At 62.9% G+C, this 115,343-nt stretch carries 102 protein-coding genes, 1 tRNA gene and 1 pseudogene (2 of these 104 running past the window's edge); 38 read left to right on the forward strand and 66 right to left on the reverse strand.

Annotated elements, in window-relative coordinates:
- The 10 genes from ABVK50_RS14465 to ABVK50_RS14510 form a co-directional block, all read right to left on the reverse strand.
- Positions 1–214, reverse strand: the 5' end (the start) of a protein-coding gene (locus ABVK50_RS14465; RefSeq protein ID WP_353640905.1) for an ABC transporter ATP-binding protein. Its footprint begins 500 nt before the window's first position; the window shows 214 of its 714 coding nt (coding positions 1–214); its start codon is at positions 212–214; its stop codon lies off the left edge, out of view.
- The gene (locus ABVK50_RS14470; RefSeq protein ID WP_353640904.1) at positions 211–993 is read right to left on the reverse strand and encodes an ABC transporter ATP-binding protein; all 783 of its coding nucleotides are present in this window, start codon (positions 991–993) and stop codon (positions 211–213) included. Before ABVK50_RS14470 ends, ABVK50_RS14465 begins: the two co-directional genes overlap by 4 nt.
- Positions 994–1,120: 127 nt before the next feature.
- Complete coding sequence (locus ABVK50_RS14475) at positions 1,121–2,332, reverse strand: ABC transporter substrate-binding protein (RefSeq protein ID WP_353640903.1); 1,212 nt, start codon at positions 2,330–2,332, stop codon at positions 1,121–1,123.
- Positions 2,333–2,452: 120 nt separating this feature from the next.
- Positions 2,453–3,652: a kynureninase gene (gene kynU, locus ABVK50_RS14480; protein WP_353640902.1), complete on the reverse strand. Its 1,200-nt coding sequence runs from the start codon at positions 3,650–3,652 to the stop codon at positions 2,453–2,455.
- Positions 3,649–5,274 carry an AMP-binding protein gene (locus tag ABVK50_RS14485; RefSeq protein ID WP_353640901.1) on the reverse strand — a complete coding sequence of 542 codons (1,626 nt, stop codon included), beginning with the start codon at positions 5,272–5,274 and terminating at the stop codon, positions 3,649–3,651. Before ABVK50_RS14485 ends, kynU begins: the two co-directional genes overlap by 4 nt.
- A 1-nt stretch (position 5,275) precedes the next feature.
- Positions 5,276–6,433, reverse strand: a complete 1,158-nt coding sequence (locus ABVK50_RS14490) for an acyl-CoA dehydrogenase family protein (RefSeq protein ID WP_353640900.1) — start codon at positions 6,431–6,433, stop codon at positions 5,276–5,278.
- Position 6,434: 1 nt separating this feature from the next.
- Positions 6,435–7,247, reverse strand: coding sequence for an enoyl-CoA hydratase family protein (locus ABVK50_RS14495; RefSeq protein ID WP_353640899.1), 813 nt, complete (start codon positions 7,245–7,247; stop codon positions 6,435–6,437).
- Entirely contained in the window at positions 7,240–7,731 is a 492-nt protein-coding gene (locus tag ABVK50_RS14500) for a MarR family transcriptional regulator (RefSeq protein WP_353640898.1), read from the reverse strand. The genes ABVK50_RS14495 and ABVK50_RS14500 overlap by 8 nt, the downstream gene beginning before the upstream one ends.
- Positions 7,728–8,489, reverse strand: coding sequence for an SDR family NAD(P)-dependent oxidoreductase (locus ABVK50_RS14505; RefSeq protein ID WP_353640897.1), 762 nt, complete (start codon positions 8,487–8,489; stop codon positions 7,728–7,730). The genes ABVK50_RS14500 and ABVK50_RS14505 overlap by 4 nt, the downstream gene beginning before the upstream one ends.
- A complete protein-coding gene (locus ABVK50_RS14510) occupies positions 8,486–10,786 on the reverse strand; it encodes a bifunctional salicylyl-CoA 5-hydroxylase/oxidoreductase (protein WP_353640896.1) in 2,301 nt (766 codons plus the stop codon). Before ABVK50_RS14510 ends, ABVK50_RS14505 begins: the two co-directional genes overlap by 4 nt.
- A gap of 159 nt (positions 10,787–10,945) precedes the next feature.
- Between ABVK50_RS14510 and ABVK50_RS14515 the strand changes: the two genes are divergently transcribed.
- Positions 10,946–11,776 (forward strand): alpha/beta hydrolase, encoded by an 831-nt coding sequence (locus tag ABVK50_RS14515; protein WP_353645932.1) that lies wholly within the window; start codon positions 10,946–10,948, stop codon positions 11,774–11,776.
- A gap of 28 nt (positions 11,777–11,804) precedes the next feature.
- Positions 11,805–12,041, forward strand: coding sequence for an Lrp/AsnC ligand binding domain-containing protein (locus tag ABVK50_RS14520; RefSeq protein ID WP_353640895.1), 237 nt, complete (start codon positions 11,805–11,807; stop codon positions 12,039–12,041).
- Positions 12,042–12,092: 51 nt separating this feature from the next.
- Here the strand turns inward: ABVK50_RS14520 and ABVK50_RS14525 are convergent, their stop codons facing one another.
- The 8 genes from ABVK50_RS14525 to hutI all read right to left on the reverse strand — a co-directional run bounded on the left by ABVK50_RS14525 (position 12,093) and on the right by hutI (position 29,619).
- On the reverse strand, positions 12,093–12,857 hold the full coding sequence (locus ABVK50_RS14525; protein ID WP_353640894.1) for a heme ABC transporter permease: 765 nt from the start codon (positions 12,855–12,857) through the stop codon (positions 12,093–12,095).
- Between the two features lie 64 nt (positions 12,858–12,921).
- On the reverse strand, positions 12,922–14,697 hold the full coding sequence (locus ABVK50_RS14530) for a glucan ABC transporter ATP-binding protein/ permease (protein WP_353640893.1): 1,776 nt from the start codon (positions 14,695–14,697) through the stop codon (positions 12,922–12,924).
- A gap of 221 nt (positions 14,698–14,918) precedes the next feature.
- A complete protein-coding gene (locus ABVK50_RS14535) occupies positions 14,919–23,480 on the reverse strand; it encodes a glucoamylase family protein (RefSeq protein ID WP_353640892.1) in 8,562 nt (2,853 codons plus the stop codon).
- A gap of 265 nt (positions 23,481–23,745) precedes the next feature.
- Positions 23,746–24,324, reverse strand: coding sequence for a HutD family protein (locus ABVK50_RS14540; RefSeq protein ID WP_353640891.1), 579 nt, complete (start codon positions 24,322–24,324; stop codon positions 23,746–23,748).
- On the reverse strand, positions 24,324–25,994 hold the full coding sequence (gene hutU, locus ABVK50_RS14545; protein ID WP_353645931.1) for a urocanate hydratase: 1,671 nt from the start codon (positions 25,992–25,994) through the stop codon (positions 24,324–24,326). Before hutU ends, ABVK50_RS14540 begins: the two co-directional genes overlap by 1 nt.
- Positions 25,995–26,027: 33 nt before the next feature.
- A complete protein-coding gene (gene hutG / locus ABVK50_RS14550; protein ID WP_353640890.1) occupies positions 26,028–26,846 on the reverse strand; it encodes an N-formylglutamate deformylase in 819 nt (272 codons plus the stop codon).
- On the reverse strand, positions 26,843–28,387 hold the full coding sequence (gene hutH / locus ABVK50_RS14555) for a histidine ammonia-lyase (protein ID WP_353640889.1): 1,545 nt from the start codon (positions 28,385–28,387) through the stop codon (positions 26,843–26,845). The genes hutG and hutH overlap by 4 nt, the downstream gene beginning before the upstream one ends.
- Positions 28,384–29,619, reverse strand: coding sequence for an imidazolonepropionase (hutI, locus tag ABVK50_RS14560; RefSeq protein WP_353640888.1), 1,236 nt, complete (start codon positions 29,617–29,619; stop codon positions 28,384–28,386). The genes hutH and hutI overlap by 4 nt, the downstream gene beginning before the upstream one ends.
- 98 nt (positions 29,620–29,717) lie before the next feature.
- On the opposite strand from hutI, the gene ABVK50_RS14565 reads away from it, so the two are divergent.
- Positions 29,718–31,073: a formimidoylglutamate deiminase gene (locus tag ABVK50_RS14565; RefSeq protein ID WP_353640887.1), complete on the forward strand. Its 1,356-nt coding sequence runs from the start codon at positions 29,718–29,720 to the stop codon at positions 31,071–31,073.
- A gap of 21 nt (positions 31,074–31,094) precedes the next feature.
- Positions 31,095–31,838, forward strand: coding sequence for a histidine utilization repressor (gene hutC / locus ABVK50_RS14570; RefSeq protein ID WP_353640886.1), 744 nt, complete (start codon positions 31,095–31,097; stop codon positions 31,836–31,838).
- Positions 31,839–31,986: 148 nt separating this feature from the next.
- Here the strand turns inward: hutC and ABVK50_RS14575 are convergent, their stop codons facing one another.
- Together ABVK50_RS14575 and ABVK50_RS14580 are read right to left on the reverse strand one after the other, a co-directional pair.
- The gene (locus ABVK50_RS14575) at positions 31,987–32,298 is read right to left on the reverse strand and encodes a RidA family protein (protein ID WP_353640885.1); all 312 of its coding nucleotides are present in this window, start codon (positions 32,296–32,298) and stop codon (positions 31,987–31,989) included.
- 70 nt (positions 32,299–32,368) lie between these two features.
- Entirely contained in the window at positions 32,369–33,481 is a 1,113-nt protein-coding gene (locus tag ABVK50_RS14580; RefSeq protein ID WP_353640884.1) for an FAD-binding oxidoreductase, read from the reverse strand.
- 191 nt (positions 33,482–33,672) lie between these two features.
- Here ABVK50_RS14580 and aztA point away from each other — a divergent pair, with 191 nt between their 5' ends.
- The 6 genes from aztA (at position 33,673) to ABVK50_RS14610 (ending at position 40,281) form a co-directional block, all read left to right on the forward strand.
- On the forward strand, positions 33,673–34,479 hold the full coding sequence (gene aztA, locus ABVK50_RS14585; RefSeq protein ID WP_353640883.1) for a zinc ABC transporter ATP-binding protein AztA: 807 nt from the start codon (positions 33,673–33,675) through the stop codon (positions 34,477–34,479).
- A gap of 5 nt (positions 34,480–34,484) precedes the next feature.
- A complete protein-coding gene (aztB, locus tag ABVK50_RS14590) occupies positions 34,485–35,351 on the forward strand; it encodes a zinc ABC transporter permease AztB (RefSeq protein ID WP_353645930.1) in 867 nt (288 codons plus the stop codon).
- 10 nt (positions 35,352–35,361) lie between these two features.
- On the forward strand, positions 35,362–36,324 hold the full coding sequence (aztC, locus tag ABVK50_RS14595) for a zinc ABC transporter substrate-binding protein AztC (RefSeq protein ID WP_353640882.1): 963 nt from the start codon (positions 35,362–35,364) through the stop codon (positions 36,322–36,324).
- A gap of 83 nt (positions 36,325–36,407) precedes the next feature.
- Positions 36,408–37,607 (forward strand): zinc metallochaperone AztD, encoded by a 1,200-nt coding sequence (gene aztD / locus ABVK50_RS14600; protein ID WP_353640881.1) that lies wholly within the window; start codon positions 36,408–36,410, stop codon positions 37,605–37,607.
- Positions 37,608–37,752: 145 nt separating this feature from the next.
- Complete coding sequence (locus ABVK50_RS14605) at positions 37,753–39,837, forward strand: 3-hydroxyacyl-CoA dehydrogenase NAD-binding domain-containing protein (RefSeq protein ID WP_353640880.1); 2,085 nt, start codon at positions 37,753–37,755, stop codon at positions 39,835–39,837.
- A 102-nt stretch (positions 39,838–39,939) separates the two neighbouring features.
- Positions 39,940–40,281 (forward strand): TIGR01244 family sulfur transferase, encoded by a 342-nt coding sequence (locus tag ABVK50_RS14610; RefSeq protein ID WP_353640879.1) that lies wholly within the window; start codon positions 39,940–39,942, stop codon positions 40,279–40,281.
- A gap of 5 nt (positions 40,282–40,286) precedes the next feature.
- Here the strand turns inward: ABVK50_RS14610 and ABVK50_RS14615 are convergent, their stop codons facing one another.
- Positions 40,287–40,754 (reverse strand): Lrp/AsnC family transcriptional regulator, encoded by a 468-nt coding sequence (locus tag ABVK50_RS14615; RefSeq protein WP_353640878.1) that lies wholly within the window; start codon positions 40,752–40,754, stop codon positions 40,287–40,289.
- A 136-nt stretch (positions 40,755–40,890) separates the two neighbouring features.
- Between ABVK50_RS14615 and hppD the strand changes: the two genes are divergently transcribed.
- The 3 genes from hppD (at position 40,891) to ABVK50_RS14630 (ending at position 43,041) form a co-directional block, all read left to right on the forward strand.
- Positions 40,891–42,003, forward strand: a complete 1,113-nt coding sequence (hppD, locus tag ABVK50_RS14620; protein WP_353640877.1) for a 4-hydroxyphenylpyruvate dioxygenase — start codon at positions 40,891–40,893, stop codon at positions 42,001–42,003.
- A gap of 515 nt (positions 42,004–42,518) precedes the next feature.
- Positions 42,519–42,764, forward strand: a complete 246-nt coding sequence (locus ABVK50_RS14625; RefSeq protein WP_353640876.1) for a DUF2188 domain-containing protein — start codon at positions 42,519–42,521, stop codon at positions 42,762–42,764.
- Position 42,765: 1 nt separating this feature from the next.
- Positions 42,766–43,041, forward strand: coding sequence for a DUF982 domain-containing protein (locus ABVK50_RS14630; protein ID WP_353640875.1), 276 nt, complete (start codon positions 42,766–42,768; stop codon positions 43,039–43,041).
- Between the two features lie 78 nt (positions 43,042–43,119).
- Here the strand turns inward: ABVK50_RS14630 and ABVK50_RS14635 are convergent, their stop codons facing one another.
- From ABVK50_RS14635 to ABVK50_RS14660, 6 genes are all read right to left on the reverse strand, one after another.
- The gene (locus ABVK50_RS14635) at positions 43,120–43,662 is read right to left on the reverse strand and encodes a MerR family transcriptional regulator (RefSeq protein ID WP_353640874.1); all 543 of its coding nucleotides are present in this window, start codon (positions 43,660–43,662) and stop codon (positions 43,120–43,122) included.
- Between the two features lie 183 nt (positions 43,663–43,845).
- On the reverse strand, positions 43,846–44,190 hold the full coding sequence (locus ABVK50_RS14640) for an integration host factor subunit alpha (RefSeq protein WP_353640873.1): 345 nt from the start codon (positions 44,188–44,190) through the stop codon (positions 43,846–43,848).
- A gap of 168 nt (positions 44,191–44,358) precedes the next feature.
- Entirely contained in the window at positions 44,359–45,330 is a 972-nt protein-coding gene (locus ABVK50_RS14645) for a beta-ketoacyl-ACP synthase III (RefSeq protein ID WP_353640872.1), read from the reverse strand.
- 13 nt (positions 45,331–45,343) lie between these two features.
- Positions 45,344–46,411: a phosphate acyltransferase PlsX gene (gene plsX / locus ABVK50_RS14650; RefSeq protein ID WP_353640871.1), complete on the reverse strand. Its 1,068-nt coding sequence runs from the start codon at positions 46,409–46,411 to the stop codon at positions 45,344–45,346.
- Positions 46,412–46,514: 103 nt separating this feature from the next.
- A complete protein-coding gene (locus ABVK50_RS14655; protein WP_353640870.1) occupies positions 46,515–47,078 on the reverse strand; it encodes a DUF177 domain-containing protein in 564 nt (187 codons plus the stop codon).
- A 12-nt stretch (positions 47,079–47,090) separates the two neighbouring features.
- Positions 47,091–47,633: a ubiquinol-cytochrome C chaperone family protein gene (locus ABVK50_RS14660; protein WP_353640869.1), complete on the reverse strand. Its 543-nt coding sequence runs from the start codon at positions 47,631–47,633 to the stop codon at positions 47,091–47,093.
- Positions 47,634–47,758: 125 nt separating this feature from the next.
- Here ABVK50_RS14660 and ABVK50_RS14665 point away from each other — a divergent pair, with 125 nt between their 5' ends.
- Positions 47,759–48,271 carry an outer membrane protein assembly factor BamE gene (locus tag ABVK50_RS14665; RefSeq protein ID WP_353640868.1) on the forward strand — a complete coding sequence of 171 codons (513 nt, stop codon included), beginning with the start codon at positions 47,759–47,761 and terminating at the stop codon, positions 48,269–48,271.
- Positions 48,272–48,349: 78 nt separating this feature from the next.
- On the opposite strand, the gene ABVK50_RS14670 is transcribed toward ABVK50_RS14665, so the two are convergent.
- On the reverse strand, positions 48,350–50,491 hold the full coding sequence (locus ABVK50_RS14670) for a sodium-translocating pyrophosphatase (RefSeq protein ID WP_353640867.1): 2,142 nt from the start codon (positions 50,489–50,491) through the stop codon (positions 48,350–48,352).
- Positions 50,492–50,793: 302 nt separating this feature from the next.
- Between ABVK50_RS14670 and ABVK50_RS14675 the strand changes: the two genes are divergently transcribed.
- Entirely contained in the window at positions 50,794–50,997 is a 204-nt protein-coding gene (locus tag ABVK50_RS14675; protein ID WP_353640866.1) for a type II toxin-antitoxin system HicB family antitoxin, read from the forward strand.
- A 52-nt stretch (positions 50,998–51,049) separates the two neighbouring features.
- A complete protein-coding gene (locus ABVK50_RS14680) occupies positions 51,050–51,199 on the forward strand; it encodes a type II toxin-antitoxin system HicA family toxin (RefSeq protein ID WP_353640865.1) in 150 nt (49 codons plus the stop codon).
- Between the two features lie 8 nt (positions 51,200–51,207).
- On the opposite strand, the gene ABVK50_RS14685 is transcribed toward ABVK50_RS14680, so the two are convergent.
- The gene (locus ABVK50_RS14685; protein ID WP_353640864.1) at positions 51,208–52,422 is read right to left on the reverse strand and encodes an MFS transporter; all 1,215 of its coding nucleotides are present in this window, start codon (positions 52,420–52,422) and stop codon (positions 51,208–51,210) included.
- A 77-nt stretch (positions 52,423–52,499) separates the two neighbouring features.
- Between ABVK50_RS14685 and ABVK50_RS14690 the strand changes: the two genes are divergently transcribed.
- Positions 52,500–53,192, forward strand: a complete 693-nt coding sequence (locus tag ABVK50_RS14690; protein WP_353640863.1) for a metalloregulator ArsR/SmtB family transcription factor — start codon at positions 52,500–52,502, stop codon at positions 53,190–53,192.
- An 8-nt stretch (positions 53,193–53,200) separates the two neighbouring features.
- On the opposite strand, the gene nusB is transcribed toward ABVK50_RS14690, so the two are convergent.
- From nusB to ABVK50_RS14740, 10 genes are all read right to left on the reverse strand, one after another.
- Complete coding sequence (gene nusB / locus ABVK50_RS14695) at positions 53,201–53,608, reverse strand: transcription antitermination factor NusB (RefSeq protein ID WP_353645929.1); 408 nt, start codon at positions 53,606–53,608, stop codon at positions 53,201–53,203.
- Between the two features lie 98 nt (positions 53,609–53,706).
- Positions 53,707–54,162, reverse strand: a complete 456-nt coding sequence (ribH, locus tag ABVK50_RS14700) for a 6,7-dimethyl-8-ribityllumazine synthase (protein ID WP_353640862.1) — start codon at positions 54,160–54,162, stop codon at positions 53,707–53,709.
- 288 nt (positions 54,163–54,450) lie between these two features.
- Positions 54,451–55,068, reverse strand: a complete 618-nt coding sequence (locus ABVK50_RS14705; RefSeq protein ID WP_353640861.1) for a riboflavin synthase — start codon at positions 55,066–55,068, stop codon at positions 54,451–54,453.
- The gene (gene ribD / locus ABVK50_RS14710) at positions 55,068–56,198 is read right to left on the reverse strand and encodes a bifunctional diaminohydroxyphosphoribosylaminopyrimidine deaminase/5-amino-6-(5-phosphoribosylamino)uracil reductase RibD (protein ID WP_353640860.1); all 1,131 of its coding nucleotides are present in this window, start codon (positions 56,196–56,198) and stop codon (positions 55,068–55,070) included. The genes ABVK50_RS14705 and ribD overlap by 1 nt, the downstream gene beginning before the upstream one ends.
- Positions 56,199–56,201: 3 nt before the next feature.
- Positions 56,202–56,666, reverse strand: a complete 465-nt coding sequence (nrdR, locus tag ABVK50_RS14715; protein WP_008836717.1) for a transcriptional regulator NrdR — start codon at positions 56,664–56,666, stop codon at positions 56,202–56,204.
- Positions 56,667–56,749: 83 nt separating this feature from the next.
- Positions 56,750–58,066, reverse strand: coding sequence for a serine hydroxymethyltransferase (gene glyA / locus ABVK50_RS14720; RefSeq protein ID WP_353640859.1), 1,317 nt, complete (start codon positions 58,064–58,066; stop codon positions 56,750–56,752).
- A 140-nt stretch (positions 58,067–58,206) separates the two neighbouring features.
- The gene (locus ABVK50_RS14725) at positions 58,207–58,761 is read right to left on the reverse strand and encodes a sugar O-acetyltransferase (RefSeq protein WP_353640858.1); all 555 of its coding nucleotides are present in this window, start codon (positions 58,759–58,761) and stop codon (positions 58,207–58,209) included.
- Between the two features lie 92 nt (positions 58,762–58,853).
- Positions 58,854–59,753 carry a DMT family transporter gene (locus tag ABVK50_RS14730; protein WP_353640857.1) on the reverse strand — a complete coding sequence of 300 codons (900 nt, stop codon included), beginning with the start codon at positions 59,751–59,753 and terminating at the stop codon, positions 58,854–58,856.
- Positions 59,754–59,805: 52 nt separating this feature from the next.
- Positions 59,806–60,564 (reverse strand): arginyltransferase, encoded by a 759-nt coding sequence (locus ABVK50_RS14735; protein ID WP_353640856.1) that lies wholly within the window; start codon positions 60,562–60,564, stop codon positions 59,806–59,808.
- Between the two features lie 126 nt (positions 60,565–60,690).
- Entirely contained in the window at positions 60,691–61,161 is a 471-nt protein-coding gene (locus ABVK50_RS14740; RefSeq protein WP_353640855.1) for an RDD family protein, read from the reverse strand.
- A 352-nt stretch (positions 61,162–61,513) separates the two neighbouring features.
- Here ABVK50_RS14740 and ABVK50_RS14745 point away from each other — a divergent pair, with 352 nt between their 5' ends.
- Positions 61,514–63,430, forward strand: a complete 1,917-nt coding sequence (locus ABVK50_RS14745) for an ABC transporter ATP-binding protein/permease (protein WP_353640854.1) — start codon at positions 61,514–61,516, stop codon at positions 63,428–63,430.
- A 9-nt stretch (positions 63,431–63,439) separates the two neighbouring features.
- Here the strand turns inward: ABVK50_RS14745 and ABVK50_RS14750 are convergent, their stop codons facing one another.
- A complete protein-coding gene (locus ABVK50_RS14750) occupies positions 63,440–64,495 on the reverse strand; it encodes a LacI family DNA-binding transcriptional regulator (protein ID WP_353640853.1) in 1,056 nt (351 codons plus the stop codon).
- Between the two features lie 349 nt (positions 64,496–64,844).
- On the opposite strand from ABVK50_RS14750, the gene ABVK50_RS14755 reads away from it, so the two are divergent.
- Complete coding sequence (locus ABVK50_RS14755; protein ID WP_353640852.1) at positions 64,845–64,988, forward strand: hypothetical protein; 144 nt, start codon at positions 64,845–64,847, stop codon at positions 64,986–64,988.
- A gap of 59 nt (positions 64,989–65,047) precedes the next feature.
- On the opposite strand, the gene ABVK50_RS14760 is transcribed toward ABVK50_RS14755, so the two are convergent.
- Positions 65,048–65,422: a DUF423 domain-containing protein gene (locus tag ABVK50_RS14760; RefSeq protein WP_353640851.1), complete on the reverse strand. Its 375-nt coding sequence runs from the start codon at positions 65,420–65,422 to the stop codon at positions 65,048–65,050.
- Positions 65,419–66,450: a porphobilinogen synthase gene (hemB, locus tag ABVK50_RS14765; protein ID WP_353640850.1), complete on the reverse strand. Its 1,032-nt coding sequence runs from the start codon at positions 66,448–66,450 to the stop codon at positions 65,419–65,421. Before hemB ends, ABVK50_RS14760 begins: the two co-directional genes overlap by 4 nt.
- A 193-nt stretch (positions 66,451–66,643) precedes the next feature.
- Between hemB and ABVK50_RS14770 the strand changes: the two genes are divergently transcribed.
- The 4 genes from ABVK50_RS14770 (at position 66,644) to ABVK50_RS14785 (ending at position 70,423) form a co-directional block, all read left to right on the forward strand.
- A complete protein-coding gene (locus ABVK50_RS14770; protein WP_353640849.1) occupies positions 66,644–67,693 on the forward strand; it encodes an enoyl-CoA hydratase/isomerase family protein in 1,050 nt (349 codons plus the stop codon).
- Positions 67,694–67,701: 8 nt separating this feature from the next.
- Positions 67,702–68,118 (forward strand): DUF6163 family protein, encoded by a 417-nt coding sequence (locus tag ABVK50_RS14775; protein ID WP_353640848.1) that lies wholly within the window; start codon positions 67,702–67,704, stop codon positions 68,116–68,118.
- 164 nt (positions 68,119–68,282) lie between these two features.
- Positions 68,283–68,798 carry a winged helix DNA-binding protein gene (locus ABVK50_RS14780; protein WP_008836742.1) on the forward strand — a complete coding sequence of 172 codons (516 nt, stop codon included), beginning with the start codon at positions 68,283–68,285 and terminating at the stop codon, positions 68,796–68,798.
- Positions 68,799–69,169: 371 nt separating this feature from the next.
- On the forward strand, positions 69,170–70,423 hold the full coding sequence (locus tag ABVK50_RS14785; RefSeq protein WP_353640847.1) for a L,D-transpeptidase family protein: 1,254 nt from the start codon (positions 69,170–69,172) through the stop codon (positions 70,421–70,423).
- Positions 70,424–70,503: 80 nt separating this feature from the next.
- On the opposite strand, the gene ABVK50_RS14790 is transcribed toward ABVK50_RS14785, so the two are convergent.
- Genes ABVK50_RS14790 through ABVK50_RS14800 form a run of 3 tightly spaced genes read right to left on the reverse strand, consistent with a single transcriptional unit; the run spans position 70,504 to position 75,529 of the window.
- On the reverse strand, positions 70,504–73,632 hold the full coding sequence (locus ABVK50_RS14790; RefSeq protein ID WP_353640846.1) for an efflux RND transporter permease subunit: 3,129 nt from the start codon (positions 73,630–73,632) through the stop codon (positions 70,504–70,506).
- Positions 73,629–74,837, reverse strand: coding sequence for an efflux RND transporter periplasmic adaptor subunit (locus ABVK50_RS14795; RefSeq protein ID WP_353640845.1), 1,209 nt, complete (start codon positions 74,835–74,837; stop codon positions 73,629–73,631). Before ABVK50_RS14795 ends, ABVK50_RS14790 begins: the two co-directional genes overlap by 4 nt.
- 35 nt (positions 74,838–74,872) lie before the next feature.
- Positions 74,873–75,529: a TetR/AcrR family transcriptional regulator gene (locus ABVK50_RS14800; protein ID WP_353640844.1), complete on the reverse strand. Its 657-nt coding sequence runs from the start codon at positions 75,527–75,529 to the stop codon at positions 74,873–74,875.
- A gap of 53 nt (positions 75,530–75,582) precedes the next feature.
- On the opposite strand from ABVK50_RS14800, the gene ABVK50_RS14805 reads away from it, so the two are divergent.
- Positions 75,583–76,632, forward strand: a complete 1,050-nt coding sequence (locus ABVK50_RS14805; protein WP_353640843.1) for an SDR family oxidoreductase — start codon at positions 75,583–75,585, stop codon at positions 76,630–76,632.
- A 39-nt stretch (positions 76,633–76,671) separates the two neighbouring features.
- On the opposite strand, the gene parC is transcribed toward ABVK50_RS14805, so the two are convergent.
- Positions 76,672–78,957: a DNA topoisomerase IV subunit A gene (gene parC / locus ABVK50_RS14810; RefSeq protein ID WP_353640842.1), complete on the reverse strand. Its 2,286-nt coding sequence runs from the start codon at positions 78,955–78,957 to the stop codon at positions 76,672–76,674.
- 197 nt (positions 78,958–79,154) lie between these two features.
- Here parC and ABVK50_RS14815 point away from each other — a divergent pair, with 197 nt between their 5' ends.
- Positions 79,155–80,354 (forward strand): hypothetical protein, encoded by a 1,200-nt coding sequence (locus tag ABVK50_RS14815; protein WP_353640841.1) that lies wholly within the window; start codon positions 79,155–79,157, stop codon positions 80,352–80,354.
- Positions 80,355–80,438: 84 nt separating this feature from the next.
- Here ABVK50_RS14815 and aspS read toward each other — a convergent pair whose 3' ends face one another.
- Both aspS and ABVK50_RS14825 read right to left on the reverse strand, forming a co-directional pair.
- A complete protein-coding gene (aspS, locus tag ABVK50_RS14820) occupies positions 80,439–82,229 on the reverse strand; it encodes an aspartate--tRNA ligase (protein ID WP_353640840.1) in 1,791 nt (596 codons plus the stop codon).
- 99 nt (positions 82,230–82,328) lie between these two features.
- Positions 82,329–82,490, reverse strand: a complete 162-nt coding sequence (locus tag ABVK50_RS14825) for a hypothetical protein (protein ID WP_353640839.1) — start codon at positions 82,488–82,490, stop codon at positions 82,329–82,331.
- Between the two features lie 58 nt (positions 82,491–82,548).
- Between ABVK50_RS14825 and ABVK50_RS14830 the strand changes: the two genes are divergently transcribed.
- Both ABVK50_RS14830 and rnd read left to right on the forward strand, forming a co-directional pair.
- A complete protein-coding gene (locus tag ABVK50_RS14830; protein WP_353640838.1) occupies positions 82,549–83,790 on the forward strand; it encodes an MFS transporter in 1,242 nt (413 codons plus the stop codon).
- Positions 83,791–83,869: 79 nt separating this feature from the next.
- On the forward strand, positions 83,870–85,027 hold the full coding sequence (gene rnd / locus ABVK50_RS14835) for a ribonuclease D (RefSeq protein ID WP_353640837.1): 1,158 nt from the start codon (positions 83,870–83,872) through the stop codon (positions 85,025–85,027).
- Between the two features lie 111 nt (positions 85,028–85,138).
- On the opposite strand, the gene ABVK50_RS14840 is transcribed toward rnd, so the two are convergent.
- Positions 85,139–85,954, reverse strand: coding sequence for a Crp/Fnr family transcriptional regulator (locus ABVK50_RS14840; RefSeq protein WP_353640836.1), 816 nt, complete (start codon positions 85,952–85,954; stop codon positions 85,139–85,141).
- Between the two features lie 87 nt (positions 85,955–86,041).
- Here ABVK50_RS14840 and ABVK50_RS14845 point away from each other — a divergent pair, with 87 nt between their 5' ends.
- Positions 86,042–86,191: a hypothetical protein gene (locus ABVK50_RS14845; RefSeq protein WP_353640835.1), complete on the forward strand. Its 150-nt coding sequence runs from the start codon at positions 86,042–86,044 to the stop codon at positions 86,189–86,191.
- A gap of 66 nt (positions 86,192–86,257) precedes the next feature.
- Complete coding sequence (locus ABVK50_RS14850) at positions 86,258–86,443, forward strand: hypothetical protein (protein WP_353640834.1); 186 nt, start codon at positions 86,258–86,260, stop codon at positions 86,441–86,443.
- Positions 86,444–86,472: 29 nt separating this feature from the next.
- Here the strand turns inward: ABVK50_RS14850 and guaB are convergent, their stop codons facing one another.
- On the reverse strand, positions 86,473–87,975 hold the full coding sequence (guaB, locus tag ABVK50_RS14855) for an IMP dehydrogenase (protein WP_353640833.1): 1,503 nt from the start codon (positions 87,973–87,975) through the stop codon (positions 86,473–86,475).
- Between the two features lie 223 nt (positions 87,976–88,198).
- Entirely contained in the window at positions 88,199–89,110 is a 912-nt protein-coding gene (locus ABVK50_RS14860) for a LysR family transcriptional regulator (RefSeq protein ID WP_353640832.1), read from the reverse strand.
- A gap of 364 nt (positions 89,111–89,474) precedes the next feature.
- On the opposite strand from ABVK50_RS14860, the gene ABVK50_RS14865 reads away from it, so the two are divergent.
- Entirely contained in the window at positions 89,475–89,756 is a 282-nt protein-coding gene (locus ABVK50_RS14865) for a hypothetical protein (protein ID WP_353640831.1), read from the forward strand.
- 139 nt (positions 89,757–89,895) lie between these two features.
- Complete coding sequence (locus tag ABVK50_RS14870) at positions 89,896–91,302, forward strand: MFS transporter (RefSeq protein ID WP_353640830.1); 1,407 nt, start codon at positions 89,896–89,898, stop codon at positions 91,300–91,302.
- A 32-nt stretch (positions 91,303–91,334) separates the two neighbouring features.
- Here ABVK50_RS14870 and ABVK50_RS14875 read toward each other — a convergent pair whose 3' ends face one another.
- Both ABVK50_RS14875 and ABVK50_RS14880 read right to left on the reverse strand, forming a co-directional pair.
- The gene (locus tag ABVK50_RS14875) at positions 91,335–92,051 is read right to left on the reverse strand and encodes an RlmE family RNA methyltransferase (RefSeq protein ID WP_353640829.1); all 717 of its coding nucleotides are present in this window, start codon (positions 92,049–92,051) and stop codon (positions 91,335–91,337) included.
- The gene (locus ABVK50_RS14880; RefSeq protein ID WP_353645928.1) at positions 92,048–93,343 is read right to left on the reverse strand and encodes a Ppx/GppA phosphatase family protein; all 1,296 of its coding nucleotides are present in this window, start codon (positions 93,341–93,343) and stop codon (positions 92,048–92,050) included. Before ABVK50_RS14880 ends, ABVK50_RS14875 begins: the two co-directional genes overlap by 4 nt.
- A 333-nt stretch (positions 93,344–93,676) precedes the next feature.
- On the opposite strand from ABVK50_RS14880, the gene ABVK50_RS14885 reads away from it, so the two are divergent.
- From ABVK50_RS14885 to ABVK50_RS14900, 4 genes are all read left to right on the forward strand, one after another.
- On the forward strand, positions 93,677–94,603 hold the full coding sequence (locus tag ABVK50_RS14885) for a lysylphosphatidylglycerol synthase domain-containing protein (protein WP_353640828.1): 927 nt from the start codon (positions 93,677–93,679) through the stop codon (positions 94,601–94,603).
- Between the two features lie 257 nt (positions 94,604–94,860).
- Positions 94,861–94,934 (forward strand) — tRNA-Gln (locus tag ABVK50_RS14890).
- Positions 94,935–95,267: 333 nt separating this feature from the next.
- A complete protein-coding gene (locus ABVK50_RS14895) occupies positions 95,268–95,474 on the forward strand; it encodes a hypothetical protein (RefSeq protein ID WP_353640827.1) in 207 nt (68 codons plus the stop codon).
- Positions 95,475–95,829: 355 nt separating this feature from the next.
- Positions 95,830–96,381, forward strand: a complete 552-nt coding sequence (locus tag ABVK50_RS14900; RefSeq protein WP_353640826.1) for a hypothetical protein — start codon at positions 95,830–95,832, stop codon at positions 96,379–96,381.
- Between the two features lie 352 nt (positions 96,382–96,733).
- Here the strand turns inward: ABVK50_RS14900 and ABVK50_RS14905 are convergent, their stop codons facing one another.
- The 7 genes from ABVK50_RS14905 to ABVK50_RS14935 form a co-directional block, all read right to left on the reverse strand.
- Positions 96,734–96,961 (reverse strand): DUF982 domain-containing protein, encoded by a 228-nt coding sequence (locus ABVK50_RS14905; RefSeq protein WP_353645927.1) that lies wholly within the window; start codon positions 96,959–96,961, stop codon positions 96,734–96,736.
- Positions 96,962–98,172: 1,211 nt separating this feature from the next.
- Positions 98,173–98,775, reverse strand: coding sequence for a methyltransferase domain-containing protein (locus ABVK50_RS14910; protein ID WP_353646949.1), 603 nt, complete (start codon positions 98,773–98,775; stop codon positions 98,173–98,175).
- Positions 98,658–98,942, reverse strand: a complete 285-nt coding sequence (locus tag ABVK50_RS14915; protein WP_353640824.1) for a methyltransferase domain-containing protein — start codon at positions 98,940–98,942, stop codon at positions 98,658–98,660. The genes ABVK50_RS14910 and ABVK50_RS14915 overlap by 118 nt, the downstream gene beginning before the upstream one ends.
- A gap of 424 nt (positions 98,943–99,366) precedes the next feature.
- Positions 99,367–100,437 carry an adenylate/guanylate cyclase domain-containing protein gene (locus ABVK50_RS14920; RefSeq protein ID WP_353640823.1) on the reverse strand — a complete coding sequence of 357 codons (1,071 nt, stop codon included), beginning with the start codon at positions 100,435–100,437 and terminating at the stop codon, positions 99,367–99,369.
- Between the two features lie 3 nt (positions 100,438–100,440).
- Positions 100,441–100,935 carry a Rab family GTPase gene (locus ABVK50_RS14925; protein WP_353640822.1) on the reverse strand — a complete coding sequence of 165 codons (495 nt, stop codon included), beginning with the start codon at positions 100,933–100,935 and terminating at the stop codon, positions 100,441–100,443.
- Positions 100,936–100,948: 13 nt separating this feature from the next.
- Positions 100,949–104,014: an OmpA family protein gene (locus tag ABVK50_RS14930; RefSeq protein WP_353640821.1), complete on the reverse strand. Its 3,066-nt coding sequence runs from the start codon at positions 104,012–104,014 to the stop codon at positions 100,949–100,951.
- A gap of 7 nt (positions 104,015–104,021) precedes the next feature.
- Complete coding sequence (locus tag ABVK50_RS14935; protein WP_353640820.1) at positions 104,022–104,687, reverse strand: hypothetical protein; 666 nt, start codon at positions 104,685–104,687, stop codon at positions 104,022–104,024.
- Between the two features lie 522 nt (positions 104,688–105,209).
- Between ABVK50_RS14935 and ABVK50_RS14940 the strand changes: the two genes are divergently transcribed.
- On the forward strand, positions 105,210–105,782 hold the full coding sequence (locus ABVK50_RS14940) for a glycosyltransferase family 2 protein (protein ID WP_353640819.1): 573 nt from the start codon (positions 105,210–105,212) through the stop codon (positions 105,780–105,782).
- On the opposite strand, the pseudogene ABVK50_RS14945 reads toward ABVK50_RS14940, so the two are convergent.
- From ABVK50_RS14945 to ABVK50_RS14955, 3 genes and pseudogenes are all read right to left on the reverse strand, one after another.
- Positions 105,727–106,675, reverse strand: a pseudogene (locus ABVK50_RS14945) (IS630 family transposase). The gene ABVK50_RS14940 and the pseudogene ABVK50_RS14945 overlap by 56 nt on opposite strands.
- A 20-nt stretch (positions 106,676–106,695) precedes the next feature.
- Entirely contained in the window at positions 106,696–107,271 is a 576-nt protein-coding gene (locus ABVK50_RS14950; protein WP_353640818.1) for a hypothetical protein, read from the reverse strand.
- A gap of 11 nt (positions 107,272–107,282) precedes the next feature.
- Positions 107,283–109,073 carry a DUF6538 domain-containing protein gene (locus ABVK50_RS14955; protein WP_353640817.1) on the reverse strand — a complete coding sequence of 597 codons (1,791 nt, stop codon included), beginning with the start codon at positions 109,071–109,073 and terminating at the stop codon, positions 107,283–107,285.
- Positions 109,074–109,412: 339 nt separating this feature from the next.
- Between ABVK50_RS14955 and ABVK50_RS14960 the strand changes: the two genes are divergently transcribed.
- Entirely contained in the window at positions 109,413–110,087 is a 675-nt protein-coding gene (locus ABVK50_RS14960) for a protein-L-isoaspartate(D-aspartate) O-methyltransferase (RefSeq protein WP_353645926.1), read from the forward strand.
- A 536-nt stretch (positions 110,088–110,623) separates the two neighbouring features.
- Here ABVK50_RS14960 and ABVK50_RS14965 read toward each other — a convergent pair.
- The 3 genes from ABVK50_RS14965 to ABVK50_RS14975 all read right to left on the reverse strand — a co-directional run bounded on the left by ABVK50_RS14965 (position 110,624) and on the right by ABVK50_RS14975 (position 114,521).
- Positions 110,624–111,421, reverse strand: coding sequence for a xanthine dehydrogenase family protein subunit M (locus ABVK50_RS14965; RefSeq protein WP_353640816.1), 798 nt, complete (start codon positions 111,419–111,421; stop codon positions 110,624–110,626).
- 116 nt (positions 111,422–111,537) lie between these two features.
- Positions 111,538–113,892 carry a xanthine dehydrogenase family protein molybdopterin-binding subunit gene (locus ABVK50_RS14970; RefSeq protein WP_353640815.1) on the reverse strand — a complete coding sequence of 785 codons (2,355 nt, stop codon included), beginning with the start codon at positions 113,890–113,892 and terminating at the stop codon, positions 111,538–111,540.
- A 140-nt stretch (positions 113,893–114,032) separates the two neighbouring features.
- Positions 114,033–114,521 (reverse strand): (2Fe-2S)-binding protein, encoded by a 489-nt coding sequence (locus tag ABVK50_RS14975; RefSeq protein WP_353640814.1) that lies wholly within the window; start codon positions 114,519–114,521, stop codon positions 114,033–114,035.
- Between the two features lie 232 nt (positions 114,522–114,753).
- Between ABVK50_RS14975 and maiA the strand changes: the two genes are divergently transcribed.
- A protein-coding gene (gene maiA, locus ABVK50_RS14980) for a maleylacetoacetate isomerase (protein ID WP_353640813.1) crosses the window boundary here: on the forward strand, positions 114,754–115,343 show its 5' portion. 61 nt of this gene lie beyond the right edge of the window; 590 of the gene's 651 nt are visible here — the first part of the coding sequence; the start codon lies at positions 114,754–114,756; the stop codon falls past the right edge of the window.

The following is a 115,343-nucleotide window of genomic DNA, read 5'->3' on the forward strand; positions in this document are numbered from 1 at the left end:
GGTTTTTGTTGGTGACGTCCTCGCCGTCGAAGGTGACGCTACCCTCCGACACCGTCAGCAGGCCGAACAACGCCTTCAGCGTCGTCGACTTGCCCGCTCCGTTCGGCCCGACGATGACGCCGATCTCGTGGGCCTCGATTTCGATGCTGACGCCGTTCAGGATGTTTGCGCCGCCATAGCCGGCATGGATGTCGCGCATGCTCAATATGCTCATGACGCGCGCTCCGCAGGCGCACCGCCGAAATAGGCCTCGATGACTTCCGGGTTCTTGCGGATGTCGGCCATCGGCCCCTGAACCATCACCGAGCCGGCGGCCATGACGATGACCGGATCACAGAGCCGCGCGATGAGATCCATATCGTGCTCGATGACGAAGAAGGTCAGTCCCTTTTCGCGGTTGAGGGATTCGACCACCGAAGCGAGATCGTTCAGCAAAGTGCGGTTGACGCCGGCCGCAACCTCGTCGAGCAGCACCACGTGGGGCTCGGCCATCATCACCCGGCCGAGTTCCAGGAGCTTCTTCTGGCCGCCGGATAGGTTGCCGGCCTGCTCGTTCTTTACATGGGTAAGCCGGAGGATTTTCAGGATTTCCTCAGCCTTGCGGCGGGCGGCCAGTTCGTCGGCGTGAATTTTGCCGCGGCGGAAACAGGCGTCGAAGAAGGATTCCTCGCCCCGGCCCGCAGTGACCACCATCAGGTTTTCGAGTGCAGTAAGATGCGTGAATTCCTGCGCGATCTGGAAGGTGCGCGACAGGCCGTGCTCGAACAGCTCGTGCGCTGCGAGCCCGGTGACGTCCTCGCCGTCGAGCAGGATGGTGCCGGAGGAAGGCGGAAACGCGCCTGCGACCATGTTGAACATGGTCGTCTTGCCGGCCCCGTTCGGGCCGATCAGACCGGTGATCGTGCCGCGCTCGACCTTGAGCGAGCAATTGTCGACAGCCACGACGCTTCCGAACCGTTTCGTGACGTTTCTGACCTCGATGAGTGTATTCACCCCACCCGCCAATCTTCTTTGTCTTGGATGCAACAGCGGCTTGTCGCCAGCCCCCAAAGCCGGCGCCGTCTTGCGCATCGTGCGGCGGGAGGCCGAAAAACCGACCTCCCGCCAATTCGTGAAAGGTTTAGTTGGCTTCCGCCACTTCCTTGAAGCCCTTGCCCTCGACGACCATTTCGATGACGTTGCCAGGCACGTCGCCGTTCTCGTCGAATTCATGGCTGCCTGCGGCGCCCTCGTAATTGATGTCGGTACCTTCCGCAATCAGCTTCTTGGCTTTTTCCCATTCGCCCGGCAGGATGACTTCGCCCGGCGCGGAAGAGACCTCGCGCAATGCTTCGTTCAACCCTTCACGCGTGTCCTTGCCGAGCTTTTGGATAGCGAGTGCGATCAGGAACCCGGCATCATAAGCCTGCGCTCCGAAATTGGCGTTCGGATCGAGACCTGCCTCCTTGGCCATCGGCCCATAGAGCTCGGTACCCGGGCCAGTGGCGTTGCCGATGCGGGTGGCGACCATGCCGTCGAGCTTGCCCTCACCGATATTGGTGATCAGCGAGTCGCCGACCATGCCGTCTCCGCCTGCGAATTGCGAGAAGTCGCCGCCTTCCAGCGCCTGCCGGATGATCGTCGAGCCGGAGCCGTCGACATAGGCCAGAACCACCAGCATCTCGGCGCCGGACGATGCCAGCGAACCGATTTCGGCGCGGTAGTCGGCCTTGCCGTCCTCATGCGCCTCCTTAGCCGCGACTGTGCCGCCGAGTTCCTTAAACGACTCTTCCAGCGCGTCGGCGAAGCCTTTGCCGTAGTCGTTGTTGACGTAGGTGATGGCGATGTTGTCGGTGCCCTTTTCCTGCAGGATCTTGGCCAGCGCCTCGCCGCTATAAGCGTCGGACGACGTCGTGCGGAAGACGAGGTCCTTGTCATCAAGCTTGGAGATGGCCGGCGAGGTCGCGGCCGGCGAGACGATGACGACGCCGCCCGGAATGGCCGCATTGTTGGCGGCCGCGATGGTCTCGCCCGAGCAGAGCGGGCCGACAAGCGCCGTCACCTTCTCGGAATTGACCATGCGGTCGGCGGCGTTCGAAGCGGCGGTGGCGTCGGCGCAGGTGGAGTCGCCCGAGACGATCTCGAGCTTCTGGCCGTCGAGGATGCCTCCCTGCTCGTTGACCTGCGAGACGGCGAGCTTGGCGCCCTCAAAGATCGGCGGGACGAGGCTTTCGATCGGGCCGGTGAAGCCGCCGAGGAAGCCGATCTTGACGTCGGCATTGGCGGCCGAGGCGGCCAGCACGGCCGTACCGACCATGGCGGTCGCGAAGATTGTCCTGGTGATGCGTTTCATTGTCTTTTCCTCCCGTTATTGCCGTTGAGACATATGGAAATAGGGTGTTTTGTAGCCAGCCCCAGCCCATCGGATAAATCAACCCTTATCGGCCAGCAAGCGGTTGCGTGAGGGCCAGCCTCAGGTCACTTTGCTGCGCATGCGGAATTCCGGCCGGTCCCACAAATTCTCGCGCATGACGCGCTCGAGCATCTGCGCGGCCGTCACCACATCCGCCTCGCTTATATAGAGCGGCGTGAAGCCGAAGCGCATGATGTCGGGTGCACGGAAGTCGCCGATGACGCCGTTGGCTATAAGCGCCTGCACCGCGGCGTAGCCTTCGCGGAAGCGGAACGAGACCTGGCTTCCCCGTACCGACGGATCGCGCGGCGACGCCAGTTCAAGCTCCGGACAGCGCGCCTCGACCTCCTTGATGAAGCGCTCCGACAGCACGATCGAGCGCCTGCGCAATGCGTTCATATCCACGCCGTCCCACACCTCCAGCGCCGTGTGGAGCGCCGCGAGCGACAGGATCGCCGGCGTGCCGACCCGCATGCGGTCGATGCCGCGCGCCGGGCGGTAGTCGAGATCGAAGGCGAACGGGGCCTCGTGGCCCATCCAGCCCGAAAGCGACGGCGAAACGCGGTCGGCATGGTCGGGGCGGACATAGAGGAAAGCCGGCGCGCCGGGGCCGCCGTTCAGATATTTGTAGCCGCAGCCAATGGCGAAATCGACATTGCAGCCGGCAAGGTCCACCGGAAGCGCGCCGGCGGAATGGCAGAGATCCCAGATGGTTATCACGCCCTGCTCATGCGCCTTCGCGGTCAGCGCCGCCATGTCGTGCAGGCGGCCGGTCCTGTAGTCGACCTGCGTGATCATCAGCACCGCCACATCCGCGGTTATTGCTGTCTCGATCTCTTCCGGCGCGACGATCTTCAGTTCGTGTCCGCGCCCGAGCGCCTCCACCGCGCCCTGAGCGACGTAGAGATCGGTCGGGAAATTACCCGAATCCGACAGGACGATTTTCCGGTCGCCGGCCATGCCGAGAGCCGCTGTCAGCACCTTGAACAGATTGACCGAGGTCGAATCCGCAGCGACAACACTGTCTTCCGGCGCGCCGATCAGCCTGGCTATGCGGTTGCCGGCGTCGAGTTGCAGGTCGATCCAGCCGCGCTCGTTCCAGCCGCGGATCAGCCGCTCCCCCCAGCCTTGGTCGATCTCGGCCAGGACCCGTTCCCGCACGGCGGTTGGCAGCGGCCCGAGCGAATTGCCGTCGAGATAGACGACGCCTTCCGGCAATTCGAAAAGCGCGCGCGTCCGGGCGAAGATATCGTCGGTCATTTAGAAGCCTTGGCCTTGAGCACGAAACGCTGGATCTTGCCGGTCGGGGTTTTCGGCAGGGCTTCGATGAATTTTATCGAGCGCGGGTATTTGTAAGGCGCGATCGCCTGCTTGACGTGGTCCTGCAGCGCCTTGATGGTCGCAGCGTCGGGCGCTACGTCCGCGGCCAGCACGACATGCGCCTGGACGATCTGGCCGCGATCCCCGTCCTCCACCCCGATGACGGCGCATTCGCTTACGAAAGCATGGGTAAGCAGCGCTGCCTCCACCTCCGGGCCGGCGATGTTGTAGCCCGACGAGATGATCATGTCGTCGGAGCGGGCGGCGAAGTGAAAATAGCCGTCCTCGTCCCGCCAGAACGAGTCGCCCGTCAAATTCCAGCCGTCGCGCACATATGTCGTCTGGCGCTTGTCGGCGAGGTAGCGGCAGCCGGTCGGTCCGCGCACCGCAAGCCGGCCGATTTCGCCGCGCGGTTTTTCGCGCATCTCGTCATCGACGATCTTGGCTTCGTAGCCGGTGACCGGCTTGCCGGTGGATGCAGGCGCGGAGTCGCCCAGCCGGTTGGAAATGAAGATGTGGAGCATTTCGGTGGACCCGATGCCGTCGAGCATCGGCTTGCCGGTCTTCTTCATCCACTCTTCGTAGATCGGCGCCGGCAGCGTCTCGCCCGCTGACACTGCGACGCGCAGCGAACTCAGATCGGCGCCCTCGTCCATTGCAGCCAGCATAACGCGGTAGGCGGTCGGCGCGGTAAAGGAGATCGTCGCCTTGTAGGTCTCGATGATCTCGATCATCTTCGGCGGCGTCGCCTGCTCGAGCAGGGTCGCGGCCGCGCCGAAGCGCAGCGGGAAGATCGCCAATCCGCCGAGTCCGAAGGTAAAGGCGAGCGGCGGCGAGCCTACGAACACATCGTCGGGCCTGACCGCGAGAACCTCCTTTGCGTAGGCGTCGGCGATGATCAGAAGATCGCGATGAAAATGCATCGTCGCCTTCGGTTCGCCGGTGGTGCCTGAGGTGAAGCCGAGAAGCGCTACGTCGTCGCGGCCGGTCGGCACCGCATCGAATTTCACCGGCTTGTTCAGCGCGATACGGTCGAGTTCGGCGTCATGGTTGGCCGTCCCGTCGAAGCCGATGATCGTCTTCAGGAAACGGCTTTCCTTGCCGCAGGCGATCAGTTCGTCCTTGATGCGGGTGTCGCAGAGTGCGAACTGGATTTCGGCCTTGTCGACGATCTTGCTGAGTTCGCCGGCCCGCAGCATCGGCATGGTGTTGACGACGACCGCGCCGGCCTTGGTGGCCCCGAGCCAGCACGCGACCATCGCCGGATTGTTGGCCGAGCGGATAAGGACGCGATTTCCAGGCTTTACGCCGTAATTCTCGACCAGCGCATGGGCGATGCGGTTCGACCAGTCGGTCAGTTCCTTGTAGGTCCGCCGGCGGCCGTTGCCGATGAGCGCGGTGTTGTCGCCAAAGCCCTTGGCCACCATGGCGTCTGTCAGTTCGACGGCGGCGTTCAGCCGCTCGGGATAGTCGAAGCCGTCGAGCAGGAAGTCCGGCCACTGGCTCTGCGGCGGCAGATTGTCCCGCGTGAATGTGTCGATATGCGCTGTTGGCCCCAGCATTTCAGTTCCCCGCAATGACCTGTCTGGCGATGATGACTTTTTGCACGTCCGACGCGCCCTCGTAGATCCGAAGGGCGCGTATTTCGCGATAGAGCCTCTCGACGATGCCGCCCTTGCGCACGCCATCGCCGCCATGGATCTGCACGGCCTTGTCGATAACGCTCTGGGCGCGGTCGGTGGAAAACAGCTTTGCCATCGCCGCCTCGCGGCTGATGCGGGCAGCGCCCGAATCCTTCAGCCATGCCGCGCGATAGACCAGCAGCGCCGCCGCATCGATGTCGAGCGCCATGTCGGCAATGTGCCCTTGCACCATCTGCAATTCGGCCATCGGTGCGCCGAACAGTTCGCGCGATGTGGCGCGGGAAACGGATTCGTCGAGCGCTCGGCGCGCAAAGCCGAGGGCCGCCGCCGCAACGGTCGGCCGGAACACGTCGAGCACCGACATGGCGATGCGAAAGCCCTGCCCCGGCGACCCGATCATGGCGGAGCGCGGAATCCGGCAGTTTTCGAACGACAGCCGCGCCAGCGGATGCGGCGCGATCACTTCGAGCCGTTCGGCGATCGACAGGCCGGGAGCATCGGCTGGCGCTATGAAGGCGGAGATTCCCTTGGCGCCCGGCCCTTCTCCGGTACGGGCGAACACGATGTAGAGATCGGCGATGCCGCCGTTCGATATCCAGGTCTTTTCGCCATTGAGAACGTAGGAGTCGCCATCGACAGCGGCGGCCAAATCGAGATTGGCGACGTCCGAGCCGGATTTCGGCTCACTCAGCGCGAAGGCCGACAATGCCTTGCCGCGCCGCGTTCTCGACAGCCACTCCTGCTTCTGAGCATCCGTGCCGAAAAGCGAGATCGCTCCGGTCCCCAGGCCCTGCATGGCGAAAGAAAAGTCGGCAAGCCCGTCATGACGCGCCAGCGTCTCGCGGATGATGCAGAGGCTGCGGACGTCCAGCCTGGAATCGGCGTCCTCAGGGTCGACAGCCGAATGGCTGAGCCATCCGCCCTCGCCCAGCTTTGTCACGAGTTCACGGCACGCCTGGTCGACATTTCCATGATCGACATGCGCCAGATTGGCCGACGCCCAGTCTTCCAGCGCCTCCGCCAGCGCGCGATGGCGATCCTCGAAGAACGGCCAGGTGAGGAATGAGCGGTCAGCCACCTCAATCACCCCTGAACACTGGCTTTTCTTTTGCGGCAAACGCCTCGTAGGCGCGCTTGAAGTCCAGCGTCTGCATGCAGATCGCCTGTGCCTGCGCTTCCGCCTCGATGGCCTGTTCGATCGACATAGACCATTCCTGATTGAGCATGGTCTTGGTCATCATATGCCCGAAATTCGGGCCCTCGGCGAGACGCTTCGCCAGCGCCAACGCCTCTCCATCGAGAGCCGCCTGCTCGACGACGTTGTTATAAAAACCCCAGCGCTCGCCCTCTTCGGCCGACATCGTCCTGCCGGTATAGAGGAGTTCGGCGGCGCGGCCCTGGCCGATGATGCGGGGCAGGATGGCGCAGGCGCCCATGTCGCACCCAGCGAGGCCGACACGAGTGAACAGGAACGCTGTCTTGGCTTCCGGCGTGCCGATGCGCAGATCCGACGCCATGGCGATGATGGCGCCGGCGCCCACGCAGACGCCGTCGACCGCCGCGATGACCGGCTTGCCGCAATTGATCATCGCCTTGATCAGGTCGCCGGTCATTCGGGTGAAGGCCAGCAGGCCCTTCATGTCCTTTTTCAGCAGCGGGCCGATAATGTCGTGGACATCGCCGCCCGAGCAGAAATTGCCGCCGTTCGAGCCAAACACCACCGCCTTGATATCATCGGCATAGGCCAGTGCGCGAAAGCAGTCGCGAAGCTCGGCATAGCTGTCGAAGGTCAGCGGATTCTTGCGCTCGGGCCGGTCGAGAGTGATAACGGCGATGCTGTCTTGCGCCTGCCAGCGAAAATGCTTCGCCTTGTATCCAGCCATGTCAGTCATTGGCGTCCACCTTCGCAGTCAGCTTCGGCGATCTGCCGACGGTTTCCAATATGCCGATGGCCTGTTCGCAATCTTCGTCGGACAGGTCCTCCAGAATGCCGCTCACCCAGCCGGCATGCGCCTCGGCCATACGGGCAAAGGTTTCGCTGCCCTTCTTGGAGAGCCGTACTAGCGTCGCGCGCTTGTCTCCGGCGACCGGCACCCGCAGCACCAGCCCGTCGGCGACGAGCCGCTCGACAATGCCGGTGACATTGCCATTGGAGACCCGCAGCGCCGCCGAAAGCTCGCTCATCTTGAGCCCATCCCCGAAGCGGTCGAGTGCGGCCAGTACATCGAAGCGCGGCAGCGTGGTGTCGAACTCGACGCGCAGATTTTCGCGCACCGTCGCCTCTACCAGCTTGGTCGCCTTGAGCAGGCGCAGCCAGACCCTGAGCCGCTGCTTGGTCATACATGGAGCAGAAACCGGGCTTTGCTGGATCGTCATACTTCACCCCCCGATATGGAAATGGCCTGGCCGGTGATCGCCGTCGCGTTCGGTCCGCAGAGAAACAGCACGGTCTCGGCCACTTCCTCCGGCCGGACAAAACGCTTCTGCGGGTTGGCGCCGGCAAGTGCGGCAATTGCCTCGTCGCGGCCCTTGCCGGTCTTCTGCATGATGGTTTCGATCGAGCGCTCGAGCATCGGCGTATGGGTAAAACCGGGGCAGACCGCGTTCACGGTTATGCCGGTTTCGGCGAGTTCCAACGCCAGCGATTTTGTCAGACCGACGACGCCATGCTTGGCCGCGCTGTAGGCGGAAACATAGGGGTAGCCCTTCAGCCCGGCCGTCGACGCGACGGCGATCAGGCGGCCCTGCTTGCGCTTCATCAGGCCGGGCAGCGCGTTCTGGAAGGTCAGGAAAACGCCGGTCAGATTGACGTCGAGCATCTTCTTCCACAAATCCATGCCGGTGCGATGGAAGGGCGCGCTTTCGGCCGTGCCGGCATTGGCGATGACGATGTCCAGATCGCCATGCTCCGCGGCGATGCGCTCGAACAGCCCGCGTACCGACGCCTCGTCGGTCATATCGGCGACGATGCCGCTGATGCGATCCGACTTGGCCGCCATTTCCTCGAGCGGCTCCATTCGCCTGCCCGATACCACAACCGAGACGCCCACCTCGGCAAGCGCAAGCGCAATAGCGGCGCCCAACCCGGAGCCGCCGCCGGTCACAAGTGCGCGCTGTCCGGAAAGGTCGCTCATACCACGCGGTCCTGTGCCGCCATCTCGGCGGCGCGCTCGGCGAGACGGAACAACTGGTCGCGCCCAGGCAGATAGGGGTTGGGCCATGGCTCGCCGGTGTCGCCGAACTTGGCGGCGGCGCGCAGCGTCCAATAGGGATCGGTCAGATGCGGCCGCGCCAGGCAGACCAGGTCCGCGCGGCCGGCAAGCAGGATCGAGTTGACGTGGTCCGGCTCGTAGATGTTGCCGACCGCCATGGTCGCCATGCCGGTCTCGTTGCGGATGCGGTCGGAGAACGGAGTCTGGAACATGCGACCATAGACCGGACGGGCAAGCTCCGAGGTCTGGCCAGCCGAGACGTCGCAGATATCGACGCCCGCCTCCTGCAACATCTTTGCGATCTCGACCGCCTCCTGCGGTGTCACGCCATCGTCGCCGACCCAGTCATTGGCGGAAATGCGCACCGAGATCGGCTTGCCCGCCGGCCAGACCTCCCGCACGGCGTGGTAGATCTCCAGCGGATAGCGCATGCGGTTCTGCAGCGAACCGCCATATTCGTCGGTGCGGTTGTTGGTCAGCGGCGTGATGAAGGAGGACAGGAGATAGCCGTGCGCGGCATGGATCTCCAGCATGTCGAAGCCGGCGCGGTCGGCCATTTCGGCGGAGGCGACGAACTGGTCTCGCACCAAATCCATCTCGGCGCGGGTCATTGCACGCGGCGTCTGGTTCTCGGCCGACCATGGCAGTTCCGAGACCGACATTACCGGCCAGTTGCCTTCGTCGAGCGGCTTGTCCGTGCCTTCCCAGCCGAGTTTGGTCGAACCCTTGCGGCCGGAATGGCCGATCTGGGCGCAGATCTTGGCCTGCGTTTCGGAATGCACGAAATCTACGATGCGCTTCCAGGCTACCTCGTGCTCGGGCTTATAGAAGCCGGTACAGCCCGGCGTGATCCGCCCCTCGGGGCTGACGCAGGTCATCTCGATATAGAGAAGGCCCGCGCCGCCCTTGGCGCGTTCGCCATAATGCACCAAATGCCAGTCGGTCGGCGTTCCGTCGACAGCCTTGTACTGCGCCATGGGCGACACGACGATCCGGTTCCTGAGTTGCATGTCGCGCAACCTGAACGGCGCGAACATCGGCGCGCGCCTGGTTCCGGCTGGCGCGCCCGCCCGCGCCTGAAACCATTGCTCTGCGCTCTCCAGCCAGGCCTTGTCGCGCAGCCGCAGATTTTCATGGCTGATGCGCTGCGAGCGGGTCAGCAGCGAATAGTTGAACTGCACCGGATCGAGGTCGAAATAGCGCTCGACATCCTCGAACCATTCCAGCGAATTGCGTGCCGCCGATTGCAGGCGCAGCACCTCGGTGCGGCGCTCCTCCTCGTAGCGGGCGAAGGCGGCTTCCAGCGTCGGCTCGGTGTTGACCAGCTCGGCCAGCGCAATCGCGCTTTCGAGCGCCAGCTTGGTGCCGGAGCCGATGGAGAAATGCGCGGTTGCGGCCGCGTCGCCGAGCAGCGCGATGTTCCGGTATGACCAGCGCTTGCAGAGCACGCGCGGAAAATTCAGCCAGGCCGAGCCACGGATGTGGTTGGCGTTGGTCATCAGTTCGTGGCCGTCCAGATATTTGGCGAAGACGCGCTCGCAGATGCGGTTGGTTTCCTGCTGGCTCTTCTCGCCGAAGCCGAATTTCGCCCAGGTCTCGGCGCTGCATTCGACGATGAAGGTCGCCGTATCCTGGTCGAACTGGTAGGCGTGCGCCCAGACCCAGCCGTGCTCGGTCTCTTCGAAGATGAAGGTGAAGGCGTCGTCGAATTTCTGGTGAGTGCCGAGCCATACGAATTTGCAGCTCCGCACGTCTATCTCGGGTTCGAACCTGTCGGCGAATTCCGTTCGCGCGCGCGAGTTCAGCCCATCGGCGGCAACGACGAGATCGTATTCCTCGGCATATTTGCAGACGTTTTCGACATTGGTTTCGAACCGCAGCTCGACGCCGAGTTCGCGCGCCCTCGCCTGAAGCAAGAGCAGAAGCTGCTTGCGGCCGATGCCGCAGAAGCCATGGCCGGTGGAAACGGTCTTGGTGCCCTTGAAATGGACGGCGATGTCGTCCCAATAGGCGAAATGCGAGCGGATCGCCGCGGCGCTGACTGCGTCATTGGCTGCGAGGTTGGTGAGGGTTTCGTCGGAAAGCACCACGCCCCAGCCGAACGTGTCGTCGGGCCGGTTGCGCTCGACAACGACGACTTCCGCCGCCGGATCGCGCAGCTTCATGCTGATGGCGAAATAGAGGCCGGCGGGACCTCCACCTAGGCAGGCGATCTTCATCGGCCGTCATTCTCCTTCCGATGCGGGAAGATGGCACCCAGCGCCCATAATTTCAAGCATGAAATTTCAAGCTTGAAATTAATCCGGGATACTCCGATGATGCTTGCGTCTGACGCGCATCCGTGGCCAATTCCGCCCGGCAATGATGAGCAAGGCACAATGACGCTACACCGGATTTCGGACTGGAACGACGCCTACACCAATTCCGCCTACATACCTGGCGGCGAAGGCTATCTCGACAAATGGCAGTTGCTCGCGGCCGACTTCCGCGACGAGATGGGCCGCGCCGGACGGCTGCAGGCCGATATCTCCTACGGCACCCATCAGCGAAACCGTTTTGACCTGTTCTTGCCCACCGATACGCCCAAGGGCCTGGTGGTATTCGTGCATGGCGGCTACTGGATGAAGTTCGACAAATCCTACTGGTCGCATCTGACCAGAGGCTCGCTCGAACACGGCTACGCAGTGGCCCTGCCCTCCTACGAGTTGTGCCCGGAAGCACGAATTTCGGAAATCGTGAGGCAGGTCGCCGACGCCATCACCGCCGCTGCCGGCGAAGTTCCCGGCCCAATTCACCTAACCGGCCATTCGGCGGGCGGGCATCTCGTCAGCCGTATGATCTGCACCACGACGCCGTTTTCCGGTGAGGTGGTTTCGCGCATCGTGAAGACAGTCTCCATTTCCGGCCTGCATGATCTGCGCCCGCTGATGAACACGAAGATGAACGATACGCTGCAGCTCAATCTCGCCGAGGCGCGGGCTGAAAGCCCGGCGCTGCTCGAACCGCTCGACGGCATCGACCTGACCTGCTGGGTCGGGTCCGCGGAGCGGCCGGAATTCCTGCGCCAAAACGGACTGCTCGAAAATCTGTGGAGCAGCTTCGACGTCCGCCTCTCCAGCATCGAGGAGCCCGGGCGGCACCATTTCGATGTCATTGAAGGGCTGGCGGACGCCAATCATCCGCTGGTGAGAACGCTGCTGGCGGTGTAAGAATTCCTGCCGAAAGCTCGGAGGTCCGATGAAAGCCGTATTCGTCCAATTGCAGTGCGCCCCCGGCCAGACCTACGCGGTCGCCGACCACCTTTTCGAGCGCGAGGTGGCCTCGGAACTCTATTCGACCAGCGGCGAGTACGACCTCCTCATGAAGATCTACATTGAGGACGGCGTCGACATCGGCAAGTTCATCAACGAGAACATCGCCAATGTCCCCGGCATCGTCCGGTCGCTGACGACGCTCACCTTCAAGGCATTTTGATCTACAGAATCTTGCGCCCCTGGTTCAGGATCGCGGCGCAACATGCCGTTTTCAATCTGGCTTTCGCTCGGCGCGGCGGGCCGCGATGTAGCGCATCGCCATTACGCGGCGGCGCAGGATCTCGGTGCGCATAGCCGACAGATGCAGCGTGAAGAACAGCGCGGTGAAGCCAAGCGCCATCACCAGCAGCGGCCACAGCAGGCTCGGATGGATGGTCGGGCCGTCGAGCCGCAGCACCGATGCCGGCTGGTGCAGCGTGTTCCACCAATCGACCGAGAATTTGATGATCGGGATGTTGATGAAACCGACCAGCGTAATGATCGCCGCTGCGCGGGCCGCGCGGGATGGATCGTCGAGCGCCCGGGTCAGCGCGATGATGCCGAGATACATCAGGAAAAGAACGAACACCGAGGTCAGCCGCGCATCCCAGACCCACCATGCGCCCCACATGGGCTTGCCCCAGATCGAGCCGGTGACGAGCGCAAGTGCGGTGAAAACCGCGCCGATCGGAGCTGCGGCCTTCAGCGAAACATCGGCCAGCGGGTGGCGCCAGACCAACGTACCGATCGCCGACACCGCCATCAGCGAGTAACACATCATGGCGAGCCAGGCGAACGGCACGTGGATGTACATGATGCGCACGGTGATGCCCTGCTGGTAATCTTCGGGCGCAGCGAATGCCAGGTAAAGTCCGATGGCGAGCACCAGCGCCGAGAAGCCGGCGAGCCACGGCGTCAGCCATGCGCTCAGCGCCAGAAAGCGGGTGGGATTGGCAAGGTCGATCCAGCGGCCGGGCCGCGCGGTTGTTTCGCTCATGGCCCGTTACATAGACCCGCCGTCCGCCCGCGGCAATTGCGGCTATCGCCGCAGGCGGGCGAGGCTAAGCCGCTTCGCCCCGCAGCGATACATGGCTGAGGCGGCGGACTTCCTCGTCGGTCAGGAGCCCGCCCGCCCGCAACAGGCCGGCGAAGCGGCCATTGGTTGCCGACAATTCGGCGAAGCCGCCCATTTCGACCACCCTGCCATTGTCCATGAAGACGACCAGGTCGGCGTCGCGCACGGTCGTCAGCCGGTGGGCGATAATGAAGGTGGTGCGGCCCTGGCGGAGCGCGTCTATGGCGTCCTTAACCCGCGACTCCGTTTCGACGTCGAGCGCGCTTGTCGCCTCGTCGAGCACCAGTATCGGTGCGTCTTTGAGGATGGCGCGCGCTATCGCGATGCGCTGGCGCTCGCCGCCCGAAAGCTGGCCGCCGCGTTCGCCGACCTTGGTGTCGTAGCCGTCACTCTTGGCCAGGATGAACTCCTGGGCGGCGGCGGCTTGCGCTGCCGCTTGCACTTCGGCGTCGTGGGCGCTCTCACGGCCGATGCGGATGTTCTCCACGATCGAGCGATTGAACAGGCCGGCGTCCTGGAACACCGTTGCGATCGACTGGCGCAGCGACTTCTTGGTTACGGTGCGGGTGTCGATGCCGTCCACCAGGATGCGGCCCGAATCCGGATTGTGCACCCGCTGGAGGAGATTGATCAGCGTGGTCTTGCCGGCGCCGGTCGGGCCGACAATCGCAACGGTCTGGCCGGCGTGGACCTCGAACGATACGTCACGCACGCCCTGCCCCGAATTCGGGAACTCGAAGGTAACATTCTCGAAACGGACATGGCCGGTGACATTGGCGAGTTCGCGCTGGCCGGCGGGTTCGGTCCGGTCGGCAGCCGCATCCTCGAGGCGATAGAAGTCTTCCAGTTTGGCGCGGGCCTCGAAAATCTGGTTGACGAAGGCGGAGACCTGGTCGAGGCGGCTGATCAGGAGCGATGCGAAGCCGGTGAACGCAACGATGTCGCCGATGCGCAGTTCGCCGCGCGAAACCAGCCAAGCGCCGATGAGGAGCACGACCATCATCGAGATGGTGGAAGCGAGGCGATGCATCGCAGCGGCCAGCGCCCACCAATCCAGCACAGGATACTGGACCTGGATCAGTTTGCGTACATAGCTCTGCAGGGCTTCGGTTTCCTGGGTTACGCGATTGTAGCTCTGCAGCACTGCGACGTTGCTGACCGAATCCGTGACGTGCGAAAAGACGTCGTGATAGTGCTTTTCGACCCGTGCCTGGCCTTCCTTGGTCTTGTGCATGACCAGCCGGCCGATCGCGACATAGAGAATGCCGAGTACCAGCAGCACCGCCGACATCCGGATGTCGAGTGAGATCGCGGTCGGCACGAGAAGTATAAGCGCGACGGCGGTCGTCAGGTGCTGGCGCATGAATTCCAGCCACAGGCCAAAAAGGGTTTCGACCGCACGCAAAAGCGTATGCAGCGCGTTGGAGGTGCCTCGCTGGTGATGCCAGGAAAGCGGCATCGCGATCACCCGCTCGAAGGATTCGCAAAGCACGCCGGCGCGGCGGGCATGCGCCAGCCGGTCGGCGCCGCGCGCCACCAGTACATAGGCGACGATGTTGAAGGCGCCGAGGCTCGCCCACATGGCTAGAGTGGAGACCACTTCGCGCTTCTCGGAGATGGCGTCGATGATGCGGCCGAACATGATCGGCTCGGCGATGGTAACGATGGCGAGGACAACATTTGCAGCACAAATAAAGATTACACGCTGTCTGTCGGCCGCCAGGTACCGGAGCGCTCGCCAATAGATTTCCAGCAAGGACACGCAATTACCTCGTCATAAAAATTGTGCAGTGCATCAATTTGCGACTCGTAACGTTTGTCGCGCGGCAAGACAATGCGCACATAGCCCGCCGGTTCCTCGTTTTCGAACAAAAGATCACAACGACTGGTAATCTGGCGTGATGGCTAAGGTTTTGAGTTTTAAGGAAAAACGGCTATCGTGCGGCAAAAATATGGCAGCAGGTTGTTCGACTTACCTACTCGCTATGCGGGTATGCGGACCAGCACCTCGATTTCGCCGGCGTCGGCAAGCGCAAAACTCGTGCCTTTCACGTCGGAACCATCGATTTCGACGGCCACAGCCTTCCTGCCCTTTTCCCTTGCCACCCGAATGCGATAGGTCGCGCCGGCGAGCCTGAGCGTCGCGGAATAGCCATCCCAGTGCCCCGGCAGGACCGGATTGACGACAAGATTTTTTCCGTCCTTGCGGATGCCGAGAATGCCTTCCACGGCGGCCCGATACAGCCAGCCGGCGGAACCCGTATACCAGGTCCAGCCGCCGCGGCCGCCTTTTTCGCCCTCGGAATAGATGTCGGCGGCAACCACATAGGGCTCGACGCGGTACCTCTCGGCTGCCTCCTCGTCGGCCGCGTGGTTGACGGGATTGAGCATCCGGAAAATCCGGTAAGCATCGTCGGCACGGCCCATTTCGGCGAGCGCAATGACAAACCACGTTGCGGCATGGGTATATTGTCCGCCGTTTTCGCGTACGCCCGGCGGATAGAACTTGATGTAGCCGGGCTCCTTTTCGGTTTCGGAGAAGGGCGGCGTGAACAGGCGCACGATCTGCAATTCATCGTCGACGAGCCGGCGAATGGCCGCGTCCATGGCGGTGCGCGAACGCACTGGATCGCCTTCGCCCGATAGCACGCTCCAGGACTGCGCGATGGAATCGATTTGGCACTCGTCGGAATTGCGCGATCCGAGCGGCGTGCCGTCGTCGAAGCTCCCGCGGCGGTACCATTCGCCGTCCCAGCCGGCGGTTTCAAGAGCGCGCTTAAGCGCGGCCGCATGCTTGTCCCACTGCTGGGCGCGTTTGTTGTCCTTGCGGTTCCGGGCGATCGGCGCGAATTCGCCGAGCGTCCTGAGCAGGAACCAGCCGAGCCAGACGCTTTCGCCCTTGCCGCCTTCGCCGACGCGGTTCATGCCATCGTTCCAGTCGCCGCCCAGGATCAGCGGCAGGCCGGTCGACCCGGTGCGCTTTACCGCGAGGTCGAGTCCTCGGGCGCAATGTTCGTAGACCGTCGCCGTTTCCTGCGCGATCTCGGGCGTGAAGAAGGCGTCATGCTCGCCCTCCCCCAGTGCCGGTCCATTGATGAAGTGCGCCTGCTCCTCAAGGATCGAGGCATCGCCGGTGACGCCGACGTAGCGCGCGGCGGCCGAAGCCAGCCAGACGACATCGTCGGAAATCATGGTGCGCACGCCGGCGCCAGTGCGCGGCAGCCACCAATGCTGGACGTCACCTTCCGGAAACTGCCGTCTGGCGGCGTTCAGTATCTGGTCGCGCGCAAGCGACGGGTCGTGCAACAAGAGCGCCAACGTGTCCTGGAGCTGATCGCGGAAGCCGAAGGCGCCGCTCGCCTGATAGAATGCCGAGCGCGCGCGGATCCGGCAGGCGAGGCTCTGGTAGGGGAGCCAGTGATTGACCATGGCGTCCAGCGCCTTGTCCGGCGTCTCGACCTGCAGCGTGTCGAGGAAGCCCCGCCATTCGCGCTCGGTCTCGGCCAGCCGCTCATCGAAATTCTTGGCGCGGTTACGCTGGACAAAGGCACTTGCCTCCTCCGGCGAGGCAGCATCACCCAACAGCCACAGGAGCGAAACCTCGCCTCCTGCCGGGACCTCGACGTCGCGGGCGATCGCCGCGCATGGATCGAAGCCCGCTTCGACCCGGCCGCTGAGACTAGCACCCTCGATTGCCAACTGCGGAGCCTCGACGGAGCCGCCTCCGATGAACTCCCGGCGGTCGGCGGTAACCGATTGGGCGTCGCCGTCACTCGCAAGAAATGCGACGCGGTCGCCGAACTCGAGACTGAAGGCGTTCTGCGCCAGCAACGCGCCGGTCGCTAGGTCGATCGACGGCACGATGGTGGGAGCCGATCTCGCACGATTGCTGCCGAGCACCCATTCTGCGTAGCCATAGATCCGAAGCCGCGCCGGAGCACTCCCCGAATTGCGGATCCGCAGGCGCGAAATCTTCACCGGATCGACGGAATCGACCAGTTGCGCGACCTCCATCGCGAGCGGTCCGCGCTCGGCGCTGAAGGTGCTGACGCCCTGCCCGTGGCGCGCCTCGTAGACCACGGCAGGATCGCGAAGCACCGCGGCGAAAGGCGAGAATGCCTCGCCGGTCGCATGATCGAAGATGTAGATCGCCTCGCCCGGCCGGTTGCAGACCGGGTCGTTTGACCATGGCGTGAGTTGGAAATCGCGGCTGTTGCGGCTCCAGGTGAATGATGCGCCTTCGGCCGAGGTGTGGAAGCCGAACGAGGCATTGGAAATGACATTGATCCAGGGCTGCGGCGTCGTGCGCCGGCCGGAGAGCCTGACCACATAATCGCGGCCATCCCTGTCGAAGCCGCCGAACCCGTTCCACGAGAGGAGCCCGTCTCCAGACGGGAGCGGCGCGTCTTCGATTTCGGCTGCCGCAACCCGCAGCGGTCTCGGCGAGACGGCAGCTACACCTTCCTGGGCCTCGCGCAACGCATCCCGCGCCTGGAGCGCGGGGACTTCGGCACGCTCGATCTGGTCCGGTATCGTGCCGTTCCTGGTGTGCAGCGCTATGCGCGCGGCAGCGAGCAGCGTCCTGTAGGACACCTCGTCCATCAGATCGCGGCGTACCGCGAAGATATGCTGGCGCGGACCGTGCTCCTTGCCTCTCAGCCGGCTGTTTTCGCAATGCCATTCAATGGCTTGCTGCAGATCCTGCACATACGACGAAGCCTGCTCGTTGACCACGACGAGGTCGGCAAGCAGGCCGCGGGCACGCAGATATTCCTGGAAGCGCAGCGCCTGCGACACGATTTCAAGGTCCGCCACGTCGCTGATCCTGATGGCGAAGATCGGAAAATCCCCCGAAATCGCCATTGGCCACAGCGCTGACTGGTGTCCCATGCCGGATGTGATCACCTCGCCCGGCATGCGCATGAACGGATCGGGGTAGATCAGGTAACGGGCAAGCTTCTGGCCGTTGGCGGCATCGGCTAGGCTCATGCCGATATGGCGGGTCTGCACCTGCGATCGCGTCCAGGACAGCATTGCCTGGCGCGCAAAGCTCTCGGCGTTGTCCAGCCTGGCCAGCGTCGATTCGATCTCGTCTCGGTCGGCCCCGACCACCGTCCAGAACGTCACCTCCACCTTCTTGTTGGCGGGCACTCGGACACGGCGGCGCAGCGCCATGACCGGATCGAGCACGAAACCGGAATTGCCGCCGAGCTTCGCACCGGGATCGAACGCCGCCGCGTTCGCGATGGTCCTGCCTCGGCCGATGAAGGCGCGCCGGTCGGTCTCGGCTTCAGTGTCCCGGCTGGCGCCGAACGTGTCGGTGACGAAATGCGCAACAGCAATGTCCGGCTCGTTCGCGGCCCGCTTGCGGCGCTGCGCGTAAATGGTGCTGTTGCCCGGCCAGATCTCCGTCTCCACGAACATTTTCGAGAAGGCCGGATGGGCGCTGTCGGATGCCTCGGGCGCCAGCACCAGTTCGGCGAAGGAAGTCACTTCGATGAAGCGATCGGCGTCGCCGTCGTTCCAGAGCGTGACGCGGCGGCCTTCACCATTGCCCTCGGAAACGACGATGACCTCAACTTCCGAGCGCAGCGTGCCGACCGTCTTGATGAAGCTCGCCTTGTCGTCGCTGAAAAGCGTCTGCGCGTGTTCGCCGGGCGCGCGTTTGGGCTCGGCCGTCGCCGACCACCAATCGCCCGTCTCGGTGTCGCGCAGGAATAAGTATGTCCCGAGGCGGTCCTCCGTCGGGTCAGGCTGCCAGCGGGTGACCGCGAGGTCGTTCCAGCGGCTGTAGCCCGAGCCGGTCGCCGTCACCATTACCGAGTACCGCCCGTTGGACATCAGATTGGTCGACCGCAGCGCCGCGGCAGGCTCGAGGATGAGCCTGGTATCGGCGCTGGGCTCTGCCTCCACGACCTTGCCGCGCTCGTCTGCTTCGGTCCTGACGGTGGCGACCGGAATGTCGCGCGGGGCCTTTTCCTGGAGCAGCAACTCCGCCGCCTCGATCACCGGGTCGCTGTGGAAGCGGTCGCGCATACGACCTTCGAAGATCGCATTGGCGACAGCCACGATCGACATGCCCTGGTGATGGGCCATGTAGTTGAACACCACGGCATGGGTCTTGCCTTCAGGCACGCGCTGCGGCGTGAAGTCGACAGCGTCATAGAAGCCATAGCGGCCGAGCGCACCGATGGTCCGCAGACGCTCCAGATTTTCCACCGCTTGGTGCGGCATGAATTGCGCCGCCAGCACGGTGGCATAGGGGGCAACCACGGTATTCTGCGCCAAGCCACGCTTGAGGCCGAGGCCGGGAACGCCGAAATTAGTGTATTGGTAGGTCATCTCCCTGTCGCGGCCATTGTAGGCCGCTTCCGAAATGCCCCACGGAATATTCTTCGAACGGCCGTACTGGATCTGCCGGGCGATCACCAGCTTGCTGGTCTGGTTGAGGATACCGCCCTGCGGCTCCTTCATGACCAGCGGCGGCATCAGATATTCGAACATCGAGCCCGACCACGACATCAGAGCACCGCGGAAGCCGATTTCAACGATCGGACGGCCGAGCCGGAACCAATGTTCGGTCGGGATGTCGCCCTTGGCTATGGCGAATAGGCTGGTCAGCCGCGCCTCCGAAGCGAGCAGGTCGTAGCAGCTCTCGTCGAGCTGGTGCTCCTCGACGCGATAGCCGATCGACAGAAGCTTGCGCTCGCGCCGCAACAGGAATGAGAAATCCATCTCGAAGGCGAATTTGCGGGTACGCTCGCGCAGAGAGATGAGCCTGCCCCGCAACGCTTCCACCGCATTCTCGTCGCTGTGCGCGTCGTGAACATGCGCCTCGCAGGTCGCCTGCAGCTTCAGCGCCCAATCGGGCAGCGTTTCGCTGCGCGACGACCCGACTTCCGCATGTATGGCGCTGGCGAGCTTGCGGATCTCGCCGGCGAGCACGGCCAGGTTGATCGTGCGGATCGACGCCATCTCGGGCTGCTGCTTGATCGTATCGACCGCGCGACGCATGCCTTCGATGCGGTCGCGCAGGCGCTGGCGCAAAGGCCGTAGCTGACGACGGTCGTCCGGAAGCTCTTCGAGGCTCTGCTCTAGGATTGAGACGCAGTCGAGCAGCCCCTCGAACTCGCCCTGCAGATGCACCGAGGGCGCTTCGGCCCATTCGGCGCAGGCGGCGGCGACCGCCAATAGATGGCCGGCCAGATTGCCGCTGTCGACGCTCGACACATAGAGCGGATAGAGTGGCCTTAGCGTCGCCGTATCATACCAATTGTAGAGATGGCCGCGGAAGCGCTCCATGCTCTCGATCGTGGTCATCGTCGCCTCGATGCGGCCGAGCGCATCGGCAAGGCTGATCCAGCCGAAATCGCGCGCCGACACGACGGACAGGAGATAGACTCCGATATTGGTCGGCGAGGTGCGCTGGGCCACGACCGGAAGCGGCGTTTCCTGGAAATTGTCAGGCGGCAGCATGTTGTGGTGCGGAGTGACGTAGGTCTCGAAATAGGCCCAGGTGCGGCGCGCCACGACGCGCAACCGCTCCTCGTCGCTCGGGGTGATGCGCAGCCGGTCCTCGGTCTCGGCCGAGCGGCTGATCAGCCATGCGAAAGCCGGCGACCCGGCCCAGAAGATGGCGAAGAAGAATGCGACGAAGGCGCCGGTTGAATCGGTCGCCACCGGTATGGCCAGGCCGACGAAGGCAATGACGACGGCGCCCCACATCAACCGGTAGTAAGCCACCAGCCCGTTTCCGCTGCTCTTGTGAGCCTGCGAGGCGGTTCGCCATTCCAGCAGGTTGCGGCGGCTGACGAAAAGGCGATAAAGCGTACGCACGATTGCGTCGCCCATCATCCAGGCGAGATGCGCCATCAGCACGATCTTCAGCGCCACCATCGCGGTTCCGAAGGCGACGTCGCGGAACAATGCGTTGAAATGGCCGCGCGCGGTGGCTTCGCGGCTCTTCGGCAGGATCGCGTCGATGATCTCGAAAGTCGGCGCCATGAACAGGGTCAGTATCAGCAGCGCCTGCCACTGCGCGGCCTGCGTGAACTGCAGCAGAGTCCAGCCGGCGACCGCCGCCATCACCCAGAAGATGGGCGTGAGCGAGCGGCGCAGATTGTCGACCATTTTCCAGCGGGACAGCGCCGGCACGCCGGAGGTTGGATCGAGAATATAGCCGAGCAGCTGCCAGTCGCCGCGGGCCCAGCGGTGCTGGCGCGATGCGTCGACCGAATAGCGGGTCGGGTAGTCCTCCACAACCTCGACATCGGTCACCAAAGCCGAGCGCGACAGCGCGCCTTCGAGGAGATCGTGGCTGAGGATTGTGTTTTCAGGGATGCGGCCCTTCAGTGCCGATTCCATGGCGTCGATATGGTAGAGACCCTTGCCGGTGAAGGAACCGTCGCCGAACACATCCTGGTAGAGATCCGAGATGGCGAACACATAGGGGTCGAGGCCGCGATTGGCCGAGAAGACGCGCTGAAAGAAGGAGGCCTCGTCGCCGGTGGTGAGCGATGGCGTCACGCGCGGCTGCAGGATCGCATAGCCGCGGGTGATCCGGCGCGTCCCAGGATCGAATTCGGGGCGGTTGAGCGGGTGGCAAAGCTTGCCGACGAGCCGCGTCACCGCATCGCGGGTCATCCTGGTGTCGGCGTCGAGCGTCATGACATGGACGACGCCTTCCGGCAGCGGCGTATCCGGCGGCAGGAAGGTCGTGTCGCTGTCGCCGCGCAGAAGCAGGTTCAATTCGTGCAACTTGCCGCGCTTACGCTCCCAGCCCATCCAGCATTTCTGCACCTCGTTGTAGAGGCGGCGGCGGTGGAGCAGGTAGAAGCGCGGGCCGGCGGCGGATTCCGGGTAGCGAGCGTTGAGCTGCGCGATCTGGGCGCGCGCATGTTCGAGGATTTCGACGTCGATCGGCGCCTGCTCGGTATCGCTGTCGGGCCAGTCGGAGAGCAGCGCGAAGTGCAGTTCGCCCGACATGTTCGCCAGATGGTGGATTTCGAGCGTGCGGATGTTTTCCTCGACATCGTCGCGCGAGCCGATCAGCGACGGCACCACCACCAGCGTGCGGGCCTCGACGGGAACGCCGTCCTTGTATTCGTAGCCGACAAGCCGCGTCGGCTTCAGGAACTGCAGCACGATGGTATGGAAGAAGGCGAGCGCGCCTTCGCTGGCCGGCACCGCAAACAGCACCAGCATCGCCACGATGGAAGCCGTCGACAAGCCGAGATTGGACAGCGCACTGCCGGTGAGCGCCAGAAGCAGGACGGTCAGCGCAAAGACCGGCACAACGATGCCGGCCCAGCCGGTTTTCTTGAAAGCGCGCTTGGTGATGAGTGCCGGGCCGGGGCGGTAGCCGATGGCCTTTTCCAGCTCCTGGCGCCGCTCGCCGACCAGAAAAAACCCGACGTCGGTTTTGGCGATAGTGGCTTCTTCGGCTGTGGCGGCGCCCGCTGCGGCGCATCCGGCCAGTTCGGTTGCGCGCTCGGCGACGTGATATTCGCTGAGATTGGCGCGGCGAGCCAGATCCTCGATTGCGGCGCGGTACTGGTCTCGCGACGGGAAATCGAGCAGCGCATAGCTGGTCCGGTCGCGCAGTAGCGCATCTACACGGCTGACCGACTCGAACCAGACCGTCCAGTCGATGTCGTTGATCAGGCGTAGCCCGCGAATGATATTGCCGGTCGTCACATTGCCGCTGGACAGAGTGTGGTGCTCGCCCATGATCGTTTCTTCGGCGTCGGTGCCGGATTTCTCGAGCTCGCCTTCGAGCCAGATCAGCGCCCGGCCGGCGTTCTGCGACCCATCGCGCAGTCTGTAGAGCAGTTGGGTGGCGAAGGTCGTGTCGCGGGCGTGGACGGTGTAGTCGTCGAGGATCGCCTCGCGCTGTTCGCCCTCACCCGCCGCAAGCACGCGGTCGGCGACCTCGTTGGCGATCTGCCGCATTTCCCGCGCACGTTTCACCCGCACCGCGATGCGGCGCAGGTTTTCGATCAGGACAAAGCGTAGCAGCGACGGCAACGCCCATAATTCGCCGATGCGGAACGGTTCGACGTTCTGGTAGCCCTCGACCACCGCCTTGAACATCTGGGAGGATACGGTGCTGTCGGAATGCGCGACATAGACCCAGGCCAGCGCCAGGGCGCGCGGTACTGTCCTGCCGTCGGCGAGCTTGATCGTCGGCAATTCACGGTAGAAGCGCGCCGGCAGGTCGCGCCTGATCTGGAAGATCGTTTCTTCAACAAGATAATTGTTGTCGAGCAGCCATTGTGCTGCCGGCGTTATCGGCTCGCCGCGCGCTTGGGCCGCATTGGTGGAGCGATAGGTTTCGAGGATCTTGTCAGCGTTTTCGCGATTGCGCTTGCGGAAATCGAACGGCTCCAGCCCATAAAAATGCTGGATTTCGCCTCTTGCCAGGCTTTCACCCAGCGCCCGCAACCTGTCTTCCTGAAGAAAGCTCGATCGTATCGGTTGTTCGGCCGCTGCCGGGAAGCGGGCATCGCCCTTCTGCTTCCGAGCTGTGTCGGTCTCAATATTCATTCCTGCAAATTCCGTTCAGCCAAACCAGCCGCCGAGAGGCCGCGCCCAACCTAACGCCCAAAGCGTTCGGCGGCTATTGGTTGCACGGCGGCTAACTGCTTGCGGCTCGCGATATACCAAAAAACACGACCTGTCTCGCGGCAATTCCAGGCGCAGGAGGCACGCCCACGATGGGCGATCCAAAGGCGGCGAATCCGGCTTTTTCGTGGTTCGCCGCAGTTCCGGACGCCGACGCTCGACGAGTTTGGACGGCTCGGCCCGCGGTCTAAAAAGCTTTCGCTATCTCGATCAGGAAAAGCTCGGCCGGCTCGATCGCCTTGATCTGCAAGGCTCCGGCAGCCTTTCGCATGTGCAACGTTTCGAGCGGCCCGAGGTGCAAGGAAGCATCGGAGCCGACCTCCACTGCGCCGTTACGGCAGAACAGTAAAATTTCGTCGGCTTCGACCACCGGCGTCGATGTGCCTCTGGCCATCAACCGGCGCATCGAATGGCCGAATCTGCTGCGCCGCGTCATCATGTTCAGGTCGGTTATTGGCCCGGCGATCAGGCTCGATGATGTTTCCACGTCGGCCGGAAAGGAGCACGGCGCCGACCGATCCGTCAGCCGAACCGGATCTTGTCCGCCGACCGACAGGACAAGCCCCTCGCCTTCCAGTATCGCCAGCGTACGGTCGACGCCGGTGAACAGCGAAAACGGACCGTCGTCTTCGACGCGCGCCATCGACAACCGCCAGTCGAAATCGTCGAGGCCGGCGCCTTCGGGCGAGATTGCAATCTCGATGGTCTCGCCACCGCCGTTCTTCCACGGCATGCGGCGGCAATCGGCGGCTCGGATGATGTGCATCAGCCGAGAATGGCCGGCAAGTTCAGGCCGTTTTCCTTGGCGCAGTCGATGGCGATGTCGTAGCCGGCGTCGGCGTGGCGCATCACGCCGGAGGCCGGATCGTTCCACAAAACGCGCTCCAGGCGCTTTGCCGCCTCGGGGGTGCCGTCAGCGACGATGACCATGCCGGCATGCTGCGAAAAACCCATGCCGACGCCGCCGCCATGGTGCAGCGACACCCAGGTCGCGCCGGATGCGCAGTTGAGCAGCGCGTTGAGCAGCGGCCAGTCGGAGACCGCGTCGGAGCCGTCCTTCATTGCCTCGGTCTCGCGGTTGGGCGAAGCGACCGAGCCCGAATCCAGATGATCGCGGCCGATGACGACGGGCGCCTTCAGTTCGCCCTTCGCGACCATCTCGTTGAAGGCGAGGCCGAGGCGATGCCTGTCGCCCAGGCCCACCCAGCAGATGCGCGCCGGCAGACCCTGGAAGTGGATTCGCTTCTGCGCCATGTCCAGCCAATTATGCAGGTGCTTGTTGCCGGGCGTCAGTTCCTTGACCTTGGCGTCGGTGCGGAAAATGTCCTCGGGATCGCCGGAAAGCGCCGCCCAACGGAATGGTCCGACGCCGCGGCAGAAGAGCGGGCGGATATAGGCCGGCACGAAGCCCGGGAAATCGAATGCGTCGGCTACGCCCTCCTCCAACGCCATCTGCCTGATGTTGTTGCCGTAATCGACGGTCGGCACGCCCATTTTGTGGAAGTCGAGCATCGCCCGCACATGGCCGGCCATCGAAGCCTTTGCGGCCCTTTCCACCGCCTTCGGGTCACGCTCGCGCTTCTCTTCCCATTCGGCGACTGTCCAGCCTTTCGGCAGATAACCGTTGACTGGATCGTGCGCGGAGGTCTGGTCGGTTACTGCATCGGGCCTGACGCCCCGCCGGACCAGTTCGGGGAAGATGTCAGCGGCGTTGCCAAGCAGCGCGACCGAGATCGCCTTCTTTTCCTTGCAAGCCTTGTCGATGATCGCCAGTGCGTCATCGAGGTCTTTGGCCTGGACGTCGACGTAGCCGGTCTTCAGCCGCATCTCGATGCGGCTCGGCTGGCATTCCACGGCAAGGCACGAGGCGCCGGCCATGGTCGCGGCCAGCGGCTGCGCGCCACCCATGCCGCCGAGCCCAGCGGTCAGGATCCAGCGGCCGGAAAGATCGCCATTATAGTGCTGGCGGCCGAGCTCGACGAACGTTTCGTACGTGCCCTGAACGATGCCCTGGCTGCCGATGTAGATCCACGAGCCGGCCGTCATCTGGCCGTACATCATCAGGCCTTTTCTATCGAGCGCGTTGAAATGGTCCCAATTGGCCCAATGCGGCACGAGGTTCGAATTGGCGAGCAGCACGCGCGGCGCATCGGCGTGGGTTTTGAATACACCGACCGGCTTGCCCGACTGCACCAGCAGTGTCTCGTCGTTCTCCAGCGCCTTCAGCGCGCCGACGATACGATCGAAGCTCTGCCAGTCGCGCGCAGCACGGCCGATGCCGCCATAGACCACCAGTTCGCCCGGACGCTCGGCGACGTTCGGGTCGAGATTGTTCATCAGCATCCTGAGCGGCGCTTCGGTCAGCCAGCTCTTGGCGGAAAGCTCGGTTCCGGTCGCCGCGCGGATTGTCCGCGCATTGTCGATGCGGGTGTTGATGGTCATCGGAAGCCTCCAGAACAGCCGGCGCGGCTAGCCGCGTGCCCAGGCGATTGCGGTTTCAAGAATCTTGGTCAAAGTCGCGCGCATCGGCGCTGCAAACTCCGGATCATAAGGCGTCGGCCAATTGTCCGGGGAGCCTTTGCCCTCGGGCTCGTACATGTAGCCGCGATTGGAAAGCTCCATCTGCAGGGCATGCACGCCGCGCTCGGGCCTGCCGTGATGGCGTGTGATCCAGCCGCCCTTGAAGCGGCCATTGACCACCCAGCTCTCGCCGGTGCCGGCCATGATCGCGGCAACCTTCTCCTGCAGAGCCGGGTCAGTGCTCCGGCCGTCATTGGTGCCGAGATTGAATACCGGCAGCGTTCCCTCGAACAGCAGCGGCAGCACCGAGCGGATTGAGTGGCAGTCGTAGAGCACGATCTTGCCATGGGCTGCCCGCAGCCGCGCGATTTCGGCTTCCAGCGCGGCATGGTACGGATCGAAGTACTTTTCACGCCTGCCGTCGATCTCCTCCTGCTTCGGCTCCTCGCCCGTTTGGTAGAGAAGATCGCCGTCAAAAGTCGTGGTCGGGCAGAGTTCCGTCGTCGCCTGGCCCGGATAAAGAGAGGTGCCCGAAGGATCGCGGTTGACGTCGATGACGGTGCGCGAAATCGCGGTGTGCACCACCGTCGCGCCGAGGCTGCCGGCGAAATCGTAGAGCTTGTCGATCCACCAGTCGCAGTCGCGCTGCCCTAGCCAGCGCGAGACGAGGCGCGGCTCTATGTCGGCGAGATCGGTTCCGGTGTGTGGCAGGCTGACCAGCAGCGGCGCGTCGCCTCGCGTGACCGTCAGCCACGGCGTCGCGCTCATGATGCCGCCCCCGAAACGCCCGGCAGGTCGACGCTGTTTGCGGCCGCGATCACCGCGCCGCTACGCACCAGTTCGATCGCCGCTTCAATGTCGGGATGGAAATGCCGGTCGTGGTCGAGATGCGGCACCTCGGCCCTGACCATCTTGCGCACCGCCTCGAGAGGCTCGCTGGATGGCAGCGGCGCATGGAAATCGCAGCCTTGTGCCGCGGCCAGCAGTTCGATGCCGATCACGGCCGTCGCATTCTCGACCATGCCGATCAAGCGGCGCGCGCCGTGCGCGGCCATCGAGACATGGTCCTCCTGGTTGGCCGAGGTCGGGATCGAATCGACGCTCGCGGGATAGGCCTTCTGCTTGTTTTCCGAGACGAGCGCAGCCGCCGTGACCTGCGGGATCATGAAGCCGGAATTCAGCCCCGGCTTCGGCGTCAGGAAAGCCGGCATGCCCGAAAGCGCAGGATCGACGAGCATTGCGATGCGCCGCTCCGAGAGCGAACCGATCTCGCAGACCGCCAGCGCGATCATATCGGCGGCGAACGCCACCGGCTCGGCGTGGAAATTGCCGCCCGAAAGCGCGGTGTCATCCTCGGCGAAGATCAGCGGATTGTCGGTGACGCCATTTGCTTCGGTCTCCAGTGTGTCGGCAGCCTTGCGCAACACGTCGAGCGCCGCCCCCATCACCTGCGGCTGACAACGCAAGCAATACGGATCCTGCACGCGCTCGTCGCCGACCCGGTGCGATTCGCGGATGCCACTGCCGGCCATCAGATTGCGCAGCGCATTCGCCGTCTCGATCTGGCCGCGGTGCTTCCGGAGCAGATGGATGCGCGGGTCGAAAGGCGCGTCCGAGCCTCTGGCCGCGTCGGTCGACAGCGCGCCGGTGACCAGCGCCGAGCGATAAAGAATCTCGGCCTCGAACAATGCGGCCAACCCGTATGCAGTCGAAAACTGCGTGCCATTGAGCAGCGCAAGCCCTTCCTTAGCGCCGAGCACGACCGGGCTCAGCCCGGCGGCGGCCAAGCCTTCGGCCGCCGGCACCCTGCCTTCCGGCGTAAACACCTCTCCGACGCCGATCATGATTGCCGTCATATGGGCCAGCGGTGCGAGGTCGCCGGAAGCACCGACAGAACCCTGTGCCGGCACCACCGGCACCACATCCTTCGCCAGCATCGCTTCCAGCAGTTCCACCGTTGCGGGCCGGACGCCTGACGCGCCCTGCGCCAGGCTGGCGAGCTTCAGCGCCATCATCAGGCGCACGACGGAAACCGGCATCGGCTCGCCGACTCCCGCCGAATGGCTGAGCACGATGTTGCGCTGGAGCGTTTCGAGATCGGCCGTCTCGATACGCACGCTGGCAAGCTTTCCGAACCCGGTGTTGATGCCGTAGACCGGCTCGCCCTTCGCGATGATCCTCGCGACAGCATCTGCGCTCGCTCTAATCACTGGTCGGCAGGCGTCTTCCAGCTTCGGCCTCGATCCACGATAGATTGCGCGCCAATCGGCGAGCGTGGCCGTGCCCGGTTTCAGAACGAGTGTGGTCATCGGCCCCTCCAGATACGCGTATGAAGCGGGTTGAACCCCATGCGATAGACAAGTTCGGCCGGAGCCTCGATATCCCAGATCGCCAGGTCGGCCCATTTGCCGGCCTCCAGCGACCCCGCTTCGCCGGACATGCCCAGCGCAGCGGCCGCGTGGCGGGTGACGCCGAGCAGGCATTCCTCGACGGTCATGCCGAACAGTGTCGCGGCCATGTTCATGGTCAGGAGCACGGAAGTCAGCGGCGAGGTCCCGGGATTGCAGTCGGTGGCGACGGCCATTTTAACGCCGTGGCGGCGAAAGATGTCGATCGGCGGCTTCTTAGTCTCGCGGATGAAATAGAATGCGCCGGGCAGCATCACCGCCACCGTACTCGCCTTGGCCATGGCGGCAGCACCCGCCTCGTCGGTATATTCGAGATGGTCGGCCGACAGCGCCCCGAAGCTCGCGGCAAGGGCTGCGCCATGCAGGTTGGAAAGCTGGTCGGCATGGAGTTTTACGGGCAGGCCAAGCGCCTTGGCGGCTTCAAACACGCGCGACATTTCTTCCGGCGAAAAGGCAATCCCTTCGCAGAACCCGTCGACGGCGTCGGCCAGCCCGGCGGCCGCTATCGCCGGCAGCATCTTTTTCGCGACAAGGTCGATGTAGGCTGGCTTATCGCCGCTTGCCTCCAGCGGCAGGGCATGGGCGCCAAGGAAAGTCGTGCGAACCGTGACCGCCCTCTCCTCGCCCATCCGGCGCGCCGCGCGCAGTGATTTCTGCTCGTTTTCCAGATCGAGGCCGTAGCCGGACTTGATCTCCACGGTGGTGACGCCTTCGTTGATCAGCGCATCGAGGCGCGGCAGCGTTTCGCGAACCAGATCGTCCTCGCTCGCCGCGCGCAGCGCCTTGACCGATGAGACGATGCCGCCGCCGGCGCGCGCGACCTCCTCATAGGTCGCGCCTGCCAGACGCATCTCGAACTCGTTGGCGCGGTTGCCGGCGTGGACGAGATGGGTATGGCAATCGATCAGGCCGGGCGTGATCCAGCGGCCGCCGCAGTCGATAATCTCGGCGTCACGCGCCAGTGCGGCGGGAGTTTCAGCTGCCGGTCCGGCAAAGACGATCCGCCCTTCTCTGGCGACGATCGCACCGTCATTGATAACGCCCAGGCCGGGCAACGACGGCGACATGGTCGCAAGCCGCGCGTTGCGCCAGATGCGCGTCCTCTTCGACAATTCCTCCCTTGCGCCAGCCATCACTTTCCCGTTTCCATTGCGCTCCAATATGTATATACATATCACGAGACGATGCAAGTGGACTTCGGCTCCAGATCGAAGGGGCGAGAGAGGTGGCAATGACGACTATCTTTGCCGAACAGGCCCTGCTCCCGGCCGGCTGGCAGAACAACACCCGGATCGTCACAGATGGCGGGCTCGTCGTTTCGGTCGAGCAGGCCGCCTCGCCCGCCCCCGGCGACGAGCACCAAGCGATCGTGCTGCCCGGCATGCCGAACCTGCACAGCCACGCCTTCCAGCGCGGCATGGCGGGTCTTGCCGAAACGCACGGGCCTTCCGCCGACAGCTTCTGGTCGTGGCGCGAGGTGATGTACCGCTTCGCGCTGACCATCACGCCCGAACAGGCCGAGGCGGTCGCGGCCCAGCTTTATGTCGAGATGTTGGAAGCCGGATTTTCGCGTGTCGGCGAGTTCCACTATCTGCATCATGATCTCGACGGACGCGCTTACAACAACATCGCCGAAATGGCGGAGCGCATCGCCGCCGCCGCCCGTGCGACCGGAATCGGCCTGACCCTGCTGCCCGTACTCTACGCCCATTCAAATTTCGGAGGCGCAGCGCCAACCGAAGGTCAGCGGCGATTCGTCAATGATCTAGATGGTTTCGCCGCCGTTCTTCAGGGTTGCCGCACCGCTACGAAGGACATGCCGGGCGCTATCGTCGGCGTCGCGCCACACAGCCTGCGCGCCGTCACGCAGCAAGAACTCGGGGCCATCGCCGCCATGATGCCGGACGGCCCGATCCATATCCACATCGCCGAGCAGATGCGCGAGGTCGAGGACTCAATCGCCTGGTCGGGCGCGCGGCCGATCGAATGGCTGCTCGCCAATGCGGAGGTCGACCGGCGCTGGTGCCTGATTCACGCAACCCACATGCTTGACGCCGAGACCATCGACATGGCCAAGAGCGGCGCGATCGCCGGGCTCTGCCCGATCACCGAAGCAAACCTCGGCGACGGAACGTTTTCAGCGCCCCTGTTTGTCGAACATGGCGGGCGGTTCGGGGTCGGCTCGGACTCCAACGTGCTGATCGGCGTTGTGGATGAATTGCGCCAGCTCGAATATTCGCAACGGATTTTTCATCGTGCGCGCAATGTGTTAGCCGATCCCGGTCAATCCAACGGCCGAAATTTGTTCGCAATGGCGGTCGCGGGCGGCAATCAGGCCCTCGGACGTGCTGAATCCGGGATCGCTCCCGGCGCGGAAGCGGACTTTGTCTCACTCGATGCGACGCACCCGACCCTCGCCGGCAAATCCGGCGACGCGATCCTCGACGCCTGGATTTTCGCCAATGGCGCGGCGGTCGATTGCGTCTGGGTGAACGGCGAAAGACTGGTCTCGCAGGGACGGCATTTTGCACGCGACGCCATCGCCGAGAAATTCAAGACGGCGATGATCGAACTGCTCGCCGGGTGACGGCCGGACATGGAAACGCAAATGGACGTGACCGACGAGATCAGACCCGACGCCGAACCGGCATCGCTTCACCAGCGCATCCTCGCCGACATCAGCGACCGCATCATGTCGGGCGAATGGGTGCCGGGCCACCGCATCCCGTTCGAGCACGAGCTTTCCGCCGAGTATGGCTGCTCGCGCATGACAGTGAACAAGGCGCTGTCGCAATTGGCAAAGGCCGGGCTGATAGAGCGCCGCCGCCGCTCCGGCAGCTTCGTGCGCCGGCCGCAGTCGCAGGCCGCGATACTCGAAATCCACGATATAAAGACGGAAGTGGCCGCACTCGGTCTGCCCTATCGCTACGAGCTGACGTCGCGCCAAAAGCGCAGGAGCGCGCCGAAAGACCGCGAACGGCTCGGCCTGAAGAATTCAGGCGCGGTCCTGGAACTGACCTGCCGCCATTTTGCCGGCGCGCAGCCATTCTGCCACGAAAACCGGCTGATCAATCTCGCCGCTGTGCCTGAAGCGGCCGAAGAAAGCTTCGAGGAGAATGCGCCGGGGCCGTGGCTTATCGGCCGCATCCCGTGGAGCGCGGCCGAACACCGGATCACAGCTGACGGCGCGGAGGCGGAAAATGCCGCCGCGCTGGAGATTGCCGAGGGATCGCCTTGCCTTGTGGTGGAACGGCGCACCTGGAGCGCCGACCATCCGGTCACCCATGTGCGCTTCACCTACGCCGCCGGCAGCCACGCTTTGGTGGCGCGGTTTACGCCCTCGCAGAGCTGATTTGGCCTTGCCCTTCATCCGCCTGCCGGCACCTTCTCCTTGTGACGGGCGGGGAGAAGGGACAAGCGGCAACGCTGGCGACCCCCTCTCCCCGTTCTTACGGGGAGAGGGTAAGGGTGAGGGGCAATCTCTCGTGCGAAGCGCGGACTTAAAGCGCCGCCGTGATGATGATCTCGACCTTGTAATCCGGCGCGGCGAGCTTGGCCTCGCCGGTGGCGCGGGCGGGCGTGTGGCCCTGCGGCACCCAGCCGTCCCACACAGCGTTCATCTCGGCGAAGGTGCTCATGTCGGCCAGCCAGATGATCGCCTGCAAGATCTTGGTCTTGTCCGAACCGGCCTTGGCCAGCAGCTCGTCGATCGTGGCGAGGATTTCCTTGGTTTGGGTGGCGACATTGCCGCCCGGCGTGCCGACCTGCCCGGCGAGATAGATCGTGTTGTTGTGGATGACGATGTCGCTCATGCGCGGGCCGACATCGATACGGCGAATGGTCTTGGATATATTCCCTTCCTGAAAATCTTTCGGACAAACTCTAACGGAAGCGGTCCGGCGATAAGGCCGGAACCAGCGCTTCCATTTCGGCGGGCAGGCCCGCGCGCCTTATCATCTGTCCCGCCAGCCATGACAAGGCGGGCGAAGTCTGAATCCCGTAGCCGCCCTGCCCCGCAAGCCAGAAAAAACCTTCCGCCGTCCTGTCGAAGCCCGCGACCGGCGTCCGGTCCGGCGCGAAAGTGCGCAATCCGGCCCAGCTCCGCTCGACATGGGTCACCGGAAAAGTCATCGCCTGCTCGAATCGGTGCAGGCCTTCGGCCAGCACCATGTCATCGACGAAGGCGTCGTGCGGCTCGACCGGATCCTCGTCGGCCGGCGAGACCAGCAGACGCGCGCCGTCCGGCTTCATGTACCAGGTGTCCGCGGCATCGCCTACCAGCGGCCAGTGGCGCGTGTCGTAAGCCGCCGGCGCAGGCAGCACGGCAATGGAGCGTCGCATCGGCGTCACCCCGATCGGCGCGACGCCGCATTTCTTCGCGACATCGTCTGCCCATGCCCCGGCTGCGTTGACGATGGTCTTCGCGATAATCCGCGCATTCGGCGTCTCGATGGACCAGAGCCCGCCGGCATATTCGGCACGCTCCAGCGCGCAGTCGGTCAGAACCTTGGCGCCTGCTACCTTGGCGGCTTTCAGCCAGCCCTGATGCAGCGCGGCGACATCGATGTCGCGCGCATCCTCTTCGTAGGAGGCGGCGAGAATGCGCTCAGCCCGCAGCGCCGGCACCAGCGCCAGCGCCTCGGCGACGCTGATTTCGCGCAGGCCCTCACTCTCCGCCAGAAGCTCGACGTGGTGGGCCATTCCTTCGGCATCGGCGATGTTCAGCATGCCGCGCGGAGAAAGCAGCGGGTTCGGGAACAAGTTCTTGTCGGCGTTCTCGAACAGCGGCGCGCTGGCGCGGCTGAGCGCGCGGATCGTCTGGTTGCCGTAGTTCTGGATGAAGATCGCGGCCGAACGTCCAGTTGTGTGATGTCCCGGCCGGCTCTCCTGCTCGATCAGGACGACCTGGAAATCCTGCGCCAGCGCCGCCGCCACGCCGGCTCCGGCGATGCCCGCACCGACAATTGCAATGTCGGCCCTGATCTCGTCCTGCATGCGCTCCGCCTCCCTTGCTCGCGACCTTTTCCACATTATGCCGGAAATTGGAATGGAGCAGAGGGCCGGCTCCGCCTGCCCCGGCACTCTCCGGTGGATTTCGACCGTCGAATTTTCCTGGCAGCGTTGACTAATGTAATAACATCACATATCCAGCCTTTCGCCAGCATGCGGATGCAGCCAGAATTGATATGACCGAAGCCAGCCTGACCTTTCGCGACCTGACGCTTGGCTATAACAGCCACCCCGCCGTTCATCATCTGAACGGCGCGGTCACGACGGGCTCGCTGACCGCGGTTGTCGGGGCGAACGGCTCCGGCAAATCGACGCTGATGAAGGGCATAGTCGGCGTGCTCAAACCCATGGCCGGGATCTGCCTCAACGCCAAAGGCGCGCGTATCGCCTACCTGCCGCAGCAATCCGAACTAGACCGCTCCTTTCCGGCGCGGGTCGTCGATCTTGTCTCGCTGGGGCTCTGGCCGCGGCGCGGCCTGCTCGGCCGCTTCACCAAAGACGATCGCGAGCAGGTGTCGAAGGCGCTGATGGCCGTCGGGCTCGAAGGCTTCGAGAAGCGGCCGATCGACACGCTTTCAGGCGGACAGCTGCAGCGCGCGCTGTTTGCCCGGGTTCTGGTGCAGGATGCCGAGATCATCCTGCTCGATGAGCCATTCAACGCTGTCGACGCCAAGACGGTGGGCGACCTGATTGCCCTGATAAAGCGCTGGCATGGCGAAAAGCGGACAATCATGGTGGTCATCCACGACCTCGATCTGGTGCGCCGGCATTTTCCAGAAACCCTGCTCCTGGCGCGCCGGCCCATTGCCTGGGGCGATACGGCCGAGGCGCTCAAACCGGAAAACCTTTTGCGCGCCCGCCGTTTCGACGAGGCTTGGCATGACGATGCGCCCTGGTGCGAGCCGGCGGCAGACGATCACGCGCACGACCATAGCCACCGCCATGATCATTCGCATCACGATTCCGGCCCGCGGGCAGCGTGAGCATCATGTACGACTTCCTGATCGCACCCTTCGTCGAATTCGGCTTCATGCAGCGCGCTCTCGCCGGTTCGCTGATGCTGGCGATAAGCGCCTGCCCGGTCGGCGTGTTCCTGATGCTGCGGCGCATGAGCCTGACCGGCGACGCCATGGCCCACGCCATCCTGCCGGGCGCCGCCGCCGGTTTCCTTCTCTACGGCCTGCAGATCGTGCCTATGACCATCGGCGGGCTGATCGCCGGCGCGATCGTGGCGCTGGGAGCGGGCGCGGTGTCGCGTTTTACCGTGCAGAAGGAAGATGCCTCAATGGCCGCTTTCTATCTCATCTCGCTCGCGGCCGGCGTTCTCATCGTGTCGCTGCGCGGCTCGAGCGTCGACCTGATGCATGTGCTGTTCGGCACCGTACTTGCCCTGAACGACGACGCGCTGACGCTGATCGCGATGATCACCGGCGTCACGCTCCTGACGCTCGCGATCTTCTGGCGGGCGCTAGTCGCCGAATGCCTCGACCCGCTTTTCCTGCGCTCCGTCAGCCGTCTCGGCACGCCCGTCCATTTCATCTTTCTCGGGCTGGTCGTTCTCAATCTCGTCGGCGGCTTCCAGGCGCTCGGCACGCTGCTCTCGGTCGGGCTGATGATGCTGCCCGCCGCCGCCGCCCGCTTCTGGACGACCCGTGCCGGGCCGATGTGCGCTCTTGCGATCCTGATCGGCTTCGCATCCTCCGTCGCCGGCCTCCTCCTTTCCTATCACGCCGCGCTTCCGTCCGGACCGGCCATCATCCTGTCGTCCGGCGTCGTCTATCTCGGTTCCATCGTGTTCGGCACGCGCGGCGTCTTCAACACCCGCATCCGCCATCATCGTCACCGCACCGCCTGAAGGAGATCCTATGTTCAGCAAATTTCGACTTGCCCTGATCGCGAGCGTTATAACATTCAGTCCCGCCGGCCTCGCCTCGGCCTCCGCCGAACCGCTGAAAGTCATCGCTAGCTTCTCGATCATCGGCGACTTCGCCAAAAATGTCGGCGGCGACGGCGTCGAGGTCACGACGCTGGTCGGCCCGGACGGCGACGCCCATGTCTACGAGCCCAAACCGGCTGACGCCGTCGCAATGGCCGGCGCGGATGTGGTGCTGGTCAACGGACTGCATTTCGAAGGTTTTCTCGAACGCCTCGTCGAGACCAGCGGCGCAAAGGCGCAGATCGTCGAACTGACGAAAGGCATCGAGCCGCTCAAAATGCAGGAGGAAGAACATGGGCATGAGGCGGAAGGCGAAGCACATGACGCAGCCGCCGAAGCGGAAGAAGGCCATCACCACGGCGACACCGATCCGCACGCCTTCCAGTCGATCGCCAATGCGAAGATCTATGTGAAGAACATCGCCGACGCGTTCTGCGCCGCCGATGCCGAACGCTGCGACGTCTACAAGGCCAATGCCGAAGCCTATACGCAAAAGCTCGCCGCGACGGAGGACGAAGTGAAGGCGGCCGTCGCCGCCATTCCGGAAGACAAACGCGTCATCATCACTTCGCACGACGCATTCGGCTATTTCGAGTACGAATACGGACTGACCTTCCTGGCTCCGGAAGGCGTCTCGACCGAAGCCGAGGCTTCGGCCGCCGATGTCGCAGCGCTCATCAGGCAGGTGCGCGAGGACAAGGCGTCGGCGATCTTCGTCGAAAGCATCACCAATGCGCGGCTAGCTGAACAGATTGCAACAGAAACCGGCCTGAAGGTCGGCGGCACGCTCTATTCCGACGCGCTCTCGGCCGCCGACGGCCCTGCTCCCACCTATATCGATCTGATGCGCCACAACATCGAAACGATCAAAGGCGCAGTCCTCGGCAGCTAAAGCATTATCGATCCGATCAAGGCGGGGGAACTCCCCGCCTTTTTTCAGCCCTCCACTTGTTATGTTATTACCAAAGGAAGATCATGACACGTCATCTGAAAGCACTCTCCTGCGCCGCCCTTGCGCTGGGTTTCATCATTCCGCCCGCGCTTGCAGAAGAAAAATCCACCTGGCGGCTGTTCGTGTCCGATCATGCCGAGCCCGTCGTCCGCGCCATAGACGCCGAAACCGGCAAGGTGCTGGCAAACTTCGCGACCAAGGGGCCGGCCACACTGCATCGCAGCGAAAGCGGCAGGACGGTGTTTGCGGTCCAGGGTAAGGCGGACATGATCTCGGTGATCTCCAGCGGTGTCTCCATGGGCGACCATGGCGATCACGGCGACCTGAAGATCGAAGCGCCGAGCCTGCTGGAGGCAGCGTTTCCCGGCGCAAAACCATCGCATTTCGTCGATCACCATGGCGACATCGCGCTGTTCTTCGATGGCGAAGGCGTCGCCCGGACTATATCGGAGAAGGACGTGCTGGCCGGTTCGAAAGCCGCGCGCGAGATCAAGACCACCGCGCCGCACCACGGCGTCGCCGTCGCATTCGGCGACCATGTCCTGATGAGCGAGCCGAACCGCGAGAAGCCCGACGAACTGCCGGTCGGCATCAGGGTGATCGACAGCGCCGGCGCGCCGGTCGGAGACGTGCATTCGTGCCCGGATCTGCATGGTGAGGCTTCGTCCGGCAACATTCTGGCCATTGCCTGCGCCGAAGGGCTGCTGCTCGTCAAAGGCGGCGACGGGGCGCCCTCGATCGAGCTGCTGCCTTATGGCGAAGGCCTGCCCGAGAGCAAGTCGACCACGCTGGTCGGCGGCAGGGGACTGCAGTACTTTCTCGGCAATTACGGGCCGAGCGCCGTAGTACTCATCGACCCGACCGCGCAGGACGCCTTCCGCCTGATCGAGTTGCCGGCCCGCCGCGTTCATTTCGCGGTCGATCCGGTGCGGCCGAAATTCGCCTATGTCTTCACCGAAGACGGCAGGCTGCACCGCATCGATGTTCTGGCCGGCCAAGTCGTCGGCACGCTGGCGCTGACGGAGCCTTACAGCATGGACGGCCACTGGAGTGACCCGCGCCCACGCATAGCCGTCGCGGGCGACTCGATCATCGTCAGCGATCCGCTGAAAGGCGTACTGCATGTGGTCGATGCCGGGAGTTTTGCCGAAACCGGCAGTATCCCGGTTGAAGGCAAGCCCTTCAACATTGTGGCGATCGGAGGCTCCGGCGAAACGCATTGATCGACACTGCCGGACACTCGGCGGAAGCCGGGCCGGTTGACCCGGCTCGGCTTCTTACACATACACCCTGTGCGGACGCCTTGACCGGGTCGCCCCCTGCCCGGCTCCGCGTGACGACGCCAGCGCCAGTAACAGGAGCATGTTGATGACCGAGACCGTGACCATCACCCGCGATGGTGAAATCGCCATCGTGATCATCGACAACCCGCCGGTAAATGCGCTGGGCTTCCGCGTCCGCGAGCCGCTCCAGAAAGCGTTGGAAACGCTTGCCGGCGACGCTTCCGTCGCGGCTGTCGTGCTGGCCTGCGCAGGCCGCACCTTCGTCGCCGGGGCGGACATCACTGAATTCGGCAAGCCGATGCAGCGGCCGGAACTGCGCGACATCATCGCGACGCTGGAGGCAATCCAGAAACCCACGGTCGCGGCCATCCACGGCACCGCGCTCGGCGGCGGTCTCGAACTGGCGCTCGGCTGCCATTTCCGCATTGCCGACAAAAGCGCGAAGCTCGGCCTGCCGGAAGTGAAGCTCGGCCTGCTGCCGGGCGCCGGCGGCACCATACGCCTGCCGCGCGTGGTAGGACCGGCGAAGGCGCTGAAGATGATCGTCTCCGGCGCGCCGGTTTCGGCCGATGAGGCGCTGGCGAGCGGACTGGTCGACGCGATCTCTGAAACCAACCTCGTCGCCAATGCGGTCGCCTTCGCCCGCGACAAGGCGGCGGGCGGCGTCGCTTCCGTGCCGGTGCGCGATCGCGCGGGGCAGATCATGGGCGCCGACCTCGCGGCATTCGACGCCGAGGCGGCCGAACTCGCCAAAAAGGCGCGAGGACTCGAAGCGCCGCTTGCCTGCGCGCAATCGGTGCGCAACGCGATCACCCTTCCCTTCGACGAGGCGCTGGCCGCCGAGCGCGAGCTGTTCACCAAGCTGGTTTCCGGCGACCAGTCGCGCGCCCAGCGCCACCTGTTCTTCGCAGAACGCGAGGCCGCCAAGGCGCCCGGCGTTGGCAAGGAGATCGCGCCGCGCGAAATCCGCCGAGCAGGCATCATCGGCGCCGGAACGATGGGCGGCGGCATCGCCATGGCTTTCGTTAATGGCGGCATCCCGGTGACCCTGCTCGAAATGAACAGCGAGGCGCTCGGTCGTGGGCTAGCGATGATCGAGAAGAACTACGCGATCTCGGTGTCGCGCGGTTCGCTTACCGAAGAGGCCAAGGCCAAGCGAATGGCGTTGTTTTCGCCAAGCACCGACTATGCCGACCTCGCCGAGTGCGATCTCGTCGTCGAAGCCGTGTTCGAGGACATGGCGGTAAAGAACGAGGTGTTCAGCAAGCTCGACGTTATCGCCAAGCCGACCGCCGTCCTCGCCACCAACACATCCTATCTCGATGTCAACGAGATCGCGGCCTCGGTCAGCCGCCCGCAGGATGTGCTCGGGCTGCATTTCTTCTCACCGGCCAACGTCATGAAGCTGCTCGAAATCGTTCGCGGCGGCCAGACCGCGCCGGATGTGCTGGCGACCGCGCTTGCCGTTGCGAAACGGATCGGCAAGGTTCCGGTCGTCGTCGGCGTCTGCCATGGCTTCGTCGGCAACCGCATGCTCTCCGCCCGCTCAGCCGACGCCGAAGACCTTCTGCTCGAAGGCGCGTCGCCAAGCGAGGTCGACAAGGTGTTCACCGATTTCGGCTGGCCGATGGGCCCATTCCAGATGTACGACCTTGCCGGTCTCGACATCGGCTGGCGCAACCGCAAGGCCCGTGGCCAGACCGCGGTGATCGCAGACCAGCTCTGCGAACACGGCCGTTTCGGCCAGAAGACCGGCAAGGGTTTTTACCTCTACGAGAACGGCTCGCGAATGCCGGTTCCCGATCCGGAGGTGGCGCAACTGATCGAGGACAGCGCGCGCGAAAGAGGCATCCTGCGGCGCGCGGTTCCGGCCGATGAGATCATCGAGCGCACGCTCTATCCCATGGTCAATGAGGGCACGAAGATCCTCGAGGAAGGCATTGCCGCGCGCGCATCCGACATCGATATCGTCTGGACCAATGGCTACGGGTTTCCGGTAGGCAAAGGCGGGCCGATGTTCTGGGCCGATCTGGAAGGGCTGCAAAGGATCGTCGAGCGGCTGCAATGCTGGCACGGCCGCAGCGGCAAGGACGTGTTCAAACCGTCGGAACTGCTGAAGCGGCTAGCGGCCGAGGGGCGGCCTCTCAGCGGCCATGCCGGCACAGGTTGAGACAGCGCAGTTGCGGCTGGCGGCCTGAGGTGGCATGACGGTCGCGAAACTGCGGCGCAGCCGCTATGATTGCCGCAACCATTCGGACCACGAGGCATCACTATGGAATACAGACAGATTTCCGACGGCTACGCCGTGTCCGGGCAGATCGCGGCCGAAGACATCGCCGCGATAAAGGCGGCCGGCTTCAAGAGCGTCATCAGCAACCGTCCCGACAATGAACAGCCGGGCCAACCCTCGACGGCTGAGATCAGGCAGGCGGCGGAAGCGGCCGGCCTGTCTTTCCGCCATGTTCCCATCGTCAGCGGCATGCCGATGACCGGCGACGATGTCGCCGCGATGGCGAATGCGCTGGACGAACTCGAAGGCCCGGTCTTCGCCTATTGCCGCTCGGGTGCGCGCTCGACCAATCTGTTCATGGCTGTGCAGCAAACTAAAGGCTGAGACCGTCATAAAGGCAGCGCGGAAGTCTCCTTCAGCGTCTCCAGCACGATCGCGGTCTTCACATGCTGCACGGATTCGTGCGGCAGGAGCACGCCATTGACGAAATCCGACAGCGATTTCAGGTCGGGCGTTACGACCTTGAGGATGTAGTCCATCTCGCCAGTCAAAGCGTGCGCCTCCTGGACTTCGGGAAGGCGCGACAGAAGCTCGGCGAAGTTGCGTGCATTGTCGCGATTGTGGGTCGCCAGCGTCACCGAGATCACATTGACCAGCGAAAATCCCAGCCGGTCGCGGTCGAGCACCGCCCGGTATCCGCGGATAAAGCCCTCCTCTTCCAGCCGCTGCCTTCGCCTTGAGCATTGCGATGGCGACAGGTTCACACGCTCGGAAAGATCGTTGTTGGTCAGCCTTCCATCCGCTTGCAGCAGAGACAGTATCTTGCGGTCAAATTGATCTACCCGCTGATCGTCCACGTCTTTCCTCCAATATATGCACGAAGCATGCATGAATGCAGCATTTCGGCAGTCGGTATGCAAGCACAATGCGCTGGGTTTGGACTATTATCGGCATAGCTTGAATTGCCGCCGAACGGCCGCAAAGGAGGAAGCCATGGGTCCCTTTCCGCACGATGCCCCGCCCGCCAAGATCAGCAAGGCCAATCCCGCCGGCACCGACGGGTTCGAATTCGTCGAATTCGCTCACCCCGAGCCGGAAAAGCTCTCGGAACTCTTTACCCGCATGGGCTACACGCCCGTCGCCAGGCACCGGACTAAGAACATCACCATCTGGCGCCAGGGCGACATCAATTACGTGCTGAACGCCGAGCCCGGCTCCTACGGCATGAAGTTCGTGGAAAAGCACGGACCTTGCGCGCCGGCTATGGCCTGGCGCGTCGTCGACGCGAAGCATGCCTTCGAACACGCGGTTTCGAAGGGCGCAGAGCCCTATAGGGGCGGCGACAAGACGCTCGACGTTCCGGCGATCGTCGGCATTGGCGGATCGCTGCTCTATTTCGTCGACAAATACCGCGACAAGGGCTCGGCCTATGACGACGAGTTCGAATGGCTCGGCGAGCGCGACCCGAAGCCGGAAGGCGTCGGCTTCTATTACCTCGACCACCTGACCCACAACGTCTACCGCGGTCAGATGGACAAATGGTGGGCATTCTATCGCGAGCTTTTCGGCTTCAAGCAGATCCATTTCTTCGACATCGCGGGAAAGCTCACCGGCCTGGTCAGCCGCGCTATCACCTCGCCCTGCGGCAAGATCCGGATCCCGCTCAATGAATCGACCGACGACAAGAGCCAGATCGAGGAATACCTGCGCAAGTACAGAGGCGAAGGCATCCAGCACATCGCGGTCGGCACCGACAGCATCTACGACGCCACCGACAAGCTCGCCGCCAATGGGCTGAAGTTCATGCCCGGTCCGCCCGACACCTATTACGAGATGTCGCACGAGCGCGTGCAGGGCCATGAGGAGCCGATCGAGCGGATGAAGAAGCACGGCATACTGATCGACGGCGAAGGCGTGGTCGACGGCGGCACGACCAAGATCCTGCTGCAGATCTTCTCGAAAACCGTGATCGGGCCGATTTTCTTCGAGTTCATCCAGAGAAAAGGCGACGAAGGTTTCGGCGAAGGCAATTTCCGAGCGCTGTTCGAGTCGATCGAGGAAGACCAGATCCGCCGCGGAGTGCTGAAACCGGACGCTGCCGCTTAAGCGGCAGGTTCGATGAGGGACTTGTAAAGATTAAGCTAGGCACATCGGCGCTCTTGGGAGGGTACCGATGAGCCCGCCGGCTCCTGTAACGGGACGTTCCCGGCGACCGATCGTGTCAGCTCGCGATAAAGCCGACAACCGCAACGAGCCCGCATAGGCCGAACAGCGGGCCGAGTATCCAGCGCGCTTCGCGAACGCTCTTGTCCATGACAACCTCCTAATATAACTCGCCTAGCAACGCGGGTTACGCAGGCTGGTTCCACTGCTTACGAAACTGTGGATTGGGTTGTTGCAGACTGGCTTCGGTCTGGGCTGGCGGCAAATCCGATGCATCGGCTGTGTGCTTACGCCTTCTTCGGGAATTCGGTGCGGGGCACCAATCCTTTGGGCGTGTCGCGGCAAACTCGGCGCTCACCGCAAAGAAGCGCTGCAGGATGCGGATTCGTTCTCGGTTGGCAGGCCGCTAGGAACAACTTCACCGTTGCTCCGTTGAGCCGCAAAAGGAGGGTGAGCGCATGACCCGGATTACCTATGAGATCGTGGAACATGACGGCGGCTGGGCCTACAAGCTCGGCGATGTGTATTCGGAAACCTTCGCCAGCCGATCGCAAGCTTACGAGGCGGCCAAGGCTGCCGCCGCCGAACAGCAGCTCGCCGGCAAGACTGAGGGTATTTCCTATCAGGACGAGAAGGGCGAATGGCACGAGGAAGTCGTCGATGGCCGGGACCGGCCCGAGACCGACGTTTCCGCCGGAGGCTGACATGGAAAGCGGGCCCGACAAGCCTTTCCAGCAACCCGTTAGGGTATCGCTCGATCAGGGAGGCGAGCCGATCGCCGTTCGCGACACTCGCCAGGCGGCCGATCTGCTTCTGACCCAGTGGCCGGCAAGTCGCGGTCCAAGACACCGCGACGCCGTCGACGCCTGCCTCAAGGTGCTTGACGGGCACCGCTCCACCATTGATGCGTATGACGCCTTCCGCGCCGCGGCGGAAGAAGCCGGCGTCCTGGCCGGCCAATCCGTCACAAGTCCGGGCTGAGTTCCTCTTTCACCGCAATCGCAGTGTGCCAGCTCGCCGATCGGCGAAGCCTGTCCCTGGCCAGTTCCAAGCCGGGCGTCAGCGGACCTGGTCAAGCAGCCGCTTGCATTCGAGCAGGTCGAACAGCGCTTCCTGCAGCAGCGCGCGATTGTCACGCGAAAGCTTGCCGCTGTCGGGCTGCACCGGCCCCTCGTCCTCGGCTTTGCCAAGGCCGAAGAAGCGACGGTTCGGCTTGGCCTTGGGCTCGCCGACTAGCATTTCGTCGTCCGGCCCGCGCGGCTGCGCGGCCGGCGTCAGCGGCGCGGCCTCGGCCTGCTTGCGTTGCGCGATCGCTTCCACGGCGTCGCGGTCGCCGCTTCCGACCGCAACAATGAACTGGTTGCCGTTTTCGCGCAGCAGCTTCTGCACGCCTTTTATGGTGTAGCCCTGGTCGTAAAGCATGTGGCGGATGCCCTTGATCAGGTCGACATCCTGCGGCCGGTAGTAGCGCCGGCCGCCGCCGCGCTTCATCGGCTTGATCTGGTTAAAGCGTGTTTCCCAGAAGCGCAGCACGTGCTGCGGCAAATCGAGGTCCTCGGCGACCTCGCTGATAGTCCGGAATGCGTCGGGGCTCTTGTCCATGCGCGAATTCCTCCATGGCCGATCCCGAAGGCCCGAGAAGGCCGAATGGGATCGAACTCGCTGAACCGGAGCGTTGCGCTCGCAGTGAGCCACTACACCGATTCGTGCCTCATTTCAGCGGTTTGCCGGCTGGAATTCAAGCCCGGCGCGAGCCGGGCGCGCGAATTATCGACCGAAGCCGGTCTACTCGCCCGCCGAAGCGGTCTGCTTTGCGCCCTTGCCCTTGTTGGTCTGGTGGGCGCGCAAGATTCGGTTCTTCAGCACGTTCGAGGCCTTGAAGGTCATGACGCGGCGCGGCAGGATCGGTACTTCCTCGCCTGTCTTGGGATTGCGGCCGACGCGCTCGTTCTTGCCGCGCACATGGAACGTGGCGAAGGAAGAGAGCTTGACGGTCTCACCGCGGACGATGGCCTCGCATATCTCGTCGAGCACCGATTCCACGAGTTCCGCAGACTCGGTGCGGGAGAGGCCGACCTTACGATAAACGGCTTCGGCGAGATCGGCGCGCGTCAGTGTCTTTCCCCCCATGCGACCGTCCAACCATCCTTGAAAAACGAAAAAGCCTACAAACGCCAAGACGTTAGAAAATTGGTCCGACAAGGTCAAGGACCGAACCGGTGCGTTCGCGGCAATGATGTTGAATTGACTTGATGATCCGCGTTACGGCAAGGCTGTTCCGGCTAATGGGGGCAGCCGTCACCAGCGCAGCAGCACGGCACCCCAGGTGAAGCCGCCGCCCATGGCTTCCAGCAGCACCAGATCGCCTTTCTTCACGCGCCCGTCGGCGACGGCCACGGCCAACGCCAACGGCACCGACGCCGCTGAAGTGTTGCCGTGCAGATTGACGGTCACCACCACCTTTTCGTCGGCGATGCCGAGTTTCCTGGCCGACGCGTCGATGATGCGCTTGTTCGCCTGATGCGGCACGAACCAGTCGAGATCTTCGGCGGTTATGCCGGCCTGCGAAAAGGTCGCCTCGATCACGTCGGTGATCATGCCGACCGCATGTTTGAACACCTCACGCCCTTCCATGCGCAGAAGGCCGACCGTGCCGGTGGTGGACGGGCCGCCATCGACATAGAGCTTGTCCTTGTGAACGCCGTCGGAGCGCAGGCTGGCGGCAAGCACGCCGCGATCGGCGATCGTGCCCTCGCCGTCCTGCCCCTCGAGGATCAGGGCGCCTGCGCCGTCGCCGAACAGCACGCAGGTCGAGCGGTCGGTCCAGTCGAGAATGCGCGAAAACGTCTCCGAGCCGATCACCAGCACGCGCCTGGCGAGACCGCCGCGAATGTAGAGATCGGCGGTGGCGACAGCATAGACGAAACCCGAGCACACCGCCTGCATGTCGAAGGCGAAGCCGTGATGCATGCCGAGGCGGTTCTGGATCTCCACAGCGGTCGCGGGAAAGGTGTTGTTCGGCGTCGAAGTGGCGAGCACGATCAGGTCGATGTCGGCCGCCGTCAACCCGGCATTGTCGAGCGCGGCGCGCGCCGCCGCCTCGCCCAGCGAGGCGGTCGTCTCGTCGTCGGAGGCGATGTGGCGCTGGCGGATGCCGGTGCGCTGCGCAATCCACTCGTCGGATGTTTCCAGCACGCCTTCGAAATCGGTATTCTTCATGATGCGACGCGGCAACGCGGAACCGATGCCACGCACGACTGATCTGATCATCTGGAACTAAATCCTATTCAATACCATCGCCGGCAGTTGCCGCCGGCCTGAGCGAAGATTTCGGGTGACGCGCATGGAACAGGTCGAGGTCGGCCTCGATCCGGTCGAGCAGCCGATTGCGGGTCATATCGTAGGCGAGTTCGATCGCCGCCGCAAAACCTTCATCGTCGGTGCCGCCATGGCTCTTCACGACGATGCCGTTTAGGCCCAGGAACACGCCGCCATTGGCCTTGCGAACATCCATCTTCTCCTTAAGCGTGTTGAACGCGCCCTTGGCGAAGACAGCGCCGATCCTGGCCATCAGCGTCCGGCTCATCGCGGCGCGCAGATAGGTCGAGATCTGCCGCACGGTACCTTCGGCGGTTTTCAGCGCGATATTTCCGGCGAAGCCTTCGGTGACAACAACATCAACCGTTCCCTTGCCGATGTCGTCGCCTTCGACGAAGCCGTGATAGCCCATCGACATCATGCTGGCTTCGCGCAGCAGGCGGCCGGCTTCCTTGACCTCTTCCTGCCCCTTGACCTCCTCGACGCCGATGTTGAGCAGGCCGACGGTCGGCTTGTCCATTCCATAGACCGCCCGCGCCATGGCGGTTCCGAGGATGGCGAAATCGATAAGCTGGTGGGCGTCCGCCCCGATCGTGGCGCCGACATCCAGCACCACGCTCTCGCCGCGCAGCGTCGGCCAGATTGCCGCGATCGCCGGGCGCTCGATCGTGGCCATGGTGCGCAGGCAGAATTTCGACATCGCCATCAGCGCGCCGGTGTTGCCGGCCGACACGCAGGCGTCGGCGTCATCCGTCTTGACCGCCTCGATGGCCTTCCACATGGACGATTTCCAGCGGCCGTGGCGCAACGCCTTGCTCGGCTTGTCGTCCATGCGCACCGCGACATCGCAATGAATGAACTCGGTGACGGCGGCGAGCTTGGGGAATTTGTCAAGTTCCGGCCGGACCACTTCAGAGCGGCCGTAGACCAGGAACCGCACGTCTGTGCGGCGCGTCGCGACCTTCATCAACGCAGGGATGACTACCGCCGGCCCGTGATCGCCGCCCATGGCATCGATGGAAATCCTGATCACTCGGCAATCATCTCACATTTCTCGGCCGCCCTGTTAAGGCACGGCGAAAATAGCGGTTTTGTGGAGCCGCACAACCGCGATTTCGGAACTTGCCCGGATGTTTTCAGGATTTATCCATCAGCGAGCGCAGCTTTCGCTGCAATTCGCTCTCGACGGCTTCATCCTCCGCATCGGACGCCGGCGCCTCCAGCGAAACGCCACTCTTGCGCGGGTAGGGATCAATGGCCAGGCCGAAGAATTCTTCGGCAAGCGCGCCGACGTCGATGGTGTCGCCGGAAAAGATTTCCGGGCTATCGGGGCCTTCGGCATCGAGCATGATCTCGCCGCCACCCTCGAAGCCGAGCCGGCCGAGGTTCGAATCTTCCGGCAGGAACAGCCCCGACACCTCCTCCTCTATATGGGCGTCGAGCGGGTCGAGTGTCACCACGCAGGCCTGCACGATATCTGCCGTGACCACGCCTGAAACCTTGACTCCATTGCGCTTCCAGGAACCGACATGCAGTTCCGCGCGAAAATTCGTCACTGAAAGCAGGCCGTGCTCTTCCGCGAGAGTCGCAAGCTGTTTCTCGTTGGCCTCGATCACTACCGGCATGCCCTTCTGCGGCAGCCGCGCGACGTTGACATTGAACGAGACCGGGCTCGCCGGCGGTTCATGATGATGTTTCATCACAAGCTCCTTTTAACCCGGCTGCGGCGCTGGGAAGCCGATCGCGCCGCCGTGGATCGCCTCTGACGGCTGCCGCGCCAGCGCGCCGACGGCCTCGATCACGTAGCCCGCCAGCGCATCGGCTTCCGGCCAGTCGCCGGCGTCGGGCCGGACGTTCCGCGCCAGGGCGGCGGCAAGCAATGTCCGGTCGCCCGCCTCGAGCGCATCGTCATAGGATTTGGTGCGACCATAAAACATCCGCGCCAGCTTCTTCATCCGCTTCGGCACGCCGGCGTCGCCGATGCCAAGCTCTCGCAACGAATGGTCGAGATCGGTGAAGAAGTCGTCAGTCAGTTCCTGCGCGATCTCGCGCGAGACCCCGGCCTCGCCGCGAAGGCGATGCTGGAACAGGAACATGTGCAGCGACAGCATCTCGAAACGGCCGAGCGGCGTGTCCGGCACGTTCCAATCCGAATAAAAGGCCGGCTGCCGCGCGGCCGCCACGATTTCACCGTAGAGCGCGTCCGTAATCGCGCGATTGGCGTTGCGGTCGCCGCCAAACAGGCGTTTGAACATTAGCGGTCTCCTCGAGGAACCGTTTCGCCGGTGGGCCTTGTTGCATCGGCGTGCAAGCTGGTTTACCGGTTTTGCGGCTCCGCGCAAGGCGGGCCGCGATACCGAATTTGGGATGGGAGTTGTTGTTGGCCTGTCAGGATTTCAAGACCGCATTTTCGCTGCGCCTGGCCGGGGCGGCATGCCTGCTCGGAACGGCATTGGCGCTTTCCGCCTGCAACACCTCAAAAACCTTCGGCGATCTGAGCCCCGGCGAGACGCTGACGCATGGCTATGTCATCGACCAGCAGCAGATCGATCTGGTGCCGGTCGGCTCGAGCCGCGAGCAGGTGATTCTGGCGCTGGGCAGCCCGTCGACCACGGCGACCTTCGACAATGAGGTCTTCTACTACATTTCGCAGACCCGCCGCCGCGCCGTCGCCTTCGCCAAGCCCAAGCTCGTTGACCAGCGCATCCTGGCGGTCTATTTCGGCGAGGACGGACGCGTCACCAATATCGCCCATTACGGCCTGCAGGACGGCAAGGTGTTCGACTTCATCTCCCGCACTACGCCGACCGGGGGCAAGGACCAGAATTTCATCGGCCAGTTGCTGGCGGGCGCGGCCGGCATGCCGACCAGCCTCCCCGGCGCGCCCCAGTAAGCCGCGCCGAACGGATAACGTCAAAAAAAGCCCCGCGGGATCGCTCCCGCGGGGCTTTTTTTATAGCGGACGCTCGGATCAGCCGTGCGCGAGCACGGCCAGCAGCAGCAGCGCCACGATGTTGGTGATCTTGATGGCCGGGTTGACGGCCGGGCCGGCGGTATCCTTGTAGGGATCGCCGACCGTGTCGCCGGTCACCGAGGCCTTGTGGGCTTCGGAACCCTTCAGGTGCTTGACGCCGTCCTTGTCGGTGAAGCCGTCCTCAAATGACTTCTTGGCGTTGTCCCAGGCGCCGCCGCCCGAAGTCATCGAGATGGCGACGAACAGGCCGTTGACGATGACGCCAAGCAGCGATGCGCCGAGCGCGGCGAAGGCCGAGGCCTTTGAGCCCGAGATCAGAAGCACGCCGAAATAGACGACCAGCGGCGCCAGCACCGGCAGCAGCGACGGGATGATCATTTCCTTGATTGCCGCCTTGGTCAGAAGGTCGACCGCGCGGGCGTAGTTCGGCTTCGAGGTGCCGGCCATGATGCCCGGATCCTCCCGGAACTGCTTGCGCACCTCCTCCACGATCGAGCCCGCAGCACGGCCGACGGCGGTCATAGCGATACCGCCGAACAGATAGGGGATCAGGCCGCCAAAAATCAGGCCGGCGACGACATAGGGATTGGAGAGGTCGAAGGAGACGGTGCCGAGATCCGCGAAATACGGGAACTGTGCGCTGTTCGCCGCAAAATACTGCAGGTCGTAGCTGTAGGCCGCAAACAGCACCAGCGCGCCGAGGCCGGCCGAGCCGATCGCGTAGCCCTTGGTGACCGCCTTGGTGGTGTTGCCGACCGCGTCGAGCGCATCGGTCGACTGGCGCACTTCCTTGGGTAGGCCGGCCATTTCGGCAATGCCGCCGGCATTGTCGGTGACCGGGCCGAAGGCGTCGAGCGCAACGATCATGCCGGCAAGGCCGAGCATGGTGGTGACCGCAATCGCGGTGCCGAAGAGACCCGCAAGCTGGTAGGTCGCGATAATGCCGCCGACGATGACGATCGCCGGCAGCGCCGTCGATTCCAGCGAGACAGCGAGGCCCTGGATGACGTTGGTGCCGTGGCCAGTGACCGAAGCCTGCGCGATTGAGTTGACCGGACGCTTGTTGGTGCCGGTGTAGTATTCGGTGATGACGACGATGAGGCCGGTCACGACAAGGCCGATGATCCCGCAGATGAACAGGTTCTGGCCGGTGATGGCGACGCCGCCGCCGGTGCCGATCTCGCCCCAGCCGATGGTCAGCGAGGTTGCCGCGCCGAGGCCGATGATCGACAGCAGGCCGGTCACGATAAGGCCCTTGTAGAGCGCGCCCATGATCGAGCCGTTGGAGCCGAGCTTGACGAAGAAGGTGCCGATGATCGAAGTGACGATGCAGGCGGCGCAGATGGCAAGCGGATAGAGCATGACCGAGCCGAGGACGGCGGTGCCGCCAAAGAAGATCGCGGCTAGAACCATGGTGGCGACGACTGTCACCGCATATGTCTCGAACAGGTCGGCCGCCATGCCGGCGCAGTCGCCGACATTGTCGCCGACATTGTCCGCGATGGTGGCGGGATTGCGCGGGTCATCCTCGGGAATGCCGGCTTCGACCTTGCCGACCAGATCGCCACCGACGTCGGCGCCCTTGGTGAAGATGCCGCCGCCGAGACGGGCGAAGATCGAGATCAGCGAAGCGCCGAAGCCAAGCGAGACGAGCGCGTCGATGACCGTGCGGTCGTCCGGCGCCAGGCCCATCGGGCCGGTCAGGATGAAGTAGTAGATCGAGACGCCGAGCAGAGCCAGGCCGGCCACCAGCATGCCGGTAATGGCGCCCGACTTGAAGGCGATGTCGAGACCGGCTGCGAGGCTGTTGGAAGCGGCCTGCGCGGTGCGCACATTGGCGCGGACCGAGACGTGCATGCCGATGAAGCCGGCGGCGCCCGACAATACGGCGCCGATCAGAAAGCCGATGGCAGCGCTCGCGGAGAGCAGCCACCAGGCGAGCAGCAGAACGACCACGCCGACGATTGCGATGGTGGTGTATTGCCGCGCCAGATAGGCCTGCGCACCCTCGCGGATCGCGGCTGAAATTTCCTGCATGCGTGCATTTCCCTGGTCGGATGCGAGAACCGACTGCGTCGCCCAGATGGCGTACAGAACAGAGAGCAGGCCGCAGGCGATGACTACGTAAAGCATGGTCATTGCCGAATTCTTCCCTGATTTCTGGCCCGGAAATTCCCCTCCCCGGGACCGATGCTATGGAGCCCCGAATCCGGACAGCATGGCTGACAGAATCCGGCCTCTCGCAGCGGTGTATGCGAAACGGGCTTGGGCGCGTCAAGATACCGCTCTGCTTTTGCCCTGTTTTCGCCACGGATGGCGAGCGTGGGCGGACGCGATTGGATGAATTAGTTGCGGTAGAAGTACTGCGGCGGCCGGCCAAATGGGATGCGTTGAAATCTCAAGGAAAGCGCTTATTCTCTTTGCGCTCAGGGAGCATCAAAATGAAATTCAAAGTCATCGTTCACGAAGCGGAGGAAGGCGGATACTGGGCGGAGGTCCCCGCTGTCCCCGGCTGCGCCTCGCAGGGCGACACGATGGACGAACTGATGATCAATATTCGCGAGGCGATCGAAGGCTGTCTTTCGGTCGACGTCGAACCACAGGCAGTTTCCGGTCAGAGTCAAATCGTAGAGATCGCTGTTTGACCGCAATCACCGGCAAAGCGCTAGCCCGCGCGATCGAGAAGCGCGGTGGTCATTGCTGCGGATATCGGGCAGTCACCATATTTATGGAAAGCCTGGCTCGATCGTTCGTCTTTCCATACCGATACATGGGAGCAAGCCGCTGAAGCAGGGACTTGCAAAACACCTGCTGAAGTTGGCCGGCATCGATCCTGAGGACATCTGACCGACGCGTCAGGCCAGCCGCGTCCGTCTGGCGTTGCGAGCTCTTACGAGCAGGCCCAGCGCAATGGCGCACACCGCCACAATCGGGAACACCACCCAGTTCAGCATCTCCCAGCCATAGGCATTGTAGACCGCGCCGGACATCAGCGAGGCGAAGGCGACGCTGGAGAACAGGACCAGGTCGTGGATGCCCTGGACCTTGCCTTTTTCCGACGGATGGTACGTGTCGGCCACCATGGCGGTCGCGCCGATGAAGCCGAAATTCCAGCCGAGGCCGAGCAGAACGAGCGCCGACCAGAACTGCCAGAGCGCGATGCCCGAAAGCGCGATCAGCGCGCAGCCGACCAGCAAGGCGAGGCCGGTGGCGACGATCGCCTCGGCGCCGAAGCGGTGGATCAGCCTGCCGGTGAAGAAACTCGGCGCGAACATCGCCATGACATGCCAGGAGATACCGAGCGTGGCTTCGTCGGTCGAGAAACCGCAGCCGACCATGGCGAGCGGCGCGCCAGTCATGACGAAGCTCATCAGCGCGAACGTGCCGACCGAGCATAAAAGCGCCGCCATGAAACGTGGCTGGGCGATGATTTCCGCCAGCGGCCGCGCCGGCTCCTCCACTATTTCGCTACCGCCGGAACGCTTGGCCGGAACGCGCAGGAAAGAGAGAATGACCGCGCCGACGGCGGCCAGAACCATGATGGCGGCGAAGGACCCTGCGAACATCACCGGCGCGAACAATTCGCGGGTGAAGATGACGATCTGTGGTCCGAGAATCGCGGTCACCACGCCGCCGGCGAGCACGAAGGAGATGGCGCGCGCCTTGAATTCGGGCGGCGCGTTATCGGCGGCCGCGAAGCGGAATTGCTGCACGAAGCCGCCGCCTATGCCGGCGACCAGCAGCCCGAGCGCGAAGAGCCAGAAATCGTCCGCGAACATGGCTGCGGTGGCGAGCGCGCCGCCGGCCGCCGTTACCGCCGTTCCGGTGAGGAAGCCGTTACGCTGCCCTGCCCGCTTGATAATGGCGGCGGCCGGCAGGGCTCCGAGTGCCACGCCGATGTTGAAGCCGGTGACCGGGGCGGTGGCGAGCGACTTGTCCGCGCCGAGCAGGTAGAAGCCGGCGAGTGCGCCTATCGAAATGGAAATAGGCGCTGCCGAGCCGACGATCGCCTGCGATGCGGCAAGAATGAGCGCCGTGCGCCGCGCTTCGCTTGGGGTTGGCTGGCTCATTCCTGAAATCCCGGGGGGTTTACTGTCGCGCTGAATATGCTACATTCAATTGATCAATTGAATGATTGCGGAACGGCATGTCAAGCGAAAATCCAAAACGGCTACTAAATTCCCACTTTGCCGCATTAGCCCGCGCCCTTGGTCACGAGCATCGTCTCGAACTGCTCGAACATATCAGCCAGGGAGAGTGGTCGGTCGAGGAATTGGCGACTCGCACAGGTCTCAGCATAGCCAACGCGTCCCAACATCTCCACTTGCTTCGCCGGTCGGGCCTCGTCTCCTCCCGCAAATCCGGAAAGAACGTGCTCTTCCGGCTGGCCGAAGGGCCGGTGTTCGAGGCAGTCATGGCCATCCGGGCCGTGGCCGAGCACAATCTGGCCGAAGTTCGGTCGGTCATAGCCGATTATTTCGAAAGGCCCGATGATATGGAGCCGGTCTCTTTCGCAGAGCTGCGGGAGCGGATGCGCGATAGCGATTTTCTACTGCTCGACGTTCGCGACGAGGCCGAGTATCGGCAGGGTCATTTGCCGGGCGCCATTCATGTGCCGCTGGACAGTCTCGAAGCCAGCTTGGCGCATCTGCCGCTCGACAGGGAGATCATTGCCTATTGCCGCGGCCGCTACTGCATTCTGTCACTTGAGGCGGTGCAAACACTGCGGGCGAACGGATTCAAGTCCCGCCGTCTGGAAGAAGGAGTGGCCGAGTGGAAGGCAACCGGCGGAATTGCCGATACGGGCATGCAATCCCTGAGCGCAGTGTCAGCCGTATAGCTGATAGTTCACAAAGCGTCTTTTCCACGGCCCTCGCCGCGCACCCTGCGCGCCACCCGGTCAAGCACGGCGTTAACCAGCTTCGGCTCGTCCTCGACATAGAACGCCTTGGCGATGTCGACATATTCCGAGACGATCACGGCGACGGGCACATCAGTTCGCTGCATCAGTTCATAGACCCCGGCACGCAGGATGGCGCGTAAAGTTGAATCGAGCCTGGACAGCGGCCAATCCTCCGTCAGTGCCTGGCGGATGATGGGATCGACCGTCTTCTGGTTTTCAACGACGCCGGATAAGATCGCGCGGAACCACTGCGGGTCGGCCTCGCGATAGAGCGCACCGTCGACCTCCTTGCCTAGCCGGAACGCCTCGTATTCTGCGGTGATTTCCAGCAGGCCGGCACCGGCCACGTCCATCTGATAGAGCGCCTGCACGGCAGCGAGCCTTGCTGCGCCGCGTTTGTTGGCCTGTCGGCTTGCGGGCTGGTCGCCCCCGTCGGGTCGGCTCACCGCTCTCAGGCTCCGAGCCGTTCGCGAAGCGCGATCATGGTGAGCGCCGCGCGTGCGGCAAAGCCGCCCTTGTCGCCCTCGGTGCGGCGAGCCCGCAACCAAGCTTGCTCGTCGTTCTCGGTGGTCAGAATGCCGTTGCCGATGGCCAGCGAGCCTTCGACGGCGAGGTCCATCAGCGCGCGCGACGATTCGTTGGCGACGATATCGAAATGATAGGTGTCGCCGCGGATGACGGTGCCGAGCGCGACGAAGCCGTCATAATCGGTGCCGCCCTCCTCCGCACCGACCAGCGCGAAAGTTATCACGGCCGGGATCTCCAGCGCGCCGGGAACGGTGACGACATCGTAGGTCGCGCCCGCTTCGTCGAGCGCGGCCTTGGCGCCTTCGAGCAGCGCATCGGCAAGGCCATCGTAGAAACGCGCCTCGACGATCAAAAGATGAGGTTTTTTGGAAGCAGCCATGAATGTCTCCGGGATTGCCGGTGACTTAGGCCGAACCGCAGTTCACCGCAAGCGGTTCGTTTCGAAAGGATCCATCAGCCTCGACTCTGCCGGAGCAGGATTCGCTGAAGGACCGCCAAACAGAAACTTGATCTGCCTTCGGCACCGTCCTGCTGTGTGTCGAGGCTATTGAACCACGCTTTCACGGCATAGTGGTTGATGACACGGCCCGCATCTACATCGACCAAGGCTTCGAGCGTCAGGCGCAGGCGTTTCTTTTCCTGTTCGACTGAGGCTGGGCGAATTTCATCACAATCCCTCCCTCGCCGCCTCAACCAGCCGCGCTGCATAACGAGCTATGGTATCGACTTCGAGATTGACGCGGTCGCCGGCCTGGCGCTCGCCCCAGGTGGTTACGGTCAGCGAGTGATGGATCAGGAGCACGTCGAACAGCCGGCCCTCGACGCCGTTGACCGTCAGCGAGGTCCCGTCCAGCGCCACCGAGCCCTTCGGTGCGATGAATTTCGCGAGTTCGCGCGGCGCTTCGAGCCGGAAGCGCACTGCGTCGCCCTCATCTTTCCGCTCCACAATCTCGGCCATGCCGTCGACATGGCCGGAGACGATGTGGCCTCCGAGTTCGTCGCCGATCTTCAGTGCGCGTTCGAGGTTGATGCGCGTGCCGGCCTGCCATCCGGCCGCCGTTGTCAGGCGCAGCGCCTCTTCCCAAGCCTCGACCTCGAACCAGCGCTGGTTCGATCCCGATTCGGGCAGCGCCACGACGGTAAGGCAAACGCCGGCGCATGAGATGGATGCGCCGATGTCGACAGTTGCGGGGTCGTAGGAGGTGTCGATCCTGAGCCGCACGCCCTGCGGCAGTGGCGACACCTGGGCGACCGTTCCGACATCGGTGACAATTCCGGTGAACATCAGAAATCCCTTATCCATTCGGCATAGGAATCGTCGCCGAAGCTGGCTTCGGCAACGAGCCGGAAATCCGCCGGTATATGGTCGCGGTCGAGCGGGCTCACAATTCCGCCCTCCCCGACCGATCCCGGTCCGAAAAACAGCGCGATCCGGTCGACCAGCCCCTCATCGAGGAAATACCGCGCCGTGTCGGCGCCACCCTCGACCAGGATGCTCGACATGCCCTGCGCCGCTAGATCCTCAAGGAATTCCGGGAGCGCCACCTTGCCGTCATAAGTCTCGGTGGCGAGCAGTTTCACGCCGGCGCTTTCGAGCGCCGCTTTGCGCTCGGGATCGGCCTCCGGGGCCGCCGCGATAAGCACCGGTACCCGTTGCGCCGACTGGACCAGCTTCGAGCCTAGCGGCAGCCGCGCCTGGCGATCGATCACGATCCGCGCCGGCGAGCGTCCCTCCAGCCCCGGCAACCGGACAGTCAGTTCCGGGTCGTCGGCCAGCGCCGTGCCGATGCCGACCAGTATCGCGTCCGCCTCGGCCCGCATCAGATGCACCTGCCGGCGCGCCACCGTGCCGGTGATTGGCACCTGCCCCGCCCCCAGCCGCCCGATCATACCATCGCTCGAGACTGCCAGCTTCAGTGATACTTGCGGACGTTTCTTCAACGATCGAATGAGGTAGCCCGCCATCTGCGCGGCGGCCTCCTCGACCAGAACCCGTTCTACGACCTCGACGCCGGCCGCCCGCAGGATCGCATAGCCCTTGCCCGAAACGCGCGGATCCGGATCGCTCGCCGCGCCGACCACGCGGGCGACGCCGGCCGTAACCAGAGCGTTGGCGCAAGGCGGCGTCCGGCCGTGATGGGCGCAGGGTTCCAGCGTGACATAAGCGGTAGCGCCGCGCGCCAGTGCACCAGCCTCGGCCAGCGCCTCCGCCTCGGCATGCGGCCGGCCGCCAACCGCGGTGACGCCACGACCGACGATGACCGGGCCATCGCCGTCGTCACGCACGATCAGCGTTCCGACGGACGGATTGGTCGAAGTCAAACCGGAATGCTTTTTCGACAATCTGAGCGCCGCCGCCATGAAGCGGCGGTCGGTCCTCTCACGCTCATCCTGGCTGACCGCCCTGCCGGCCATGGCTCAGCCGCCGTCCTCGTCGCCCTTGAGCTCGCCCAGCACCTCGTGGAAGTCCTTGGCCTCGCGGAAATTGCGGTAGACCGAGGCGAAGCGGACGTAAGCGACATCGTCGAGCGCCTTTAAGGCTTCCATGACCAGCCGGCCGACCTCGCCGGAGGTGACTTCCGTCTCACCCGAGCTTTCGAGCTGGCGCACGATGCCGGTCACTGCGCGGTCGATGCGCTCGGGATCGACATTGCGCTTGCGCACGGCGATTTCCATGGAGCGCAGCAGCTTGTCGCGGCTGAACGGCACCTTGCGGCCCGATTTCTTGACGACGACGAGGTCGCGCAACTGAACCCGCTCGAAGGTGGTGAAGCGGCCGCCGCAATCCGGGCAAACCCGTCGCCGGCGGATCGCCGCCCCGTCCTCGGCGGGACGGGAATCCTTCACCTGCGTATCTTCCGACTGACAGTAGGGACAGCGCATGGACGGCCTTCGTTTTGCAGCGATTCTCGGATCGGCAAAGGCTTAGTGCCTTTGCCGGAAAAGTGCAAAGCGGCGTGTGCCTGCTATCCCAGATACGGATAGAGCGGAAACCGCTCCGTCAGCGCCATCACCTTCTGCTTCACCGCGGCCTCGACCGCCGCGTTGCCCTCGTCGGAATTCGCAGCCTTAAGCCCGTCGAGCACCTCGGCAATCAGATTGCCGATCTCGCGGAACTCGGCCGCACCGAAGCCGCGCGTCGTGCCGGCAGGAGTGCCGAGGCGAATGCCCGAGGTTACGAACGGCTTTTCCGGATCGAAGGGGATGCCGTTCTTGTTGCAGGTGATGTTTGCGCGGCCGAGCGCGGCTTCCGCGCGCTTGCCGGTGGCATTCTTCGGGCGAAGGTCGACCAGCATCAGGTGATTGTCGGTGCCGCCCGAGACAATGTCGAGGCCGGTCGACTTCAGGCTGTCGGCGAGCGCCTTGGCGTTAGCGACGACGTTCTGAGCATAGACCTTGAATTCCGGCTTCAGAGCCTCGCCGAAGGCCACCGCCTTGGCGGCGATGACATGCATCAGCGGACCTCCCTGCAGGCCCGGGAAGACCGCCGAATTCATCTTCTTGGCAATCTCCTCGTCATTGGTCAGGATCATGCCGCCGCGCGGGCCGCGCAGCGACTTGTGCGTTGTTGTTGTCACCACATGCGCATGCGGCAGCGGCGACGGATGCATGCCGCCGGCTACGAGACCGGCGATGTGGGCCATATCGACCATCAGATAAGCGCCAACCTCGTCGGCGATCTCGCGGAACCGCTTCCAGTCCCAGATGCGCGAATAGGCGGTGCCGCCGGCCAGGATCAGCTTCGGCTTGTTCTCGCGCGCCAGCCGCGCCACTTCGTCCATATCGAGCAGATGGTCGTCCTTGCGCACGCCGTAGGAAACGACCTTGAACCATTTGCCCGACATGTTGACCGGCGAGCCGTGCGTCAGATGCCCGCCCGAATTCAGGTCGAGACCCATAAACGTGTCGCCCGGCTGCAGCAGCGCCAGAAACACCGCCTGGTTCATCTGGCTGCCGGAGTTCGGTTGGACATTGGCGAAATTGCAGTCAAACAGCTTCTTTGCCCGCTCGATCGCCAATTCCTCGGCGATATCCACGAACTGGCAGCCGCCATAGTAGCGCTTGCCCGGATAGCCCTCGGCATATTTGTTGGTCATGATCGAGCCCTGCGCTTCCAGGACCGCGCGGGAAACGATGTTTTCCGAGGCGATCAGCTCGATCTCGTGGCGCTGACGACCGAGTTCCTGGCGGATGGAGCCGAAAATCTCCGGATCTGTTTCCGCGAGTTCCGCGCCGAAGAAAGTTTCGAAATTCTGCGCTGCGGCCGCTGCTGCTGTTGCCATGACGGTTCAATCCTCGGTGGGCGGACAATCGTGTCCGGGGGGTTTCACGATGGGGCGGGCAATTAGCACAGTTGCCGGGGTCCCGCCACGCTCATGGCGCGAAATTTGCTGGCCGCTTTGCGCCAGAGCGGCGGCTCGGTTCAGACGGGAATGGTCCGCGCTGGGTTGCCGACCACGGTAGTGCCGGCAGGCACGCTTCTGGTCACGACAGAGCCGGCCCCGACAATGGCTCCGTCGCCGATCGAAACGCCGCCCAGAATGATCGCGCCGCCCCCGATCCAAACGCGCTCGCCGATCTCGACCGGACGTGCGACTTCCAGGCCGGCGCTGCGCAGCGCCGCATCCTTGTGGTGCTCGGCGCAGTAGATATGGACGTTCGGTCCGAGAAGCGACGATTTTCCAATCGCCACCCGCGCGGTGTCGAGGATGGTACAGCCGGCATTCAGGAATACGTTGTCGCCCAGTTCGATGTTAACGCCATAGGCGCAGTGGAACGGCGCCTCGATGCGGGCATTCTCGCCAACCTGCGCAAGCAAAAGCCGCAGCGCCGGCCCCATGCTTGCGCGCTCGCCGGGCCGCATCGAATTGTGCTCGTGCACGGCGTCACGCGCGATGACCCGCAGAGCCTCCAGTTCGGGGTCGATGCAGGTGTACCACTCGCCGGCGGCCATTTTCGCGCGTTCGCTGATGCTCACGAGAACCTCCTGTGATTCGACTGGCGCGAATGCACCTTCCCCGGCTAAATCCCATCCGGCAACCGCAAACTGGCCCTGCCGCCGGCCGGAGCCTATGCTGGATGCCTGACCGCCTGTGCGGCCCGGCGTCTGCGGCCGTGATTGAGCTGCCAAAGTGAATGCAGGACGAGCGTGACGATCAGGATCGCGCCGCCGATCAGGCTGTTCCTCGACGGAATCTCGGCGAAGATCATCCACACCCAGACGGGAGCCAGCACCGTTTCGAGGAGGTAGAACATCGCCACTTCGGGACCGGAAATGTATTTGGGGCCAGTAGCGAGGCAGAAGAAGGCGATCGGCATGATGACGCCGCCGTTGAAAATGATCCACCACGGCGCCTCGACCTGGAAGCCGGTCTTCTGAACCATGACCACGGCGATCAAGAACGGCAGGAGCACAGCAACAAGCGCGGTAAATCCCATATCCTTGCCGCTGGCGCGGGAAACCGTGATCGCCGAGGCGAGAAATAGGGAGCTCGCAAGAGCCATCAAATCACCGAACAGATGGCTGGTGCCGATCGAGTCGCTGACGATGACCAGCACACCGCTGGCCATGAAGGCCATGGCGACAAGCGTAGCCGGGCGGGGCCGTTCCTTCAGAAATATCCACGACAGCAGCGCAGCGAACATCGTATTGAAGACAAGGATGAAGACGAGGTTGGCGGTCGACGTGTGAAAGACGGCGGTGATGAAGCTGATGGAGCCGAGGCCGTAGAACAATGCGACCGCGAGCCCGGAGCGACCGGGCACCAGCGCCGGGGCATTGCCCCGCAGCCAACGCCAGACAAGCCAGATCAGCAACGTCACGACAAGTGTCGTGGAACTGCGCAAAAGCAGGATGGTCCAGTGCTCACCGCCAGCAAGGCGAATCAGCGGGACATCGACCGTAAGGGTCAGACCGCCGAGCGCGGTCAACGCGAAACCCTTCGCGTGATTGGACGAACTGGCAAACACGGAAAACGGCTCCGGAAGGGTAAGGGTGGTGCGACGGACTTGTCGAAGCCGGTCAGATTGCCTCGTGCTCGTAGCGCTCCCAGCCCTTCGGGCCGAGATGCTCCTGCGGCATGAAGCGCACCTTATAGTTCATCTTGCGCGAGCCATTGACCCAATAGCCGAGATAGACATGGGGCAGGCCGGCTGCGCGTGCGCGCGCAATGTGGTCGAGGATCATGAAGGTGCCGAGCGAGCGGTCCTCGAAGTCCGGATTGAAGTAGGAATAGACCATGGAAAGGCCGTCGGCCATCTTGTCCGACAGCGCGACGGCGATCAGCTCGCCCTGCCCCCGGCCGGTGATGAAGCTGTCCGGACCGCGCTTGCGGTATTCGATGATCTTGGTGTCGACATGGGTGTCCTCCACCATCATGGCGTAGTCGAGCACGGTCATGTCGGACATGCCGCCCTTGCGGTGGCGGGCATCGAGATATCGGCGAAACAGCGAATATTGCTCGGTGGAGGGCTCGGCGTCGTGCATGGCGCCGATCAGGTCGGAATTGCGCTGGATGACCCGCCGCATGTTCTTCGTCGCCTGGAACTCGCCGGCAAGGATACGCACCGAGACGCAGGCACGGCAGGATTCACAGGCAGGCCGGTAGGCGATGTTCTGTGACCGGCGGAAGCCTCCCTGCGTCAGGAGGTCGTTCATCTCGGGCGCCTTGTCGCCGACCAGGTGCGTGAACACCTTCCGCTCGAACTGGCCTTCAATGTAGGGACACGGCGAAGGCGCGGTCAGGAAGAATTGCGGCGACTGTGTCGTATGGTGCGTCATGGCGCGTAGATTAAGCTCCCGCGAACAACACTACCATGGCTGTCGCAGCGAAAAATTCAATTCAATATTCGTGATCGCCAATCGCGATAGCTGTCAGATGCGACGGGACTGTTCGCAAAGGCGGGGTCAGCGGTCGGAACGCGTGACCACCGTGCCGAGCAGCAGATCGTGAACGGCGCGCTTGCGGTCGGTGAACAGGGTCGCGAGCAGGATCAGCGGCGTCAGCACGACATTCAGACCCCAGAATAGAACTGAATGGACCACGGCAAGCATGCCGTCGACCCGCTTGCCATCGAGCCTGTCGAGACGGATGCCCATCATGCGCATGCCGACCGTGGCCTGGTTGGGGCCGCCGAGCGTGTTCCAGACATAGATGAGCGCCACCGCCGGCACGAGAATGCTGAACAGCATCCAGCCGAGGCCAAGCGTCAGAATCCCCAATATGGCGATCAGTATGGCAAAGGGAATGATGAGGACCGCAACGATCATGTAGTCGATGCAGAAGGCGAGCACGCGCCGGGTCAGCACGCCCTCATAAGCGCGCGTATCGTCCAGCCGGGTTGCCACGATCTCACCGTCGAGTGTCTGGGTAGCCATTGCCTTTCCTTTCGATGGCGCGGGCATTGCCGCGCGTATCGCAACCGAAATGGTGAAAAGCCACAGGAAATTCAAGGTTGGGCATTTGCCGCCGGTTGGGCGCGAAACGCTGGATTCGCATGGCAGAAGCGGATTGGACGAGGCGCACCGCCATTAAAGATAACCGCAGGCCGGCGCGCGGAAAACGATAAATCGATTTGAAAAAGGTCGAATCATGGTACCTTAATGGCAAAAAAGGGGCTGAAAGGGTGGGTACGTTGTGATTCGGGCGGGTGTCGCGAGACCTCGACCAGGGCTTATTCGCACATGGCGCGGCAGGGTAAAATCCCCTTCATTAACGCCGGTTTCCTCGATGTGCGGTTTCTGGGGCCTGATGAGGGCCTACTGGTTCTCGAACCGGTGGAAGGAAGCCTGGACGCTGACAGTCGTGATCGCGCTGTTCACGGCAGCGTCCAGCAAAACCAGCGTATGGATGGCCGAAGCATCCGGTGAACTCGTCAACTCGATCGCCTATTTCCACGATCCCGGCAACGCCAACCCGCTGGCCACGGTGCTCGGCAATGCCGGCCTGCTGGTCCTTCTCGTGATCCTCAAGGACGCCGGCATAATCGGCGTCCGGCATCTCTTCTCGACGACCCTCCACCGCAAATGGCGCGGATGGCTGAACGGCCGTTTCAACGAAGCCTTGCTCGACGCAAACCACACCCACTTTCACCTGCAGCATGGCGCCCGCGATCAGGATGGTGCGCCGCTTGCCCCTCCCGACAACATCGACCAGCGCGTCCAGGAATCCATCAAGGGCATGACCGGCGGCGCGATCGGCCTTGCCATGGGCGTCATGGGCGTCGCCACGTCGCTGTTCTTCGTCGGCCAGAAGCTGCTCGAAACCTCCACAGTTGTCGCCGGCCTCGAATTTCTGGGCGTCTATGGCGGCGCGATCCTCGCTTTCGCGGCCGTCGCCGCCTACGTGCCGTTGAACACCTTCATCGCCCTGAAGCTCGGTCGCATACTCGAGCAACTGACCATCGCCATTCAGCGCGCCGAAGGCAGCTACCGCAGTGAATTGTCCACGCTCCTGCGCCGCAGCTTTCATGTCGCGGCGGCACGGGGGGAAGTCGTGCAAAAGGAGATGCACGACAATCTCTACACGGATATCGACCGCACCTGGTCGCGCCTGAACTGGTTCCATTCCGGCTACATGTCGTTCGAGAAGATCTATGATTTCCTCGGCGCGCGCATCGTCGCCTACGGGCCTGGCCTGTTGCCCTACATGCACGAAAAGATCAGCCTGAAGGGCTACATAACCGGCGCCGAGCTGGTCAATTCGCTGATCGGCCAATGCTCCTGGTTCATCCACGTCATGCCGGCGATCGCAACACTGAAGGCCAATGCCAGGCGCGTGAGCGATCTCGCCAAAGCCATCGAAAAGGTGCAGCAGCCGTCCCAATTCTACCGCAGCACCGGCCGGTGCGATTTCAGTTTCGGCAGGCAGCATGCAGTATTCGGGTTGACCGTTCGCGACCTGGAATTGCTGCATGAGGGCGATGACGCGGCGCCCTTCGTCACCGCGGCCAATCTGCGCTTCCGCCGCGGCGAATGGACCTTCATGAAAGGTGAATCCGGCTGCGGCAAGACCAGCCTCCTGAAGGCGATCAACGGTCTGTGGCCGCATGGCGGTGGCGACGTGGTGTTTCCTGAAGGCGTCCGCTCCTTCTATGCGTCCCAGGACATTCGGCTGTCGCGGGTGTCGCTGAAGCAGCTTGTCTGCTTGCCGGAGAGCCATTGCGGCCATTCGGACGCCGCAGCCGCGTCCGCCCTGCACAAGGCGGGCCTCGGCGAGTTCATCGAGTTTCTGGGCGAAGCCTGCCGCGACGGAAAATGCTGGGACGAGGTCCTGTCGGGAGGACAGAAGCAGAAGCTGGTGCTGGCGCGCATCCTTTTGCACCGGCCGGGCCTGCTGTTCCTCGACGAATCGACGGGCGCGCTCGACGTCAGCGCAAAAACCGCCTTCCACCAGGCGATCAAAGACAATTGCCCCGGCATCACCGTGATCAGCGTCATGCATGAAGCCTCGCCGCCGAAATCGGCGACGGGAGCGGAGTTCTACGACAGCGTGCTCAGCATCGCTGACGGCGTTGCAGTCAAGCATCCGCTTCGCTCCACGCTTCCGGCGGAGCTTACGACGATCCTGGAACAGCCGACCGCTGTAAGCGGGTTGGGAATTCCGCGTCTGCGCCGGAAGGACGGGACCGGACAGCCCACCCGTTGAGTTGCGGATTTATCCCGGCGCGACGGCCGTAGAACCGCGAACGACGAGTTCGACGTCCAGGATTTCCCGCCGGATCGTTCCGTCGAAACCCAGAATCGTCTGCACGGCCCGGCGGCCAATCTCGACTATGGGCTGAGCAATAGTGGTCAATGGCGGGCTGGAGACGGCACTTTCCGGCACCCCGTCGAAACCGATCACCGACACTTCGCCGGGGACGTCGATACCGCGCTCGCGCAGCCAGTCGAGCGCCGTCAACGCCATGCGGTCGGACATCGCCAGGATCGCCGTCGGCGGCTCCGCGGCCGTGAACAGGTGCTCCATGCCTGCGCGGGTGGACGCCTCGTCGTTCTCGGTTTCGTAGATCGGGACCGCCTTCACGTCGATCCCGTACGTGGCAAGCACCTCGAAATAGCCGCGGATGCGGTCGCGCGTACCCGAATAGATGGCGTTCTGCGCGCGCTCCAGAGTCGTCGGCCCGTAGCCGGTCTCGATGGTCGGCAGCGCGAGGACAGCAAAACGCCGGTGGCCGAGTTCGGCGAGGTGCCGGGCCGCCATGCCTGCGCCAGCGACATCGTCGACGCCGATCGTGGCGACCGTGTCGTCATCCTCGGCAAAATCCAAGGTCACGAAGGGCAGCTTTCGCTCACGGGTCAGTTCCACCAGGCGCGAACCGCCCTCGACACAGAAGACGATGAAGCCGTCGACCACCGCGCTCTGGATGTTCCAGGCGAGTAGTTCCTTATTGGCGGCCGAGACCAGCGAGATGCCTGCGCCGGTGGCGTCGCAGGCCTGGCTGATGCCGGACATGACAGTGCGCGCGAACGGGTCGTCGAAGAAATAGGAAAGCGGCTCGGCAGTCGCGACGCCGATCGCATTGACCTTGCCGGCGCGCAGCAGCCGGCCCCTAGGATCCGGGCCGGCATAGCCGAGCTTTTGCGCGGCAGCAAATACGCGTTCCCTCACCTCGTCCCGCACGATCTCCGGGCGGCTGAACACGTTGGAGGCGGTTCCATGCGAGACACCGGCCTCCCTGGCCACATCCGCAAGTCTGACCGGTCTCGTCATTTGTTCTCCTTGCAGTAATCGAGGCGCCGCTGGACCACAGATAGCATAGCGCTTGGATCGATTCAAATTTTGCTTGACATCGTCGCTACCTGAACTATCTTTGAATCGATCCAATCCGAAGTGCCACGCTTCTGATGGATCGATCCAAGCTTAAAAGAGGAGGCTGCCGTGCATCCCGTCGACTACCTGTTTGAAGACATCTACCGCAACCATTGGGGCATGCCGAAAGGCAAGCCTCGGAATGAACGCAAGCGCTGGTGCGACTCGCGCCGGAGACGCTCGGCTCGCGACGCAGCCGCCATTTGACGGACCGCTTGTTGAATCGATTCAAGAACGAAGGAAAGCCGCCATGCACCCCATCCATTTTCTGTTCGAAGACATTTATCGGAAGCACTGGGGCATCCCGCGCCCGAAACGCGACGAGGATGCTGGAAAGGAGGCGCCGGTGCGGCCGCGCGTTCATCCGTTGCAACGCCTGATCCGGTTGCCGTGAGATCCGCGTCACGCTGGACGAGCCGATACTGGCGTGCCGCTGATGAACGCCGGGAGGGGCTACGGTGCCTCGTTCTCGTCCCGAAGTTCGCCGATCGATGAAGCGAATCCCGAGATAGCAACGGTGAACCAGCCGAGGATCATCAGCACGCCGCCGACCGGCGCCGCCATCGGAAGCAGCCGGCTTCCCGTGTAGTGCCGCGTCAGAAGATCGCCGGCAAATATCAGAAGACCGAAAAGCAGGATAAAACCGCCGGCGCGCAGGGGCCGGCCCGCTCGAAGCAGGCCGGTGGCTAGGAAGACCGGGGCGTGCATCAGCAGGAATGATGCGGCAATGCCGAGATTGTCGCCGCCGGCATGAGCGGCCGCAGCCGATAGGGCAACGCCGGTAGCGCCGCAAAGGCCACCAGCGACGACTAGGAGGCGGCTGGTCACGCGCCCAGCATCTCCGCCACTTCCGGCGCGAAATAGGTCAGAATGCCGTCACAGCCGGCGCGCTTGAAGGCAAGCAGGCTCTCCAGCATCGCCTTCTCGCCGTCGATCCAGCCATTGGCGGCGGCCGCCTTGATCATCGAATATTCGCCCGACACCTGGTAGGCGAAGGTCGGCATCGAAAACTCGTCCTTCAGCCGGCGGATGATGTCGAGATAAGGCAGGCCCGGCTTGACCATGATCATGTCGGCGCCTTCGAGAATGTCCTGCTCGGCCTCGCGCACCGCCTCGTCCGAATTGGCGTGGTCGAGATAGTAGGTCTTCTTGTCGCCCTTGAGCAGGCCGGCGGTGCCGACCGCTTCGCGGTAGGGCCCGTAGAAGGCGGAGGCGAATTTCGTCGCATAGGACATGATCGCCACGTCCTGGAAGCCATTGGCGTCGAGTGCGTCGCGGATCGCGCCGATGCGCCCGTCCATCATGTCGGACGGCGCGATGATGTCGGCGCCGCTCGCCGCCTGGATGACGGCGGCGGCGGTGACCTGCTCGACGGTCTCATCATTGAGGATCACGCCGTCGCGCAGGATGCCATCATGGCCATGGCTGGTGAACGGGTCGAGGGCTGCATCGGTGATGATGCCGATTTCGGGAACGGCGGCCTTGATGGCGCGGGTGATGCGGTTGATGACGTTTTCCGGGTCGAGAATGTGCGAACCGGTCTGGTCGCGCTGGTCGGTTTCGATATTCGGAAAGGTGGCGATGGCGGGAATGCCGAGCCTTGCAGCGCGCTCGGCTTCTTTCACGGCCAGATCGAGCGTCAGGCGGAAGACGCCCGGCATGGCCGGGATCGGCTCGCGCCGCCCCTCGCCTTCGATGACGAAGATCGGCCAGATAAGATCGTCCACGGTCAGCCGGTTTTCCTGAACGAGCCTGCGCGACCAGTCCGCCTTGCGCATGCGGCGAAGCCGGCGGCTGCCGGTGATTTCGTCGACCGAACGGGCGCCAGCGGGCTTTGCGGGAGTGAATCTGTTCATCGGCCTGTCTCCGGATCGCCGGTTTCTAGCACGATGGGACGTACATCACCAATGCGGCAGCTTGTGCCAAGCGCTATTGCGGCGCGCCATACGACGCAAGCATGGTCCCTCCCCTCCAAACCTGCCATTGACGCACCGGTCCGCCCTCCTTTAGCACTTAAGCTCGGCGGGGCCGCAAAGGATTTTCGGAACGATGGATTTTGGCGGCGGCGATGAGATCCGTTTCGAGCGGACCGGCAAGGCTGGCATCGTCACGCTGGCCCGCCCGAAGGCGCTGAACGCAGTCACCCACCGCATGATCCGGGCATTGAGCGCGGCGCTAAAGGCCTGGGAAGCCGATTCCGGCGTGGCGGTGGTGGTGATCAAGGCCGAGGGCAAGGCGTTTTCGGCAGGCGGCGACATTCTCGACATTTACGAAGCCGGCCGCGCCGGCAATCCGCCGATCGACTTCTTCGCCGACGAGTACCGGCTGAACGCCGCGATCGCGCGCTTCAAAAAACCCTATGTCGCTTTGATCGACGGCATCGTCATGGGCGGCGGCGTCGGCGTTTCCTTCCACGGCTCCCACCGGGTGATGACCGAAAATGCGGTCTTCGCCATGCCTGAAGTGGGAATCGGCTTCTTCCCGGATGTCGGCGGCAGCTTCCTGCTCTCGCGCATCAAGGGCAGCTTCGGCATGTATCTCGGCCTGACCGGCACCCGCATACGCTGCGGCGACGCGCTCTGGGCGGGGCTCGCCACCTATGCGGTGGCGGCCTCGAAGCTTGAAGGTCTAATCGAAGAACTCTGCGAGACGGGCCGACCGGACGCGGCGCTGAAGAAGGTGTGCCATGTGCCGCCGCGCGAGACTGACGATGCGACGCTGCATCTGATCGCGCAGTCCTTCTCCCGCGAAAAACTGCAAGACCTGGTTACCGGCCTGCGCCGGCACGCGGCCGAACCTGCTGGCGAGTTTGCCGCGGCCGCGCTCGCCACTATCGAGAAACGCTCGCCGACCAGCGTCAACGTCGCCTTCAGGCAGATCAATATGGGCGCGATGCTGGATATGGACGAGTGCATGAGGATGGAGTTCAGGATCGTCAACCGCATGCTCTCCGGTCACGACTTCTATGAAGGCATCCGCGCAGCGATCATCGACAAGGGCTCGAAGCCCGCATGGCGGCCGGCGACGCTAGACAACGTCGACCCCGCCGCCATCGAGGCCTATTTCGCCCCGCTGCCCGGCGGGGACCTGGTTCTGTGAGCGTGTTCATGGAAAGGCAGCCGGTGATCGGGCTCTCCGCCGCCGAGATCGCCTTCGTCTGGTTCCAGCGCATCATCGCCGGCTACTGCCTTCTCTTCGGCGTTCTTTATTGGGTGCGCCTGATCGGTATCTATGACGGCGCGCTCTGGCGCTTCGACCTGATGCCGGTCCACTGGCAGATCGCGGCGGTCACCCTGTCGGTTTTCTACCCATTCGCCGCCAGCGGCCTGTGGATGCTGGCGTCGTGGGGACCGGTGATCTGGTTCATCTGCGCGGCAACCGAGATCGTCATGTATGCCGGCTTCCCGGATCTGTTCGGCGCCCGCCCCGCCATTATCTGGTCGCACGCCTTCGTCGCGCTTCTCTACATCGCCTTCCGCGTCGTCATTTTCCTGCAGAAGCGGCAGCAGGCGCGACAAGGTTAATTTTATCCATTCGCGTCATCGTTCATTAAGCCTCTTTCGAAAGCTATTCCCGGTAAGGCCTTGTTAAGCCTAGCGTTTAAGTCGAATTTTATGTGCATTCGATAGTGTCGGGATCAAGGTGAGAAACAAAACAATCACCGGGCGACAAACGAGAGGCAAAGACAATGATCAATCAGCGTCAGGCGGCCAAGACCGCTAACGTATCCGACGATCGCCGTGATGCGATCCGCTCGCTTTACATGGAATCACTTCAGCTCGTCGAACGGCTGCACCGCCGTTTGCTCGACGTCATCAAGGATGAATTCGATCGCAACGGCCGCAGCGACATCAACGCTATCCAGGCGCTGCTGCTGTTCAACATCGGCAATTCCGAGTTGACCGCCGGCGAGTTGCGCTCGCGCGGCTATTACCTGGGCTCCAACGTCTCCTACAATCTGAAGAAGCTGGTCGATCTCGGCTTCATCAACCACCAGCGCTCACGCATCGACCGCCGCTCTGTACGTGTCAGCCTGACGCCGAAGGGCCAGGAAGTCGCAGAAGTGGTGGCCGGGCTCTACGACCGCCATGTCGGCTCGATCGAACAGGTCGGCGGCATCAACACCGAAGAGTTCAAGCAGATGAACCGCGCCTTGCAGCGCCTCGACCGCTTCTGGAACGATACGATCGCTTACAGGATGTAATAGGGGCTGCGCCGATACACCGGTTTCGGCACCGGCTTGCCGCAGCGGCATTGGCTCGCGGCGGGCGGTAGCGGCAAACGAGCAACACTACTCAAGCAAAGCCCGCGCCGGCGACGGCGCGGGCTTTCTTTTTGGTATTCATCATGGCTACGCGTCCGGCGCGGTCACGCTAGCGCCATAATCCAGTGAAAATCCGGATGCTGAACTGACCGTCAAGCCGGATGCCGCTTGCCGGCGCCCACATTCCTTCATTGCGTTCAGGACAGGGGCGGCGGGGGGATTATGGTTGGCCATTTGTTAACAATGGTCGCCGTAGAATCCGGATGAAATTCGTCCATTGTCGAAACGCAGGATCGATGTCTGGAATGTCCATGAAAACAACTCGCCGCTTCTTCCTCTCCGGTGCAGGCGCGATCGCCGCAACCGCATTCGCAGGCGCCGCCAGTGCCCAGGACGTGATCGGCGATATCCTCAAATCGTCGCGCCGCGGCAACTGGGACGATACGTTCGACGCTCGCGCCAGTGAAGGCGGCAAGGTCGCCTCCAACCTGCCGATCTTCTCGCCGCAGACGGTTTCCTACATCGAGCAGGCGGTCGGACGGTATCAGGGCATCGTCGCGCAGGGCGGCTGGCCGATCGTTCCGGCGACCAAGAAGCTGAAACTCGGCGTCGTCGACCCGGATGTCGAGGTGCTGCGCAAGCGGTTGATGATAGCGGGCGACCTGTCGCAGAACGCCGGCATTTCGCCGGCCTTCGACACCTATGTCGACGGTGCGGTCAAGCGGTTCCAGGCCCGTCATGGCCTGCCGTCCGACGGCGTACTCGGCCAGTATTCCTATGCCGCGATGAATGTGTCGGCGCCCGTCCGCCTCGGCCAGCTCGAGACCAACCTGGTACGGCTGCGCAGCATGTCGGGCGATCTCGGCTACCGCTATGTCATGGTCAACATCCCGGCCGCGCAGATCGAGGCGGTCGAAAACGGCCGCGTGGTGCTGCGCCATACCGCGATCGTCGGCAAGATCGACCGCCAGACGCCGATCCTCAATTCCAAGATCAACGAAGTCATCGTCAATCCGTATTGGAATGCGCCGGAATCGATCGTCCGCAAGGACATCATCCCGCTGATGCGGAAGAACCCGCAATACCTGGCCGAAAACAGCATCCGCATTCTCGGGCCGGACGGCAACGAAGTCGATCCGACGACGATCAACTGGAACACCGAGGACGCGGCGAAATTCCACTTCCGTCAGGATCCGGGCCAGATCAACGCTATGGCCTCGGTGAAGATCAATTTCCCCAACCCGCATGCCGTCTACATGCACGACACGCCGCAGCAGAGCCTGTTCTCCAAGCTGATGCGTTTCGATTCGTCGGGCTGCGTGCGCGTCCAGAACGTGCGCGACCTGGTCACCTGGCTGCTGCGCGGCACCGAGGGCTGGGACCGCCAGCGCTTCGAGCAGACCATCAAGAGCGGCGAGAGCACCCCGGTCCAGCTTGCCGATCCGGTTCCGGTCTATTTCACCTATGTCTCTGCCTGGTCGACAGGCGATGCGGTGGTGCATTTCCGCGACGACATCTACGCCCGCGACGGCGTCGACGAGCTGCAGATCTCTTCGGCGCTCTGAGCGTTCGGAAGTTTCAAATAAAAAAAGCCGCCTCCAGGCGGCTTTTTTATTGGCGCTATCTCCTTCGCGGGTGAGAAATCCTACTCCGCCGCGACCGGAAACTCCTCGCGCTTCGGCAGGACATGAACGGTCGCGCCGTGCTCGGCGTCCGGCTCGTCAGCCTGGTTCGGGTTCACCAGCCAGCGGAACAGCCGCGCCGTACCGATCGCCGCGTCGTCCATAATCGTGTAGAAGGACGGCACGAACACCAGCGACAGCAGCGTCGAGACCAGCAGGCCGCCGATCACGGCGATCGCCATCGGCGCGCGGAACTCGCCGCCGTCGCCGAGCGCCAGGGCCGCCGGTATCATGCCGGCCGACATGGCGATCGTGGTCATCACGATCGGCCGGGCGCGCTTGCGACCGGCGTCGATGATCGCCTCGGCGCGCGGCACGCCCTGCTTGGCTTCCTCGACCGCGAAATCGACCAGCATGATGGCGTTCTTGGTGACGATGCCCATCAGCATCAATATGCCGATCACGACGGGCATGGAGACCGCCGAATTGGTTAGCCACAGCGCAGCCACCACGCCGCCGATCGCAAGCGGCAGCGAGCCCAGGATCGTGAAGGAGTGGAACACCGAACCGAACAGCAGGATCAGCACCACCAGCACCAGCATGATGCCGGTGCCCATGGCAGTGGCGAAGCCTGCGAACACCTCGCCCATGATCTCGGCGTCGCCGGTCTCCTGGATACGGGTGCCGGCAGGCATGTCCTTGACCTCCGGCAGTGCCCAGACGATGCCGAGCCCTTCGCTGAGTTCTGCGCCCTGCGCCATGTCGGCGCCGATGACGACGCGCCGCTCACGGTTGAAGCGGGCGATCGAGGAAGGCCCCTGCCCGAAGCGGATTTCGGCGACCGACGCCAGCGGCACCGATACACCCGACGCGGTCGGCACCGGAAGCTGGCTGACCACCGAAAGATCGTCGCGCGCGGCTTCGTCGAGCTGGACGCGGATCGGGATCTGCCGGTCGCCGACGGTGAACTTCGCCAGATTGGCGTCAATGTCGCCGATCGTGGCGATGCGCAGCGTCTCGGCGATCGTCGCCGTCGAAATGCCGAGTTCGGCAAGCCTCTCATGGTCGGGAACGACAATGACTTCCGGCCGGTCGAGCGCGGCGTTGGAGGTGACCGCGCGGAATTTTCCGGTCGCCGTCATTGCGCTCTGGATCTTGCGTGCCTGCTCGTCGAGCACGGCGCCGTCGGTTCCCATCACGCCGAAGGCCAGCGCGCGCTCGCCACGGTCATTGACGAAATAGGCGCGGACGTCCGGAACCGTCTCCATCTTGCGGAGCAGGATTTCTTCGATCTCGTGCTGCGGCACGTCGCGCTCGGACTTGTGCTTCAGGTCGGCGACCACCGTCGCGCGGCGCGTCTCCAGCGTGCCGGTCGGGCTTGCGCCGCCGATCACATAGACGTTCTCGACCTCGGAAACCTCGCGCATCAGCCGCGTCACCTCGTCGGTCGCCTCGCGGGTGTCTTCGAGCCGGCTTCCGGGCGGCAGCTCGACCGAAAACACAATGCGGCTGGCATCCTCGCGCGGGATGAAGCCGGATGGGAGGAAGCCGATCGCGTAAATCGAACCGGCGAAGAATGCGATGCCGGCGGCGAGCGTCAGCCAGCGGAAGCGCAGCGTCATCTTCAGGAAGCCGACATAGGCCCGCATGACCATGCCCGGCTTGGGCTCGGCATGGCCATGGCCGCGCAGGAAATAGGCTGCCATCATCGGCGTGATCAGGCGCGCCACCAGGAGCGAGAAGAACACGGCGACCGCGACCGTCAGGCCGAACTGCTTGAAATACTGGCCGGCAATGCCGCCCATGAAGGAGACAGGCGCGAACACCGCCATGATCGTCGCGGAGATGGCGATAACCGCTAGTCCGATCTCGTCGGCCGCCTCCAGCGAGGCGCGGTAGGGCGACTTGCCCATCTTCACGTGGCGCACGATGTTCTCGATCTCGACGATGGCGTCGTCGACGAGGATGCCGACCACCAGCGTGATGCCGAGCAGGCTGACCAGGTTGAGCGAGAAGCCCATCATGTCGAGCGCCCAGAAGGTCGGGATGATCGACAGAGGCAGCGCCGCGGCGGCCACGATGGTGGCGCGGAAATCGCGCAGGAACAGGAAGACGACGATAACCGAGAGCGCCGCGCCCTCGAGCAGCATTTCCATCGCCGAATCGTAATTGCCCTCGGTATAGGTCACCGAGTCGTCGACTTTGGTGATCGATACGTCGGGATAGGCTTTCTGGAGGTCGGCAATGGCGGCCGTGGCGCGCTCGTTGACCTCGACATCGCTCTCGCCCTTGCCGCGGAAGATGCCGAACGACACCACCGTCTGGCTGTTCACCCGGGCGAAGGATTTCGGCTCCTCCCAGGAATCGCTGACCGTCGCAATGTCGGCGAGCTTCACCTTGCGGTCTCCCGCCAGCGGGATTTCGAGCGCTTCGAGGTCGGCGATCTTCTTGGCGCCGCCGAGCGTGCGGATCGACTGGTCGCGGGCGCCGAAACCGGCGCTGCCGCCGGTCATGTCGGCGTTGACCGAACGCAGCGCGCGGTTCACGTCGCCGGCCGTCACGCCGAGCGAATTCAGCCTGTCCGGGTCGATCTCGACCTTGATCTCGCGGGTCACCCCGCCATAGCGGTCGACACGGGCGACTCCCTTCAGGCCCTGCAGCTTGCGGATGACGGTGTCGTCGACAAACCACGAAAGCTCTTCGATGGTCATTGCCGGCGCGGAGACGGCATAGGTCAGGATCGCCTGGCCCTCAACGTCAATGCGGTTCACAACCGGCTCGTCTGAGGTCGCCGGCAGGTCGGAGCGGATGCGCTCGACCGCGTCCTTGACGTCGTTTACTGCAGTCTGCGTATCCACTTCGAGACGGAATTCGACCTGCGTCTGCGAATTTCCCTCGGTGATGGTCGAGATGACGTTCTTGACACCGGAAATGTTGGCGACCGCGTCCTCGACACGTTTGGTCACCTGCGTCTCCAACTCGCTCGGCGCGACGCCCGGATCGGTGACCGTCACATTGACCAGCGGCACGTCGATGTTTGGAAAGCGGGTGATCGGCAGCTTCGCAAAGCTCATCAGGCCTAGCACGACAAGCACGATGAAGAGCAGGATCGCGGGAACCGGATTGCGGATCGACCAGGCGGAGAAATTCATGGCTGGATGGCTCCCGTCTCATCGGCGCGCACCGGTGTCACCAGATCGCCATCGGCAACGAAGGTGCCCGCGCGCGAAACCACTTCCTGGCCCTCTTCCACGCCCGAGACGACCTCGACGAAACCGCCGTCGCGTACGCCGAGCGTCACCGGCACGGTTGCGATCTTGCCCTCGGTGACCAGTTGCAGAAAGGCCTTCTCGCCGCGGAAGATCACCGCCGACGCCGGCACGGCGACCGCATCGCTGCGCTTCGTCTCGACCTCGCCGCGCGCGAAACTGCCGGCGCGGGCCTCGCTGCCGGGATCGAGCGCGATGCGGATCGAGCCGAGCCGCGACTTGCTGTCTATCTCCGGTGAAATCCGGCGGATCTTGCCGCCGGTCGCCTTGTCCGATCCGGCCAGCGATATCTCCGCCTGCATGTCTTTCGAGAGCTTCGGCAGCACCGTCTCGGCGACGGTCGCAGCAAGCTCGAATTCCGAACCGATGGCGATCCGGAACAGCGGACCGCTGCCGGCCGAAACGACGCCGCCCAACGTGGCGTCACGCGCGAGCACCAGCCCGTCGGCGGGCGCCCTCACCTCGGTCTTTTCGATCTGCAAAAGGACGTTCTGCGTCTGCGCGTCGATGACGGCGAGCTGCGCCTGCGAAGCGGCGAGCGCCTTTTGGGCGGAAACCAGCTTGGCGTTGGCGCTGTCGAAGGCGTGCCGCGCATTGTCGAGCTGCGCCTGCGTGGCGACGCCCTTCTTCTGAAGCGCCCTCGCCCGTTCGAGCGCGTCCTTCGCCTGGCTGACGCCGACCTCGGCGTCGCCGATCTGGGCGTTCATCTGCGCGATATTGGCCTCGGCCTGGGCGCGGCTCGCCTGCATCTGCGCAAGCTGCGTGTCGAGCGTGGAGCGGTCGAGGACGGCGAGCACCTCGCCCTTCTTGACCGTGTCGCCTTCGTCGGCGTTCAGCGCCGTCACCGTCAGGCCGTTGAGATCGGTGCCTGCGGCCGCTTCTTCGCGCGGCAATATCGTTCCGGTCACCGACAGCGTCTCGACCAGCTCGCGCCGCTCGGCCCGCGCCACCCGGATCGAAGGCGGCGTCTGCACGGCAGCCGGCTCGGCTTCGCTCGCTGCAAAGGAGGCCGGGGCGAACCCGACAACGGCGGCTGCGCCAGCAAGCAGCACGCCAAGGGAAACGGCAATAACGGCATTACGCGACATGAGATTAACCAGGTTGGCTTGAGGGTTGGGGGCGGCTATTCGGACGCGATGTTTTTGGTTGGCCGAAACATGCCTTCGATCATGGCGCGAAGGGCGGTTTCGAGCTTGTCGAGCGGCACGCCACGGGCGGGCAAATCGTTGATCGCCAAGCCCTCGCCGACCGACATCAGGACGGCCATCAGGACAGGAAGCTCTACCGGCGGGTCGATCTCGCCCCGCGCGATTGCTGCTGCCAGAAGCGGCTCGATCATCGCGGCCACCTCCCCCTTGTGCCCGTCGACGGTCGCCCGTACCGCCTCGTTGCGCATGGATTCGGAGCGCATCTCGGCAAATAGCGGGGCGCTGCCCTTCATATGCGTATGCGTAATGTGCGCCATCGCCGCCTGCACGACGCCTTCGGCGGCCGAAGTGGCGCCGCGCAACGCGCCGAAGCAGGTCATGTCGTCCTGGCGATCGGCTTCGCAGATCGCCTCGACGATCGCTTCCTTCGACGGGAAATAGCGATAGAGCGCGCCCGGGCTCATGCCGACTTCGGCGCAGATCTGCTGCATCGACGCGCCCTGGAAGCCGGAGCGCACGAAGCATGTCTTCGCCGCCTCCAGAATGCGCTGGATCTGCTGGTCGCGGCGTCCGGCTCGCGACAGCAATTCCAACGGATCGTCAGCGCCCGGCAATTCGTTTCTGGTGGACAATTCTTCCATATCCGAACTCACTTCGAGCGAACGTTCGCTCTCATTTAATGCGAATGATCGTTCTCGATTTATGCGAACGATCATTCGCAGTCAATGGGCTGGCTGGAATACCGCTGACAAAACGCGTGCGACACGGCGGCGCAGCCGGCACGCGACGGACTCAGGAACTCAATGAAATTTACGTCAGCGGAGGCTTTCGCCGGCGGCTCAACCCCCTTTCAGAAGCCGGTTGCATTTCTCAGGTAATTGATCTTAATGTGCAACTGATTGCAATATGCAATCAACACATGAGGAGGGTGCGAATCATGCTGCTACGGGGACAAACCGCGATCGTCTATGGAGGCAGTGGCGCGATCGGCGGGGCAGCGGCCGGGGCGTTTGCCCGCGAGGGTGCAAAGGTCTTTCTTGTCGGTCGTACGCTGCAAAAGCTCGAGGCGGGCGCGGAGGAGATCGTCAGAAAGGGCGGCGCCGCGAACGTTGCGGTCCTCGATGTCCTCGACGAGCGGGCGGTCGAGCACCATGCCGAAGTTGTGGCAAGAGAGACTGGGGGCATCGATATCGCCCTGAACGCGGTGGGCTTTTCCCACGTGCAAGGGACGCCGCTGGCAGGACTTTCTCTCACGGACTTCATGCTTCCGATCGAGACCTACGCAAAGGCGGTCTTCATCACTGCCAAGGCGGCGGCGCGTTTCATGGCGCAAAGAGGCTCGGGTGTCATCATGAACATATCGACGCCAGGATCGCGTCTGCCCGGCATTGGCTATCTCGGCTATGGCGCGGCCTGTGCGGTCACGGAAGGCCTGACCCGGCTGTTGGCCGCTGAACTCGCACCGCGCGGCATTCGTGTCGTTTGCCTGCAGCCCCATGCTATTCCGGAGGCGCTGACAAAGGGCTCGCACAGTAGGCGTGTCTTCCAGCCCGCTGCCGAGCGCGCCGGCCTGACTGTTGAGGAAATGCTTCAAGGTGCGGCGGAAGGAACGCTGCTCAAGCGGCTGCCGACGCTCGGCGAAGTGGCGGATGTCGCGGCGTTCGTGGCGTCCGCCCGTGCCCACGCAATGACAGGCACCGTCGTCAACATGACGTGCGGAGCCTTGGTCTACTAGGAGGATTTTCTCAGCACAACAGTATGAGGCAGCCCACGCCTACCCGAATTTGCCCGTCCGCGGAAAGCCTTTCGGCGCCAGCCGTCCGGCGGAGGCGCGTGAGCCCATCCATTCGATCAGTTCCTCGCGCGTCTTCAGGAAGGTGCGGCCGGCCGAATCCTGCCAGCTGAGCCCCGCCCCCATGGCAAACAGCTTCACGTCGAGCACGCCGCCATCCTTGTATTTCTGCAGGCGAACGCCCTTGCCGCGGCCCATCTCCGGAACATCTGCCAACGGGAAGATCAGCATCTTGCGGTTTTCGCCGACGATGGCGATGTGGTCACCGTCGACCGGCACGCAGCGTTGCGCCTCGTCGGGCGCGCGCACATTCATCACCTGCTTGCCCTTGCGGGTGTTGGCCGCCACCTCGGCCTCAGGCACGACAAAGCCGTTGCCCTCATGGCTGACGAGCAGCAGCTTGCGCCCAGGATTGTGGACGAAGGCGGTGACGATGTCCTGGTCGTTGTCCATGTCGACGATGATACGGATCGGCTCGCCATGGCCGCGCCCGCCCGGCAGCCGGTCGGCGCCGATCGTGTAGAATTTGCCGCCGGTGGTAAAGACGATGATCTTGTCGGTGGTCTGCGCTGGGAAGGCGAGCTTAAGGCTGTCGCCTTCCTTAAAGGTCAGCTGCGACAGGTCGGAGAGATGGCCCTTCATCGCGCGCAGCCAGCCTTTGGCCGAGACCACCACCGTTACCGGCTCCTTCTCCACCATGGCGTGGTGGATATCGGTCAGGTCATGGTCGGGCGCGTCGGCGAAGGTCGTGCGGCGCTTGCCGAGCGGTGTATGCGAGCCGAACTTGTCGCGCACCTTCTCGACTTCCCAGCGGATCGTCTTCCACTGCTTGGCGTCTGAAGCAAGCAGCGCCTCGATCTGCGCCTTCTCCGCCGAGAGCCCGTCGAACTCCTTGCGGATCTCGAACTCCTCCAGCTTGCGCAGCGCACGCAGCCGCATGTTCAGGATCGCCTCGGCCTGATTGTCGGTCAGGTCCCAGCGGGCCATCATCACCTGCTTGGGCTCGTCCTCCTCGCGGATGATCCTGATCACCTCGTCGATGTTCAGATAGGCGATCAGATAGCCGGCAAGGATTTCCAGCCGGCGCTCGATCTCGCCAAGGCGGTGGCGCGAGCGGCGCAGCAGAACGTCGCGGCGATGCTCCAGCCATTCCTGCAGCACGCTTTTCAGCGACAGCACATTCGGCACCTTGCCGCGCGACAGGACGTTCATGTTGAGCGGGAAGCGACTTTCAAGCTCGGTCAGCTTGAACAGCGATTCCATCAGAAGCGCGGGATCGACGGTACGGCTCTTCGGCACCAGGACAAGGCGGATGTCTTCCGCGCTTTCGTCGCGGACGTCCTCCAGCAGCGGCAGTTTTCGCGCCACCAGAAGCTCGGCGATCTTCTCGATCAGCCGCGCCTTTTGCACCTGGTAGGGAATTTCCGTGACGACGATGTTCCAGGTACCCCTGCCCTGGTCCTCGGTCTCATAGCGCGCCCGCACGCGAAAGCCGCCGCGGCCGGTCTTGTAGGCCTCGACAATCGATTCCCAGCTGTCGACGATGATGCCGCCGGTCGGGAAATCCGGGCCGCGCACCATGTTCTCGTCCGCATCGTCCGGATGCGGCTCCTTGGTCATCAGATCTTCGACCGTCGCATCCGGATGATCGATCAGGTGGAGTGCGGCCTTGCAGAGTTCGGCGGCATTGTGGGGCGGGATCGAGGTCGCCATGCCGACGGCGATGCCCGACGAGCCGTTGGCCAGAAGGTTCGGGAAGGCGCCGGGCAAGACCACCGGCTCCTCGTCTTCCTCGTTGTAGGTGGGGCGGAAGTCGACGGCGTCCTCGGTGATGCCGGCGAGCAGTTCTGTCGCCACCTCGGTCATACGCGCCTCGGTGTAGCGCATGGCGGCTGCGAAATCGCCGTCGATATTGCCGAAATTGCCCTGCCCGTCGACCAGCGGATAGCGCACCGCGAAATCCTGCGCCAGCCGCACCAGAGCGTCGTAGATCGACTGGTCGCCGTGCGGGTGGAACTTGCCCATCACCTCGCCGACGATGCGGGCGCATTTGGCAAAGCCCTGGTCGGGGTTCAGCCGCAGCAGCCGCATGGCGTGCATGATGCGGCGATGGACCGGCTTCAGCCCGTCGCGGACATCGGGCAGCGCCCGGTGCATGATGGTCGACAGCGCATAGGCGAGATAGCGCTCCTCGAGCGCCTTCTTCAGATCGACCGGTTCTATTGCGTCGCCGCCGCCGGACCCTGGCGGCAAAAGCCCTTTTCCCATGGCGTGCAGTTAGCTTAGCCGGCGATTCGCGGCAAGAGGAGGCTTACCGGAACGGTCTTTTCACCGTGCGCAAGCGCCAATCTTGCCTTTTTCCGCGAATTTCGACCAATGTGTTGCGATGCGCCTTCATCCGGTCCGGATGATACGCGATAGAGAGGCGCAACAAGATTCAAAGACCAGTCTCAGGGAACACACCGATGACCATTCGCCGTCACGTTTTCCACAAGCTTGCCGTTTCGACATTCCTTTTGACGATCCCGCTGCACGCGGCTTACGCGCAAGACGCCAACGCTGTCGCCGAGCGCTTCAAGAAGGCGCTCGCGGATCAGGGCATGAACTTCACCTGGACGGGCATAAGCGGGGATGCGTCGTCGCTGGCGCTCGAAGGCGTGTCCTTCACCCCCACCGGCCAGACCGAGTCTGTGGCGCTGGGCAAGATCACCTTTGACGGCATCACCGAGCAGGATGGCGGTTACAGGATCGAGACGATCACCACCGAGCCGTACAGCATGACGCAGGAAGGACTGACGTTCGCCGTCAGTCCCGCGACTTTTACGGGCTTGACGCTTCCGCCCGAAGGCTCGACCGACCCGGTCGCCGCCATGGCCATGTATGAAAGCATGGAAATCGCCAGTATCAGCGCCAAGATGGCCGACAAAACCCTGTTTTCGCTCGACAGTCTCTCGTTCGAAATCACCCCGCCGGCAGACGGCGCCGCCCTTGAATTCACCGGTTCGGCCAAGAAATTCACCGCCGACCTTACCCAAGCCGAGGATCCACAAGCCAAGGCGGTCATAGAAGCGCTGGGCTACCAGACCATCAACGGCAATTTCGAGATGGCGGGATCCTGGCAGCCGAGCGACGGCCGCATGGGCCTGACGCAGTATGACATCACCGTTGACGACGCCGGCACGCTGGGGTTCACCTTCGACCTCGGCGGCTATACACCTGCATTCCTGAAATCGCTGCAGGATCTCCAGAAGAAGATGGCAGAACAGCCCGCCGACGCGGACAATTCGGCGCAGGGCCTGGCGATGCTTGGCCTGATGCAGCAGCTGACCTTCCACGCGGCGAATATCCGTTTCGACGACGATTCGCTCACCGGCAAGGTGCTGGATTATGTAGCCAAACAGCAGAACATGAAGCCCGAGGACATTGCCAACCAAGCCAAGGCGATCGTGCCGTTCCTGACGGCGCAGCTCAACAATCCGGAACTGTCGGCTCAAATCACCGCCGCCGTCGGCAAATTCCTCGACGATCCGCAGAGCATCGAAGTCGTAGCCGCACCGCCGGCGCCGGTGCCGTTCGCGCTGATCGCCGCCGGCGCCATGGCGACGCCGCTCGACCTGCCCAAGACGCTCGGCGTCACCGTCATCGCAAACGAAGACGGCGAATAGGCTGACTGTTCAGGGTCTTCCCAACAAAAAGCCCGGCTCTGCAGCCGGGCTCTTTGTTTCCAGTGAATAGCTTGCGCGGCTTTCCTAAGATTCTTTCTTGGGCGTGGCGACGCGAAGGCTGAGCTCCCGCAATTGCTGCGGCGTCGCTTCGGAAGGCGCGCTCATCAGAAGATCGTATGCCTGCTGGTTCATCGGGAACATCGTGACCTCGCGCAGATTCTTTGCCCCTACCAGCAGCATGACCACGCGGTCGATGCCGGCCGCCATGCCGCCATGCGGCGGCGCCCCGTACTGGAACGCGCGGTAAAGGCCGCCAAAGCGCTCCTCGACGATTTCGCGCGACAGCCCGACCATCTCGAATGCCTTGACCATCGTTTCGGGCAGATGGTTGCGGATGCCGCCGGAGGCGATCTCAAAGCCGTTGCAGACCATGTCGTACTGGAACGCCTTGATGCCGAGCGGCTCCTGGCCCGTCAGAGCTTCCATGCCGCCCTGCGGCATCGAGAACGGGTTGTGGGCAAAGTCGATGCGCTTCTCGTCCTCGTTCCACTCGAAGAACGGGAAGTCGACGATCCAGCACAGCTCGAACCGGTCGCGGTCGACGAGGTTCAATTCCTCGCCCGCGCGGGTGCGCGCAGCGCCCGCAAACGACACGAACTTCTTCGGATCGCCTGCAACGAAGAAGGCCGCGTCGCCCTCTTCCAGGCCGAGCTGGATGCGGATCGCCTCGGTCCGCTCATCGCCGATATTCTTTGCGATCGGGCCGGCGCCTTCGAGCCTTTCGCCCTCTTTGCGCCAGAAGATATAGCCCAAACCCGGCTGGCCCTCGCCCTGCGCCCAGGAATTCATCCGATCGCAGAAAGCCCTGGAGCCGCCTGTCTTCGCCGGAATGGCCCAGACTTCGGCTTTCGCATCGCCGGCCAGAATGCCCGCGAACACCTTGAAGCCCGACCCGCGGAAATGCTCCGAGACATCGTCCATGACGATGGGGTTGCGCAAATCCGGCTTGTCGGTGCCGTATTTGCGCATCGCGACATCGAAAGGAATGCGCGGGAAATCCTGCGTCACCGGCTTGCCGTTGGCAAAGGCCTCGAAGACGCCGCGCATCACCGGCTCCATCGTCGAAAGCACGTCTTCCTGCTCGACGAAGCTCATTTCGAGGTCGAGTTGGTAGAATTCGCCCGGCAGCCGGTCCGCGCGGGGGTCTTCGTCGCGGAAGCATGGCGCGATCTGGAAATAGCGGTCGAAGCCGGAAACCATGATCAGCTGCTTATAGATCTGCGGCGCCTGCGGCAGCGCGTAGAAATTGCCGGGATGGATGCGGCTCGGCACCAAAAAGTCGCGTGCGCCTTCCGGGCTCGACGCCGTCAGGATCGGCGTCGAAAATTCCGTGAAGCCCGCCTCGCCCATGCGACTGCGCATCTCGGCGATGATTTTCGTCCGCGCGACGATGTTCTTGTGCAGCGTGTCGCGGCGCAGATCGAGGAAGCGGTATTTGAGGCGGATGTCCTCGGGATAATCCGGCTCGCCAAACACCGGCAGCGGCAGTTCCTTGGCCGCGGACAGAACCTCGATCTCCCGAGCGAACACTTCGATCTCGCCGGTCGGCAGGTTCGGGTTGACTGTGTCGGCCATGCGCGCCTTGACTTCGCCGTCGACGCGGATCACCCATTCGCCACGCACCGTCTCGGCGATCTTGAAGGCCGGCGAATCCGGATCGGCGACGATCTGCGTCAGGCCGTAGTGGTCGCGCATATCGATGAACAGAAGCCCGCCATGGTCGCGAACGCGGTGAACCCAGCCCGAAAGGCGGACGCTCTGTCCGACATCGGACTTTCTCAACTGGGCGCAGTTATGGCTGCGGTAACGGTGCATGATCGAAATCCGGTCCGGAAATGTTGGAGTGGCCGTGCCGGCACGGCGTCGCGCCCGGCTCGAAAATTCGCGCGAAAAGCGCATGGGAGGCCCTGTTTGTCAAGGCAAAGCAGCGGGAGGTCGCCAAAGCTTCAGCCCCTTGACGCTCCGGCCGTGAACGACCGCGACGATCAGCACGTGATCCGGCTGCTCCTTGTAGATCGCGACATGGCTGCCATGCTCGTGCCGGCGCTGGACCAGCAGGCGCGCCGGTTGGGGCATCGCCAGCCCTGCGGCTTCGGCCTATAGAGGAACCAGACACTTCCTTGCTCGTGGCTTCATGTCCTCTGTCCGCCCGCTGATACCCCTCCTCATCGCCGCGGGCATTCTTCTCGGCGGCAACGGGCTGCAAGGCACGCTGATTGCGCTCCGCGGCGCCTCGGAAGGCTTTTCCTCCTCGACGATCGGCTTCATGGGCACGGCCTATTTCGCCGGCTTCCTGCTCGGCTGCGTGTTCATAACGCGGATCATGAAGGCAGTCGGCCATGTCCGCTCGTTCTCGGCGCTGGCGGCAATCGCGTCCGCCGGAACACTGCTGCTCGTCCTGGTCATCGATCCCATAATGTGGTCGGCGGTGCGTTTCGCGTCCGGCTTCTGCTTCGCCGGCCTGTTTACAATCATGGAAAGCTGGTTGAACTCCGGCGTATCCAACCACGATCGCGCCCGCGTCCTGGCGCTTTACCGCATCATCGACATCGGCTCGGTCACCGGCGCACAGTTCCTGATCCCGGTCTTCGGGGCGGACGGCTTCGCCATCTTCGCCATCATGTCGATCTTGATCACGCTTTCGCTGGTGCCGGTCTCGCTCGGCGACCGCTCAAACCCGACGCCACCCGAAAGCGTCAAGCTCGACCTCGCGCGGGTTTGGCGCATTTCCCCGCTCGGCTGCATCGGCTGCATCGCTATCGGGGTCACCAACAGTTCCTTCCGCACGCTGAGCCCCGTCTATGCCGAGCAGATCGGCATGAACGTCACTGACGTGGTGACCTTCGTCAGCGTCGGCATCGTCGGCGGCGCCATCATCCAGTACCCGCTCGGCTATTTGTCCGATATCTGGGACCGCCGCATGGTGCTCCTCTTGACGACGATCGGCGCGCTCGCCTCGGCGCTGTCCCTGGTCTTCTTCGCCGGCAGCGACGCATTGATCAATTTCGTCATCGTTTTCATATTCGGCTCTTTCGCCATGCCGCTGTTTTCGCTGTCGGCCGCCCACGCCAACGACCGCGCCGGCAAGGACGAGTTCGTTCTGGTGAACGCGGCCCTGATGCTGTTCTATTCCTTCGGCGCGATCAGCGGGCCCATCTCGGCGTCATGGTTCATGCAGAATTTCGGTCCGCACTCGCTGTTCATCTTCTCCGCGCTTGTCTACGCGGTCCTGATCTTCATCATCCTCTACCGCATGCTGGTGCGCTCGGCCGTGCCCGCCTCCAAGCGCGGGCGCTTCATCGCGCTGCTCCGCACCTCCCCCATTTTTGCCCGGTTGGCCCGGCGCAATGGCGGCGGCGACAAGCCTGCGGACTAGCCGCAAACGGCGGTTACGCTTGACGAAAGCCTTCGCGGCTGAAATGGAGACAGACCCATTTTGAAGCCAAAGAGCCTTCATGCACGTCATAAAGACCCAGAATGAACTTGAAACGGCCGTCGCCGCGCTTGAAAAGTCGAGCTTCGTGACCGTCGACACCGAATTCATCCGCGAAACCACCTATTGGCCCGAGCTCTGCCTGATCCAGATGGCCGCCCCCGGCGTCAGCGCGCTGGTCGACCCGCTTTCGCCCGACATCGACCTCGCCCCGTTCTTCGCGCTGATGGCCAACGAAGCGGTCACAAAGGTTTTTCACGCCGCGCGCCAGGACATCGAGATCGTCTTCCATCTCGGCGGGCTTCTCCCCCATCCGGTTTTCGATACCCAGGTCGCGGCCATGGTCTGCGGCTTCGGCGACAGCGTCTCCTACGACCAGCTGGTGCAGCGCATCACCGGCGCGCATCTCGACAAGTCGTCGCGCTTCACCGACTGGCGCCACCGGCCGCTGTCGGACAAGCAGCTCGAATACGCACTGGCCGACGTAACCCATCTGATCGAGGTCTACCAGCACCTGAAGACGCAGTTGGAGCGCGACGACCGCGCTCACTGGCTGAACGAGGAAATGGAGGTCCTGACCTCGCGCGAGACCTACGATCCGCATCCCGACGACGCCTGGAAGCGGCTGAAGATGCGGCTGAGAAAGCCGGTCGAACTGGCGGTGGTTCAGGGTGTGGCGGCCTGGCGCGAGCGCGAGGCGCGCGAACGCAACGTTCCGCGCGGCCGCGTGCTCAAGGACGATGCAATCTATGAGGTGGCCCAGCAGCAGCCGCGTGACGCCGCGGCCTTGGCCAGGCTGCGGACCGTCCCGAAAGGCTGGGAGCGCTCGTCCACGGCGACCGCGCTGCTCGAAGTGGTCAATGCCGCTCTCGCCATGCCGAAGGAAAGCATGCCCAAGCTGCCGCGTTTCACGCAGGCTCCCGAAGGCACCAGCGCCGCCGCCGAACTGTTGAAGGTGCTGCTGCGCCAGGTCGCCGAACAGGAGGGCGTGGCCGCAAAAGTTCTCGCCTCGGGCGACGACATCGACCGCATTGCCGCCGAAGGCGAAGCCGCCGACGTGCCGGCCATGCATGGTTGGCGGCGCGAGGTTTTTGGCGATATGGCGGTGCGGCTGGTCCGCGGCGAGATCGCGCTCAAATTCGACCGCAAGAAGATCGCGGTGTTCGAGACGGGGCGTTAGTTCAGGCCGTCCCGCCGACCATTCGTCTGCTGTTTGCACAACCAGAGACTTATCCAGTTGCACAGAGACTTATCCGGTTGCGCCTTTGAAACGCGCTGCGGGCTGCTTCGGCTATTCCTTCTTCGAAGCGAGCCCTTCGAGTAACGCAAGATCATGCAGGATAAGCCTTCTCCCGCGCCTTTCGATGAGCCCCCTCTTGGCGAGAGTGCTCATCTCGCGTGAGATCGCCTCTCGGTGGGTGCTTATACTTGCCGCCAACTCGAAGTGCGTAGGCGCCGGGCTCAGGGAGACCTGGCCATTTACGGACCCGATCTCTTCTGCGCGACGCAACAGTTCAAGGATCAGGCGTTTGCGAACGACCAGAGTACTGAACTCGAAAACCCTGTCGGTCATGCGCCGCAACTGAGCCGACAAGTGCTCGAGAAGCACCCAGGCGAAAGTCGGATGGTTGATCACAATGTCCCGGAATGCCGCCCCGGTCAGTCGCGCAACGCGGGTTGGCTCAAGCGCAACGACACTGGCCGAGCGCGCTTTCCCATCGATCCCGGCCAATTCCCCAAAAATTTCACCGGGCGCGATATCGCGATACGCAATCTCCCTGCCATCCTCCGAAAACATTGTGACCCGAGCCCGTCCCGCCAGCAGGAAGAAGACGTCCCGATCACTATCGCCGTGCGCGATGATTAACTCATTGTTCTGATAGCTGCATTCGCTCCATCGCTGGGCAATGGCGGCGAGATCGGCATTGCCCAGCTTCGACATGAAAGCAGGCGAAGCTGTCACGGCGGTGTACCCTTCGTTGTTCGACCGAGTGTACTTCCCCTGGCTCGCTCCTGAAAGGAAATTGATCGCCGTCGCAACATTGCGGGTGGCGAGCGGCGATTTTTGCGAATTGCTTTCGAGGGTGTGGGAATCCTCACAGACCAAACGGACACCACCGCCTACCCTGATCTCGTATCAACGCACAGGTCTCGCTAGCCAACATCGAGGCCAATGATGGAAAGGACCGGTGTCATGAAACTCCTGGCTCCCGTCATGCAACTGGTATCAGCGGTTCGCGAATTCGTGGCGCCGCGCTATCGCCCCGAGCTGCACTATATGCGGGGCCCGGGACCGGCCTTCGCCCGTCGCATGACCAAGCAGTCCATCGACCGCTACGTGTAGCCTCGTTCGCGATCGCTGCGACTTTACCGCCCACATTCCCGTCAATTCACGTGAAGGGACGATCTGATGATGGGTAAGTTTCTTTTTATTGCCGTCGGTCCGATTCGTAATTGGTCCCGCCGTCGCGCTGAGCAAAAAGCCATGTGGCTAGCAACGGATCAATTGAGCCGTTCACCGGATGAGCTTCTCAACGACATCGGCATCTTACGCGATGAAATCACGCGCGCTTCTCAAAGCAGACGTTTGCCGTAGTCACCGACGGTCAAACACCCTGCCGTTCGTCAAAAGCCGCCCGGATAATTCGGGCTTTCGCGCGTGATCGTCACATCGTGCGTGTGGCTCTCGCGCAGGCCCGCATTGGATATGCGCACGAAGGTCGCTCTCTCGCGGAAATCAGCCAGGTCGCGCCCGCCGACATAGCCCATGGCCGCTTTCAGCCCACCGGCGAGCTGGTGCAGCACGCCCGATACCGGTCCCTTGTAGGGCACCTGGCCCTCGACGCCCTCCGGCACCAGCTTCAGCGTGTCGCGCACCTCCGCCTGGAAGTAGCGGTCGGCCGAGCCGCGCGCCATCGCGCCCACAGAGCCCATGCCGCGATAGGCTTTGAAGGAGCGGCCCTGGTAGAGATAGGTCTCGCCGGGGCTTTCGTCGGTTCCGGCCAGCAGCGAACCGATCATCGCAGCGCCCGCGCCTGCGGCAAGTGCTTTGGCGAGATCGCCCGAATATTTGATGCCGCCGTCGGCCACCACCGAAACGCCCGCCTTCTCCGCCGCTTCCACCGCCGACATGATCGCCGAGAGCTGCGGCACGCCGACACCGGCGACGATGCGCGTCGTGCAGATCGAGCCCGGTCCGATGCCGACCTTGACCGCGTCCGCGCCGGCGTCGATCAGCGCCTGCGTGCCGGCGGCAGTGGCAACGTTGCCGGCCATGATGCGCACCGAATTGGAAAGCTTTTTCGCTCGCGTCACGGCATCGAGGACGCGCTGCGAATGGCCGTGCGCCGTGTCGATCACCAGGAGGTCGACGCCCGCATCGATCAGGCGCTCGGCGCGCTCGAAGCCGTCGTCGCCGACGCTGGTAGCAGCCGCCGCGCGCAGCCGACCCTGACTGTCCTTGGTGGCGTTCGGATTGAGCTGCGACTTCTCGATGTCCTTGACAGTGATCAGGCCGACGCAATTTCCGGCCTTGTCGACGACCAGCAGCTTTTCGATGCGATGTTGGTGCAGAAGCCGCTTGGCCTCGGTCTGATCTACAGTCTCCTTCACCGTGATCAGGTTCTCGCGGGTCATCAGTTCATAGACCTTCTGGCCCGGATCGGTGGCGAAGCGCACGTCGCGATTGGTCAGGATGCCGACGAGCCGTCCGACCTTGTGACCGCCGGTGCCGCCATTCTCCACCACCGGAATGCCGGAAATCGAGTAGGTGCGCATGAGCGCCTGCGCGTCCGCAAGCGTCGCGTCCGGCCCGATCGTGACCGGATTGACCACCATGCCGGATTCGAACTTCTTGACCTGGCGGACCTGCTCGGCCTGTTCGGCCGGCGAGAAATTGCGGTGGATGACGCCGAGCCCGCCGGCCTGCGCCATGGCGATGGCGAGCCGCGCCTCGGTCACAGTGTCCATGGCCGCCGAAAGGATTGGGATGTTGAGGTCTATATCGCCGGCGACGCGGGTGCGCACATCGGTTTCGCCCGGCATCACTTCGGAATGGCCGGGTTGCAGCAGCACGTCGTCGAAGGTCAGGGCTTGCGAGCCGGTTGCCGTTTCGATGATCTTTGCCATACCAAGCCCTCAAATAGGTGAAGCCGGCGCTCAAGCCCCTTGGACTGCGCCGACTCGTGATCTTCCCTTGCAGGATTGGCAAGGGCTGGTACCACGTAAGTGGCGCGATGAAAAGCCGAACCGATGCGCCGCAGTGTCTCAGTCCGACATTCCGCTAGGATGGATTGCCGCGTTGGCCTTGATCCAATCTTCCGGCATTGATCGTGGCGAGCTTCACCACATGCTAACGCCGGGAATGTTCGCCACGGTTTGAATGCAGCCAGTCATCCATGAAGTCGAGAAACGCCTGAACGCGCGGCGACAAAAACCGTCCCTTCGGCATGACAATCCACAGCGAGATGGTGTTAGACCGGTTCACCTCGGCGAGAATCTCCACCAGCCGGCCTTCGCCCACCGCCTGCCCCACGACGAAATCGGCCAGACGGACAATGCCGTGGCCAGCAACTGCTAGGTCGAATAGCATTCCGACATTGTCGCAACTGATGCGGCCTCTGGGCGTGAACTGCTCGATGCCGGAATCCGTCGCCAGCGGCCAATTCGCGGCAATGGTTTGATTGGAGAGCGCGATGCAATTGTGGCGCGTCAAATCAGCCGCCGATCGCGGCGTTCCATGTTTGCGGAGATAGTCCGGCGAAGCGCAGATGAGGCGGCGGCCCTCGGCTAGCCGCCGCACCACAAGGTCGGAGCCGGCCGAAGGGCTGCCACGAATGATGATGTCGACCTGCTCCGCAACCGGATCGACAAGCCGGTCCGTCAAGGTGAGGTCTACCGAGACATCCGGAAAACGGGCGAGGAACGCCGGGATCGCGTGGAGAAGTGTCTGCCGGGCAAAACCTGTGCTGGAATTAACGCGAAGTAGGCCTTTGGGCGTTGTGCGCGACGACGACACGTCTGCTTCGGTCCGCGCGATCAGGTCGAGCACTTCGCGTGATCGTTCAAGATAAAGCGCGCCTTCCATTGTCAGCGCCAGTTTTCGCGTCGTACGCGTGAGGAGCCGCACACCGAGCCGGTCCTCAAGCCGTGAGACGAGCCTCGACAGCGCCGAAGGCGTCAGGCGCAGTTCCTCTGCGGCTCTGGCAAATGAGCCAAGCTCCACAACGCGCACGAACGCCGCCATCTGATGCGCATCAGGCATATTCGTGAACTCCAGTCATGAGTGTCAGTTCGTTTCATTTGATTATGCTTCTTTTGGGAACGGATAAACAGGGAGTTCTGCAGGACACCCCACATGGACGACCAACAATCTCAACACGCAATTTCTGAGCAAGAAGCTCCAATCGACATGGAGAGATACGTCCAGATCGCCGTTCTCGAGCGGCGCAAGGCTATCGCTGCATGCCCGGGACATGTGAGCCGGTGGTTACGCAAAACCGTAAATCGCTACGGGGCGGCGGTTCAACGAAAACGCCGCTCCGGGTAATACTGGCCAAAGAGAGGCCTAGGCCAGACGACCGCACAGGGTCGCAAGCTAAGTTCAAGCTGGGACACCCCTCGATGCGGTGGATTATTATGCCTCGTGGATTGGCTATCGTAGCCCTTTCGGCGCGGTCTTCGACATCCTCTTTGCCGCCGCGTCGACCAGTGCCTTCATCCAGCCCCAAAGCCTCTTTACCCGCCGCCTGATGAGATTCCCGCCCATCGCTGCCCTTGCTTGCCTTGTCCTGCTCGCCGCCTGCGCAACGCCGGCGCCGGTAGCGCAGGGCGACGCGCCGCCCGAACCGGTTCCAGCCGGCATCACGCCGCTGACCCAGGAGCAGGACGAGCAGCTTCTGTCGCAGTAGCGCGGGGAACACTCCTGTTCAGCCGCCTGGCCCAACCGAACCGCGGCAAAAATCGGCGACAGCGAGCGGCATTCGTGATACCCGCCCTGATTGCCGGCAGGCCCCACCGGCCAGCCGGCAACCACTCCCGGAAGATGCCTTGAAACGCACTATCCCGCTCATTCTCGCGGTCGCCCTTTTCATGGAAAACATGGATTCGACGGTGATCTCGACCTCGCTGCCGGCGATCGCGGCCGACATCGAGACCAGCCCGATCGCGCTCAAGCTGGCGCTGACCGCATATCTGGTCTCGCTCGCCATCTTCATCCCGATCAGCGGCTGGATGGGCGACAAGTTCGGCGCCAAGCGCATCTTCCGCATCGCGATAGCGGTCTTCGTCCTGGGCTCGGTCGCATGTGCCGCGGCGGGTTCCCTCGGCGCCTTCGTCGGCGCGCGTTTCCTGCAGGGCATGGGCGGCGCGATGATGACCCCGCTGGCGCGCCTCGTCCTGGTGCGCGCCACGCCGCGGCGCGAACTCGTTACGGCAATGGCCTGGCTCACCATACCGGGGCTGATCGGTCCGTTGGTCGGACCGCCGATCGGCGGCTTCATAACCACCTATTTCAGCTGGCACTGGATCTTTCTCATCAACGTGCCGATCGGGCTCGCCGGCATCTGGCTGGCCGGGCGCTTCCTTCCCGATGTCGAACTCGCCGGCAGTCCGCCGCTCGACATCTTGGGCTTCCTGCTTTCGGCCGCCGCCGCCTCCGGCGTCGTCTTCGGCCTTTCGGTGGTGAGCCTGCCGGCGCTGCCACCCATCTTCGGCATCGCCACGCTGGCCACTGGCGTCGTTGCAGGCTTGCTCTACGTCCGCCACGCTCGCCGCCGGAAGCACCCGATCCTCGACCTCCGGCTTTTCCGGATGCCTGTCTTTCGCGCTGCCGTCAGCGGCGGGTCGATCTTCCGCGTCGGCAGTGGCGCCGTGCCGTTCCTACTGCCGCTGATGTTCCAGCTCGGCTTCGGCATGACGCCCTTTCAGTCGGGCATGCTGACCTTCGCTTCAGCGCTCGGCGCGATCGCAATGAAATTCCTGGCCTCGGCGATGCTCAGGACCGGCGGCTTTCGCACCGTGCTGATCTCGGCCGCGCTGCTCGCCGCCTGCTTCGTCGCAGCCAACGGGCTGTTCACACCTGAGACTTCGCCTGCGATCATCATTCCGGTGCTGATCGGCGCGGGTTTCCTGCGCTCGCTGTTCTTCACGTCGGCGAACGCTCTGGTGTTCGCAGATGTCGAGGACCGCGATGCCAGCCAGGCGACCGCAATCGCGGCCGCCTCGCAGCAGATCAGCATTGCGCTGGGCGTGGCGGTCGGCGGCGGCATACTGGAGGCGACCGCCATGTTGACCGGCGAGGCCGTCGGCCTCTCCGCCTTTTCGACGGCGTTCTTCATGGTTGCTGCGATCACGGCTTTGTCGGTGATACCGTTCATGCGGTTGAGCGCCGATGCCGGCAATTCGGTATCGGGACATCGGCTGCGCGACCCGGATGCCGGCGAGCCCACGCAATAGCCGTGGCGCGGCCGCTACCCTTCGGATGCCGGTCAACCGGCCTCGGGGGCGACTCGTCCTTTGAAATCCTTGGCGAGCAGGTAGAGCTCGGCCGATTCCTCGCGCGAGGCCGGCGGCTTGACGTGATGCACCGAGCGAAAATTCTGCTTGAGCATGGTGAGCAGGCTTCCCTCGGTGCCGCCCTGAAACGTCTTGGCCAGGAAATGGCCGCCCGGCTTCAGCACCGAAACGGCGAAATCGGCCGCCACCTCGCACAGATGCATGGTGCGGATATGGTCGGTCTGGCGATGGCCGGTTGTGGGAGCGGCCATGTCGGAGAGCACGATATCCGGCGGCCCGCCGAGCGCTTCGGTGAGCTTTTCCGGCGCGTCCTCCTCCAGAAAATCCATAAGCAGCACCGGCGCGCCCGGCACCGCGTCCATCTCCAGATAGTCGATGCCGACGACTTTGGGATGCTCCGGCGTCGATTTCGTCCGCGCGGCGGCGACCTGGCACCAGCCGCCGGGCGCCGCGCCCAGATCGATGACGCGCATGCCGGGCTTCAGGAGATGGTGCTTGTCGTCGATCTCGATCAGCTTGTAGGCGGCGCGCGAGCGGTAGCCGGCGGCTTTCGACCGCTGGACATAGGGATCGTTCATGTGGCGCTCGAGCCAGCGCCGCGACGATTCCTTCAGCCCGCTCTTCTTCTTGACCCTGGTCTTCAGCACGCGGATGCTGCCCGGACCGGCTTTTCCCGGCTTCTTCGTCATGGCCGCGTCCCGTTCCGCCAGTTGCGCCGCCAGACCCCGTCATCGGCCATCAGCTCGCTCAAAATGCCCTCGCGCAAGCCGCGGTCTGCGACGCGCAGGCGCTCCGACGGCCAGACCCGGCGGATCGCCTCGAGTATGGCGCAGCCGGCCAGCACGAGATCGGCGCGGTCGGCCCCGATGCAGGCATTGGCAACGCGCGCCTGGAAATCCCAGCCGAGCAGCTTTTCGATCATCAGATCGACATTGGCGTTGTCCATCCACAGCCCGTCGACGCGGCGGCGGTCGTAGCGTTCGAGGCCGAGATGCACGCCGGCCAGCGTCGTCACCGTTCCGGATGTCCCCAGCAGGTGGAAGCGCGACGCCTTCATAAGATGGTTGATGCGGTCGCGGCCATCGAACGCCTGCAGCATGCCGGTCACGTCGGCGACCATGGCGTTGAACACCTGTCGCGTCACATCGCGTCCGCCGAAACGCTCGGCGAGCGAGACCACGCCGACCGGCAGCGAGGTCCACGACACGATATGGTTGGCGAGCCGCGGCGATCTCTGGCCGGAAATGTCGATCAGCGCGATCTCGGAGGAGCCGCCGCCAATGTCGAACAGCACGACCGCATCCGTATCCCGCTCGACCAGCGAGCCGCAGCCTGACACGGCGAGCCGGGCCTCAGTGCGGCGGTCGATAATCTCCAGCTTCAGGCCGGCCTCGTCCTGGACCCGGGCCAGGAATTCGCCGCCATTTTCGGCGGCGCGGCAGGCTTCGGTGGCGATCAGCCTGGCGCGCCTGACCGAGCGGCTGGCGAGCTTGTCGCCGCAGATCTTCAAGGCTTCGACTGCGCGGTCCATGGCCGGCCGGCTCAGCCGCCCGGTGGACGAAAGCCCCTCGCCCAGCCGCACGATCCGCGAAAAAGCGTCGATGACGCGGAACTGGCCCGGCCTCGTCGGCACCGCGACCAGCAGCCGGCAGTTGTTGGTGCCGAGATCGAGCGCGGCAAAGACCGGCAGGTCGTCGTTGAAGCGCTTGCGTGGCGGCGGACTTGCCGCGACCGCTTGCCGGGCCGACGCGGCATTCGCGGCCTTGTCGTTGCGCACTTCGATGCGCTCGGCCGGCGCGGCTGCCTCGAGCGCCGCATCCGCACGCACGCCGTCGCGCGCGAACACCTTGCGTCCGCGCTTGCGCTTTCGCCGCTTCTTCGCCTTGCCTGTCTGCTGCGGGCTGCCGTCGCTCGCCTGTCCGTCGCCGGATCTGGCGCCCGCCAAAGGGTGGTGTTTCCGATTGGCGGTGAAGCCGTTCATGCCGCGTTGCGGCCGACCGCTCCTGGACGCGCCCGCTTCCGACGCTTTTGCGCCGGCTTCGGGATCTTCCACCTTCAATGTCCTTCTCGCGCCGCGCGAACCGTTGCCGGACGCTGCACACGCGTCGAGATTTGCTGTTGCAGCAAAGATAGCAGTGCTGCGCGCATTCACCAAGCCTGCCGGAACGGAATTCCATCCTTCCTCGCTCGCGCCACCTTCGAGGTTGAACATGGGGCCTCGATAAGGCATTGCTGAAATACGCAGATTTGCCCGTCGGCGCGCGCCGCGCCGCTTCAACCCCGAAGGAAAATCGACCGGCATGGCCGTCGCATAATGAAGCTGAAATCCTATCTCTGGCCCGTGATCGGCCTGGCCGCCGTCGGGTTTTCGCTCTGGCTGCTCTACCACGAACTGCGCGGCATCTCGCTCGAGGATGTCGGCGACGGCCTCGCCGCGATCCCGCTCCGGGGCTGGGTGCTTGCGGGCCTGAGTTCGGTCCTCGCCTATGCAGCGCTGGCCGGATACGACCACATCGCGCTGATGCATCTCGGCCGGAAAGTGCCGTTCGGCTTCATCACCGCCAGTTCCTTCACCACCTACGCGCTCTCGCACAATATAGGCGGCTCGGTGCTGTCGGGTGCCGTCATCCGCTACCGCGCCTACGGATCGAAAGGCCTGAGCGGCCAGGAAGTCGGCGTGCTGGTCGCGCTCTGCTCGTTCACCTTCGTGCTGGGCGCCGCCCTGCTTTCGGCATTGCTGCTCATCCTGGAGCCGCATGTTCTCGACCGCTTCGTCGACGTGCTGCCCATCTCGGCCTCGCGGCTGACCGGCGCCGCAATCCTTGGGCTGATCGCGCTTTACGTCTTCGGCAGTTGGCTGCATCTGAAGCCGCTCCGCATCGGCTCGCTGCAGATCCACTATCCGAGGCTGCCGATCGTGGCGCGGCAGATGATCATCGGGCCCGTCGAACTGATGGCGGCGGCCGCGATCATCTATTTCGCGCTGCCCGCCACCGGCAACCCCGGCTATTTCATCGTTCTCGGCGTCTTCGTCATCTCTTTCTCGGCGGCGCTGATCTCACATGCGCCGGGCGGCCTCGGCGTCCTGGAGATCGTCTTTCTCGCCGGCCTGTCGGACATGGATCCGGCCGCCGTGCTCGCCGCCCTGCTCGTTTTCCGGCTGTTCTACCTGATCATCCCGCTGATCCTGGCGCTGTTCGTGGTGGTGGTTTTCGAACGCTCGCAGTTCCAGCGCGGCTAGATTTCAGAACATACATCAAGCCCGGCAAAGTCGGTCGAGTTCCTCCTGCCCTGCAAACCTGCGAGTTCGACGCAGCCACGCTTCGGTCAGGCGGCGAGCGCAATATTCTTGCCGCGCCAACATCTCTGGTATTGATCGGCACGGCAAATGTGGTACAAGCCGGCTCGAAACGGGAACGAGTTTTGCCTGACCGGGGCAAAATGAGCGTCCAGCTCCCCTCGCTCGTTTCCGCCAAGTGATTGTTTCAAATCGCTTCTTGGGGAATAGGTTAACGGTAGACCCACGGACTCTGACTCCGTTAGTCCTGGTTCGAATCCAGGTTCCCCAGCCAATCCGCTCCATGTCATTGATATTGTTCGGTAACTCATTCCCTGCGAATCCTTTTCGGGGTCGCCATGCCCGTTGTGCACGAAACTGAGGCACAGGGCTGAGGCACATTCGGACTGCCACGCCCGTCAGAGCGCGAGGCAATCCGGCATGGCGAACCGCCACGAAGTCCAGAATCTCGTCCGCAGGGGCAACGTCTTCTACTGGCGGCCGCGGATCCCCCGCCGCTTCACGAAAGTGCCCGACAGCCACCTTTCACTCTCTCTCCACCAGTCATGTCATATGAAGGCAGGCTACATGGCGCGGCTCAACACACCTCCGCACCGAGGCGGCGCGCATGGCCGAGCACCTCGACAACCTCCAGTTCGCGGCACGCCGCGTCGGCGCCGATCCGCTCCTCGCGATTCGGGCCGATCTCGAGGTCGGCTGGGCCTACCGGCTCATCGAACTGTTCGGCACGATGCGCCGCCTCGATTTCGCGCCAGGGTGCCGGGACGCAAGGTCCTCGAGCGCGAAGGCATCCCGGAAGCGAGCATCGCAGTGATCGCAGAGACCTTCGCGCAGGAGCAGGCCGAATGCAGGCAGGCTCATTCGAGAAGGCGCTCCGTGGCGCGAGCGCGCCACCGCGGAACTCATGCGGGCTCGCGCCGACATGCTGCTCGCTGCCCCCGCCCGCTATCGCGAGGCCGAGGGGCTTGGACTGGCCGAAATCTTGGGACCGGAGGATCCTGCGCCTGCATTGCCTCCGGCGGATGCTCATGCCGTTCCGGGGGTTGAGGGCACTTCGCCTTCAGGACGAGGGACGGATCTGCAGGTAGGGACGCTTGCGGCTCGATTAGAGGAGCCAAGTCCGACCGGAGTGGCTCAGGGGCCTCTCGAAGTCGAAAACGACGGGCCCGGTGGTCGAGCAGCCAATTGCCACCGGCAGTCCTTCAATGAGGATAGCCTCAGCGCGCGAGACCATCGCCGAACCAGACGATGTCACGACGGTTACATCCTCGCCCCGCCCTCATGGCAAGGCGCTCACAGTGTCGGAATTCGGCAACAAGTGCGAGTCGCTGATCAAGAGCAAGCGCACCTGGGAGAAGAAGACCGCTCAGGACGTGCGCGTGGTCGTCGAAACGTTCGTCGGGATCCTCGCGGAGCATGGGGTGTCCGACGCCTCGGAGATCGAACAGTTCCATGTCGGTCGGCTGCGAGAGCATTTTGATGAGATTCCGGCGCGCTACGGACAGAGCGCGCGCATGCGTCAACTCTCGCCAAGGCAGCTTCGCGATGCGGCATCGAAGCTGGTGGATGTTGCAAAGCAGCGCAACCAGCCGCCGCCGCAGATCGGACTTGGCGTTAACACGATCCGCAAGCATCTCGGAAACCTCGCTGAGTTCTTCCGGTACCTGCGTGGCCAGGGCTACGCCCTCAGGGAACTGACGCTCGAAGGCCTGCGAAGCTGAAGTCCTCGGACATCAGGACGCTGACGACCAAGCCCGATCCGGACAGGCTGAGGCCGATGTTCCAGATCCCGGTCTTTACAGGCTTCCTTGGCGCCGAGAACCAGACACTGCCAGGCGATCAGGTCTACCATTCGGCGAACTACTTTGGCGCTCACGGAGCGCGGCAAGGGTGATCTCTTCAATTCTAGGCCAATAAATACACCTAAAGTTGATTCATAAGTTGGAAATTAAAAGAAACACGACCCGATCTCCCAAAGAACCCGTCGCCCGTCAATCATACCGGTATGCCGAATATGCGTTCACGAGACGGTCGAGCGTATCCGCGGTGACTTGAGGAAGCGGCGGAGTGATCTTAGGCAGCCGTCGATTCGTCTCCAGCCGGGTGCTCGATCGCATCTGGCGTTTCCGGAGCCAGAATGCCGCTATCCCGGGCGAACGCTTCGAACGCCCGCCGCGCCGTCTCGTCATCACATTCGCAGGCCAAAGCAGCGCGGCATGCATCGATAGCCGCCGCATCGTGCGCAGGGCCGCGGTCTCTGGAAGGCCAATCATTCAGCAACTCAAAGGCTCCCTGGCGCACCCAACATCGTGGGCGAATCCGAGTCCAATGAAGATCGATACGGGCCGCGAGAATTGCCTGCTGTTCATGAGGATCTCCAAAGAGCGAGTCCAAGGATGGCGGCCAGCAATATGCACGGAGCGCTCGGCAACATGCGAGCCAGCCCTTCGTTGCAGTACCTTCACGCAAATGTTGGATTATGTGTGTCGGCTGCGCGATACACGACGGCTCGAAGCGCCAGAGTTAAAAGGTCACTTCGAGCCAGCAAGACGGTGGTTTGAGACCGCATTTTATGGCCGCAATGGTGGTGGTCACCAGTCATCCCGGCTGAAATAAATTCAGTTTAGCGGACGGTCGTATTCTTCGATCGCAAGCGCGGATTAATGTAGCACAACGTTAACACGGAGATGCGATCGGCGCGATGACCGCCATGGCGACCGAAAAGCCCCAGATCGTCAAATGCCTAAGTTTGGCCGCCTGCCCCTACCCAAAATCGTACGCGATCTGAGAGGGCATGCCTCAAAGTTCACTGGCTGCGGGTGGTAGGCTCATTCTTTCGAAGAGTGCTTGGATGAATGCATCTTTCCCATTTGCCCCGCGCACCGACATACCCATCCAGAGCCGTCCGTTGCGGTTCGCCGCGAGAAAGATCTGAAACGACTGCCCCTTGTAGGAACCTCCGGCGTTAGGACCCCAGCGGCCATCACCCTTCGCAGTTTCACTACTGGAGTGCTGGTTTGGGATCACCGTCGCAGTCCATCCGTTGTTCGCTGTCACCTCTAGCGCCGAACCAGTCGACCTAATCGATAGACGGCAGTGTTCACACTTTCCAGCGTTCGAGAGGACTTGTTGCCAGTCTCCTCGAAGCGAGATCGGCTCGGCATTCAACTGCGAGGATACCAGAGACGCGGCAACAATCAGGGATAACCGAAGCATGGGATACGAGGCTCCATGTAATTTTCTCTCGCTAACATAGAGACGCGAAATTGCGGCTACCCTTTTTTTCCGGGCAAAATTTTAATAAAGGGCGAGATCTCGCTGGCAGAATTATAGGCACCTGTTGAAAGACTTTCGTGGGCGGAAGTGCTTCGTTGCCAGCAGCCAAAATAAGGGCACAAGCGCGGTATTTTCCGGACATTCCTGTCACTTCTTCAAGCGGCCGATTCGTGCGACGGCCGCAGTCGACCCGTTGCGGCCGCTCATCTCTGGAACCGCAACGGCGGCAAGGCAGCCTAAACCGGACGTTCCGCCATCACCAGCAACACCAACCCGCCAAGGTCTCGCCAGCGGGCGAACCGAGGAACAGTTTGGCAAGTCTCAGCCGAAGGCTGAGGCTCTCCAACCCGCCCAATCCGAAACCCGGCCGCCGCAACAGCATTGAGGTAGTCACTGATTGTTCGTGGAAAACGGGGCACCGCAAAGGGCACTACTTCCTCGTCCGTCGCGCGCTCGCTAAACGCCAATGCTCCGTGACGCTGGTTCGATCGAAATAGCGCGACACGCACAAGGCCACCGCACGCCCTTCTCCATCCTTCTCCCAATGCAACCCCGGTGTTGAAGGCCAAGAAACCTCCAGGGCGCACGAGTCGATAGGCTTCGCGCATCTCGCCGCCAAAATCAGGTCCGTCCATCAACGCCATAGTGGAAACGACAGCGTCGAAAGAAGCGTCGGGAAACCCGGTGTCGACGCTGTAGGACGACACCTTGTATGTAATTCCTAGCGGCTCAGCGTCCTTGCCTGGCGGGCGTAGTCGATCAAGCGTTCGGAAATATCGACACCTGTCAGCCGAGCGCCCATTCGTGCGAGCCGCCGAGTGTTCGTACCCTCGCCACACCCGAAATCAATGATTTCAAGGCCACCCAGCGGAGGCAAGAAATCCTGGAACGCAGGGAACGTGAAACGATCGCGATAGACATCGTAGCCATCCCCCACATCGCGCGTCCATTGATTCGCGTTCTCATTCCAACGGGCGGCCACTTCGGCGTGAAAGCTATCTGTCATTGGTTGCAACATCAAGGCTTTGTCGATCAGCAGGCGTGAACTGCAGCTTTGTTGCGACAACGGTCATAATAGACGAAAAGCTGGTATCGCAACATTCCACCCGATCCAGCCGTACAGCCCATTCGGACCCAAGTTTGGCTAACGCGGGTCCGGTCGCCTCGACAGCGCCAGAAGCTGTCCTCACCGAGCAAGTCTCCAGATATCGTGTTTGGGGCCGAGAGCAGACCGGCAGCTTCGGGCTGCGAATCCTTAAGAACAGACATTCAGCTTGGTGTGGCATCGTCGTGACCTGACCCAATCCGGACCTTTGGCGGTCGCTCGGTGATTGACTGCTTCGCGCACTCTTGCGGGCATTCGAAACCATGATCTTGATAGTCTAGCTCGAGATGCAATTCGCTCCAGGGGGCGGCATGCCAACTGGCAATCAGGCCGAGAGCCGCCACATTCGCACACGACCTGTTCCACGCAGTTCCGTTTCCGCGAGTGGGTCGCAGGCAAAACTTGGTCCAAGCAGCTTGTGCGTTGCATCCGAAATACGGATTTCATCGGGATCCGCGGATGTTTGAATACGTGAGGCGAGATTAACGGTGTCGCCCCAAAGGTCATAGGCAAACCGCCTGTTGCCTATGACGCCAGCGACGATCGGTCCTGAATGAATTCCAATCCTGAGTCTTAGCGGTTCTCCAGCGAAGCTTTCGCGCTCGCAGGCCTTCCGCAGTTCAAGTGCATAATGAGCAAGGGCTTCTGCGTGGTCGGGTCGCGCCGCGGGCAGGCCAGCGACCACCATTACACAATCGCCGATTGTCTTGATTTTCTCGCAGTCGTGTCGTTCGGAGAGCATATCCGCCGCCTTGAAGAAGCAATTTAGGATGGCGAGGGTCGCCTCTGCTCCGACGCTCCGCGCTCTTTCCGTAAAGCCGACAATGTCGGCAAATAGCACACTCACCTCTGCATGGTCGTCGGCAATCTGTTCGTGCGCTTTTAACCGCCCGGCGATCGACGCCGGAAGGATGTTGAGCAGTAGGCTTTCGGAGCGTTGGTATTCACGCGACAGTTCCTCTTGGCTCTTGCTCAACGCCTCGTTGGTCGATTGTAATTTCTCATTGAGTTGCCGCTCCCTCTCTTGCAGGAGCGTCATCTCATACGCCTTCTGTTGAATCCGCTGCTTATTATCGCGCTCGGCGGTGGCGTCGAGAATGAGCAGCCAAATGCCGGCGTCGTCAGCAAAAAGATGAAGGTCTGCAACTCGTCCGCCGGGCAGTTCTACCATGGGCATGTGATATGGAAGATCTGTGCATGGCAGCAAACCTTCCATGAATTCGAGCTGCTCGGTAGCCGGCCTGCCTATTCGAAGTGACGAGAGGCCGTAATGTTCAACTCTACCACCCTTCGCAGCTATTAGAAGCTGGGCATCGATTTTAAGATATGCGACAGAACGTTCGTTGTAGATGAAATTGTAAAGCCATTCGCGGACTTCTATTGGCAATCCAGCCATAGCTTATTTGGCAACAATCGAAGCTAGCTGACGAAACGCATCATCAACATGTTCCCCTGAAAGCGCACTTGTTAAATAGACTTGCCATCCAATTTGCTTCAATTCGTTTATCTCATTGTCCGATATCGCCCACCGATCTGCCAGATCGGATTTGTTGAACAACAATACAAACGGCATGGCGCCGAACTCGGCCTCGACCCGCTCGCGCAACGTGAGCGCCACCGCGAGGGTAGCGGCGCGGGTTCCATCCACGACAAGCACCAGCCCGGTCGCACCTCGCACATAGCTGACGCGGAACGAGCCGATATCGTCTTCGCCGGCCAAATCCCATAAAATCAGATCCACGGTTTTGTCCGGGAGTACAACACTCTTCTTGTCGATTTTCACTCCCACCGTAGTCAGGTAGGTCTCTGAAAAGATGCTTTGCACAAACCTGCGAACCAGGCTCGTCTTTCCGACAGCGAACCCGCCCAACATGCAGATCTTCTTTTGCAACATCCTGGGCTCCGTACTAGTCGAAGTTTACCGTGACCGAAACCCTGCGATTGGCGGAGCTCCCGGTTCGACTACTTTCAGGCTCCACTGGTTCAAAAGTGCCCGCGCCGCGAACCAAGAGAAGTTCTGGATCGACGCCGCGCTTCTTGAGAAGCGCACGGACTGTCTCCGCGCGGGCGGCGCTGATCGACAAGTTGGCCGTTTCACGGCCCGTCGCGTCCGAATGGCCGGTCAACATGAACCGCGCTGTTACGCCTGCGTTGCGGGCGGCCTTGGCCAATTCCTTCAACTGATTCGCCAATTTGTCGAGAACCGGCAGTTGCTCTGGTCCCGGTACAGCCTTGCCAGAATCGAAGAAAATGTCGACCGCTTGAATAGCCTCCCTCAAATGAGTGAGTTCCTGAGGGGTCAACTCACGCAGCTCGGAGATTTCTAGAGAGAGACCGTCCGCGGAGAGCTGTTGGGAGGCGACCCGCGCCCGGTTTATCCAGGCGGCAGGAGCCTCACCCACGGCAACGATGCGATCCTCGACGATCGAAAGCCGTACCGATTTCGGCGGAGCCAGCGAGGCCATCAGCCGCTTCAGCACGAACTTCGGATCAAGGCTCTGATAGAATTGCCATTGCGAGTGAACGCGGGCGGGATCGACCTGCGTTCCGGACAGCAGAGCCTGCGGGTCGGCGGCCTGCGGGTCTCTCAGGCCAGAAATATAGAAATGTCCGCCCCTCGTCGTTTGTTGGGCGACGATGATTCCCGGCTGGGCCTCAAGTCGCGACACATAGGCCTGCCAGTGTTCCGCTGCGCGTGCTTCGGGGCTCACATCACGAACCTTGGAGATGTCGAATGCCGGTCCGCCTGCCGAAAGCTGTCGGGCCGCGGCGCGTGCCCGATCTATCCAGGTGTCGGGAGCCTCACCCTCGGCAACGATGCGATCCTCGACGATCGAAAGCCGTACCGATTTCGGCGGAGCCAGCGAGGCCATCAGCCGCTTCAGCACGAACTCCGGTTCAAGGCTCTGATAGAATTGCCATTGCGAGTGAACGCGGGCGGGATCGACCTGCGTTCCGGACAGCAGAGCCTGCGGGTCGACGGCAAGCGGATCTCTCAATCCGGCAACATAGAAGTGTCCGCCCCTCGTCGTTTGTTGGGCGACGATGATTCCCGGCTGGGCCTCAAGTCGCGACACATAGGCCTGCCAGTGTTCCGCTGCGCGTGCTTCGGGGCTCACATCACGAACCTTGGAGATGTCGAATGCCGGTCCGCCTGCCGAAAGCTGTCGGGCCGCTGCGCGTGCCCGATCTATCCAGGTGTCGGGAGCCTCACCCTCGGCAACGATGCGATCCTCGACGATCGAAAGCCGAACCGATTTCGGCGGAGCCAGCGAGGCCATCAGCCGCTTCAGCACGAACTCCGGTTCAAGGCTCTGATAGAATTGCCATTGCGAGTGAACGCGGGCGGGATCGACCTGCGTTCCGGACAACAGGGTCTGCGGGTCGACGGCAAGCGGATCTCTCAGTCCGGCAACATAGAAGTGTCCACCCCTCGCCGTTTGTTCGGCGACGATGATTCCCGGCTGGGCCTCAAGTCGCGACATATAAGCCTGCCAGTGTTCCGCTGCGCGTGCTTCGGGGCTCACATCACGAACCTTGGAGATGTCGAATGCCGGTCCGCCTGCCGAAAGCTGTCGGGCCGCGGCGCGTGCCCGATCTATCCAGGTGTCGGGAGCCTCACCCTCGGCAACGATGCGATCCTCGACGATCGAAAGCCGAACCGATTTCGGCGGAGCCAGCGAGGCCATCAGCCGCTTCAGCACGAACTCCGGTTCAAGGCTCTGATAGAATTGCCATTGCGAGTGAACCCGGGCGGGATCGACCTGCGTTCCGGACAACAGGGTCTGCGGGTCGACGGCAAGCGGATCTCTCAGTCCGGCAACATAGAAGTGTCCACCCCTCGCCGTTTGTTCGGCGACGATGATTCCCGGCTGGGCCTCAAGTCGCGACATATAAGCCTGCCAATGCTGCCCGGATTGCCAGGAAAGAAGGAACCAACCTCCTGCCGGAATCAAACCCAGCAAAACAGCAGCTACCACCAGCCAGGGAAATCCCTGACTTGATTCCTCCTGGCTCAGTTCAACGCAGGTCTGCAACTGGGTCTCTACGCCAGCCAACTTCGAACCGTCGCCGTCAAATTGCTCCAAAGCCAGGGAGTATTCTTCATGGACGCGAAGCAATACGTCACGTATTATTTCATGTAATTCCTCTGGTGGGTTTCCCCGTATTACGGCGACCAAGGTCGCAAACGGTCCCGATTCCGACCAGAGACGAAGTTCCCCGAAACGGATAGTATCCAGACCATCCTGTTCTTTCTCGTTAAATGAGTCTTTTACGAAATCTTGAATTGCGCTAAGCATTGAAGAAATGAGTTGAGGATCTTCGCTCGTTGCATTCTCGGCCGCTACATGAGCAATCAAAAGGCCGGAACTGCGGTGTATGAGAAAGACATGCTCTACGCGATAGACAAGAGTATGATTAAGAACAACCTCTGCGAAGCTAGTACCAGTTTTCCAAGCTTCAAACCTCCACGTAAGTCCACGCCACGTAAATATGTATTTTAAAGATTCATTCAGCGACTGAAAGGTCTGGTCGATTTTTTCCCTGATCGACTTGCGAATAGCCGGTAGAAACAGCGGGTATAATATATCCGTTAGCGTGCGTGGGCTCTTCTGGATGGACCGTTGGACAGCCCTCTCGACAACTGGCGCAAGGACTTCGCTGAGTTGCGCATGAGACGCCTGTGCGGCTGCATTGGGGAGAACGCCCGCCACTGCAGCCGATAGCTGCTCAGGTTCGTCCAGAAGCTGCGTAATCCGTGAAAGCTCCGAGATTTCGCCGCCGACCAGCAACTGGCGCAGCGTTTCCATACGAGGATCGGCGGTTGGAACTCCCTCGAAACTTGCACGATAGTCCGGATCAACATTCCGGGCAATTTCGACCAAAAGACTGGCCAGAGCCTCGCGATTAATCTCGGTATCGTTCGAAGCTGCTCTTTGAAGAAGGCTGATTGGGTCGGCAGTCGACGTCAAGTTCGGATCAACTCGCTTTCCAGCCACGTTCCGAGTTGCTCTTGCTGCCGGCGGGTTCCTGATTCAGACACTTTGCAACTTCGACAAACAGACCAGCCAAAAGATTTCTGTCTGTCTTGACATTGCTGAGATCAGAAAACATCTTCTCAATTAGCAACTGGACGGTTTCATTCTTTTGCTTGATTTCCTCACGCAGCAATTGATCGCTTCGATTTATCCGGTCAGCAACATCGCGCTCAAGTTCGCTCAACTGATCTGACAACCCGCGCACTTGCTTTTCAAGTGCCTGATTATGTTCGCGAAGATTTCGATCAATCTCCTTGTCGGCCTCGGCCCGCGCATCTTTTTCGTTCCGCAGTTGAGCCGCGAGCGAATCGACCTGCTTCTTTGCATTTGACTCATACGTTTCGAGATTGCGCTTGGACTCGGATTCGACATCCTTGAAGCGCTGCAGGAACCGTTCCTCAAGCTTGGAAAAACGGCGGTCATAGTCCTGCATCTGGTTGCCGAACAGCAGATCACGTATCTTATCGACACCTACAGCCTCGCCCGAGACCCCGCTCTCGCGAGCCTGCGACGCCATCAAGGTCAATCCGTTTAGGTCTGCATGACTTATCGGATTTCCCTCCGCTTTATTTTCTGAGGAAGCGGCATTCAAAGATTCTTTGGCCATCTTATGCCCCCTTTATTTAGGATCGAACAACTGCTGCGTGTATCAATCGCAGACAATGGGCAAGCATGTCACCAAAACAGCCGACCCGCAAGGCCGGAAGCTTGTGGCGAAAATCCAATTGGTTCCATCGTACATCTTTTACGCATTTTGGACTAGTATCAAGTGTGAGATGGCCGGTCGAGGTACGCCCTTTTACCTCTTGGAATAGTGGTCCTTAACGAGTTGAGCTAATCAATCATTGAAGGGAACCGACTCCGGGGCCAATCTAGCCGTTGCGTGCTGACGCGAGCCAGCTACGGCTTACGGAAAACTCCATAAGATCGCTTCCGGGCAGCTCGGCTTCTCAGCTCGCATATCAGCTGGGAGCGTGACCCGGGCCCCATCGTGATGGGCCAGTACTCGCCGCCATCTCCTGTCGAGGCCCGGACGCGGTGCGTATATTAGCAATAGCTGGAACTTTTCAGCGAATATTCCATTGCTGTTGCGCCGACTATCAGGCTGCACCATCGGACGGGGAAAAACGTGTCGCCCCCACGATATTCGCTCGTGATCCCTATCTGCAACGAGGAAGAGGTGCTGCCTCGACTAATCGGGCGGATCAAGTTGCTGCTTCACCGGCTGGATGGAGACGCGGAGGTTATCTTCATTGACGACGGGAGCCGGGACGGAAGCGTCAACTGCCTTCGGGAGGTCATCGCCGCTGAGTCGGGTTTTCGGCTGATCGAGCTTTCCCGCAATTTCGGACACCAGATCGCGATCACGGCCGGCATGGATGCCGCCAAGGGCGACGCCGTGATCGTGATGGACGCCGACCTTCAGGATCCGCCGGAGGTCGTTCTAGATCTGGTGGCGAAGTGGAAGGAAGGGTTCGAGATCGTTTGTGCCCGGCGCGTCAGCCGGCAGGGTGAAACCTGGTTCAAGCGCTTCACCGCCCGTGTCTTCTACCGCTTGCTTCGCCATCTGTCTGCGGCGGATCAAATGCGTTCGCGACTTCCAAGCAGGCAGCAAGAAATTCGTCAGCGTCTAGAGCAGATTCGACTTATTCCGGGTCATAGCCGGCGGCCTCGAAATAGTGTCGGCATTCCTCGGCGCTGAACGCGGAGAGACAGCCGGCGACGACCAACCAGAGTTCGTCGATGGTTCTGGCTGCAGCCTTTCTCAGGAGGGCTTTGAGCTTTGAGAAGGCCATCTCGATCGGGTTGAAGTCGGGCGAGTATGGCGGCAGGAACAGGAGCCGCGCTCCGGCCTTCTCGATCACCTCGCGCACGCCGCTGATCTTGTGGGCCGGCAGGTTATCCATGACCACGATGTCGCCGGGGCTAAGCTCGGGCGCGAGAACCTGCTCCGCATAGGCGAGGAAGGCTGGGCCGTTCATCGGACCGTCGAGCAGCATCGGCGCGGCCATGCCGTCGAGCCGCAGGCCGGGGCGGTGAAGGTCGTCGTCTTCCAGTGCCCGTGAGGCACGGCCGCCAGGCAGCGCTCGCCGCATGGCGCACGGCCTCGCAACCGGGCCATCTTCGTGGATGCCGCGGTCTCGTCGATGAAGATCAGCTTCTCGGGGTCGAGATCGAGTTGACCATCGAACCAGGCCCTGCGGCGGCGCAGGACGTCGGGACGCTGCTGTTCGGCGGCGTGCGCCGTCTTTTTTTGAACGTGATGCCGCGCCGGTCGAGTAACAGCCAGACGGTGGACGGCGCTACCCGTACGCCCCGCTCGGCTGCAAGGCGTTCACCGATCTCGGCAAGTGTGATGTCCGGCGTCTCCTCGATCAGGCCGAGAACGAAGGCCTCATGCGCGTCGAGCTTCGAACGCGACGGCTGGCCTTGCTTGCGCGCCTCCATCTCGCCGGTCTCGCGATAGCGGCGATACCAGCTTCCCGCCGTCGAAATCCCGATCCGGAAGCGACGCGCAGCCTCCCGCGTCGATAAGCCATCCTCAATGGCCGCAATCACCCGCCCGCGCAGGTCCGCGCTCAGGCTCCTTGTCATCCTCACCCCCTCGCAAATCACTAGGAGCAGTGAATCAGACGAAACTTACCGCGTGAATCCCAAAACCGACTCTGCGTTCTTCGAAGATGCTCTAGCCAAACGTCCCACTGTTTGCCCCGAAGCTTTCCGGTGAGTTCGATAGTCCCGGTCATCCCCCATGCGAAATCTTCTTCACGCGGATTCGAACCGTGTTCATAGACGGGACGAAGGTCTTCGGCGTGGATGATCTTGTTGCAAGCTACGCGAAGCGAGATATCTCTGCGGCCATCGGAACCTTCGTTTCCGATGCTTCCCAATTGTTCTGGTTCAAAAATTTTCTTCAAAAGCGCTGCATATTCATCGGCTGCTTCGGAATCCGCGATGATGTCTTCGAATGTTCTTATCTTCACCGCGAGATTTAGGAGCGCGTCGGATAGCCTTGCTTCCGCCATCCGGAAGAAGGCATCGTGAAGGGTGCCGCCGATTTCTTCGCCGGGCACCCCCATCATCGAGCGGCTGGCAGCAGCGATGGCGAAGGCTCGAAAGCAAAGCTCCCTCACTTCATGGAAATCGACCACGTGCGGTTTATAGAATTCATGCCAGTAGGGGTTTTCCACACCGCCTCCTCTCAAGCGTGTAGATGCGTCAAATCGAGCTTCGGATAGGCAATGGAGTTCACAAGCTCGACGCGCTGCTTCAGCATTCCTTGAGGCATGATGCCATAGCGGCCGGTCATGGTGCCGCTGGTATGGCCGAGGATGAACCCGAACTGTTCGTCCAGATGCCCGGCCCGGCGAAGGGCATCGGCCGCGCCGTAGCGGAAGCTGTAGAGCGACAGGCCGCGCCCATCCTTCATCTCAAGCCGAGTGAGGTAACGGCCGAACTCGCGCGAGAATTCCGCGATCATCTGCCCGCGCGCATTGCGCTTCGCTTCCGGGAACAGGCAGCTATGCCCGGCCGCTTCCATGCCATCGCGATACTTGATGAAGCCGAGCCGGATAAGCTCATTATGGACCGGCACGACACGCATAGAGCCGGCCGTTTTGACGCTCTTGCCGCCGTCGCCTTCCGTGGTGATGTGCATGATCCAGTGCCCGTGTTCCTGCCGAACGTCGCTCACGGCAAGCTGCGCAATCTCCGCTGGTCGAGCGCCGGAATAGAGCATAACCAGCGGAACCCAATAACGATGGTCGCGGATCATGACGTTGCCCGGCTTGGCGACGTTGAGCCATTCGTCGCCGCTGCGGCATCCAGTGAACAGGGGCGACTTGAACAAGGCGTTCATCTGGTCGGTCGTGAAGGGAACCGTGGTCTTGTCCTTCGGCTTCTTCAAGAACATGTCCGTCGCCGGGTTCTGGTCGAGATAGCCATGGGCGACAAGCCAACTGCAAAAGGCGCTGAAACCGGCAAGGTAGCGGTTGACGGTGCGCGGAGTGATCACCGGCTTGCCGACCTTCTCATTGTGCCGGACGATCTGCGCAAGCGTCATGCCGGCGAACGCTTTGCTTTCGGTCGCCTTCACCGGATACTTCAGCAAGAGCGCCTTCCATTCGCGGACGGCCTTCTTGTCAATCCGGTGAACTGGGCAAGTGCTGCCGACATAATCGACAAAGCTGCCAACGTCGCGGCGGGCCTGCGCAATCGTGCCGGTGGCGATGCCCTTCGGATTTTCGGCGGCGTAGCGTTCGAATAGCTCCATGATAGTTTCGCCCGGCGCGGCCTGTTCGCGTGACGTGCCGGCGGCGGACTTCACAATCGGGTCTTTCGGGGTGCCGCTGTAGTCTCCCCGGTCACGCTCAAGGGTGCGCTCCAAATCTTCGACTTCGGCTCGCATCATCTTCCGGGCGAGGTCGCCGCGTCCCGGGGAAAGCGGATCGATGATCAGCTTGTTGCGGTCAATGTAGTCGTCAACTTCATGGTTGATCAGTGCCGCCTCGCCGGCCGCAAGGTGTTCGCGCATGGCGTCGAGCTTCGCCCGTCGAACTTGAGTGTCGAGGGTGCGGCGCTTCTTCAGCACCGACACTTCAAGGCTGGCGTCGAGCACCGCGAGCGGGTCGCGAAGATCGGTGCCGGCGCGCTGCATCGTCTCGACTGCGGTTTCGGTCGCGGCGTCAATGTCTGCTACCGTGGGCATGGCCTGCCGGGTCTGCTCATAGCGGTCGAGAGTGCCGGTGTAGTGCTGCCACGTCGCATCCGCCTTATCGTCAGGCGTCAGCATCCGGCGAGACCGAAGGTCATCGAACTGCCGGTTCCATGACTCGACCACCGGCCACAAGAGGCGCTTCGCCTCGCTTTCGTCCTTCGTGCCGAGCGCCTTCACAAGCTCCTTCCTGCCGACAACATCGATAAGGTCGAGAGGAACGCGAGCGCGAGCGTAATAGGATGCGCCGCGACGGAGAAGGTAGCTTAAACGTGCCATGATTGCCCCACTTGGATAGCCCGTGTGTTACAACCATGTGTTACAAGTCGGTTTGAAATAAGTCAACAAAGGCAATTATTTATGTGTTTTCATGCCCTTGATTCAGAATTGGATTACTGTCCAGGTTCCCCAGCCAATCCGCTCCCAGCAATCCTTGAAAACCGCAGGAATGCCGCCCTCCGGCTACGCCCAAGGGCACCGATAGCCTGCCGGCACCATAGCCGACCACAAGTCGAAGATTGCCGCGGGGCAACTGGAAACGACGGTGGGCGTTACCCTGACAGGCCGGACAGGATAAAGTTAGCGTCCGCAAACCGGCGGTTGAGGAAGCCCACCATGATGAAGCCAATGAACGAAGAGCACCTCGCTATTCTATGCAGGCACATGGTCGAGATGATTGCAATTCATGTCGATCTTGCGAGCGAAGAACTCGGCAAGGCGGTTCTCGATGAGCGGGTAATGGCAGCGATGCGGCGGGTGCCGCGGCATCTCTTCGTGCCAGCTTCGGTTGCTCCTTACGCCTACCAGGACATGCCGCTGCCGATCGGCTTCGATAAAACCATCTCGCAGCCCTTCATAGTCGCTCTCATGACTGACCTGCTTGCGCCCCAACCGCACGAGGCAGTGCTCGAGATCGGTACTGGCTTAGGCTACCAAACCGCAATTCTCGCGGAACTCGCCGGACACGTTTGGAGCGTCGAAATCATCGAGGAATTTGTAAGCCATGCCCAAACTCTCCTGCAGGCCCTCGGCCACGCCAACGTCGGCATCCGTGTCGGAGACGGGTCTCGCGGCTGGCTTGAGCACGCACCGTTCGACAAGATCCTGGTCGCCGTGGCGGCTGAACGGACGCCGCCGGCCTTGCTTGAGCAGCTCAAGCAAGGGGGCCGATTGGTACTGCCTGTGGGACCTGAGGAAGCACAATTTCTAACTGTCATCGACAAGGATGCGGCAGGGAAGCTCAAGACTCGGAAACTAATCCCGGTTCGGTTCAGCCGGCTCGAAACGGTCTAAAAGGTGCAGACATCGGGTGCGATCACGCGTTTCGGGTGCCCACGCTAGTGGCAGGATTCCGCGCAACGCAGTCCTGCAATGCCTATCCTCGGCATCGTGAGAGACCAAGGCGCGCTTCGCCTTGGATGCGCCAACAGACACTCGTCTGGGCGTAGTCGACGCGGAAGAAATGCCCCGTTCGAAGGAGAAGGAGATCGGGCGTCTCGGTGAAGCTCTTCTCGCATTCCGCGATAAACAGACGGTCGAACGCTACGGATACAGCTACGGATGAAGGACGGGGAACCAACAGGGCACCCCTATTTGCCCGATTTGTGAAGCAAACGGATACTCGATCCTAACCGCTGCGCCAAAAAGTTGCGAAGCCGCCTCTCTAAGGAAGCGAAAAGAGCGCGGTGTGATCCACGCCTATTTCTATACACAGTGCCGGGCTAGCCGATCACCGCCCCTCGACAGCCTCCGAGCAGCCTCGTCCGCCGGAAAAGAGGAAGGATTGGCCCTCACCGCCATCGGCTCGCCATCGAGGCCTTCGCCGCCCCTCACCCGTTGGCGCGGGCGACCGCTCTTTTGGCCATCACGACAATCAGGTTCGCCCGGTAGTCGGCCGAGGCGTGGATGTCGGTCATCAGGCTGTCCGCAGGCACGCTGATTCCGTCGAGCGCCGACGGGTCGAAATTGTTGGCCAGCGCGGCTTCGATTTCGCTCGACCGGAATACGCCGTCGTCGCCGGCGCCGGTGACGGCCACCCTCACCCCGCTTTCGCCCTTGGCCACGAACACGCCGACGATCGCGTAGCGCGAAGCGGGGTTGCGGAATTTCTCGTAGGCCGCCTTGGCCGGCGCGGTGAAGCGCACCGCGGTGATGATCTCGCCCTCGTCCAGCGCGGTTTCGAACTGTCCGGTGAAGAAGTCGTCGGCCGCGATCTCGCGACGGTCGGTGACGATTGTCGCAGCGAGCGCCAGGAGCGCCGCCGGATAGTCTGCCGCCGGGTCGTTGTTGGCGATCGAGCCGCCGATCGTGCCCATGTGGCGGACATGCGGATCGCCGATCATGCCGGCGAGCCTCGCCAGCGCCGGGCATGCAGCCTTGAGGCCGGCGTCGGTGGCGACTTGCGCATGGGTCGTGCCGGCGCCGATGGTGACGGTCGAGCCGGAGACCGAGACACCCTTGAGTTCCGCTATCCGACCGATATCCACCAGGTCGGAGGGTGCTGCTAGCCTGGTCTTCATTGCCGCGATCAGCGTCATGCCGCCGGCGAGCAGTTTGGCGTCGCCCTGACCGATCAGTTTCGCGGCATCGGCGACGGAAGCGGCGCGGTGGTAGGTGGTGGAATACATGTGGTTTCTCCTTCCGGAAGTGAAGCAGGCAGTAGGGAGTAGGCAATAGGCAGGGTCAAATCCCGTGTTGCCGCGCTCCACTTTCCCCTACTGCCTACTGCCTACTCCCTACTGCCTCAATGTCTCGTCGCTTGCCGGATCGCCGCCCAGACCTTCTGCGGCGTCGCCGGCATGGTCAGTTCGTCGGTGCCGATGGCGTCGGTGATGGCGTTGATGACCGCGGGCGGCGAGCCGATCGCGCCCGCCTCGCCGCAGCCCTTGATGCCGAGCGGATTGCCCGGGCACGGGGTGTTCGAGGTCGAGACCTGGAAGGACGGCAGATCGTCGGCGCGCGGCATGGTGTAATCCATGTAGCTCGCCGTCAGAAGCTGGCCGCTGTCGGGATCGTAATGCGCGCCTTCGAGCAGCGCCTGGCCGACGCCCTGCGCGATGCCGCCATGCACCTGGCCCTCGACGATCATCGGATTGATGATGTTGCCGAAATCGTCGGCGGCCACGAACTGGACGATTTTCGTCACGCCCGTATCCGGGTCGATCTCGACCTCGCAAACGTAGCATCCAGCCGGGAAGGTGAAGTTGGACGGATCGTAAAAGGCGGTTTCCTTCAGCCCCGGCTCAATGCCGCCCGGCAGATTGTGGGCGGTGTAGGCGGCGAGCGCCAGTTGGAACCAAGGCACCGACTTGTCTGTGCCGGCGACCTTGCAGGCCCCCTCCTCGATGACGATGTCGCTTTCGTCGGCCTCGAGCAGATGCGCCGCGATCTTCTTCGCCTTGGCCTCGACCTTGTCGAGCGCCTTGACGACCGCGCTCATGCCGACCGCGCCCGAGCGCGAGCCGTAGGTGCCCATGCCCATCTGCACCTTGTCGGTGTCGCCATGGACGATCGAGACCGAATCGAGCGGCACGCCGAAGCGTTCGGAGACGAGCTGCGCGAATGTGGTTTCGTGGCCCTGGCCATGGCTGTGCGAGCCGGTCAGAACCTCGATGGTGCCGGCCATATTGACGCGCACTTCGGCCGATTCCCATAGCCCTACGCCGGCGCCGAGCGAGCCGACCGCCGCCGACGGCGCAAGCCCGCAGGCCTCGATGTAACAGCTCATGCCGATGCCGCGCAGCTTGCCGGCCGCCCTCGCCTGCTCGCGCCGCTTCTCGAAGCTGGCATAGTCGGCGGCCTTCATCGCCGCGTCGAGCGAAGCCGCATAGTCGCCGGCGTCGTAGCACATGATCACCGGCGTCTGGTGCGGGAACGAGGTGACGAAATTCCTGCGGCGCAGCTCCGCCGGCGACATGCCGAGTTGCCTCGCCGCCACCTCCATCAGCCGTTCAATCACGAAAGTCGCTTCCGGACGGCCAGCACCACGATAAGCGTCGACCGGCGCGGTGTTGGTGTAGATCGCCTTCACATTGGCGTGGATGGCCGGGATGTCGTACTGGCCCGACAGCAGCGTGGCGTAGAGGTAGGTCGGCACGCAGGAGGAAAACAACGACATATAGGCGCCGAGATTGGCCTGGGTCTCGACCTTGAGGCCGAGGATCCTGTGGTTCTCGTCGAACGCCATTTCGGCATGCGTGGCATGGTCGCGGCCATGCGCGTCGGTCAAGAAGCTTTCCGTGCGGTCGCCGACCCATTTGACCGGGACGCCGGTCTTCTTCGAGGCCCACAGGCAGACGATCTCTTCCGGATAGATGTAGATTTTCGAGCCGAAGCCGCCGCCGACATCGGGCGCGATGAGCCGCAACTTGTTTTCGGGCGCGACATTGTAGAATGCGCTCATCACCAGCCGCGCAAGATGCGGGTTCTGGCTTGTCGTCCAGCAGGTGTAGTGGTCCTCGCCCTTGTCGTAATGGCCAAGCGCTGCGCGCGGCTCCATCGCGTTCGGAACCAGCCTGTTGTTGGTGATGTCGAGCTTGACGATGTGCGCCGCTTTGGCGAAGGCGGCGGCGGTTTCGTCGGCATTGCCGAGATCCCAGTCGAAGATCAGATTGTTTTCGGCTTCCGGGTGGAGCTGCGGCGCGCCGGGTTCCAGCGCCTTGCTTACATCTGTTACAGCCGGCCGTTCATTGTAGGTGACCTCGACGACCTCGGCCGCGTCGCGCGCCTGGCCCTTGGTATCTGCGACCACGATCGCCACCGCATCGCCGACATAGCGCACCCGGTCGACCGCCAGCGGCGACCACGCGCCCATCTTCATCGGCGTGCCGTCCTTCGAATGGATCATCCAGCCGCAGATCAGATTGCCGATGCCGTCGGCCTTGAGTTCGCGCCCGGTGAGCACGCCGACGACGCCGGGCATCGCCTTCGCCGCCACGACGTCGATGCTGGCGATATCGGCATGTGCGTGCGGGCTGCGCACGAAGGCCGCATGCCTCATTCCCGGCAGGACGAAATCGTCGACATAGCGCCCGGCGCCGGTGATGAACCTTTTGTCTTCCTTGCGCGCCACGCGTGCGCCGATGCCTTCAATTCCCATCTGAGTTCTCCTCCAGAACTGAATAAGCGAATAGGCAGTAGGCAGTAGGCAGTAGGAAAGACAAATTCAGATCACGATCTGGGAGAAATGCGAGAAAATTTTCTACTCCCTATTCCCTACTGCCTACTGCCTATTCCTTCTCATGCCGCCTTCGCCTTGCCGCTCGACATCGCTTCCGATGCCGCCAGTATCGCCTTGACGATGTTGTGATATCCGGTGCAGCGGCAGATATTGCCTTCCAGTTCCGCCCGCACGGTCGCCTCGTCGAGGCCGTCGGGATGGCGCGCGATCATGTCGGTGGCGGCCATGATCATGCCCGGCGTGCAGAATCCGCATTGCAGGCCGTGATGTTCCTTGAACGCCGCCTGCACTGGATGCAGTTCAGCGCCGTTGGCAAGCCCCTCGATGGTGACGACCGTCGAGCCCGACGCCTGAGCGGCGAGCATCGTGCAGGATTTGACCGCCTTGCCGTCGACATGGACGACGCATGCGCCGCATTGCGAAGTGTCGCAGCCGACATGGGTCCCTGTCAGGCCGACATGTTCGCGAAGATAATGCACCAGCAGCGTGCGGTCCTCGACCACTCCGCCGACCTGCCGGCCGTTCACCACCATCGATACTTCCGACATGTTCCCTCCTCGGCACGTTCGGCCGCCAGGATACGCGGCCCGGACCGAAATCATACACGGCTATCGAAGCGGGGGAAGATGCTTCTTCTTTTATCCGACCGGGCCAGCCGCACGGGCAGGACCGTGGCGGTGGCGCGGCGCGTTGGTTCGTGCCAAGTTTTTGGGCAGAAACACGGCCGGTCCGCTCCCCTGCGCTGGACGGGATCGGCGTCATCACCGACGAGGCACACAAATGAGCGAGATCATCCTGCACAATTACTACCGCTCCTCGACCTCCTACAGGGTGCGGATCGCTCTGGAGATGAAGGGGATAAAATATCGCTACGTGTCGCATCACCTGCGCCTGGGCGAGCATCTCGAGCCTGCCTATCTGGCGGTCAACCCGCAAGGCCTGGTGCCGGCACTGATCTGGAACGACGGCGCGCTGCTCACGCAATCGCTGGCGATCATGGAGTTTCTCGATGAAATCCAGCCGCAACCGCCGCTGCTGCCAACTGACGCTTTAGGACGCGCGCGGGTGCGCATGCTGGCGCAAATGATTGCCTGCGACATCCATCCGGTGAACAATCTGCGCATTCTGACGGCGCTACGCATGCTTTACGGCGCCGGCGACGAGGACGTCGCGAACTGGTTCCGGCATTGGGTCAACGAAACCTTCCATCCGCTTGAAAAGATTCTGGCGGAAAGTCTGGAGACCGGGAAGTTCTGTCATGGCGATACGCCGGGCCTGGCCGACATCTGCCTGGTCGCGCAGGTCGCCAACAATGCCCGCTTCAACCTGGACATGACGCCGTACCCGGCGATCTCGCGGATCAACGCGGA

The organism is Mesorhizobium sp. WSM2240, from assembly GCF_040438645.1.
Classification (GTDB): Bacteria; Pseudomonadota; Alphaproteobacteria; order Rhizobiales; family Rhizobiaceae; genus Allomesorhizobium.

Excerpts from the sequence above, each read along its gene's own strand:
- ABVK50_RS14745 (WP_353640854.1), top strand. The coding sequence starts at position 61,514 with ATGTGCGGTTTCTGGGGCCTGATGAGGGCCTACTGGTTCTCGAACCGG.
- ABVK50_RS14920 (WP_353640823.1), bottom strand. The coding sequence starts at position 100,437 with ATGGCTGGATTGCCAATAGAAGTCCGCGAATGGCTTTACAATTTCATC.
- ABVK50_RS14605 (WP_353640880.1), top strand. The coding sequence starts at position 37,753 with ATGACCGAGACCGTGACCATCACCCGCGATGGTGAAATCGCCATCGTG.
- ABVK50_RS14495 (WP_353640899.1), bottom strand. The coding sequence starts at position 7,247 with ATGACTGACATGGCTGGATACAAGGCGAAGCATTTTCGCTGGCAGGCG.
- hppD (WP_353640877.1), top strand. The coding sequence starts at position 40,891 with ATGGGTCCCTTTCCGCACGATGCCCCGCCCGCCAAGATCAGCAAGGCC.
- ABVK50_RS14510 (WP_353640896.1), bottom strand. The coding sequence starts at position 10,786 with ATGAAGATCGCCTGCCTAGGTGGAGGTCCCGCCGGCCTCTATTTCGCC.
- ABVK50_RS14520 (WP_353640895.1), top strand. The coding sequence starts at position 11,805 with ATGAAAGCCGTATTCGTCCAATTGCAGTGCGCCCCCGGCCAGACCTAC.
- ABVK50_RS14975 (WP_353640814.1), bottom strand. The coding sequence starts at position 114,521 with ATGTCGGAAGTATCGATGGTGGTGAACGGCCGGCAGGTCGGCGGAGTG.
- ABVK50_RS14885 (WP_353640828.1), top strand. The coding sequence starts at position 93,677 with ATGAAGCTGAAATCCTATCTCTGGCCCGTGATCGGCCTGGCCGCCGTC.
- aztD (WP_353640881.1), top strand. The coding sequence starts at position 36,408 with ATGACACGTCATCTGAAAGCACTCTCCTGCGCCGCCCTTGCGCTGGGT.
- ABVK50_RS14500 (WP_353640898.1), bottom strand. The coding sequence starts at position 7,731 with ATGACGATCCAGCAAAGCCCGGTTTCTGCTCCATGTATGACCAAGCAG.
- ABVK50_RS14735 (WP_353640856.1), bottom strand. The coding sequence starts at position 60,564 with ATGACGCACCATACGACACAGTCGCCGCAATTCTTCCTGACCGCGCCT.
- nrdR (WP_008836717.1), bottom strand. The coding sequence starts at position 56,666 with ATGCGCTGTCCCTACTGTCAGTCGGAAGATACGCAGGTGAAGGATTCC.
- aspS (WP_353640840.1), bottom strand. The coding sequence starts at position 82,229 with ATGCACCGTTACCGCAGCCATAACTGCGCCCAGTTGAGAAAGTCCGAT.
- ABVK50_RS14475 (WP_353640903.1), bottom strand. The coding sequence starts at position 2,332 with ATGAAACGCATCACCAGGACAATCTTCGCGACCGCCATGGTCGGTACG.
- ABVK50_RS14935 (WP_353640820.1), bottom strand. The coding sequence starts at position 104,687 with ATGGCCAAAGAATCTTTGAATGCCGCTTCCTCAGAAAATAAAGCGGAG.
- nusB (WP_353645929.1), bottom strand. The coding sequence starts at position 53,608 with ATGGACGTGGCCGGTGCCGGCCTGCTGGAAATCACCGCAGAATACGAG.
- ribD (WP_353640860.1), bottom strand. The coding sequence starts at position 56,198 with ATGGCCGGCAGGGCGGTCAGCCAGGATGAGCGTGAGAGGACCGACCGC.
- hemB (WP_353640850.1), bottom strand. The coding sequence starts at position 66,450 with ATGAACAGATTCACTCCCGCAAAGCCCGCTGGCGCCCGTTCGGTCGAC.
- ABVK50_RS14780 (WP_008836742.1), top strand. The coding sequence starts at position 68,283 with ATGATCAATCAGCGTCAGGCGGCCAAGACCGCTAACGTATCCGACGAT.
- aztA (WP_353640883.1), top strand. The coding sequence starts at position 33,673 with ATGACCGAAGCCAGCCTGACCTTTCGCGACCTGACGCTTGGCTATAAC.
- ABVK50_RS14915 (WP_353640824.1), bottom strand. The coding sequence starts at position 98,942 with ATGACAGATAGCTTTCACGCCGAAGTGGCCGCCCGTTGGAATGAGAAC.
- hutH (WP_353640889.1), bottom strand. The coding sequence starts at position 28,387 with ATGACCACACTCGTTCTGAAACCGGGCACGGCCACGCTCGCCGATTGG.
- ABVK50_RS14630 (WP_353640875.1), top strand. The coding sequence starts at position 42,766 with ATGGAAAGCGGGCCCGACAAGCCTTTCCAGCAACCCGTTAGGGTATCG.
- ABVK50_RS14775 (WP_353640848.1), top strand. The coding sequence starts at position 67,702 with ATGGAAAGGCAGCCGGTGATCGGGCTCTCCGCCGCCGAGATCGCCTTC.
- glyA (WP_353640859.1), bottom strand. The coding sequence starts at position 58,066 with ATGGCAACAGCAGCAGCGGCCGCAGCGCAGAATTTCGAAACTTTCTTC.
- ABVK50_RS14925 (WP_353640822.1), bottom strand. The coding sequence starts at position 100,935 with ATGTTGCAAAAGAAGATCTGCATGTTGGGCGGGTTCGCTGTCGGAAAG.
- hutC (WP_353640886.1), top strand. The coding sequence starts at position 31,095 with ATGGACGTGACCGACGAGATCAGACCCGACGCCGAACCGGCATCGCTT.
- ABVK50_RS14535 (WP_353640892.1), bottom strand. The coding sequence starts at position 23,480 with ATGAATATTGAGACCGACACAGCTCGGAAGCAGAAGGGCGATGCCCGC.
- ABVK50_RS14565 (WP_353640887.1), top strand. The coding sequence starts at position 29,718 with ATGACGACTATCTTTGCCGAACAGGCCCTGCTCCCGGCCGGCTGGCAG.
- guaB (WP_353640833.1), bottom strand. The coding sequence starts at position 87,975 with ATGGCAAAGATCATCGAAACGGCAACCGGCTCGCAAGCCCTGACCTTC.
- ABVK50_RS14850 (WP_353640834.1), top strand. The coding sequence starts at position 86,258 with ATGATGGGTAAGTTTCTTTTTATTGCCGTCGGTCCGATTCGTAATTGG.
- ABVK50_RS14895 (WP_353640827.1), top strand. The coding sequence starts at position 95,268 with ATGGCCGAGCACCTCGACAACCTCCAGTTCGCGGCACGCCGCGTCGGC.
- aztC (WP_353640882.1), top strand. The coding sequence starts at position 35,362 with ATGTTCAGCAAATTTCGACTTGCCCTGATCGCGAGCGTTATAACATTC.
- ABVK50_RS14740 (WP_353640855.1), bottom strand. The coding sequence starts at position 61,161 with ATGGCTACCCAGACACTCGACGGTGAGATCGTGGCAACCCGGCTGGAC.
- ABVK50_RS14645 (WP_353640872.1), bottom strand. The coding sequence starts at position 45,330 with ATGATCAGATCAGTCGTGCGTGGCATCGGTTCCGCGTTGCCGCGTCGC.
- ABVK50_RS14790 (WP_353640846.1), bottom strand. The coding sequence starts at position 73,632 with ATGAATTTCTCCGCCTGGTCGATCCGCAATCCGGTTCCCGCGATCCTG.
- ABVK50_RS14485 (WP_353640901.1), bottom strand. The coding sequence starts at position 5,274 with ATGCTGGGGCCAACAGCGCATATCGACACATTCACGCGGGACAATCTG.
- ABVK50_RS14675 (WP_353640866.1), top strand. The coding sequence starts at position 50,794 with ATGAAATTCAAAGTCATCGTTCACGAAGCGGAGGAAGGCGGATACTGG.
- ABVK50_RS14955 (WP_353640817.1), bottom strand. The coding sequence starts at position 109,073 with ATGGCACGTTTAAGCTACCTTCTCCGTCGCGGCGCATCCTATTACGCT.
- hutG (WP_353640890.1), bottom strand. The coding sequence starts at position 26,846 with ATGAGCGCGACGCCGTGGCTGACGGTCACGCGAGGCGACGCGCCGCTG.
- aztB (WP_353645930.1), top strand. The coding sequence starts at position 34,485 with ATGTACGACTTCCTGATCGCACCCTTCGTCGAATTCGGCTTCATGCAG.
- rnd (WP_353640837.1), top strand. The coding sequence starts at position 83,870 with ATGCACGTCATAAAGACCCAGAATGAACTTGAAACGGCCGTCGCCGCG.
- ABVK50_RS14575 (WP_353640885.1), bottom strand. The coding sequence starts at position 32,298 with ATGAGCGACATCGTCATCCACAACAACACGATCTATCTCGCCGGGCAG.
- ABVK50_RS14880 (WP_353645928.1), bottom strand. The coding sequence starts at position 93,343 with ATGAACGGCTTCACCGCCAATCGGAAACACCACCCTTTGGCGGGCGCC.
- parC (WP_353640842.1), bottom strand. The coding sequence starts at position 78,957 with ATGGGAAAAGGGCTTTTGCCGCCAGGGTCCGGCGGCGGCGACGCAATA.
- ABVK50_RS14875 (WP_353640829.1), bottom strand. The coding sequence starts at position 92,051 with ATGACGAAGAAGCCGGGAAAAGCCGGTCCGGGCAGCATCCGCGTGCTG.
- ABVK50_RS14635 (WP_353640874.1), bottom strand. The coding sequence starts at position 43,662 with ATGGACAAGAGCCCCGACGCATTCCGGACTATCAGCGAGGTCGCCGAG.
- ABVK50_RS14525 (WP_353640894.1), bottom strand. The coding sequence starts at position 12,857 with ATGAGCGAAACAACCGCGCGGCCCGGCCGCTGGATCGACCTTGCCAAT.
- ABVK50_RS14845 (WP_353640835.1), top strand. The coding sequence starts at position 86,042 with ATGAAACTCCTGGCTCCCGTCATGCAACTGGTATCAGCGGTTCGCGAA.
- ABVK50_RS14515 (WP_353645932.1), top strand. The coding sequence starts at position 10,946 with ATGACGCTACACCGGATTTCGGACTGGAACGACGCCTACACCAATTCC.
- ABVK50_RS14655 (WP_353640870.1), bottom strand. The coding sequence starts at position 47,078 with ATGAAACATCATCATGAACCGCCGGCGAGCCCGGTCTCGTTCAATGTC.
- ABVK50_RS14815 (WP_353640841.1), top strand. The coding sequence starts at position 79,155 with ATGACCATTCGCCGTCACGTTTTCCACAAGCTTGCCGTTTCGACATTC.
- hutI (WP_353640888.1), bottom strand. The coding sequence starts at position 29,619 with ATGGCTGGCGCAAGGGAGGAATTGTCGAAGAGGACGCGCATCTGGCGC.
- ABVK50_RS14785 (WP_353640847.1), top strand. The coding sequence starts at position 69,170 with ATGAAAACAACTCGCCGCTTCTTCCTCTCCGGTGCAGGCGCGATCGCC.
- ABVK50_RS14755 (WP_353640852.1), top strand. The coding sequence starts at position 64,845 with ATGCACCCCATCCATTTTCTGTTCGAAGACATTTATCGGAAGCACTGG.
- ABVK50_RS14970 (WP_353640815.1), bottom strand. The coding sequence starts at position 113,892 with ATGGGAATTGAAGGCATCGGCGCACGCGTGGCGCGCAAGGAAGACAAA.
- ABVK50_RS14860 (WP_353640832.1), bottom strand. The coding sequence starts at position 89,110 with ATGCCTGATGCGCATCAGATGGCGGCGTTCGTGCGCGTTGTGGAGCTT.
- ABVK50_RS14795 (WP_353640845.1), bottom strand. The coding sequence starts at position 74,837 with ATGTCGCGTAATGCCGTTATTGCCGTTTCCCTTGGCGTGCTGCTTGCT.
- ABVK50_RS14965 (WP_353640816.1), bottom strand. The coding sequence starts at position 111,421 with ATGTATTCCACCACCTACCACCGCGCCGCTTCCGTCGCCGATGCCGCG.
- ABVK50_RS14580 (WP_353640884.1), bottom strand. The coding sequence starts at position 33,481 with ATGCAGGACGAGATCAGGGCCGACATTGCAATTGTCGGTGCGGGCATC.
- ABVK50_RS14540 (WP_353640891.1), bottom strand. The coding sequence starts at position 24,324 with ATGCACATCATCCGAGCCGCCGATTGCCGCCGCATGCCGTGGAAGAAC.
- ABVK50_RS14640 (WP_353640873.1), bottom strand. The coding sequence starts at position 44,190 with ATGGGGGGAAAGACACTGACGCGCGCCGATCTCGCCGAAGCCGTTTAT.
- ABVK50_RS14625 (WP_353640876.1), top strand. The coding sequence starts at position 42,519 with ATGACCCGGATTACCTATGAGATCGTGGAACATGACGGCGGCTGGGCC.
- ABVK50_RS14660 (WP_353640869.1), bottom strand. The coding sequence starts at position 47,633 with ATGTTCAAACGCCTGTTTGGCGGCGACCGCAACGCCAATCGCGCGATT.
- ABVK50_RS14960 (WP_353645926.1), top strand. The coding sequence starts at position 109,413 with ATGAAGCCAATGAACGAAGAGCACCTCGCTATTCTATGCAGGCACATG.
- ABVK50_RS14505 (WP_353640897.1), bottom strand. The coding sequence starts at position 8,489 with ATGAGCGACCTTTCCGGACAGCGCGCACTTGTGACCGGCGGCGGCTCC.
- ABVK50_RS14685 (WP_353640864.1), bottom strand. The coding sequence starts at position 52,422 with ATGAGCCAGCCAACCCCAAGCGAAGCGCGGCGCACGGCGCTCATTCTT.
- ABVK50_RS14805 (WP_353640843.1), top strand. The coding sequence starts at position 75,583 with ATGATCGTTCTCGATTTATGCGAACGATCATTCGCAGTCAATGGGCTG.
- ABVK50_RS14825 (WP_353640839.1), bottom strand. The coding sequence starts at position 82,490 with ATGCCCCAACCGGCGCGCCTGCTGGTCCAGCGCCGGCACGAGCATGGC.
- ABVK50_RS14705 (WP_353640861.1), bottom strand. The coding sequence starts at position 55,068 with ATGTTCACCGGAATTGTCACCGATGTCGGAACGGTCGCCCAGGTGTCG.
- ribH (WP_353640862.1), bottom strand. The coding sequence starts at position 54,162 with ATGGCTGCTTCCAAAAAACCTCATCTTTTGATCGTCGAGGCGCGTTTC.
- ABVK50_RS14610 (WP_353640879.1), top strand. The coding sequence starts at position 39,940 with ATGGAATACAGACAGATTTCCGACGGCTACGCCGTGTCCGGGCAGATC.
- ABVK50_RS14770 (WP_353640849.1), top strand. The coding sequence starts at position 66,644 with ATGGATTTTGGCGGCGGCGATGAGATCCGTTTCGAGCGGACCGGCAAG.
- ABVK50_RS14830 (WP_353640838.1), top strand. The coding sequence starts at position 82,549 with ATGTCCTCTGTCCGCCCGCTGATACCCCTCCTCATCGCCGCGGGCATT.
- ABVK50_RS14670 (WP_353640867.1), bottom strand. The coding sequence starts at position 50,491 with ATGACCATGCTTTACGTAGTCATCGCCTGCGGCCTGCTCTCTGTTCTG.
- ABVK50_RS14750 (WP_353640853.1), bottom strand. The coding sequence starts at position 64,495 with ATGACGAGACCGGTCAGACTTGCGGATGTGGCCAGGGAGGCCGGTGTC.
- ABVK50_RS14690 (WP_353640863.1), top strand. The coding sequence starts at position 52,500 with ATGTCAAGCGAAAATCCAAAACGGCTACTAAATTCCCACTTTGCCGCA.
- kynU (WP_353640902.1), bottom strand. The coding sequence starts at position 3,652 with ATGACCGACGATATCTTCGCCCGGACGCGCGCGCTTTTCGAATTGCCG.